Source organism: Halomonas sp. HMF6819 (assembly GCF_044335525.1).
Classification (GTDB): Bacteria; Pseudomonadota; Gammaproteobacteria; order Pseudomonadales; family Halomonadaceae; genus Vreelandella.
The window spans coordinates 169,965-251,111 of sequence record NZ_JBIQVY010000005.1 but is presented as its reverse complement, the minus strand read 5'-3'; the positions used below and the strand labels follow the sequence as shown (position 1 = coordinate 251,111).

General features: G+C 61.4%; 90 protein-coding genes and 1 riboswitch (1 of these 91 cut by a window edge). Of the genes, 55 read left to right on the top strand and 35 right to left on the bottom strand.

The window, feature by feature from the left end; all coding sequences use genetic code 11:
* The 3 genes from ACGLWX_RS15445 to ACGLWX_RS15435 all read right to left on the bottom strand — a co-directional run.
* Positions 1–724, bottom strand: a 724-nt coding sequence (locus ACGLWX_RS15445) for a response regulator (protein ID WP_396241031.1), incomplete at its 3' end; no start/stop codon positions are given.
* Positions 717–1,802, bottom strand: coding sequence for an ATP-binding protein (locus tag ACGLWX_RS15440; RefSeq protein ID WP_396241029.1), 1,086 nt, complete (start codon positions 1,800–1,802; stop codon positions 717–719). The genes ACGLWX_RS15445 and ACGLWX_RS15440, both read right to left, overlap by 8 nt.
* A gap of 18 nt (positions 1,803–1,820) precedes the next feature.
* Positions 1,821–3,311, bottom strand: coding sequence for a TrkH family potassium uptake protein (locus tag ACGLWX_RS15435; RefSeq protein WP_396241027.1), 1,491 nt, complete (start codon positions 3,309–3,311; stop codon positions 1,821–1,823).
* 227 nt (positions 3,312–3,538) lie between these two features.
* On the opposite strand from ACGLWX_RS15435, the gene zwf reads away from it, so the two are divergent.
* From zwf to ACGLWX_RS15420, 3 genes are read left to right on the top strand one after another with little or no spacing between them, the layout of a single operon-like run.
* The gene (zwf, locus tag ACGLWX_RS15430; RefSeq protein ID WP_396241025.1) at positions 3,539–5,032 is read left to right on the top strand and encodes a glucose-6-phosphate dehydrogenase; all 1,494 of its coding nucleotides are present in this window, start codon (positions 3,539–3,541) and stop codon (positions 5,030–5,032) included.
* Between the two features lies 1 nt (position 5,033).
* Positions 5,034–5,699: a 6-phosphogluconolactonase gene (gene pgl / locus ACGLWX_RS15425; protein WP_396241023.1), complete on the top strand. Its 666-nt coding sequence runs from the start codon at positions 5,034–5,036 to the stop codon at positions 5,697–5,699.
* Positions 5,700–5,739: 40 nt separating this feature from the next.
* Positions 5,740–6,402, top strand: coding sequence for a bifunctional 4-hydroxy-2-oxoglutarate aldolase/2-dehydro-3-deoxy-phosphogluconate aldolase (locus ACGLWX_RS15420; RefSeq protein ID WP_396241021.1), 663 nt, complete (start codon positions 5,740–5,742; stop codon positions 6,400–6,402).
* A gap of 104 nt (positions 6,403–6,506) precedes the next feature.
* Here the strand turns inward: ACGLWX_RS15420 and ACGLWX_RS15415 are convergent, their stop codons facing one another.
* From ACGLWX_RS15415 to ACGLWX_RS15400, 4 genes are all read right to left on the bottom strand, one after another.
* A complete protein-coding gene (locus tag ACGLWX_RS15415) occupies positions 6,507–7,460 on the bottom strand; it encodes a carbohydrate kinase (RefSeq protein WP_396241019.1) in 954 nt (317 codons plus the stop codon).
* A gap of 76 nt (positions 7,461–7,536) precedes the next feature.
* Entirely contained in the window at positions 7,537–8,502 is a 966-nt protein-coding gene (glk, locus tag ACGLWX_RS15410; protein WP_396241017.1) for a glucokinase, read from the bottom strand.
* Positions 8,502–10,391, bottom strand: coding sequence for a phosphogluconate dehydratase (gene edd, locus ACGLWX_RS15405; protein ID WP_396241015.1), 1,890 nt, complete (start codon positions 10,389–10,391; stop codon positions 8,502–8,504). The genes glk and edd overlap by 1 nt, the downstream gene beginning before the upstream one ends.
* Positions 10,392–10,497: 106 nt before the next feature.
* Positions 10,498–10,803: a hypothetical protein gene (locus tag ACGLWX_RS15400; RefSeq protein ID WP_396241013.1), complete on the bottom strand. Its 306-nt coding sequence runs from the start codon at positions 10,801–10,803 to the stop codon at positions 10,498–10,500.
* Between the two features lie 17 nt (positions 10,804–10,820).
* On the opposite strand from ACGLWX_RS15400, the gene cobT reads away from it, so the two are divergent.
* The 19 genes from cobT to cobJ all read left to right on the top strand — a co-directional run bounded on the left by cobT (position 10,821) and on the right by cobJ (position 31,925).
* On the top strand, positions 10,821–11,855 hold the full coding sequence (gene cobT / locus ACGLWX_RS15395; protein WP_396241011.1) for a nicotinate-nucleotide--dimethylbenzimidazole phosphoribosyltransferase: 1,035 nt from the start codon (positions 10,821–10,823) through the stop codon (positions 11,853–11,855).
* A gap of 5 nt (positions 11,856–11,860) precedes the next feature.
* Positions 11,861–12,823 (top strand): adenosylcobinamide-phosphate synthase CbiB, encoded by a 963-nt coding sequence (cbiB, locus tag ACGLWX_RS15390; protein ID WP_396241009.1) that lies wholly within the window; start codon positions 11,861–11,863, stop codon positions 12,821–12,823.
* Positions 12,824–12,905: 82 nt separating this feature from the next.
* Entirely contained in the window at positions 12,906–13,493 is a 588-nt protein-coding gene (locus ACGLWX_RS15385; RefSeq protein WP_396241007.1) for a bifunctional adenosylcobinamide kinase/adenosylcobinamide-phosphate guanylyltransferase, read from the top strand.
* Positions 13,490–14,251: an adenosylcobinamide-GDP ribazoletransferase gene (locus ACGLWX_RS15380; RefSeq protein ID WP_396241005.1), complete on the top strand. Its 762-nt coding sequence runs from the start codon at positions 13,490–13,492 to the stop codon at positions 14,249–14,251. Before ACGLWX_RS15385 ends, ACGLWX_RS15380 begins: the two co-directional genes overlap by 4 nt.
* The gene (locus ACGLWX_RS15375) at positions 14,203–14,847 is read left to right on the top strand and encodes a histidine phosphatase family protein (protein ID WP_396241003.1); all 645 of its coding nucleotides are present in this window, start codon (positions 14,203–14,205) and stop codon (positions 14,845–14,847) included. The genes ACGLWX_RS15380 and ACGLWX_RS15375 overlap by 49 nt, the downstream gene beginning before the upstream one ends.
* Positions 14,799–15,266 (top strand): bifunctional adenosylcobinamide kinase/adenosylcobinamide-phosphate guanylyltransferase, encoded by a 468-nt coding sequence (locus ACGLWX_RS15370; protein ID WP_396241001.1) that lies wholly within the window; start codon positions 14,799–14,801, stop codon positions 15,264–15,266. The genes ACGLWX_RS15375 and ACGLWX_RS15370 overlap by 49 nt, the downstream gene beginning before the upstream one ends.
* Before the next feature lie 20 nt (positions 15,267–15,286).
* Positions 15,287–15,495: riboswitch (cobalamin riboswitch) on the top strand.
* Positions 15,496–15,647: 152 nt separating this feature from the next.
* Positions 15,648–17,453: a TonB-dependent receptor domain-containing protein gene (locus ACGLWX_RS15365; RefSeq protein WP_396240999.1), complete on the top strand. Its 1,806-nt coding sequence runs from the start codon at positions 15,648–15,650 to the stop codon at positions 17,451–17,453.
* A 16-nt stretch (positions 17,454–17,469) separates the two neighbouring features.
* A complete protein-coding gene (locus ACGLWX_RS15360; RefSeq protein ID WP_396240997.1) occupies positions 17,470–18,327 on the top strand; it encodes a cobalamin-binding protein in 858 nt (285 codons plus the stop codon).
* Positions 18,324–19,301 carry a FecCD family ABC transporter permease gene (locus tag ACGLWX_RS15355; RefSeq protein ID WP_396240995.1) on the top strand — a complete coding sequence of 326 codons (978 nt, stop codon included), beginning with the start codon at positions 18,324–18,326 and terminating at the stop codon, positions 19,299–19,301. Before ACGLWX_RS15360 ends, ACGLWX_RS15355 begins: the two co-directional genes overlap by 4 nt.
* The gene (locus ACGLWX_RS15350) at positions 19,298–20,095 is read left to right on the top strand and encodes an ABC transporter ATP-binding protein (protein WP_396240993.1); all 798 of its coding nucleotides are present in this window, start codon (positions 19,298–19,300) and stop codon (positions 20,093–20,095) included. The genes ACGLWX_RS15355 and ACGLWX_RS15350 overlap by 4 nt, the downstream gene beginning before the upstream one ends.
* Positions 20,092–21,834, top strand: a complete 1,743-nt coding sequence (locus tag ACGLWX_RS15345) for an AAA family ATPase (RefSeq protein ID WP_396240991.1) — start codon at positions 20,092–20,094, stop codon at positions 21,832–21,834. Before ACGLWX_RS15350 ends, ACGLWX_RS15345 begins: the two co-directional genes overlap by 4 nt.
* Positions 21,831–22,424 carry a cob(I)yrinic acid a,c-diamide adenosyltransferase gene (gene cobO / locus ACGLWX_RS15340; protein ID WP_396240989.1) on the top strand — a complete coding sequence of 198 codons (594 nt, stop codon included), beginning with the start codon at positions 21,831–21,833 and terminating at the stop codon, positions 22,422–22,424. The genes ACGLWX_RS15345 and cobO overlap by 4 nt, the downstream gene beginning before the upstream one ends.
* Entirely contained in the window at positions 22,424–23,785 is a 1,362-nt protein-coding gene (locus ACGLWX_RS15335) for a cobyrinate a,c-diamide synthase (RefSeq protein ID WP_396240987.1), read from the top strand. Before cobO ends, ACGLWX_RS15335 begins: the two co-directional genes overlap by 1 nt.
* Entirely contained in the window at positions 23,772–24,887 is a 1,116-nt protein-coding gene (cobW, locus tag ACGLWX_RS15330) for a cobalamin biosynthesis protein CobW (protein WP_396240985.1), read from the top strand. The genes ACGLWX_RS15335 and cobW overlap by 14 nt, the downstream gene beginning before the upstream one ends.
* The gene (gene cobN, locus ACGLWX_RS15325) at positions 24,887–28,693 is read left to right on the top strand and encodes a cobaltochelatase subunit CobN (RefSeq protein WP_396240983.1); all 3,807 of its coding nucleotides are present in this window, start codon (positions 24,887–24,889) and stop codon (positions 28,691–28,693) included. Before cobW ends, cobN begins: the two co-directional genes overlap by 1 nt.
* Entirely contained in the window at positions 28,690–29,844 is a 1,155-nt protein-coding gene (locus ACGLWX_RS15320) for a cobalamin biosynthesis protein CobG (RefSeq protein ID WP_396240981.1), read from the top strand. The genes cobN and ACGLWX_RS15320 overlap by 4 nt, the downstream gene beginning before the upstream one ends.
* Positions 29,828–30,457 carry a precorrin-8X methylmutase gene (locus tag ACGLWX_RS15315; RefSeq protein WP_396240979.1) on the top strand — a complete coding sequence of 210 codons (630 nt, stop codon included), beginning with the start codon at positions 29,828–29,830 and terminating at the stop codon, positions 30,455–30,457. The genes ACGLWX_RS15320 and ACGLWX_RS15315 overlap by 17 nt, the downstream gene beginning before the upstream one ends.
* Entirely contained in the window at positions 30,454–31,179 is a 726-nt protein-coding gene (gene cobI, locus ACGLWX_RS15310; protein WP_396240977.1) for a precorrin-2 C(20)-methyltransferase, read from the top strand. The genes ACGLWX_RS15315 and cobI overlap by 4 nt, the downstream gene beginning before the upstream one ends.
* A complete protein-coding gene (gene cobJ, locus ACGLWX_RS15305) occupies positions 31,176–31,925 on the top strand; it encodes a precorrin-3B C(17)-methyltransferase (protein WP_396240975.1) in 750 nt (249 codons plus the stop codon). The genes cobI and cobJ overlap by 4 nt, the downstream gene beginning before the upstream one ends.
* A 17-nt stretch (positions 31,926–31,942) precedes the next feature.
* Here the strand turns inward: cobJ and ACGLWX_RS15300 are convergent, their stop codons facing one another.
* Positions 31,943–32,674, bottom strand: coding sequence for a cobalt-precorrin-6A reductase (locus ACGLWX_RS15300; RefSeq protein ID WP_396240973.1), 732 nt, complete (start codon positions 32,672–32,674; stop codon positions 31,943–31,945).
* 18 nt (positions 32,675–32,692) lie between these two features.
* Here ACGLWX_RS15300 and cbiE point away from each other — a divergent pair, with 18 nt between their 5' ends.
* The 11 genes from cbiE to ACGLWX_RS15245 all read left to right on the top strand — a co-directional run bounded on the left by cbiE (position 32,693) and on the right by ACGLWX_RS15245 (position 43,063).
* Entirely contained in the window at positions 32,693–33,898 is a 1,206-nt protein-coding gene (cbiE, locus tag ACGLWX_RS15295) for a precorrin-6y C5,15-methyltransferase (decarboxylating) subunit CbiE (protein ID WP_396240971.1), read from the top strand.
* Positions 33,895–34,266: a cobalamin biosynthesis protein gene (locus ACGLWX_RS15290; protein ID WP_396240969.1), complete on the top strand. Its 372-nt coding sequence runs from the start codon at positions 33,895–33,897 to the stop codon at positions 34,264–34,266. The genes cbiE and ACGLWX_RS15290 overlap by 4 nt, the downstream gene beginning before the upstream one ends.
* Positions 34,263–35,072, top strand: a complete 810-nt coding sequence (cobM, locus tag ACGLWX_RS15285) for a precorrin-4 C(11)-methyltransferase (protein ID WP_396240967.1) — start codon at positions 34,263–34,265, stop codon at positions 35,070–35,072. The genes ACGLWX_RS15290 and cobM overlap by 4 nt, the downstream gene beginning before the upstream one ends.
* Positions 35,069–35,833 (top strand): precorrin-6A synthase (deacetylating), encoded by a 765-nt coding sequence (gene cobF, locus ACGLWX_RS15280; RefSeq protein ID WP_396240965.1) that lies wholly within the window; start codon positions 35,069–35,071, stop codon positions 35,831–35,833. The genes cobM and cobF overlap by 4 nt, the downstream gene beginning before the upstream one ends.
* A gap of 77 nt (positions 35,834–35,910) precedes the next feature.
* Complete coding sequence (locus ACGLWX_RS15275) at positions 35,911–36,396, top strand: hypothetical protein (protein ID WP_396240964.1); 486 nt, start codon at positions 35,911–35,913, stop codon at positions 36,394–36,396.
* 99 nt (positions 36,397–36,495) lie between these two features.
* A complete protein-coding gene (locus ACGLWX_RS15270; RefSeq protein WP_396240963.1) occupies positions 36,496–36,936 on the top strand; it encodes a YtoQ family protein in 441 nt (146 codons plus the stop codon).
* A 138-nt stretch (positions 36,937–37,074) separates the two neighbouring features.
* On the top strand, positions 37,075–37,254 hold the full coding sequence (locus tag ACGLWX_RS15265) for a BrnT family toxin (RefSeq protein ID WP_396240961.1): 180 nt from the start codon (positions 37,075–37,077) through the stop codon (positions 37,252–37,254).
* A 106-nt stretch (positions 37,255–37,360) separates the two neighbouring features.
* Complete coding sequence (locus ACGLWX_RS15260) at positions 37,361–37,570, top strand: BrnA antitoxin family protein (protein WP_396240959.1); 210 nt, start codon at positions 37,361–37,363, stop codon at positions 37,568–37,570.
* A gap of 423 nt (positions 37,571–37,993) precedes the next feature.
* Positions 37,994–39,114 (top strand): IS3 family transposase gene (locus ACGLWX_RS15255; RefSeq protein ID WP_396240957.1). Its coding sequence is split into 2 segments (ribosomal slippage): positions 37,994–38,252 and positions 38,252–39,114, totalling 1,122 coding nucleotides; the frame shifts between segments, so codons are not numbered across the junction.
* Between the two features lie 480 nt (positions 39,115–39,594).
* On the top strand, positions 39,595–42,084 hold the full coding sequence (locus ACGLWX_RS15250) for a hypothetical protein (RefSeq protein ID WP_396240955.1): 2,490 nt from the start codon (positions 39,595–39,597) through the stop codon (positions 42,082–42,084).
* The gene (locus ACGLWX_RS15245) at positions 42,071–43,063 is read left to right on the top strand and encodes a hypothetical protein (RefSeq protein WP_396240953.1); all 993 of its coding nucleotides are present in this window, start codon (positions 42,071–42,073) and stop codon (positions 43,061–43,063) included. Before ACGLWX_RS15250 ends, ACGLWX_RS15245 begins: the two co-directional genes overlap by 14 nt.
* Positions 43,064–43,248: 185 nt before the next feature.
* On the opposite strand, the gene ACGLWX_RS15240 is transcribed toward ACGLWX_RS15245, so the two are convergent.
* Positions 43,249–43,473: a Txe/YoeB family addiction module toxin gene (locus ACGLWX_RS15240; protein ID WP_396241049.1), complete on the bottom strand. Its 225-nt coding sequence runs from the start codon at positions 43,471–43,473 to the stop codon at positions 43,249–43,251.
* Positions 43,474–43,501: 28 nt separating this feature from the next.
* Complete coding sequence (locus ACGLWX_RS15235) at positions 43,502–43,774, bottom strand: type II toxin-antitoxin system Phd/YefM family antitoxin (RefSeq protein ID WP_396240951.1); 273 nt, start codon at positions 43,772–43,774, stop codon at positions 43,502–43,504.
* Between the two features lie 134 nt (positions 43,775–43,908).
* Here ACGLWX_RS15235 and rho point away from each other — a divergent pair, with 134 nt between their 5' ends.
* A complete protein-coding gene (gene rho, locus ACGLWX_RS15230) occupies positions 43,909–44,862 on the top strand; it encodes a transcription termination factor Rho (RefSeq protein WP_396240949.1) in 954 nt (317 codons plus the stop codon).
* 69 nt (positions 44,863–44,931) lie between these two features.
* Here rho and ACGLWX_RS15225 read toward each other — a convergent pair whose 3' ends face one another.
* Positions 44,932–46,128, bottom strand: a complete 1,197-nt coding sequence (locus ACGLWX_RS15225) for a DEAD/DEAH box helicase (RefSeq protein WP_396240947.1) — start codon at positions 46,126–46,128, stop codon at positions 44,932–44,934.
* Between the two features lie 140 nt (positions 46,129–46,268).
* On the opposite strand from ACGLWX_RS15225, the gene ACGLWX_RS15220 reads away from it, so the two are divergent.
* The 4 genes from ACGLWX_RS15220 (at position 46,269) to ACGLWX_RS15205 (ending at position 48,460) form a co-directional block, all read left to right on the top strand.
* On the top strand, positions 46,269–46,907 hold the full coding sequence (locus ACGLWX_RS15220) for a Vat family streptogramin A O-acetyltransferase (RefSeq protein WP_396240945.1): 639 nt from the start codon (positions 46,269–46,271) through the stop codon (positions 46,905–46,907).
* A 52-nt stretch (positions 46,908–46,959) separates the two neighbouring features.
* Entirely contained in the window at positions 46,960–47,241 is a 282-nt protein-coding gene (locus ACGLWX_RS15215) for a hypothetical protein (protein ID WP_396240943.1), read from the top strand.
* Between the two features lie 271 nt (positions 47,242–47,512).
* The gene (locus tag ACGLWX_RS15210) at positions 47,513–47,818 is read left to right on the top strand and encodes an NIPSNAP family protein (protein ID WP_396240941.1); all 306 of its coding nucleotides are present in this window, start codon (positions 47,513–47,515) and stop codon (positions 47,816–47,818) included.
* Between the two features lie 192 nt (positions 47,819–48,010).
* Positions 48,011–48,460, top strand: coding sequence for a hypothetical protein (locus ACGLWX_RS15205; RefSeq protein ID WP_396240939.1), 450 nt, complete (start codon positions 48,011–48,013; stop codon positions 48,458–48,460).
* 117 nt (positions 48,461–48,577) lie between these two features.
* On the opposite strand, the gene ACGLWX_RS15200 is transcribed toward ACGLWX_RS15205, so the two are convergent.
* Positions 48,578–49,750, bottom strand: coding sequence for an MFS transporter (locus tag ACGLWX_RS15200; protein WP_396240937.1), 1,173 nt, complete (start codon positions 49,748–49,750; stop codon positions 48,578–48,580).
* 73 nt (positions 49,751–49,823) lie between these two features.
* Here ACGLWX_RS15200 and ACGLWX_RS15195 point away from each other — a divergent pair, with 73 nt between their 5' ends.
* The 3 genes from ACGLWX_RS15195 (at position 49,824) to ACGLWX_RS15185 (ending at position 51,100) form a co-directional block, all read left to right on the top strand.
* A complete protein-coding gene (locus tag ACGLWX_RS15195; protein ID WP_396240935.1) occupies positions 49,824–50,315 on the top strand; it encodes a MarR family winged helix-turn-helix transcriptional regulator in 492 nt (163 codons plus the stop codon).
* A 123-nt stretch (positions 50,316–50,438) separates the two neighbouring features.
* Positions 50,439–50,756 (top strand): quaternary ammonium compound efflux SMR transporter SugE, encoded by a 318-nt coding sequence (gene sugE / locus ACGLWX_RS15190; protein WP_252109366.1) that lies wholly within the window; start codon positions 50,439–50,441, stop codon positions 50,754–50,756.
* A gap of 23 nt (positions 50,757–50,779) precedes the next feature.
* Positions 50,780–51,100, top strand: coding sequence for a hypothetical protein (locus ACGLWX_RS15185; protein WP_396240933.1), 321 nt, complete (start codon positions 50,780–50,782; stop codon positions 51,098–51,100).
* A gap of 11 nt (positions 51,101–51,111) precedes the next feature.
* On the opposite strand, the gene ACGLWX_RS15180 is transcribed toward ACGLWX_RS15185, so the two are convergent.
* A complete protein-coding gene (locus ACGLWX_RS15180) occupies positions 51,112–51,609 on the bottom strand; it encodes a type VI secretion system-associated protein TagO (protein WP_396240931.1) in 498 nt (165 codons plus the stop codon).
* 302 nt (positions 51,610–51,911) lie between these two features.
* Between ACGLWX_RS15180 and ACGLWX_RS15175 the strand changes: the two genes are divergently transcribed.
* Entirely contained in the window at positions 51,912–52,829 is a 918-nt protein-coding gene (locus tag ACGLWX_RS15175; RefSeq protein WP_396240929.1) for an MBL fold metallo-hydrolase, read from the top strand.
* On the opposite strand, the gene ACGLWX_RS15170 is transcribed toward ACGLWX_RS15175, so the two are convergent.
* The 6 genes from ACGLWX_RS15170 to ACGLWX_RS15145 all read right to left on the bottom strand — a co-directional run bounded on the left by ACGLWX_RS15170 (position 52,819) and on the right by ACGLWX_RS15145 (position 58,265).
* Positions 52,819–53,361: a hypothetical protein gene (locus ACGLWX_RS15170; protein WP_396240927.1), complete on the bottom strand. Its 543-nt coding sequence runs from the start codon at positions 53,359–53,361 to the stop codon at positions 52,819–52,821. The two genes, ACGLWX_RS15175 and ACGLWX_RS15170, sit on opposite strands and share 11 nt — an antisense overlap.
* The gene (locus ACGLWX_RS15165; protein WP_396240925.1) at positions 53,354–54,217 is read right to left on the bottom strand and encodes an SUMF1/EgtB/PvdO family nonheme iron enzyme; all 864 of its coding nucleotides are present in this window, start codon (positions 54,215–54,217) and stop codon (positions 53,354–53,356) included. Before ACGLWX_RS15165 ends, ACGLWX_RS15170 begins: the two co-directional genes overlap by 8 nt.
* A 157-nt stretch (positions 54,218–54,374) precedes the next feature.
* On the bottom strand, positions 54,375–55,046 hold the full coding sequence (locus ACGLWX_RS15160; RefSeq protein ID WP_396240923.1) for a class I SAM-dependent DNA methyltransferase: 672 nt from the start codon (positions 55,044–55,046) through the stop codon (positions 54,375–54,377).
* Between the two features lie 93 nt (positions 55,047–55,139).
* Positions 55,140–56,630, bottom strand: coding sequence for a mechanosensitive ion channel domain-containing protein (locus ACGLWX_RS15155; RefSeq protein ID WP_396240921.1), 1,491 nt, complete (start codon positions 56,628–56,630; stop codon positions 55,140–55,142).
* 106 nt (positions 56,631–56,736) lie between these two features.
* Complete coding sequence (locus tag ACGLWX_RS15150) at positions 56,737–58,011, bottom strand: type II toxin-antitoxin system HipA family toxin (protein ID WP_396240919.1); 1,275 nt, start codon at positions 58,009–58,011, stop codon at positions 56,737–56,739.
* Positions 58,008–58,265, bottom strand: a complete 258-nt coding sequence (locus ACGLWX_RS15145) for a helix-turn-helix domain-containing protein (RefSeq protein WP_252109358.1) — start codon at positions 58,263–58,265, stop codon at positions 58,008–58,010. The genes ACGLWX_RS15150 and ACGLWX_RS15145 overlap by 4 nt, the downstream gene beginning before the upstream one ends.
* 258 nt (positions 58,266–58,523) lie before the next feature.
* On the opposite strand from ACGLWX_RS15145, the gene ACGLWX_RS15140 reads away from it, so the two are divergent.
* The 6 genes from ACGLWX_RS15140 to ACGLWX_RS15115 all read left to right on the top strand — a co-directional run bounded on the left by ACGLWX_RS15140 (position 58,524) and on the right by ACGLWX_RS15115 (position 62,227).
* Entirely contained in the window at positions 58,524–59,267 is a 744-nt protein-coding gene (locus ACGLWX_RS15140) for a class I SAM-dependent DNA methyltransferase (RefSeq protein WP_396240917.1), read from the top strand.
* 46 nt (positions 59,268–59,313) lie between these two features.
* The gene (locus ACGLWX_RS15135) at positions 59,314–59,763 is read left to right on the top strand and encodes a GNAT family N-acetyltransferase (RefSeq protein WP_396240915.1); all 450 of its coding nucleotides are present in this window, start codon (positions 59,314–59,316) and stop codon (positions 59,761–59,763) included.
* Positions 59,764–59,864: 101 nt separating this feature from the next.
* Positions 59,865–60,452 (top strand): GNAT family N-acetyltransferase, encoded by a 588-nt coding sequence (locus ACGLWX_RS15130; protein WP_396240913.1) that lies wholly within the window; start codon positions 59,865–59,867, stop codon positions 60,450–60,452.
* 133 nt (positions 60,453–60,585) lie between these two features.
* On the top strand, positions 60,586–61,197 hold the full coding sequence (locus ACGLWX_RS15125) for a DNA-3-methyladenine glycosylase I (RefSeq protein ID WP_396240911.1): 612 nt from the start codon (positions 60,586–60,588) through the stop codon (positions 61,195–61,197).
* Positions 61,198–61,321: 124 nt separating this feature from the next.
* Entirely contained in the window at positions 61,322–61,744 is a 423-nt protein-coding gene (locus ACGLWX_RS15120; protein WP_252109351.1) for a tetratricopeptide repeat protein, read from the top strand.
* Positions 61,745–61,753: 9 nt separating this feature from the next.
* The gene (locus ACGLWX_RS15115; RefSeq protein ID WP_396240909.1) at positions 61,754–62,227 is read left to right on the top strand and encodes a DUF1456 family protein; all 474 of its coding nucleotides are present in this window, start codon (positions 61,754–61,756) and stop codon (positions 62,225–62,227) included.
* A 62-nt stretch (positions 62,228–62,289) separates the two neighbouring features.
* Here ACGLWX_RS15115 and ACGLWX_RS15110 read toward each other — a convergent pair whose 3' ends face one another.
* Positions 62,290–63,732, bottom strand: coding sequence for a hypothetical protein (locus tag ACGLWX_RS15110; RefSeq protein ID WP_396240907.1), 1,443 nt, complete (start codon positions 63,730–63,732; stop codon positions 62,290–62,292).
* 294 nt (positions 63,733–64,026) lie between these two features.
* Here ACGLWX_RS15110 and ACGLWX_RS15105 point away from each other — a divergent pair, with 294 nt between their 5' ends.
* Positions 64,027–64,434 carry a DUF4019 domain-containing protein gene (locus ACGLWX_RS15105; protein WP_252109348.1) on the top strand — a complete coding sequence of 136 codons (408 nt, stop codon included), beginning with the start codon at positions 64,027–64,029 and terminating at the stop codon, positions 64,432–64,434.
* 20 nt (positions 64,435–64,454) lie between these two features.
* Here ACGLWX_RS15105 and ACGLWX_RS15100 read toward each other — a convergent pair whose 3' ends face one another.
* The 3 genes from ACGLWX_RS15100 to ACGLWX_RS15090 form a co-directional block, all read right to left on the bottom strand.
* Positions 64,455–65,198 (bottom strand): class I SAM-dependent DNA methyltransferase, encoded by a 744-nt coding sequence (locus ACGLWX_RS15100; RefSeq protein ID WP_396240905.1) that lies wholly within the window; start codon positions 65,196–65,198, stop codon positions 64,455–64,457.
* 98 nt (positions 65,199–65,296) lie between these two features.
* Positions 65,297–65,752, bottom strand: coding sequence for a carboxymuconolactone decarboxylase family protein (locus tag ACGLWX_RS15095; protein WP_396240903.1), 456 nt, complete (start codon positions 65,750–65,752; stop codon positions 65,297–65,299).
* Positions 65,753–65,802: 50 nt separating this feature from the next.
* Complete coding sequence (locus ACGLWX_RS15090; protein ID WP_396240901.1) at positions 65,803–66,600, bottom strand: helix-turn-helix domain-containing protein; 798 nt, start codon at positions 66,598–66,600, stop codon at positions 65,803–65,805.
* A 149-nt stretch (positions 66,601–66,749) separates the two neighbouring features.
* Between ACGLWX_RS15090 and ACGLWX_RS15085 the strand changes: the two genes are divergently transcribed.
* On the top strand, positions 66,750–67,169 hold the full coding sequence (locus ACGLWX_RS15085; RefSeq protein WP_396240899.1) for an MAPEG family protein: 420 nt from the start codon (positions 66,750–66,752) through the stop codon (positions 67,167–67,169).
* Here the strand turns inward: ACGLWX_RS15085 and ACGLWX_RS15080 are convergent.
* Positions 67,138–68,106: a GlxA family transcriptional regulator gene (locus tag ACGLWX_RS15080; RefSeq protein ID WP_252109343.1), complete on the bottom strand. Its 969-nt coding sequence runs from the start codon at positions 68,104–68,106 to the stop codon at positions 67,138–67,140. The genes ACGLWX_RS15085 and ACGLWX_RS15080 overlap by 32 nt on opposite strands.
* Positions 68,107–68,167: 61 nt before the next feature.
* Positions 68,168–68,734, bottom strand: a complete 567-nt coding sequence (locus tag ACGLWX_RS15075) for an isochorismatase family protein (protein ID WP_396240897.1) — start codon at positions 68,732–68,734, stop codon at positions 68,168–68,170.
* A gap of 190 nt (positions 68,735–68,924) precedes the next feature.
* Between ACGLWX_RS15075 and ACGLWX_RS15070 the strand changes: the two genes are divergently transcribed.
* A complete protein-coding gene (locus ACGLWX_RS15070; RefSeq protein WP_396240895.1) occupies positions 68,925–69,242 on the top strand; it encodes an antibiotic biosynthesis monooxygenase family protein in 318 nt (105 codons plus the stop codon).
* A 2-nt stretch (positions 69,243–69,244) separates the two neighbouring features.
* Here the strand turns inward: ACGLWX_RS15070 and ACGLWX_RS15065 are convergent, their stop codons facing one another.
* Together ACGLWX_RS15065 and ACGLWX_RS15060 are read right to left on the bottom strand one after the other, a co-directional pair.
* Positions 69,245–69,847 carry a YqaA family protein gene (locus ACGLWX_RS15065; RefSeq protein ID WP_252109340.1) on the bottom strand — a complete coding sequence of 201 codons (603 nt, stop codon included), beginning with the start codon at positions 69,845–69,847 and terminating at the stop codon, positions 69,245–69,247.
* Positions 69,848–69,856: 9 nt separating this feature from the next.
* Positions 69,857–70,675, bottom strand: a complete 819-nt coding sequence (locus ACGLWX_RS15060) for a DUF1206 domain-containing protein (RefSeq protein WP_396240893.1) — start codon at positions 70,673–70,675, stop codon at positions 69,857–69,859.
* 170 nt (positions 70,676–70,845) lie between these two features.
* Between ACGLWX_RS15060 and ACGLWX_RS15055 the strand changes: the two genes are divergently transcribed.
* Positions 70,846–71,721, top strand: coding sequence for a helix-turn-helix domain-containing protein (locus tag ACGLWX_RS15055; protein WP_396240891.1), 876 nt, complete (start codon positions 70,846–70,848; stop codon positions 71,719–71,721).
* Here ACGLWX_RS15055 and ACGLWX_RS15050 read toward each other — a convergent pair.
* Positions 71,680–72,270 (bottom strand): LysE family translocator, encoded by a 591-nt coding sequence (locus ACGLWX_RS15050; protein ID WP_396240889.1) that lies wholly within the window; start codon positions 72,268–72,270, stop codon positions 71,680–71,682. The two genes, ACGLWX_RS15055 and ACGLWX_RS15050, sit on opposite strands and share 42 nt — an antisense overlap.
* Before the next feature lie 196 nt (positions 72,271–72,466).
* On the opposite strand from ACGLWX_RS15050, the gene ACGLWX_RS15045 reads away from it, so the two are divergent.
* Positions 72,467–73,336 carry a methylated-DNA--[protein]-cysteine S-methyltransferase gene (locus tag ACGLWX_RS15045; protein WP_396240887.1) on the top strand — a complete coding sequence of 290 codons (870 nt, stop codon included), beginning with the start codon at positions 72,467–72,469 and terminating at the stop codon, positions 73,334–73,336.
* Between the two features lie 24 nt (positions 73,337–73,360).
* Positions 73,361–73,873 (top strand): O-acetyl-ADP-ribose deacetylase, encoded by a 513-nt coding sequence (locus ACGLWX_RS15040; protein ID WP_396240885.1) that lies wholly within the window; start codon positions 73,361–73,363, stop codon positions 73,871–73,873.
* On the opposite strand, the gene ACGLWX_RS15035 is transcribed toward ACGLWX_RS15040, so the two are convergent.
* The 7 genes from ACGLWX_RS15035 to ACGLWX_RS15005 form a co-directional block, all read right to left on the bottom strand.
* Positions 73,854–74,684, bottom strand: coding sequence for a phosphodiesterase (locus ACGLWX_RS15035; protein ID WP_396240883.1), 831 nt, complete (start codon positions 74,682–74,684; stop codon positions 73,854–73,856). The genes ACGLWX_RS15040 and ACGLWX_RS15035 overlap by 20 nt on opposite strands.
* Entirely contained in the window at positions 74,677–75,741 is a 1,065-nt protein-coding gene (locus tag ACGLWX_RS15030) for an ABC transporter ATP-binding protein (RefSeq protein WP_396240881.1), read from the bottom strand. The genes ACGLWX_RS15035 and ACGLWX_RS15030 overlap by 8 nt, the downstream gene beginning before the upstream one ends.
* 39 nt (positions 75,742–75,780) lie before the next feature.
* The gene (locus tag ACGLWX_RS15025) at positions 75,781–76,569 is read right to left on the bottom strand and encodes an ABC transporter permease (protein WP_396240879.1); all 789 of its coding nucleotides are present in this window, start codon (positions 76,567–76,569) and stop codon (positions 75,781–75,783) included.
* Positions 76,566–77,450 (bottom strand): ABC transporter permease, encoded by an 885-nt coding sequence (locus ACGLWX_RS15020; RefSeq protein WP_396240877.1) that lies wholly within the window; start codon positions 77,448–77,450, stop codon positions 76,566–76,568. The genes ACGLWX_RS15025 and ACGLWX_RS15020 overlap by 4 nt, the downstream gene beginning before the upstream one ends.
* 2 nt (positions 77,451–77,452) lie before the next feature.
* Positions 77,453–78,466, bottom strand: a complete 1,014-nt coding sequence (locus ACGLWX_RS15015; RefSeq protein ID WP_396240875.1) for an ABC transporter substrate-binding protein — start codon at positions 78,464–78,466, stop codon at positions 77,453–77,455.
* Complete coding sequence (locus ACGLWX_RS15010) at positions 78,459–79,493, bottom strand: LacI family DNA-binding transcriptional regulator (RefSeq protein ID WP_396240873.1); 1,035 nt, start codon at positions 79,491–79,493, stop codon at positions 78,459–78,461. Before ACGLWX_RS15010 ends, ACGLWX_RS15015 begins: the two co-directional genes overlap by 8 nt.
* Before the next feature lie 120 nt (positions 79,494–79,613).
* A complete protein-coding gene (locus ACGLWX_RS15005) occupies positions 79,614–80,534 on the bottom strand; it encodes a glutaminase (protein WP_396240871.1) in 921 nt (306 codons plus the stop codon).
* Positions 80,535–80,876: 342 nt separating this feature from the next.
* Here ACGLWX_RS15005 and ACGLWX_RS15000 point away from each other — a divergent pair, with 342 nt between their 5' ends.
* Positions 80,877–81,147, top strand: partial view of a S8 family peptidase gene (locus ACGLWX_RS15000; RefSeq protein ID WP_396240869.1) — the beginning only. It continues 2,093 nt past the right edge of the window; only the first 271 of its 2,364 coding nucleotides appear in the window; its start codon is at positions 80,877–80,879; the stop codon falls past the right edge of the window.

Below are 81,147 nucleotides of genomic sequence, written 5' to 3'. Positions count from 1 at the left end.
CGTTCGTCTCCCTGGGGCCTGGGTCGATGCCCAGCCGATAGCCGATGCCCGGCTCGGTCTGTAGAAGAAAAGGGGCCTGTGGATCGTCGCCGAGCTTTTGGCGCAGCCGGCTGACGACGATGCGCAGATAGTGGGTATCGTCTTCGTGCACCGCGCCCCAAACGTGGCGCAAAAGGTGCGTTTGGGTCACCACGCGCCCGGGCTGGCTGGCCAGCAGCGCCAGTACGGCGAACTCCTTGGGCGTCAGGCGCACCGCCTGCTCACCCAGCGTGACGCGCCGGGCGGCAAGGTCGATACACAGCGCCCCAAAGCGGTAGGGCTTAATGCCGGCGCCGGGCAGCGGACGGCGCAGCAGCGCGCGAATACGCGCCAACAGCTCCTCGATACCGAAGGGCTTGGTCACGTAGTCGTTGGCGCCGCTGTCCAGCGCCTGCACCTTTTCTGCCTCGTGGCCGCGCACCGATACCACCATCACCGGCACCTCGCTTTGGCGGCGAATGGCGCGCAGTACCTGCTGGCCATCCATATCGGGGAGGCCTAGATCCAGCAGTATCAGATCGATCGGCGTCCGCGTGCCGCTTTGCGCGGCCAGCACCGCGTCGAGGGCAAGCGCCCCCGTCGCAGCCTCGCTGACGCAAAACCCCTGAGAGTGCAGGCTGATGCGCAAAAACTGGCGAATGCCGCGCTCATCATCGACGATCAGCACGTGTCCGGCGTCACTCATCGCGCGCCTCCCTGGTCGGACTATAAAGCGGCAGCGTGATCACGATGCGTGTCCCTTGGCCTTCGGGGTTCGCCTCGGCGCGTACCTGGCCACCGTGGGCGCCCACCATGCCCTTGCAGATCGCAAGCCCCAGGCCGCTGCCGTGAGGGCTGCGATCGCCCCCGGTGTAGAACATATCGAAGACCTTCTCGCGCCTTTCCGGTTCGATCCCTGGGCCCTGGTCCGTCATGGCAATGGTGAGGGACGTTGCGGCATCATCGGTGAAGGCCAATATCTCGATAACGCCACCCGGCGGCGAAAACCTGGCGGCGTTTTCCAGGACGTTGACCAGCGCCTGTTCGATCAGCGCCGGGTGAACGTACAGAAGCGGCAGGTTGCCTGGCGCGAAGCGAAGCTCAAGCGTGAGCCCCTGCAGCGCGCCGGCCAAACGCCGCCTTACCGTGGCGATCAAATCATCCAGCGATATCCAGTCGCGCTCTATCTTCAGCTCGCCGTGACCCAGCCGGGTCATGTCCAGCAGGTTCTGGATATAGCGGTCCAGCCGCTCGCTTTCACCCAGCACGCTATCCAGAAGCGCACGGCGGTCGCTATCGCTTAGCTGGGCGTCGAGGGCGCGCAGCGAGCTGGCCGCCCCGATGATGGAAGAGAGTGGGGTGCGCAAATCGTGGGACACCGACGCCAACAGCGCCGAGCGCAGCCGCTCCTGCTCTTCGGCAAGGCGTGCGGCGCTCAGCGCGCTCAAGCGCCGGCGGCTTTCACTGGCCACGTTGCCCACCACCAGCGCGATCAGTAGAAAAAAGCACAGCGTAAGAAGCTGCTCGCGCTCGGCGACGATCAGCGAAAACGTCGGTACGGTAAAAAAGAAGTTGAAGGTCAAAAAGCCTAAAAGCGCGCTGATCAGCGCAGCAAAACGGCTCGCCAGCACCGCGCAGGCAAGCACTGCGCTTAAAAACACCAGCGACAGGTTGGCCAGCGCAAGCCAGGTGTAAAGTCCCCAGGACGCCAAAAGCGCGAGCGCGTTAAAAAGCAGCGCGCAGCCAAGCTCATGCAGGGTGGGTAAACGCCAGGTCGCGATCAAGAAACGCCTCCTTGAAAATTAGCGGCGCCAGAACATCGGCGTCAGCAGTACGATCACGGTCAGTATCTCGAGCCGGCCCATCAGCATGCCTGCGCACAGAAGCCACTTGGCCGCGTCCGGCAGGGTGTAGAAGTTGCCCGCCGGGCCGATCACCTCCCCCAGGCCCGGGCCCACGTTGGCCACCGCCGTGGCCGCGCCGGACACGGCGGTGACGAAATCGAGCCCGAGTGTGGAAAGCGAAAGCGCCAGCGCCGCGATGGTCAAAAAGAAGAAGAACGAGAAGGCGATGACCCCGCGGGTCACCTCGTCGCTCACCGGCTGATCGTTGTAGCGCGTGGCGAACACGCCGTGAGCGTGGATCAAATAGCGCAGCTGGTTGCGCAGCATCAAAAGCGCGATCTGAAACCGAAACATCTTCATGCCGCCGCTGGTCGAGCCGCTGCACCCGCCCATGAACGTCAGGTAGAAAAACGCAGTGACCGGTAGCGCCCCCCACAGCGTGTAGTCGTCCGAGGCGTAGCCGGTGGTAGTCACCACCGACACGACGTTGAAAGCCACGTGAGTGAGCGAGTCGAACCAGGGCTCGCCCAGCGCGACCCGCCAGGCGCTTAGGCACACGATGACGATCAATAGCAGCTTGATGAGCCCGCGCACCTGTTGATCCTGCCAGAGCGCTTCAGGCGTGCCGCGCAAAAAGCGAATGTAGAGCACGAAGGGGAGCGCACCGCAGAGCATGAAGGCGCTCGCCATCCACAAAAGCCAGGGCGCGTCGGCGTAGGCGCCGAAGGAGGCATCCGAGTTGGCAAAGCCCCCGGTGGCGATTGAGGTCATGGCGTGCACGACGGCGTCGAGCGGCGCCATGCCGCCAACGAAGTAGCCAAGCATGGCAACGCCCGTCAGCCCCACATAGACCACGAGCGTGGCCTTGGCGATACCGCCGGTGCGCGGCATCACTTTTTCCGACCAGTCGGAAGATTCGGTATGGAAAAGGCGCATGCCGCCGACCTTCAAAAAGGGCAGAATCGCGATGCCCATGACAATGATGCCAATGCCGCCGAGCCACTGCATCAAGCCCCGCCAGAGCTTGAGGCCGTCAGAGAGATGCTCGATGCCCACGATGACCGTGGAGCCGGTGGTGGTGATCGCCGACACCGACTCGAACACGGCGTTAGTGATACTCAATTGCGGCGCGCCCAGAATCAGCGGGAGGCTGGCAAAGCCGCTAACGCTGACCCAGCTGGCCGGGGTTAGCACAAACATCTGCCAAGGTTTAAGCTCAATGGGCGTGCGGTAGGTCGCCGCGAGCGAGGCGCCGGCAAGCGTGGCCACGACCGTTACCGCCTTGAGAAAGGCCCAGACGTCCGGGTCGTTCTCCCAGGCCAGCACCCCGAGTGGCACGAGCATGAACAGCGCCAGAATGATCCAGAGCACCGCCAGCGTCTTGAGCACCGGCGCCCAACGGCGAGTGGAGTTGAGGGCGAAGGCAACACGTTTGGTTGAAAAAGGCATGCTCGACCGCCTGGCTGGGAAGACCCGCCTATCACAGCACGCGTTGACATAAAAAGTCTGTAAAAAGTGCGGGCAGTGGTCGGTCTGCATTCGCCATTCCCGAGCTCGACCTGCAAGCGTTAGCTAAAAGTAGTAAAATTACACAATTAATTGCGTACTGTGGCCGCGATCGAGTAAATTTTAGGTAATTAAACAACGTTCGCGGTGTCAGGATTCAAGGAGTCACGATGAGCCAGCCTCATTCCCCGTTAGGCGATCCGAACCATGCGATCGATCTGGCGCTTTTCGGCGCGCTTGGCGATCTTGCCACGCGCAAGCTGTTCGCTGCCCTTTATCACCTCGACCGCGACGGGCTGATGCCCGAGGCCACGCGCATTCTGGGGCTCGCGCGCCAGGAGCATGACCTCGATGAGTTTCGCGCGCTAATTCGCCAAGCACTCGAAAAACGGCTCAAGGCCGACGAGCAGGACGAACAGAGCCTGACGCGCTTTTTAAACCGCCTCGAATACCTGCAGCTGGATTTCAAAAGTGCAGAAGGCTACGCCGCGATCAAGCAGTGGCGCCAGGGGGCCGAGCGCCCGATGGTGGTCTATCTTTCCGTGGCGGCGCGTATCTACGGCGATATCTGCCACAACCTGTCGCAAAGCGGCAGCCTCGACGACGATACCCGCGTGGTGGTGGAAAAGCCCATCGGCTACGATCTGGATTCCTCGAAAGAGATCAACGACGCCATCGGCGCGGTGTTCCCGGAAGAGCGGATCTACCGCATCGATCACTATCTTGGCAAGGAGACGGTGCAGAACCTGATCGCGCTGCGCTTCGCCAACCCCTTGTTCGGTACCCAATGGAACCAGAACCACATTTCGCATGTGGAGATCACCGTGGCCGAGAAGGTGGGTATCGAAGGGCGCTGGGGCTATTTCGACGACGCCGGCCAGCTCAGAGACATGGTGCAAAACCATCTGCTTCAGCTACTGTGCCTGATCGCCATGGACCCGCCGTCGAACCTGGACGCCGACGCCATTCGCGATGAAAAGGTGAAGGTGCTCAAGGCGCTCAAGCCCTTTACCGGCGAGGCACTAGGGCGCGACGTGGTGCGCGGCCAGTACATCGCCGGCACCAGCGACGGCCAAACCGTGCCCGGGTATCTCGAAGAGGAAGACGCCAATACGGAGAGCCGCACCGAAACCTTCGTGGCGATGAAAACCGAGGTCTCCAACTGGCGCTGGGCCGGCGTGCCGTTCTATCTGCGCACCGGCAAGCGTATGCCCGAGAAACTCTCGCAGATCGTCATCCACTTTCGCCAGCAGCCGCACTACATCTTCGACCCGGACCAGCGCGACATCGCCGCCAACAAGCTGATCATCCGACTGCAGCCCGAAGAGGGCATCGCGCTACAGGTCTTGACCAAGGACAGCGGCCTGGACAAAGGCATGCGTCTGCGCCCGGGGCCGCTGCATCTCGATTTCAACAGCGCCTTCCCCAAGTCGCGCATTCCCGACGCCTACGAGCGGCTGCTGCTGGAAGTGATGAAGGGACAGCAGTATCTGTTCGTGCGCCGCGACGAGGTCGAGTTCGCCTGGCGCTGGTGCGACCAGCTCATCGACGGCTGGAAAACCCGCGAAACGCCGCCCCGGCGCTACCCGGCCGGCTCCTGGGGGCCGGTGGCGTCGATCGCCATGATCACCCAGGACGGGCGCAGCTGGTACGAGGACTACTGATATGAGCAACGTACGTAACGCGCTGGCCGAGCAGCTGGCCGAAGCGGTGTACCAGGCGTTGGCCGAGGATCTCGAGCGCCAGAAGAAGGCGCTTTTGGTCGTCTCCGGCGGCTCCACGCCGGTGCCGTTTTTTACCGCGCTCGCTAAAAGAGAGCTTGCCTGGGAGCGGGTGCAGGTGACGCTGGCCGACGAGCGCTGGGTCGACGCCGAAAGCAGGGACAGCAACGCGAGGCTCGTGCGCGAGCATTTGCTGGTGGGGGAGGCGGCAAACGCCGATTTCATTGCCTTGACCAGTGAGGCCGAAACGCCGGAGCAGGGCGTGGAAGAGGTCGCCCGGCGCCTCGAGCCGCTCGCCTGGCCGGCCAGCGTGGTCATTTTAGGCATGGGCAGCGATGGCCACACCGCTTCGCTTTTCCCCGATAGCCCGGAGCTTGGCCTTGCCATGACCACCGATGAAGCGCTGGTAGCGGTACGCACGCCCAGCCAGCCTCAGCCGCGCATTACCCTGAGCGCCGACCGCCTGCACCAGGCGCGGCGCCACTTTCTGCACATCACCGGCGACGACAAACGCGCCGTACTCGGCAGCGCCATGGGTGGCGACGACGTTCGCCAGCTTCCCATTCGCGCCTTTTTAAGCTGCCCGCTGGCCATCTACTGGGCACCCTGACACACCCTTTGCACGCCCGCGTTAGGGTTTGGAGATTTTTATGACAATCGATAAACAGCTTCCGTCCAGCCGCACCGCCGAGCTCGACAGCATCTGCCTTAAGGCCGAGGTCATCCCGGTAATCACCATCGAGCGTATCGAAGATGCCGTGCCCATGGGCCGCGCGCTGCTCGAAGGCGGCATCAACGTACTGGAAGTCACGCTTCGCACCGACTGCGCGCTCGAGGCCATCAAGCGTATGAAAAAGGAGCTGGTTGGGGCAAGCATCGGCGTGGGCACCGTGCTCACCCCGGCCCAGTACCGCCAGGCCGAAGAGGTCGGCGCGGATTTCGTTGTCACTCCCGGCACCACCGAGGCGCTTTACCGCTATGGCGTGGAGAGCCCGGTACCGATGCTGCCAGGCGTTTCCACCGTTTCCGAGCTGATGACCGGCTGGCAGTACGGCTATCGCCGCTTCAAGTTTTTCCCTGCGGAATCGAGCGGCGGCGCCAAGGCGATCAAGGCGATCGGCGGCCCGCTCTCCGAGGCGCGCTTTTGCCCCACCGGCGGTATTACGCTGGACAACGCCGAGGAGTACCTGACGCTCCCCAACGTCATGTGCATCGGCGGCTCCTGGCTCACGCCGAAGGCCATGGTCGACGCCGAAGATTGGGAGGGGATTAAAAAGCTCGCTCAGGAAGCGGCGGAGCGTTTTCACCACTAGGGCTCTTTCACCACCAGGACGCTTGCGCCAGGTGATCAAAGCCCGAGCGGGTCGACCGCTCGGGCTTTTTGCGCTTTAAAGAGATCCCTTCAAAAAATAAACGCCTATCTGAAACCTGGGATATCGCCGCGAGTAGGCAGGGCAGCGTAGGCACCGGGGCGGGTGACGGCGTAGGCGCCGCAGCGACAGGCCAGTGCGACGGCGTCGATCAGCACATCAGGGTTTTCCAAGGCGCGCCTGGCGTCATCGAGCTGGCAAAGCCGCGCCAGAAAGCCGCCCATGAAGGCGTCGCCCCCGGCGGTGGTATCCACGGCCGTGACCGGCGGCGGGGTGAGGCGGTGCTCAAGCGTAGCGGTTTTAAGAACGACCTCGTGGGGGCCGTCGGTGATCAGGACCGCCTTGGCGCCGGCGGCCAGGCGCGCGTCGAGCCACTGGGCCGCGGGTTGGTCGCAGCGCAAATAGTCGAGCTCTTCGCGGGAAACCTTGATGAGTGCGGCCTCATTGAGGAGCTCAATCACGCGCTCGATCGAGGCCGCGCCCTCGGCCCACAGGTTGTGGCGCAAGTTGGCGTCCACGCTGACCAAAGCCCCTGAGCGGCGCGCTCTGCGAGTCAGGGCAAGCGTAGTGTCGAAAATGGCGGGCTCGGTCAAGCTATTGCTGCACACGTGCCAGATCACCGGGCGCGCGAAGGTATCCTCGGGAAGGTGCTCTTCGCGGTACAGTAGGTCCGCCGCCGGCGGGCGGTAGAAGTCGAAGGTACGTTCGCCGTCGATGTCCCGCGAGACGAACGCCAGCGCCGTACGCGCCTCGCGTGTAGTGACGATTGCCTGGGTATCCACGCCGTGGTGGGCGAGCTCAGCGGTGATGAAACGTCCAAAACTATCGTCGCCAACCATGCCGAGAAACCGGCTGGGCACGCCCAAACGGGCGCAGGCCACCGCCACGTTGGCCGGCGCGCCACCGGCATAGGGGGTGAACGTTTCCGGGCCTGCTTCATCACCTAATCGGCTTGAAAGCATATCGACCAGAGCCTCGCCAAAAGTAACGACTGGCGTCATGCACACCTCCTTTTACGCGCTTTGCGCTCATTGTTTTATTTACATCCGGGCGCTTGTTCATGCCCAACAGAAGGGGCTAGGTAACCTCTTCGTTATGCAGTGCTTCGGCGGCGCCCAGCAGCCCCGTCCAGGGGTGGGTGACCACCTGAATGGGAATGTCGGCGTTGTAGGCTTGCATGCGGCCCTTATCGTTGAAGGCGCTTTTGAGCTCACTGTGCGGCAGCCAGTCGAGCAGCCGGGGCAGGATGCCGCCGCACAAATAGACGCCGCCGCGTGCCCCCATGGTCAACGTGGCGTCGCCGCAAACGTTGCCCAGTATCTTCAAAAAACGCAGCAGCGCGGTGCGCGCCAGCGTATCGCCGTCGTCGGCGCCCTGGCTGATCTCTGCCGGGGTTTCGAAGCGCGGCGCGGCGCCGTCGAGCTCACAGTAGCCAAGATAGAGCTCGAAAAGCCCTTGACCGCACAGCACACGCTCAACGCTAACGCGGCCGTAGCGCTTTTGAAAAAAGCGTAAAAGCGCAAGCTCCTGCTCATCCATTGGCGCGAAGCTTACGTGGCCACCTTCGGTGGGCAGCGGAATCCAAGCGTGGCGGCCGGGAAAAACGCCGGCCACGCCAAGCCCGGTTCCTGGGCCGATGATCAGCCGCGCCGAGTGAGGCTGCGCGTGGCCAGCCTGGACCTCGAACAGGTGCGTCTCGTCGACATGGGGCACGCCAAGCGCCTGGGCGGTGAAGTCGTTGATCACCTTGAAAAGCGAAAGCCCCAGCGCCTCCTGAACATCGCGCTTGTCGAACGCCCAGTGGTTGTTGGTCATTTTTACGTGCTCGGCGTGGACCGGGCAGGCGAAGGCAAGACACGCCTCGGTAGGGGCCATCTCGTCGATGGCGCCCACCCGCTCGAGATAATCCCGAATGGCGTCGATGGGCTCAGCGTAGTCGGCGCAGGGCAGATTCAGCATGTCATAGGGCGCCGTGTCGCCGGGGATGACCAAGGCGAAGCGGGCGTTGGTGCCGCCGATATCGCCGATCAGCGCCGGTCGCATCAGGCGTCCTCCTCGCTAATCTGGCTCTGCTGGCGGGCCAGATCGTCGGCCTCAAAACCGCCGAACACGCCGGCGCCTTCCTCGCCGCGCATCGCCAGATGGCGAAAGCCACCGAAGAGCTCGCGGCCCATGCCGACGTGGTACTCGTCCAGGTTAGCGTGCGCGAGGCCGCGTTTGGCCCACTCCGCCGGGTCTACTTTGGCTTCGAGCACGCCGGTGTTGGCATCCAAAAAGACCACGTCGCCGTCGCGCAGTTTGGCCATCGGGCCGCCGTCGAGCGCCTCCGGGCTAATATGAATCGCCGCCGGAACCTTGCCCGAGGCGCCGGACATGCGCCCGTCGGTGACGAGTGCCACCTTGAAGCCGCGATCCTGCAGCACGCCCAGATACGGGGTGAGCTTGTGAAGCTCCGGCATGCCGTTGGCTTTCGGGCCCTGGAAGCGCACGACCACGACCACGTCGCGGTCGAGCTCGCCGGCTTCGAATGCGCCTTTCATCTGGTTCTGGTCGTCGAAAATGCGCACCGGCGCCTCGAGCACGCGGTGCTCCTCGGTGACGGCGGAAATCTTGATCACCCCGCGGCCCAGGTTGCCGTCGAGCACGGTCAAGCCCCCGGTCGGTGCAAAAGGCGTGGCCACCGGACGCAGTACGTCCTCGTCCAGGCTCGCCTCGACCCCTTCGCGCCAAACGAGCTTGCCACCCTCCAGGAAGGGCTCCTGGGTGTAGGCGGTCAGCTCGGTGCCGAACACGGTGGGAATATCGCCGTGAATAAGGCCCGCACCAAGCAGTTCGCGGAACAGATAGCTCATGCCACCGGCGGCCTGGAAGTGGTTAATATCCGCCTGGCCGTTGGGGTAGACCTGCATCAGGCTCGGCGTGACGGCGGAAAGCTCGGTGAAGTCGTCCCAGGTCAGCGTGATGCCGGCGGCGGCGGCCATGGCGATCAGGTGCATGGTGTGGTTGGTGGAGCCGCCGGAAGCCAGCAGCCCGACCACGGCATTGACGATGGCGCGCTCGTCGATCTGCTTGTAGAACGGGCGGTAGTTGCCGCCGGGCTCGGTGTTGCGAATCGCCTGCTCGGTGGCGAAGCGGGTCAGCGCCTCGCGCATCTCGGTGCCCGGGTTGACGAACGAGGTGCCCGGCAGGTGCAGGCCCATCACCTCCATCATCAGCTGGTTGGAGTTGGCGGTGCCGTAAAAAGTACAGGTACCCGGGCTGTGATAGGACTCGGACTCCGCCTCCAAAAGCTCCGCGCGGCCCACCTTGCCCTCGGCGAAGAGCTGGCGCACCCGCGCTTTTTCCTTGTTGGGCAGCCCGGACGGCATGGGGCCGGCCGGCACGAACATCGCCGGCAGGTGGCCAAAGCGCGCCGCACCGATGAATAGCCCCGGCACGATCTTGTCGCATACGCCGAGATACAGCGCGGCGTCGAACATGTTGTGCGAAAGCCCTACGGCGGTGGCCATGGCGATCACGTCGCGCGAGAACAGCGAAAGCTCCATGCCCGGCTGGCCCTGAGTGACGCCGTCGCACATCGCCGGCACGCCGCCGGCGAACTGGGCGGTCGAGCCCATCGCACCCGCCGCCTCGCGAATGGTCGCGGGAAAGGTCTCGAAAGGCTGGTGCGCCGAGAGCATATCGTTGTAGGCCGAAATGATCCCCAGGTTGGCGCTGTTCATCAGCTTCAGCGAATCCTTCTCCTGCGGGCTGCAGGCGGCGAAGCCGTGGGCCAGGTTGCCGCAGGAGAGCTCGGCGCGGTGCACGCCCCGCTGGTGCTGATCAGCCATGCGCTTTTCATAAAGCGCCCGGCGCTCGCGAGAGCGCTCGCGAATGCGCTGTGTCACCTTGGCGACGGTGTCGTTTAACGGGGCAGATGCGGTGGACGTCATGGAAACCTCGGCTAGGCGTTAGTCAGGGCATGCTATGTAGTTATTTTACATACTTTGCGGCCAGTTTAAGCCGCTATCGAGCGGCATTAAACCTTTTAGCGCAGATTTAAGGCGCAATTTTGGTAACTTTCCTACTGAATCGCCCGCCGCGCCGGATGCAAAGAGTGATGAAGCGTACCTTGCGCTCGCCGATCCGGCTGTCGGCTAGCACGATGGCGTTTTTCATCAGCATGCTCGAAAGGTTCAGCATGCCCAAAAGGGCGGCGAAGGTGAAGGGCAGATCGGAACCCAAAGCCCAATGGTCACATCTGGAACAGGCGCCAGCGCCGCCGGGCTTTGTTACCATGGCCCAGCGGCGGCCGCTGGCTTGCCGATTGCCTGTTGGTCTTATCCACGCGCTCGTTTTATTCACTGCTTTCGGAGCCTGACATGCCCCGCGACTTTTCGCGTATCACGCCTTTCGATACCGCCTTTCAAACGCGCGCGCGAGCCTATCTCGACACATTGACCAAGCCGCCGGGAAGCCTTGGCCGGTTAGAAGACCTGGCGGTGTCGCTTTGTCATATCACCGGCACGCTCACGCCAAACGTCGACACGCCCGGCATCGTCGTCTTCGCTGCCGACCACGGCGTGGCCGAGGAGGGCGTTTCCGCCTTTCCCCAGGAAGTGACCGCACAGATGGTCGCCAACTTCGCCAAGGGTGGGGCGGCGATCAACGTGTTCGCCCGCCAGATCGAGGCGCGCGTCGAGGTGGTCGACGTAGGCGTGGCGAGCGATGTCCGCGCCGAGGGCGTGGTGGACGCTAAAGTGCGCCGCGGGACGCGCAACTTCGCCCGTGAAAACGCAATGAGCGCCGCCGAGCTCGATCAGGCCCTGCAGGTGGGTATCGACGCCGTCGAGCGGGCCGCTAATGCCGGCTGCAAGAGCCTGATTTTAGGCGAAATGGGCATCGCCAACACCACCGCCAGCAGCGCCGTGCTGGCAGCATTGTTGAACCGGCCCGTCGGCCCGCTGGTGGGCGCCGGGACCGGCGTTGTCGAGCAGCGTCTGGCACATAAAATCGACGTGATCGAAAAAGCCCTTGCAGCGCGCGTGCCGGGGAGCGAGCCGTTGGCGGTGCTTGCCGCCGTTGGTGGGTTCGAGCTTGCCGCCATGGCCGGGGCGATGCTGGCAAGCGCCGAGCGCCGCTTGCCGGTAGTGGTCGACGGCTTCATTGCTTCAGTGGCGGCGCTGGCGGCGGTGCGGCTCTGCCCGCCGGTGCGCGAGGTTCTGATTTTCAGCCACCGCTCCGCCGAGCCCGGCCACGCCGTGGCGCTCGAGGCGCTCGCCGCGACCCCGCTGCTCGAACTCGACATGCGTCTGGGCGAGGGCAGCGGCGCCGCGCTTGCTTTCCCGCTGTTGAAAGCCGCCTGCGCGATGATCACCGAGATGGCCACCTTCGAGAATGCCGGGGTGACACGCTAGTGGGCGTGACGCTCATACTGCTGGCGGTGGCGATCGACCTGATCGTGGGCGACCCGCGCTGGCTGCCGCACCCGGTGGTCGGCATGGGCCGAGTGATCACATCGGTGGAGGGGCGGCTCAACCGCGGCGGGCGGCGCGCGCGGCGGCTCAAAGGCGCGCTTTTGACGCTTCTGGTGGTTGCCGGTACGTTTTGGCTCGCAACGCTTCTTCTCAATTGGCTGAGCATGGTGCATCCTTGGTTGAATATCGCGGCCGAGCTTTGGCTACTGGCCACCACGCTAGCCATCAAGGGGCTGGCGGACGCGGGCAGAGCCATCGCCGCACCGCTTGTTAAGGGGGATCTCGAGACGGCGCGAGAGGCGCTGTCGCGGGTGGTCGGGCGCGATACTGCCACGCTAAACGAGCCCGAGATCGCCCGCGGCGCGGTCGAAACCGTGGCGGAGAACACCGTCGATGGCATTACCTCGCCGCTGTTTTTCGCGCTGATCGGCGGCGCGCCGCTGGCGCTGGCTTACAAGGCGGTGAACACGCTGGACTCGATGGTGGGCTACAAAAATGCCCACTTCGCGGATTTTGGCTACGCCTCGGCAAAACTCGACGACATCGCCAACTGGCTGCCGGCGCGGCTCACTGCCGTGTGTCTTTGGGCGGCGGGGGCGCTTTGGAATGCCCTGGGGCGCGAGCCGCTGGCGGTGGCCGGTGCCTTTACCCATACCCGGCGCCAAGCGCCGCGCCACCCCAGTCCCAACGCCGGCTGGCCGGAGGCGATGGTGGCTTGGCTTTTGGGCGTAAAACTCGGCGGCGTGAACATCTATGGTGGCGAGCTTTCGCACCGCGCAACGCTGGGGCCGGGGCGCGTCGCGCTCGAGGCGCGCCATATCGATATCACCATTGGCCTGATGCACGCAGCCTGGGGGCTTTTTCTACTCATGATGATCGCGCTTGGCACGGCAGGAGAGGCGGTGTGATAAGCCTAAAAAAGTCGACAGGCGGCGCGGGCAAAAGGCTCGCGCCGTGTAATGTCACCTCATCTTCTCGTTCGAGCGTTCGATGATCGTGTTCGTCAGCGGCGGCGCACGCTCGGGAAAGTCTCAACTGGCCGAAGCGCTGACGCTGGCAAAAGCGCGCGAGCGCTGCTATTACGTGGCCACCGCTCGTTCGATTGATGCCGAGATGAGCGCGCGCGCCGCGCGCCACCGGGCCCGCCGTGACGGCCGCTGGATAACGCTGGAGGCGCCGCTCTACCCGGACGAAGCGGTCGCTTCTGTACCCGACGGCCAGGCCGTGCTGGTCGACTGCCTCACCCTCTGGGCGAGCCAGCTACTGTTTGGCCAGGCGTTCGAGCCGGCCGAGGCCGAACGGGAGGGGTTGCGCTGCCTAAAAAAGCTGCTCGGTGATGCCCGCGATCGAGGCCTGCACCTGGTCATCGTCTCCAACGATCTTAATGAAGCGCCGCTGCCGTCGGACCCCGGGGTCTGGCGCTTCGTCACGTTTTTGCAGCGCCTGCACCGGCTGTTGGCCCAAGAGGCGGACTCGGTGGTCGAAGTGGTCGCCGGGTGCGCCGTCGAGTGGAAGGTTGATCTCGACCTGCCTGACGCCGATACCCCGTCCCGAAACAGCGAAGAGTCCTCACCGTGAAAAACGCTCTGTTCGGCACCTTGCTGGCCTTTCAGTTCTTGACCCGCGTGCCGCTACCTATCGAGTGCCCCTGGAACGCCGCCACCCGGCGCTGGGCGCTGCGCGCCTATCCGGTGGTCGGGCTGTTCATCGGCGCGCTGCTGTGGCTTGCCGCGCTGTCGCTCGACGCGCTCGCGATGCCCGCACCGATTGCTGCACTTGCGCTGTTGAGCCTGTGGGTGGCGCTCGGCGGCGGCCTGCACCTGGACGGCGCGATGGACCTGGCCGATGCCCTCGGAAGCAACCAGCCGCTCGAGCGGCGTTTTGAGATCATGAAGGACCCCCAGGTGGGCAGCTTCGGGATACTGGCGCTATTTTTCCTGCTCGCCTGGAAGGCGGTGCTGCTCTGGGCGCTGGTCGACGTTGGCGCGCCCGCGCTGTGGCTGTTGATCGTGCCTGCGCTTGCCCGTTTCGCCGGCGCCGCCCTGCTGGTACTGAGCCCCTGCGCCCAATCAAGCGGGCTTGCCTACGCGTTCAAACGCTCGCTGACCCCGCGTGACGTGGCGCTTTCGCTGGTGCCGCTTCTGTGCGTGGCGTTTTTTTACCTGCCCTTGCTTGCCTGGCTTGCCGGGGCGCTTTTGTTCACCGCGCTGTTTCGCGCCGGGGTGCTTCGCGCCTTCAAGGGCATCAACGGCGACATGATTGGGGCGTTAATAGAAGGAGTCGAGCTTTGGCTAGTGATCTTGATGTGGAGCTGGTGGTGGTTCGCCACGGTATAACGTCCTGGAATCTCGAGCGGCGCTACCAGGGCCAGCGCGATATCGAGCTTTTGTTTCCCGACGCCGAGCCGGGGCTCAACGCGCTCAAGGAGGCGTTAAAGGGTGAGCATTTCGATGCAATCTACGCAAGCGACTTGACCCGCTGCCGCCAAACGCTCGAGTGGGCAAAGCCCGGCGCTACGCCGGCGAGTGTTTACCTGGAGCCCAGGCTTCGCGAGCTCGATTTCGGCGAGTATGAAGGCAAGGTCTACGACGAACTCAAGGAGGATCCGGGCTACCGGGCATGGATTGATAGCGTCGGAGAGCTTAAAATCCCCGGCGGCGAATCTGCCGGGGATCTGCGCGCGCGCCTGGACGGCTGGCTTTCGACGCTTGCCGACAACGCCCGGGCCCTTGGCCACCGGCGCGTGCTGGCCGTCACCCATGGCGGCGTGATTCGCGAACTGAGACGGCGTTTTGAAACCGTGGATTTCTGGGAGGCCACGGTGACCCAGGCCACCGGCCGGCGCCTGAACCTGACCCATCGCGCTAGAGAAGGAGAGTGGCAATGCAGCTTTTCATCGGCGGTGCCCGCGCAGGCAAGCGCGACGCCGTAAAAACGCGCTTTCAAAACGCGGCCTGGTGGACGCTCGCCCCGGGCCAGCGGCTGGCCGACTGCCACTCGATTTTGATTCCCGATACGCCGCTGGTAATTAACGGCGTGCTCGACTGGGTGGCCCGCGACGGCGCCCGTGAAACCGACAGCGACCGTTTGCGCGCCCAGTGGCGCGAGGATCTGGCCGCACTTTGCCGCGCCGCCAGGGCGTGCAACGCCACGATCGTGCTGATCATGAGCGAGGTCGGCCGCGGCCTGGTGCCCATGGCGCGCGAAGAGCGCCGCCTGCGCGATCTCAACGGCTGGTTCAGCCAGGACGCCGCACAGCATGCCGAGCGGGTCTGGTACGTGCGCCACGGCCTGGTGCAGCGCCTTGGCGCGCCCGCAAGCGCCCCGTCGAGCCTGGTCGAGTGCGATTGACCTGGCCCTAACGGCTTGCTAGTTTACGCTCACTTTTGGGTGCCGGCCTTGCGTCGGTTAAACGGGAAGCTGGTGTCCATTCCAGCGCTGCCCCCGCAACGGTAATCGAGTCAAGAACGGCCATTACGCCACTGTGTCGCGCGCGATATGGGAAGGCCGCCGTTTTAAAGATGCTTTGCGCGTCTTTCGCTCGTCAGCCCGGAGACCGGCCCGAAAGCGCAAGGCGACTGAAAACGATGTTTCAGCGCCTTTACTGCCGAGACGCGGAGGGCGTGCTCAGGGCCGATACGGACGTGCGTTTCCGCTATTTTCCCTTGACGTCACCGCAACTGGCCATAAAAACCGGCTGTGCGGGTGAGCACGGCCAGCAAGGGACTTCTCATGCCTTACGCGCTCTTCCCGCGGCTTGGCGCTTTCGCGCTCGCCACGCTGCCGCTGGCGGTTCACGCCCAGACCACAGCGGCGACGACCCCAATAGCCTCCGATCTCGACCCGGTGGTGGTCACCGCCACGCTGGCCCCGCGCACTGCCAATCAAAGCCTCTCCTCGGTCACCGTGCTCGATGAAGCCGCCTTTCGCCGCCAGGATCCAACGAGCGTCACGGATCTTTTGCGCGGCCAGCCGGGCGTGGACGTTTCCAGCAACGGAAGCTTCGGCAAGAATGCGAGCTTGTATCTTCGCGGCACCGGCAGCGCGCAAAACGTGCTCCTGATCGACGGCATTCGCCTGCGCTCGGCCACCAGCGGCGGTGCGGCTTGGGGGAGCCTCGACCCGCGCCTGTTCGAGCGCGCTGAAATCGTGCGCGGGCCGCGCGGTAGCCTGTTTGGGGCGGACGCCATCGGCGGTGTGGTGCAGCTTTTCACCCACGAGCCCGACGAGGCAAACGGCCCGCAGCCGAGACTTTCGTTCGGCGGCGGCTCCTTCGGTACGGCGCGAGCAAGCGCGGGGCTCAGCGGGGTCGAGGGCGGCACTCGCTACAGCTTCGCGGCCAGCCACTTCAACACCGACGGCGAGCCGGTGCGCCGAGGCGGCGACGACAAGGGCTATGACAACACCACCGCACTCGCCCGCGTGTCCCACGTCTTTGATAGCGGGGTCGAGGCCGGCGCGCTGGCGCTGCGTGCGCGCGGCAATAACGAGTACGACGGCGGCGAGAACGACTTCGTCCAGCAGGTCGCCGGTGTTTACGTCGATACCCCGGTGGTCGAGGGCTGGCGCTCGCGCTTGACGCTTTCCGAGGCTCGCGACGAGAGCGACAACGTCGACGAGTTCGGCGACTCCACCTTCGACACGAACATTCGCACCGCGCGCTGGCAGAACACCTTCAGCGTCGGCATGCACGAATTCATCGCGGGCGTCGAGCAGAGCGAAGACCGGATCGACAGCACCATCGATTACGATGAGACGAGCCGCGACAATACCGCCGCCTTCACCCAGGCGCTGTTCGACTTCGCGCCCTTTACGCTGCAAACCAGCGCCCGCTTCGATCACAACGAAAGCTACGGCGATGAGGTGACCGGAAGTGTGGCACTCGGTTTCGATCTCGATGCCCACCACACCCTGCGGGCAAGTTTTGGCACCGCCTTCAACGCGCCGACCTATAACCAGCTTTACTACCCGAATTTCGGCAACCCGGACCTCGACTCCGAGACATCCGAGACCTTTGAAATCGGCGCGCGCGGGCAGTACGCGACCCTCTTCTGGGACGCTGCGCTCTACCAGACCGACATCGACAACCTGATCGCCGGCCAGGGCGAGCAGTTCAACGTGCCTACCTCGCGCATTCGCGGCGCCGAGCTTTCCGGCGGCGTGGAGCAGGGCGGCTGGACGGTTGCCGCCGCGCTCACCTACACCGACCCTGAAAACCGCGCCACCGGTAACCGGCTTACCAACCGCGCCACCCAAAGCCTGCGTCTGGACGTGGACCGGGAGCTCGGCGAGTACTCGGTCGGCGGCTCCTGGATCGCCCAGAATCACCGCTACCGCGATGCGGCCAACGAGGATCGCCTGGCCGGCTACGGGCTGGTCAACCTGCGCGCCGGCTGGCAGTTCGCGCCCATGTGGACCGCGCGGGTGACGCTGGAGAACGCGCTGGACCAGGACTACGTCACCACGCGCTCGTTTGATGGTGCCGACTACATCAACGCCGGCCGCGCGGCGTTTTTGAGCGTCAACTTTGGTCAGTAAATGGCTTGTAGGCCTTATGGCGGCGCTTTGCGTTAGCGCCGCTCGGGCCGAGGTGTGTGCGCTCGACGACCTGGAGCGCGAGGTGTGCCTGAGCGCGCCTGCTGAGCGCATCGCCGCGCTGTCACCGGGGGCGACGGAGCTGGCTTTCGCCGCCGGTGCGGGTGAGCAGGTCGTCGCCGTGGTCTCGTTCAGCGACTACCCGCCCGAGGCCAAAGAGATTGCATCCATCGGCAGCCATACCCGGCTGGATCTGGAAGCGCTGGTGGCGCTCGAGCCGGATCTGGCCATCGGCTGGGTGACCGGCAACCCCGCCGAGCAGCTCGAAACGCTAAAAGCGCTCGGCATGGCGGTGTTTTATATCGAGCCGCGCAGCGTCGACGGCGTGGCCAGCGCCATCGAGCGCCTGGCTGCGCTTGCCGGCACCGAGGCCGAAGGCCGCCGCGTGGCCGATAATTTCGTTCGCGACATGGCCGCGCTCGAGGCGCAGTACGCGGGAGAAGCGCCGGTCGATACCTTCTACCAGGTGTGGGATTCACCGCTGATGAGCGTCAACGACGCGCACCTGATCGGCCAGGTGATTCGCCTGTGCGGCGGGCGCAACGTGTTTGGCGAGCTGGAACGCTTGGTACCGCGCCTGGACGACGAGGCGGTGCTCGCCGCCGACCCGGCGGTGATCGTCGCCGGCGGCATGGGCGAGGAGAACCGCGACTGGCTCGATCACTGGAGCCGCTACCCGGAGCTTCGCGCGGTGCAAAACAATCACCTCTACCTCGTGCCGCCGTCACTCATTCAGCGGCCCACGCCGCGGCTGGTCGAAGGGACGCGGCTTCTTTGCGAGCACCTGGCGACGACCCGCGCCGGAGAGGCACCGTGAATGGCCGGGCGCTGAGTTTCTGGCCCGTGGCGCTGGCGGCGCTCGCCCTCGCCGCACTTGCCCTGGCGCTCGCCACCGGCAGCGCCTCGCTATCGGTTGCTGAGCTCGCGCGGGCGCTGTTCGGGCAGGGCGAAAGCCTCGCTCACACCTTAGTGTTCGATCTTCGCCTGCCCCGGGCGCTTTCCGCTTTCGCCGTGGGTGGGCTGCTCGCCGTGGCGGGTGCGCTGATGCAGGTGCTCTTGCGAAACCCGCTCGCCGACCCTTACGTGCTCGGGCTTTCCGGTGGGGCGAGCATCGGGGCGCTTGGCGCGATGCTGGCGGGCCTGGGCGGGCTGCTGGTCACCGGCTCGGCGTTTGCAGGAGCGCTTTTCTCGACGCTTTTGGTGTTTGGCTTGGCTCAGGGGCGCGGCGGCTGGACGCCGGCGAGGTTACTGCTCACCGGCGTGGTCGTGGCTTCCGGCTGGGGGGCGCTGGTCACGCTGATGCTCGCCATGAGCCCCGCCGAGCGCCTGCCGGGCATGCTCTACTGGCTGATGGGCGATCTCGCCTATGCGCGCACGCCCTGGCCGCCGCTGGCTCTGCTGGTGCTGACCTGCGCGCTTTTATGGCCGCTGGGGAGAAGCCTCAACGTGCTGGCCCGTGGCTCGCTGCAGGCCGCCGCCCTTGGGGTGAACGTGCGCGGCTTCGAGTGGGGCATCTATCTTTTGGCAAGCCTTCTGACCGCCGTGGCGGTCACCACTGCCGGCAGCATCGGCTTCGTGGGGCTGGTCGTGCCGCACATGCTGCGCCTTGTGCTGGGCAACGACCAGCGCCGCATTTTGCCCGCCTGCGCGCTCGCCGGCGGCACGCTGCTGCTACTGGCGGATACGCTCGCGCGCACGCTGATCGCTCCGGAGCAGCTGCCGGTCGGCGTGATCACCGCGCTGCTCGGCGTGCCCACCTTTTTGCTGCTGCTCAGCCGGAGCCGGACATGAGCGCGCTTTGCGCCAGGGCGCTGACGCTTGCGATTCCCGGCCGCGAGGCCCAAGCGCTGGATATCGAGATCACGCCCGGCCAAGTGTGGGGCGTGCTGGGCCCTAACGGGGCGGGCAAGACCACGCTGTTGCATACGCTCGCCGGACTCAAGGCGCCGCGCGCAGGCAATGTTTATTTGGACGAGCAGCCGCTGAGTACGCTTGCCCGCCGCGACGTGGCCAGGCGGCTGGGGCTGGTGTTTCAGGAGCGCGTGGACGGCTTTCCCGCCACGGTATTCGAAACCGTGATGATGGGTCGCCACCCGTATCTATCGCTTTTCCAACACGAAACGCCCGGCGATAGCGAGCGCGTTGAAGCGGCGCTGGCCGCCTTCGATCTGGCCGGATTCGAGCAGCGCCTGGTGAGTTCGCTTTCCGGCGGCGAGCGCCAGCGGGTGGCGCTCGCCACGCTGGTTGTCCAGGACCCGGGGGTGTGGCTGCTCGACGAGCCGACCAACCACCTGGACCTGCACCATCAGAGCGCGGCGATGGCGCTTTTGAGTGAACGGGCCGCTCACGGGCGCACGGTGATGATGTGTTTGCACGACGTGAACCTGGCCGCGCGCTGGTGCAGCCACGCGCTGCTGCTGCATTCAAACGGCGACGTTCAGGCCGGCCCGACTGACGACGTGCTGGGCCTGGAGGCACTCGAGCGGCTCTATGACCAGCCGCTGAGCACCGCCGAGATCGACGGCGTGGCGGTGTTCATGCCGCGCCATGACCATGACCCCCACCGCGCAAGGAGACAGGCATGAGCGCGTTCCCCTTTGCCGGCGTGGTCGGCTATGAGCCGCTGAAGACCGCGCTGACGCTCAACGTGATCGACCCGCGCATCGGCGGCGTGCTGATCAGCGGGCCGCGCGGCAGCGCCAAGTCGACGCTGGCGCGGGCGCTGGCCGCCTTGCTGCCCCAGGGTGAAAGCGGCCAGGCGCCGTTCGTCACTTTGCCGCTGGGAGCGAGCGAAGACCGCCTGACGGGAAGTCTCGACGTCAATCGCGTGCTCGCCGACGGCGAAGTGCATTTCCAGCCGGGGCTTCTGGCGCGCGCCCACGGCGGCATTCTTTACGTGGACGAAGTGAACCTCCTGGCAGATACGCTGGTGGATCTGCTGCTCGACGTGGCGGCAAGCGGTACCAACGTGGTCGAGCGCGACGGCGTGAGCCACACCCACCCGGCGCGCTTTAGCCTGATCGGCACCATGAACCCGGACGAAGGCGAGTTACGCCCACAGCTGCTCGACCGCTTTGGGCTCTGCGTCGAGCAGCCGGGCAGCGTCAGCGTGGCCGAGCGTATCGCCATCGTGCGAAGCCGCGAGGCGTTCGATCGCGACCCGCACGCGTTCATCGCCGCCCACTTGGATACCGAGCGCGCGCTGATCGAGCGCATCGCCCGCGCTCGTGCCCGTGTCGATGAGATCGACGTACCTGATCAGGTTTTCGAGCAAATCGCCAGGCGCTGCGATCAGGCCGCGGTCGAAGGGCTTCGCGCCGACGTGACTTGGCACCGCGCCGCCCGTGCCCACGCCGCCTGGCGCGAGGTTTCGAGAGTCGAGCAGGCCGATATCGATGCCGTCGAGCCCTGGGTGCTGGCCCACCGGCGTACCGCGCCGTTGGAGCCGCCGGGCGGGTCGAACAGTGGCGAGCAGAACGGCGACGGTGCTGCTTCCGGCTCTCAAAAGGGGACTGGCGGGCAGCGTTCGTCATCGAGCCCGTCATCAAGCTCGTCATCAAGTCAGGACAGCGGCGCGGGGCAGTGGGGCGCGATGCCGCCGCTTTCTCAGCGCACCGCCGAGGGCCAGGCGGGCGCGCTCAAAGAAAGCGCGCCTTCAAAAACAGCGTCGCCCGGTGAGGCGTCGCCCGGCGGCGCACACCCAAGCAGCGCGCCAGGCGCTGGCCGGCTCAAGCGCCAGCCCGGCCCCGCACCGCGGCTGGACGTTTTCGCGACGATCACCGCCAATCGCGGCGCGCGGCCCTGGCGAGCGCTTAAATATCGCCCGGTGCGCACCGGGGCAGCCCGGCTTCATCTGGTGCTGCTGGACACCTCCGGCTCGACTTTCAGCGGGCGGCTTCTGGGCCGCGCCAAGGGCTTCGTCGAGGCGCTGGCCCACCAGGCGTATATCGCCCGCGAGCAGCTCGCCGTTTATGGTTTCGGCAACGATGCCGTCACGCCCTTGCTGTCGCGCCAGCGCGCGCCGAAAAGCCTGGCGGCGATGCTGGACGCCGTGGGCGCCGGCGGCGGCACGCCGCTGGCCAAAATGGTGAGCGAGGCGGCAGGTCAGGTGCGCCAGTGGCAGCGCCGCGAGCCGGGCCTCGATATTCGCACCTATCTGATTACCGACGGGCGCACCCGCGAGTCGCTTGTGGGCCTTGCCCCGCTTGGCGAGTGCCACGTGCTCGATATCGAACAGAGCCGCGTCAAGCGGGGCCAAGGGCCACGGCTCGCCCGGGAGCTTAATGCCCGCTACCAAATTCTGCCCTTCGAGGAGTCACCATGAGCGATGAGCGCCATCAAAACCGCATGCAGCGCAAAAAAGCGGTCGTCGACGAGCGCATCAGTCAGGCGAACGTAGAGCGCGGCGTGCTGATTCTTCTGAAAGGCAACGGCAAGGGCAAGAGCAGCTCCGCACTCGGCACGCTCTCGCGTTCGCTCGGCCACGGCCAACATGGGGCGGTGGTGCAGTTCATCAAGGGCCGGCGTGAAACCGGCGAGTATCTGTTCTTTCGCGACCACCCGCGCCTTGAGTGGCACATCATGGGCCAGGGCTTCACCTGGGAAACCCAGGACCGCGAGCGCGATGTCGAAGCCGCAGAGGCCGCTTGGGCCATCACCCAAGGCCTTCTCGAGAACCCGGCCATCGACATTATCGTGCTCGATGAAATGAGCTACATGTTCAAGTACGGCTATCTCGACGTGGCACCAATAGTCGAGGCGCTGCAAAAGCGCCCGGCGCACCAGAACGTGATCATTACCGGGCGCACCATGGCCACACCGCTTCAGGAGATCGCCGATACCATCAGCGTCGTCAACGACGAGCGCCACGCCTTCCGCGCCGGGGTGAAGGCGCAAAAGGGGATCGAATACTGATGGCCACCGCTTTTTGCCCCGCGCTGTTCATCGCCGCCCCGGCCTCCGGCCAAGGCAAGACCACCGTAACCGCCGCGCTTGCCAGGCTGTTGAAACGCCAAGGCAAGACGGTGCGCGTGTTCAAGACCGGCCCGGACTACCTGGACCCGCAAATTCTTTCTCAGGCAAGCGGCGCCCCGGTGGAGCCGCTGGATCTCTGGATGGCGGGCGAAGCTTACTGCCGCCAGCGCTTTTATGAAGCCGCGGTTGAGGCCGACTTGATCCTGGTCGAAGGCGCGATGGGCCTTTTCGATGGCGAGCCTTCGAGCGCGGATCTGGCGGCGCTGTTCGATATTCCGCTGGCGGTGGTGATGGACGTCAAGGGCATGGCGCAGACCGCTGGCGCGGTGATGGCGGGGCTCGCCGGATATAGAGCCGACATTCGGATCGCCGGTTTGATCGCCAACAGCTGCGCCACCGCCCGCCACCGCGAGCTGATCGAAGGGGCGCTTCCCGCGCACATACCGCTGCTGGCAAACCTGCCCCGCGACCCCGCACTCACGCTACCCGAGCGCCATCTGGGACTGGTGCAGGCGGATGAAATTAAGAACGAACTGGAGGCGCGTTTCGAGGCCGGAGCGGATGCGGTACAAGCCGCCGGGTTCTTGCAGGCGCTGGACGCGCTCGAACCGGTAAGCTTCACAGCCTCGCAGCACGCGCCGCCGGTGCCGGCGTTGGCGCTTGCCGGGCATACCGTGGGCGTGGCCCGCGACGCGGCCTTCAGCTTCATCTACCAAGCGAATCTCGATCTGCTTGAGGCGCTGGGGGCGACGCTTGCGTTCTTCTCGCCGCTGTCGGATAGCCACTTGCCTGAGTGCGACGCGCTCTGGCTGCCCGGCGGCTACCCGGAGCTTCACACGGCGGCGCTGGCCGACAACCACGCCATGAAAGCGGCGATCCGCGAGTTTTTCGAAGCTGACAAGCCGATTCTCGCCGAGTGCGGCGGGCTGCTCTACAGCCTGGAGACGCTGACCGACTATGACGATCGGTGTCATGCGATGCTCGGGCTGTTGGCGGGCCACGGCGCGATGCGCGGGCGGCGCGGCTGCCAGGGCATGCAGAGCGCGACACTGCCGGAAGGCGAGATTCGCGGCCATGCCCACCACCGCTCGATGGCCGAGGGCACCCCGGAACCGATCGGTTTTGGCCGCCGCCAGCGACACCCGGCGCCTGGCGAGGCGATCTACCGCGAAAGGCGCCTGACCGCCACCTATCTGCACCTGTTTTTCCCCAACAACCCCGACGCCGTGGCCGCGCTCTTCGCGCGCCAAGCGGTTTGCGACTCAACATCCTGCGAGGCATTCGATCATGCAGCCCAGTAACGTACAGCTCAGCAAGATTCCCGCCACCGTCGTCACCGGGTTTCTCGGCAGCGGCAAGACCACGCTGCTGGCAGGCATTCTGCGCCAGATGACCGGCAAGCGTATTGCCGTGATCGTCAACGAGTTCGGCGAGCAGGACATTGACTCAGATCTGTTGAGAAGCTGCGCGCTGGAGTGCGAAGAGGACGAGGGTGCTCGTATCGCGGAGGAGGACGACGGCATCTATGAGCTCGCCAACGGCTGCATCTGCTGCACCGTGGAGGAGGAGTTTTTGCCGGTGATGAAAAGGCTGGTCGAGCGGCGCGAGCGCATCGACCACATCCTGATCGAAACCAGCGGGCTGGCGCTGCCCAAACCCTTGGTGCAGGCGTTCAACTGGCCGGAAGTGCGCCAACACTGCACGGTGGATGCGATTATCACCGTGATCGACGGCCCGGCGGTGGCCGCCGGGCGCTTCGCCCACGACGAGGAACGCGTGGCCGCCCAGCGCTTGGCGGATGAGAGCCTGGATCACGACCCGAGCCTGCAGGAGCTGCTGGACGACCAGCTGAGCGCGGCGGATCTGGTGCTGGTCAGCAAGACCGATCTTCTCAGCGACGATGAGAAGCTGCGCGTCGAGGCGGCGGTGGCGGCGAAGGTGCCCGCCTCGGTGAAGACGCTATTCATCGACGCCACCTTTGGCGCTGACGCGGCTAAGCTCGAGGCGCTGATGGGCATCGGCGCGGCAAGCGAAGAGGGCATCGATGCGATCACCAATCACCACGACAAGCACCACGCCGAAGGCGCCCACCACGATCACGCCCACGACCACTTCGACTCCTGCGTGGTGACGCTTGGCGAGGTCGACGCCACCGCTCTGGAGGCCGCGCTTCAACAGATTCTCGATACCCAACACATCTACCGCGCCAAGGGCTTCGCCGCGGTGCCGGGCAAGCCCATGCGCCGGGTGGTGCAGGCGGTGGGCAAGCGCCTGGAAGGCTACTTCGATCGCCTTTGGGCGGCGGGCGAGGCGCGCCAAACCCAGCTGGTGTTGATCGGCCGCCATCTCAACCGTGACGCGCTGCACGCGGCGCTCGCCAACGCGGAAGTCGCGCAAGCCTGATGCATCTGTTCGCCGCCAAACCCGGAGGCTTCGTCGACGATGAGGGCATCGTCGATTTGCAGCAAAGCCCTGCTGAGGTCGTGATTCTCTCCGCTGCCGACAGCAACCTGTCGGCGCTGGCGAGCGCCTGTGAGCGGCTGGGCGACGCCTACCCCTACCCCAGCCTGCGCCTGGCCAACTGGATGAACCTGGCCAAGCCTGCGGCGTTCGATCTCTACGAGCACAAGGTGCTCGACCACGCGCGCTTGGCGGTGGTGTCGCTGCTCGGCGGCCAGGGCTACTGGCAGTACGGCGTCGAGCGCCTCGAGGCTTGGGCGGCGGGGAGGCCCGAGCGCCAGCTGATTCTCGTACCCGGCTGCGACGCGCCGGACGATGCGTTACTTTCCGCCTCCAGCATCGCCTTCGATGACGCCCACCGGGTGTGGCGCTTTCTGCGCGAAGGCGGGGTGGACAACGCCGAGCAGCTTTTACGCTTTATCGCCGCGCGCTGTTTGACCGGTTTTGAGGCGCTCTACAGCGGGCGCGAGCCAAAAGTGATCCCGCCGGCGCTGATCTACGCCCCGGAAAACGGCGCGGCCACGCTGCGCGACTGGCGGGCCGCGCGAAAAGGCCCCGCGTGCCTGGTGGTGTTCTACCGTAGCCATTTGCTGGGCGGCAATACCGGCGTGGTCGATGGGCTTTTGACGGCGCTCCTGGAGCAGGGCTTTTCGCCGCTGGCGGTGGCGGTCGCCTCACTCAAGGAGGCCGCCTGCGTCGAGTTCGTCGACTACCTGATCGAGGAGACCGGCGCGGCGGTGCTGCTCAACACCACGAGCTTTTCGGTCAACCGTAGCGCTACCGAAGACGACGCGGCGGGCGAGAGCCTCTTCACCGGTGAGCCGGTAGTGCTTCAGGCGATGCTGTCGAGCAGCACTGTCGAGGATTGGGAATCATCTAGTGCCGGGCTTCGCGCCCGGGACGTGGCGATGCAGATCGTGCTGCCGGAAATGGACGGCCGCGTCATCACCCGGCCCGTTGGCTTCAAGAGCGAGGCGCACTTCAACGAGCGCTGCCAGCTTTCGATTACCCACCACGCGCTGCATGCCGAGCGCGCCGCGTTCGTCGCGCGCCTGGCTTGGCGCTACCAGGCGCTGCGTGATACGCCCAGCGCGCAAAAACGCGTGGCGCTGGTAATGGCCAACTACCCCAACCGCGACGGGCGCATCGGCAACGGCGTAGGGCTCGATACGCCGGCCTCGACGCGCAAACTTCTGCTGGCGCTTCAAGGCGCCGGCTACTCGGTGGCCGACATCCCCGAAAGCGGCGATGCGCTGATTCGCCTGCTACAGGAGACGATCACCAACGCCCCGGAAGGCCTTACCCAGCGCGGCTGCTGGCAGAGCATCGATGTAAGCGAGTACCGCGTCTGGTTCGACACACTCCCCCAGGCGCTTCAAACCACCGTATTGACACGCTGGGGCGCCCCGGAAGAGGACCCGAAGTACCGCCAGGGCCGGCTGATGATTTCAGGCGTGCGCCTGGGCGAGACGTTCGTGGGCATCCAGCCCGAACGGGACTTCATTGAAGATCTCACCCAGAGCTACCACGACATGGCGCTCGCTCCACCGCACAGCTACCTGGCGTTCTACCTGTGGCTGCGCGAGCACTACCGCGTCGATGCGCTGGTGCACGTGGGCAAGCACGGAAGCCTTGAGTGGCTGCCGGGCAAGAGCACCGGGCTCGACGCCACCTGCTGGCCGGAAGTGGCGCTCGGGCCGATGCCGCACTTCTACCCGTTCATCGTCAACGACCCGGGCGAAGGCGCCCAGGCCAAGCGGCGAAGCCAAGCGGTGATCATCGACCACCTGATGCCGCCGCTGGCGCGCGCCGAGCTTTACGGGCCGATGGCCGAGCTCGAGGCGCTGTGTGACGAGTACTACCAGGCGCTGGACATGGACCCGAGGCGCGAGGCGCTGATTCGAAGCCAAATCCTTGCGCACCTGCGCGACACCGGCATCGACCAGGAGCTTGCCCAGTCAGGCGAGGCCGCCGCCGAGTGCGACGCCGAGCTACTCAGCGAGCTGGATACGTTTTTGTGCGATATCAAGGAGAGCCAGATTCGCCACGGCCTGCACGTGCTGGGAAGCGCGCCGCCGGTAGAAAAGCGCGCCGGCACGCTGGTGGCACTGCTACGCCTGCCCCGCGGCGACGCCGAGGCGGGTAAAGGCCTGTTGCACTGTTTGGCCGAGGATCTCGGGCTCGGGTTCGACCCGCTGGCCGCGGGTAGTGAGGCGTGGCAGGGCGACCGCCCCGCGGTGCTCGATGCGCTGCTGGCAAGCCCCTGGCGCACCGGCGCCGACACCCGCGAGCGCCTGGAGCTTTTAGCCGAGGCTCTGGTCGAGGCGTATGCGCTGGGCGATGGCGATCTCGAGACGCTCGCTCGCGATTATCCGAGCACCGCCGATCAGCTTCATTTCGCCCGCCGGCTGTGGGCGACGCTCACTCGCGGCGTCGAGATGGAGCTGGGTTCGCTACTCAAGGGGCTTGCCGGGCGCTTCGTGCCGGCGGGGCCGAGCGGTGCGCCGAGCCGGGGGCGGCTGGATGTGCTGCCCACCGGGCGCAACTTTTACAGCGTCGATAACCGCGCGATTCCCTCGCCGGCGGCCTGGCGGCTGGGGGAAAAATCCGCCCAGGCGTTCGTCGAGCGCTACCTGCAGGATCATGGCGACTTTCCACGCCGGCTCGGGCTTTCGATCTGGGGAACCGCGACCATGCGCACCGGCGGCGACGACATCGCCCAGGCCTTTGCGCTGATGGGCGTGCGCCCGCAGTGGTCGCTGGGCTCCCAGCGGGTGGTCGACTTCGAGGTGATTCCCGCCATGCTGCTGGGCCGGCCCCGGGTCGACGTCACGCTGCGCGTCTCCGGCTTTTTCCGCGACGCCTTCCCCAACGTGATTCGCCTGTTCGACGCCGCCGTCGAGGCGGTGGCCGAGTACCAGGAGCCCGGCGATAGCAACACCATCCGCCAGGCGGTGCTGGCGCGTACCCATGAGCTCGAAGCCGAGGGCCTGGATTCAGAAAAGGCCCGCGAGCAGGCGCGCTACCGCATTTTCGGCAGCAAGCCCGGCGAGTACGGCGCGGGGCTGGGCCGGCTGATCGAAAACCGCGCCTGGGAGAGCGCGGATGAGCTGGCCGAGGCGTACCTCTCTGCCGGCGCCTACGCCTACGGGCAGTTCGAGAATTTTGGTGCCCCCGCGCGCGGCGCTTTTGATCGTCAGATCGAAGGGCTCCAGGCGGTGCTGCACAACCAGGATAACCGCGAGCACGACATTCTCGACTCCAACACCTATTACGCCTTTCAGGGCGGCATGGCGAACGCCAGCCGCGCACTAAGCGGCGAGGCGCCGGCGATTTTTCACGCCGACCACGCCAACCCGGCTGCGCCCAAAGTACGCACGCTAAAAGAGGAGCTTGCCAGAGTGATCCGCGCCCGGGTGTTGAACCCCAAGTGGATCGAGGCGATGCGTGAGCACGGCTACAAGGGCGCCTTCGAAATGGCGGCAACGGTCGATTACCTGTTCGCCTATGACGCGACGACGGATCTGGTCGCCGACCACCAGTACGCCCAGGTGAGCCAGGCGCTGGTGCTCGACGAAGCGAACCAGGCGTTTTTGCGCGAGCACAACCCGGCCGCGCTCGAGGAGATGGCCGAGCGCCTGTGCGAGGCCGCCCAGCGCGGCCTGTGGCAAAACCCGGGCCAACACGGCGAGGCGCTCGAGGATCTATTGCTGGCGCTGGACGACGCCCGCGAGCAGGGCGGCCCGTGAGCGCGCCGTTTGACGTCAAGGGCTGGTGCCCCGGCGCCTGGCGGCCGATGGAAACCGGCGACGGCTGGCTGGTGCGCGTGCGCCCGCCGCTTGGCGAGCTAACCCGCGCACAGGCGCTGGCACTTGCCCAGGCTTCTGAGCGCTTCGGCAGCGGCCTGATCGAGCTGACTAGCCGCGCCAACGTGCAGCTTCGCGGGGTGAGCGAAAACACCTGGCCTGCGCTGATGGACTTTCTCGTCGAGCACGGCCTGGCGCCACCGAGCGCCTTTGACGAGCGCCGCCCGCCGCTGATGCTCTCGCCCGAGTGGCGCGAAAATGACGACACTCACCGCGCCGCCCGGCGCCTTGAAGAGAGCGACTTTCCCGCGCTTCCCGCCAAGGTCGGCATTGCCTTGGACGCCGGCGTGGCACCGGTGCTCGGTGACGCCCCGGCAGACTTTCGCATCGAACGCGATGATACCGGCGCGCTGTTGGTGCGCTGCGAAGGCCGCGCGCTGGGGACCCGCATCGAAAGCGCCGAGGCCGCCGCCCACCTGGTGGTCAAGCTGTGCCACTGGTTCATGGAGAGCGGCGGGGAGCAGGCCAAACGCATTGGCCGCCACCGCGCGCCGCTGCCGGCCTGGGCGCAGCAAGACGCGGCCCCGATGGCACAGGGCCAGGCGCTTAGGCTTGGCGCGCACCCGTTGGGCGCGGTGGTGGGGCTTTCGCTTGGGCGAGTCGACGCGGCGTCGCTGCGCGCCCTCGTGACACCTTTTAAAACATGCCGGCTGCGCGTGACGCCCTGGCGACGGCTGCTGGTCACCGGTGCTGCTGCCGCGCGCCTGCCCGCGCTGCCCGGTGTGATTACCGAGCCGGGTGATCCGCGCCTTTCGATGGACGCCTGCCCCGGTGCGCCGTTCTGCGCTCAGGCAAGCGTGGATACCCACGCCATGGCCGCGCGGCTTTCTCACCATAAAACGGGCAGCCTACACGTATCCGGCTGCGCCAAGGGCTGCGCGCGAAGCCGCCAGGCGGCGGTGTGCCTGACCGGGCGCGGTGGCCGCTTCGACGTACTGATCAATGACCGCGCCGACGGCGAACCGGCGGCGCGCGGGCTCACGGAGCCCGACGTACTGGACTATTTGGAGAAGTTGGGTGCCTTACACCTATGAAACCCACGGCCCGGCGATCTACCGGGAGTCGTTTTCGATCATCCGCCGCGAGGCAGCGCTTTCTCGCTTCAGCCCGGAAGAGGAGGTCGTGGCCGTGCGCATGATCCACGCCGCAGGCCTCGTGGAGCTTGCCGCCCATATCCACTTCCAAAACGATATGGTCAACCGCGCGAGAGCGGCGCTCGAGGCCGGCGCGCCGATTCTGTGCGATGCGCGCATGGTCTCTGAGGGCATCACCCGCAAGCGCCTGCCGGCCAGTAACGACGTAATCTGCACGCTGCATGATGAGCGCACACCAATATTGGCCCGAAAAATGGCCAACACCCGCTCGGCGGCGGCGCTGGAACTCTGGCGGCCGCACTTGGAAGGCGCGGTGGTGGCGATCGGCAACGCCCCGACGGCGCTGTTTCACCTGCTCAATATGCTCGAAGACCCCGACTGCCCCCGCCCGGCGGCGGTGATCGGCTGCCCGGTGGGCTTCGTCGGCGCGGCGGAATCCAAGGAAGCGCTGTGGGGGAACCCGGCCATTCCCGGCTGCATCGTGCGCGGGCGCTTGGGGGGCAGTGCGGTTACCGTGGCCGCGGTCAACGCGCTGGCGGATCGCGTCGAATGAGTAACGGTTGCATCAAGGGCGTGGGCCTGGGCCCCGGCTGTCAGGATTTGATGAGCGTGCGCGCGGACCGACTGATTCGTGGCGCCACCCACATCGCCTACTTTCGCAAGAAGGGCAAAAAGGGCCACGCCCGCAGCATCGTCGAGGGGCTCTTGAGCGAGCACGTCGTCGAGCTTGCCATGGAGTACCCGGTCACCACCGAAATTCCTTTCGATGACCCGCGCTACAACGCGCTGCTCTCCGCTTTTTACGAGCAGTGCGTGGCCCAGCTCGTCGAGATCAGCGCCGCCGGGCATGGCGTGGTCGTGCTTTGCGAAGGCGACCCGTTCTTCTACGGCTCGTTCATGCACCTTTACACGCGGCTTTTGGAGCGCGTGCCGGTGGACGTGGTGCCCGGTATCACCGGCATGTCGGCGGCCTGGACCGCCACGGGGGCGCCCATTACCTGGGGCGACGACGTGCTCACCGTGGCGATGGCGACCCTCCCCGAAGCGCAACTGCTTAATCGCATCCGCCAAACCGACGCGCTGGTGGTGATGAAGATCGGCCGGCACTTGGCCAAGCTGCGCCGGGCGCTCAAGGCCGCCGGGCGCGAGGAGGATGCCTGGCTGATCGAGTACGCCGCCATGGAGAACCAGCGCGTGGTGCCACTGACTGAGGCCGGCGACCGGGTGCCTTACTTCTCGATCGTGCTGATTCATGGACACGGGAGGCGCCCATGAGCGGCTGGGTCAAAATCGTCGGGCTGGGCCCGGGCGCGGATTCGATGATTACGCCGGAGGTCACGGCCGCGCTTGCTGAGGCCACTGACGTGGTGGGCTACGTGCCTTATGTGAACCGCGTGGCGCCGCGCGAAGGCCTGACCCGCCACGGCTCGGACAACCGTGAGGAGATTCGCCGAGCCGAGGCCGCACTCGATATGGCCTGTGAGGGCAAGCGCGTGGCGGTGGTCTCCTCCGGCGACCCCGGCGTATTCGCCATGGCCGCGGCGGTGTTCGAGGCACTCGAAGCCGGAAAACCGGCGTGGCGCGCGCTCGATATTCAGGTGCTGCCGGGTATTTCCGCCATGCTGGCGGCCAGTGCCCGGGCCGGCGCGCCGCTGGGCCACGATTTCTGCTGCATCAATCTTTCCGACAACCTCAAGCCCTGGGCGCTGATCGAAAAGCGCCTGCGCCTGGCGGCCATTGCCGACTTCGCCATGGCGTTTTACAACCCGCGATCAACATCGCGCCCGATTGGGTTCGAGCGTACGCTCGACGTGCTGCGTGAGGAGTGCGAGCCCGAGCGCGTGATCATCTTCGCACGGGCGGTATCCACCCCGGAGGAGTCGATTCGCGTGGTAACGCTTGGTGATGCCACCCCGGAAATGGCGGACATGCGCACGCTGGTGATCGTCGGCTCGAGCCTGACGCGAGTGATCGAGCGCGCCGCCGCGCCGCTGGTCTACACGCCGCGCTCGGTGGCGTGAGGCCAAGTATCGTGAGACTAGGCCTCGAGCCAGGCCAGCACCTCGTCGACGCTATGCGCCTCCTGGCGCGGCGGAAGGCGGGGGCGGTCGATCATCGTGACTGGAAGACTGAGGGCTCGGGCGGCCAGAATCTTGGACGCCGCGCCGCTGCCGCCGGCGTTCTTGCACACGATGCGGGTGATGCGCTCGGTTTTGAGCAGCTCAAGATCGTTTTCAAGCGTGAACGGGCCGCGGTCGATCACCGCCTTGTAGCGGGCAAGCGGCGGCGGCACGGCGGGTTCTTCGACCAGGCGCAGCAGGTAGTGGTGCTGGGGCCGGGCGCTGAACGCGTCCAGATGCAGCCGGCCGATGGCCAGCAGGATGCGCTCTGCCGGCCCGTCGAGCGCCTCGACGGCGGCTTCGATGCTCGCCACGCGCTGCCAGCGGTCGGCCTCCATTTCACGCCAGGGTGGGCGGGTCAGCGCCAGGGCGCGGGCGCCGGTGTGCGCCGCCGCCGCCAGCGCGTGGCGGCTCATCTGCGCAGCAAAAGGGTGGGTGGCGTCGACGATATGGGTAATACGTTCACGGGCGATAAAATCGACCAGCCCCGCCACGCCGCCAAAGCCGCCCACGCGAGTCGGCAGCGGCTGGGGTTTGGGGCGGCTCACCCGCCCGGCGTAGCTGAAGGTGGCACTTAGCCCGCGGGCGGCCACGGCCTGGGCCAGCGCGCTTGCCTCGGTGGTGCCGCCAAGAATCAACACGTTTTTCATGGTTTCAGGATGTAACGCATGGAGTTAGCAGACGGGGCCTGGCTCACAATCATTGGGTGGGGCGAGAGTGGCACAGCCGGGCTCACCGCCGCAAGCCGGCGCGAGCTGGACGCCGCCGAGGTGGTCTTCGGCGCGCGGCGCCACCTTCGCCTTCTCCCTGAGCTTGCCGCCGAGATTCGCGAGTGGCCGGTGCCCTTTAGTGAGGGCATCCCGTGGCTTCTGGCCGAGCGCGGCCGCCGGGTGGTGATGCTGGTGTCGAACGATCCGTTCTGGTTCGGTGCGGGCACGAGTATTACCCGCTATCTCGAGTGGCACGAGTGGCAGGCGCTGCCCGCGCCCTCGACCTTTAGCCTGGCGGCGGCGCGCCTTGGCTGGCCGCTCGAGCGCTGCTGCTGTTTAGGGCTTCACGCCAGGCCGCTGACGCGCCTTCGCCCGCACCTGCAGCCGGGCCAAAAGCTTCTGGTGCTGCTGCGCGACGGCGCGGCGGTGGCGGAGCTTTCCGCGCTGATCACACGCCTTGGTTTTGGGGACTCGACGCTAACCGTGCTGGAGGCGTTGGGCGGCGCTCAGGAGCGCGTGAGGGAGCTTTCCGCCCAAGTGCTGCTTCCCGCCGACATCGCCCACCCGGTGGCCGTCGCTATCGAGGTGGCGGGTGACGGCCCGGCGCTGCCGCGCGCATCGGGGCTGCCGGATCACTTCTTCGAGCACGACGGCCAGATCACCAAGCAGGCGGTGCGCGCGCTCACGCTGTGTGCGCTTGCCCCTAAGCCCGGTGAGCGGCTGTGGGATATCGGCACTGGCTCCGGCTCCGTCGCCATCGAGTGGCTGCTGGCGCACCCGGACAACCGCGCCACCGGCTTCGAGCAAAACGGCGAGCGCGCCGCCCGGGCGCGGCGAAACGCCGAGCAGCTAGGGGTGGACTGGCTGGAGGTGAAAGAGGGCGCCGCGTTGGAACTGCTCGGGGACGCTGAGCCACCGGATGCAGTGTTCATCGGCGGCGGGCTATCGCAGGCGCTGCTGGACGCGCTGTGGCAGCGCCTACCCGCGGGCACGCGGGTGGTGGCCAACGCGGTCACGCTGGAGTCCGAGGCGTTGCTTGCCCATTGGCAGCGGGTAGCCGGTGGCGAGCTTTTGAGGATCGAGCTTGCCAGTGCCGCGCCGCTCGGCGCCAAACGCGGCTGGAAAGCGAGCTACCCGATCGTGCAGTGGCGGGGCGTGCGATGAAGGTGGCTGGGCTTGGGTATTCCAGCGAGGCCACGCTCGATTCGCTTTCCCAGGCGCTGGAGGCGCTGATCGAGCGCTTTGGACCGGTCGAGCGGCTCGCCGCCGCCGAGAGCAAGCAGGCGCTGGTGCAGCGGCTCGGCCAAGCGCGCGGGCTTTCGGTCAGCCTGGTGGCGGATGAGGCGCTCGCCCGCGCCGAGACGCTGACCCACTCGGCACGTAGTCACCAGGCGTTTGGCACGGGCAGCGTAGCGGAGGCCGCCGCGCTGCTGGCAGCCGGCCCCGGCGCGCGGCTTCTGGCCCCGCGGCTGATTTCCAACGACAGAAAGGCCACCGCCGCGCTGGCGGTGGCGCCTAAAGGTGAGACATGACGGTTCATTTCATCGGCGCCGGCCCCGGCGCCCCGGATTTACTCACGCTTAGAGGGCGCGATCTGATCGCCGCCTGCCCGGTGTGCCTCTATGCCGGCTCATTAGTGCCCGAGGAGATTCTGGCCCACTGCCCGGCGGGTGCGCGCATCGTCAACACCGCGCCGCTATCGCTCGATGAGATCATCGACGAGATCCAGCGCGCCCACGCCGCAGGCCAGGACGTTGCCCGGCTGCACTCCGGCGATTTATCGGTGTGGTCGGCGCTCGGCGAGCAGCTTCGCCGCCTGCGGGAGCTTGCTATTCCCTTCAGCGTGACGCCGGGCGTGCCGTCCTTCGCCGCCGCCGCGGCGGCGCTGGAGCAGGAGCTGACGCTGCCCGGCGTGGCGCAGTCCGTCGTGCTCACCCGCACCTCGGGCCGGGCCAGCCAAATGCCGGAAAACGAGACGCTGGAGCGCTTCGCCGAAAGCGGCGCGACGCTGGCGATTCATCTTTCCGTACACAATTTGAGCGATGTGGTGGCGCGGCTCACGCCTTTTTACGGCGGCGACTGCCCGGTCGCGATCGTCTGGCGGGCGAGCTGGCCGGACGAGCGCGTACTGCGCGGGCGGCTTTCCACCATCGAGGCGCAAATGGGCGAGGCGCTCCAGCGCACCGCGCTGATTCTGGTCGGCCCGGTGCTCGCGTGCGACGACTTCCAGGAGAGCAGCTTGTACGCGGTAGGGTACGATCGCCGCTTTCGCCCGCAGTCGGCGGATTCCCCCTTCGCTCACGGCGATACGGGGATTGATGAGGAGCGTGAGCCGTGATTGCGCTTTCATTCATCGGTATCGGCACCGGCAACCCGGATCACGTGACGCTGGCCGCGGTGCGCGCGCTGAACGAGGCGGACGTGATTCTGCTGCCGCGCAAGGGCGAGGCCAAGAGTGATTTGATCGACCTGCGCCGCCTGCTTTGCGATGAGCTGTTGGAAAACAGAAGTGCTGCGAACGTCGTCGAATTCGACCTGCCCACGCGTGACGCAAGCGCCCCGTACCTGGGCGCGGTCAACGACTGGCACGCGTCCATTGCCGCCGTGTGGGCGCAGCTTCTTGAACAGCACCTGCCCCAAGGCGGGCGCGCCGCCATGCTGGTGTGGGGCGACCCTTCGCTTTATGACAGCAGCCTGCGCATCGCCAAGCGCCTGCTGGCAAGCGGGCGCGAGATCGAGGTCAGCGTCATTCCCGGCATTACCAGCCTGCAGGTACTCACCGCCGAGCACCGCATACCGCTCAACGCCCTGGCGGGGGCGGTCCATATCACTACCGGCCGGCGGCTGCGCGAGAAGGGGTGGCCGAATGATGCCGCCACTGTGGCGGTAATGCTCGACAGCGGCGGGGCGTTCAGCGCGCTTAAGGACAAGCACGTGCATATCTGGTGGGGGGCGTATCTTGGCATGGAGAAGCAGTGCCTGATCGAAGGGCGCCTGAAAGACGTCGAGCAGCAGATTCTCGAGCGCCGGGCCGCGCTTCGCGACCAGTACGGCTGGATCATGGATAGTTATCTGCTGGCCCGCGAGCCGCTTCTTTGAGCGCCGGTAGGCATCTGGAAGGTTTTTCCATAAAATGACGGCCACCGTTTTTAATCGCCGCTTTTGGAACGACGCCGATGTACCAGAACCTGCCGGTCATTTCGCGCTCGGCCTTTTTCAGCCGCCGGGTGTTTCCGTTTCTATGGCTATCGGTGGTCGGCTTCATCTTCCTGGTCGGGCTGGTCACGGCGGACACCTTCACGCCCTTTCTGCTGATACCGCTGATCATGCTGGTGGCTGGCCGGCGGATGTTCAAAAAGGTGTTCGCCGGCGTAGCCGACCGCGTTTACGACGGCGGGGATTGTTTGATTTTCGTCTATGGCGAGCGGCACGAAACGATCAAACTTAAGGACGTGATGAACGTGAACTACGCCGCCATGGGCTCGCCAGACAAGGTGACGCTAACGCTGCGCGAGGCCGCTGCCAGTAGCCGCGAGGTGGTGTTTCTCCCCATCCGCCGTAAGCTCGGGTTCGCGGAAATCTCGTTCAAACGCCTGCGGCTCGAAAACCACCAGGTCGACGAGCTGATCGAACGCATCGATCAGGCCCGGCGTGCAGAGTAGGGCAATTCTTATTTCGCGAGCCTTAAAGGCGCGGAATCTTCCGGCGCTCACGATTTCCAACCACCACCTCACAATGCATTGACACCCAAGGAGCACCCCATGAGCTTTTACGTCTACCTCTCCGGCGAGATTCACACCGACTGGCGCGACGAGATCCAACGCGGCGCCGACGCAGCAGGATTGGACATCGTCTTCACCGCCCCGGTCACCGACCACGACGCCAGCGACGCCGCCGGCGATCACCTGGGCAAGCCGGAAAACAGCTTCTGGCGCGACCACCAATCCTCCAAGGTCAACTCCATCCGCACCCGCACACTGATCGAGCAATCTGATCTGGTCGTCGTACGCTTCGGCGACAAGTACAAACAGTGGAACGCAGCGTTCGATGCCGGCTACTGCTCGGCGCTGGCCAAGCCGTATATCACTCTGCATAGCGAGGATATCGTGCATCCGCTCAAAGAAGTGGATGCCGGGGCGCAGGCCTGGTGCACCACGACCGACCAAGTCGTGGAAACGTTGAAGTACGTCCTGAAAGATTAATACCCCAGCGCCTCTCGCAATCGCCCCCATTCTGGTGTTGTAGGAGCGCGCTTCAGCGCGCGAAGGGCAGCGCCAGCTGCCCCGATACCGCCACCATCCGACCTTGATAATACCTATACTATAACTACACTGTAATGCATGAGCCATTTATGCTTTGACTGGGATCCACACAAGGATACCGCCAATCGCCGAAAGCACGGCGTATCCTTTCAAGAGGCCAAAACGGCGTTTACAGACGAGTTCGGTCGCCTGATATCAGACCCCGATCATTCCGAAAACGAGGACCGCTTCATACTGCTCGGCACCAGCATTCAATAGCGTTTGTTGGTAGTGTGCCACTGCGTTCGAGAGGGTGAGGTCATCCGCATCATTTCGGCGCGTAAGGCAAATAAACGAGAGCGTAGAACTTACGAAGGATATAAACATGCGTGATCATTACGATTTTTCAGAGTCCGTCAAAAACCCCTACGCCAAAAAGCTCAAAAAACAGGTCACGATCCGATTGGACGAAGACACCATCGCGTATTTCAAGAAGCTGGCGGAAGAAAAAGACCTGCCTTATCAAAGCTTGATCAATCTTTATCTGCGAGATTGCGCGCAATCACGTAAAGACCTAAAGCTTGAGTGGCAATAACGAGGCGGCACTCGCCAAGCGTTGCATGGCCCTGAAAAACTAAGGAAATGGCGATTTGCCGAGAAGGTCTTAAGCCGAACCATGGATCTGTTGCATCGCTACCGGACAGGGTGTCGAAACCAATAGTAAATCTTCAAAGCTGAAATCAGGCCCATCTATATCTTGCAGGCCCTATTCTATCCAACCCAGCTAACACCGCCCCCGTAGGAGCACGCTTCAGCACGCGAAAGGCAGCGCCAGCTGCCCCGATACTGCAACAGCTCTCACTTTCCATCATAAAATTGGCTAGATCTCGTTCCCTGACATTGCTCCCAAAGCATCGTCTACCTGCATTTCACGCAGGCCTACGACCTATTGCGACGTCACCCCCAGATTGAGTAGCGCTACACTTTAGAGTCCAATCCTATGCTAAGGAGATTGGACATGAAGAAGCGTTTCAGCGAAGAACAGATCATTGGCTTCTTGGGCGAAGCGGAGGCGGGACTGCCCATCAAGGAGCTATGTCGTCGGCATGGCTTCTCGGAAGCCAGTTATTACCTTTGGCGCAGCAAGTTTGGTGGCATGAGCGTCCCCGATTCCAAGCGACTGAAAGAGCTCGAAGCCGAAAATGGACGCCTGAAAAAGCTGCTCGCGGAGTCGCTATTGGAGATGGAGGTCACTCGCGAGGCGCTGAGAAAAAAGTGGTGAGCGCCCTGGCACGTCGAGACGTGGTGCATTTTATGGTGTCACGTGGCCTGAGTGAGCGTCGAGCGCTCCGTGTCATTCGTATGAGTGCCAGTGCATTGCGCTACCAACCGGCCCCAGACCGCAATGCGGCATTGCGTGAACGCATTATTGCCTTGGCACACCGGCATCGTCGTTACGGCGCGGGCATGATCTACCTGAAGCTGCGTCAAGCCGGTGAACAAGTCAATCACAAGCGCGTCGAGCGCCTCTACGCGGCGGCTCGGTTGCAGGTAAAGCGATGCAAGCGTAAGAAGATTCTTCTGTCTGAACGCAAGCCCCTGGGCCGCCCTGGTGCTGCCAATCAGGTCTGGTCAATGGATTTTGTGTTTGACCGCACGGCGGAAGGGAGAGTGATCAAGAACCTCACCATTGTCGACGACGCCACCCATGAAGCCGTGGCTATCGTGCCTGACCGTGCCATTGACGGGCTGTCGTTAACACGGATTCTGGACCATCTAGCGCTACAACGTAGCCTTCCAAGTGCCCTTCGTACGGATAATGGAAAGGAGTTCTGCGGACGCGCCATGCTGACGTGGGCTCATCAACGTGGTGTTGCCCTGTTTTTAATCGAACCTGGAAAGCCCAATCAAAACGCCTACATCGAATCGTTCAACGGGCGTTTTAGAGACGAATGTCTAAATGAGCACTGGTTCACCAGCCTACATCACGCGAGGGTCATCATTGAGGCGTGGCGACGGGAGTATAACGAAGAAAGACCGAAGAAGAGTCTTGGCGGGCTAACGCCTTCCGCCTATGCCGAGCAACTGGTGTTAAAAAACGATAAAGTAACGTCAGACTCTAAATCCAGGTGCTACTGAAGATGGGGTGACGTCGATTGCTGACCGATGTCACTAAATTACCACGTGACCTAAGATAAATTTGTGAATAGAGTATGATTGAAACGGGAAAAACGAGCGGGCACGCGAATAATGAATATGCTGCCCAGGATTTTTGAGAAAATATATAGAACAGCTAGTTACGATTATTTTTGTCGGCTGTATAACATCAATGAATAAGCTGGCGCGTTTATTGATGTTATACAGCCAGCTATATAATCACTGTTATATTGCCTAGGATGTGTAGCTTAAGATTTGGATCTTGGCCTTAGCGTAGTGTTACTATTGGCCAGTGCAATGTAGCAGCCCAGCAAGCTTTAAGCGATCATTCAGAAGTTTTGCTGTCTCTTGACGGTTTGAAGCAAAAGGACTTCCAAACGATTGAAGATTCCGTAACTATTCACAGAACGATAGAGGTTACAAAATCTAGCAATTGGAATAAGCATTGAGAAGGAGAACTTTTTGATTGATTGGTTAAAAATCTGGGTGGCTTCTAAGTCTTGGTTTTGGAAGTTCCGAACATGGCTAGGAAAAATAAGCTTTGCCTTTGAGCGCAGCGCGTACAAGAGAGGCGCCTCAGTCTCAAAAGCAAAGGCAAACACTCGCATTTTAGGCTCTTTCACATGGATCGGTGTGAAAAGCCTTTTTTGGGTCATTTTGGGTTTGGCAACCCTAATTTTCGTTGAAGATTATGTCAAAAACAACCTGTCTTGGCTCCCACCACTTAGTGCAGACGACAAAAAATTCAATATCGAGCAGCTCAGACTATATGCCCAACTGCTCACTGCAATATTCTCGATCTACTTCGCTACAATTGGCATTATACTGAGTGCAGGTTACACCAGACTTCGCCGTGATATCATTCAAATGCTCACCAACGAGCAGGTGGGTAGCGTGTATTCTCGAGTTTTGGTGCTTTCAGCGATGTTCTGTTTAGCCGCAACGGCCTTGCCTTTGCTTGGATTAGACCCCGGCCTTTTCGTTTATGCCGGCGGTACCATTTTGACTCTGTTGAGCGCTTTGGCTTTGTTCCCCTTGGGCCAGAGAATATTTAATTTCTTTGACCTAAATATTCTAGTTCGCAGCGAAATACTTCCCAACATTGCGAGCCACATTAAGGGTGCAGCAAACCGAAAGAATTCAAATTCATTGGCCAACCATCATTCAAAGGCAGCGCGACTGGCTCTTGAACAACTTTCGTACATTGATGATCGGGTAAAAGCTGGCAAGGAGGGTTTTGAAGACAAGCTGCCTGCGTTGACCGACGACTATACGACTTTGCTTTTGCACTACCTTCAACGAAAACACACGATAGACCAAGAAAGCTATTGGTTTCCAAGACGAAGCAAGCATAAGGAGTGGTTTCTTGCAGGGGACATAGCCACTTCTAGGGCGCTGCAAACGAGCAGCCAGGAACCGCTGGTTGAAGAAAAGCCTGATCGCCAATGGCTCGAAAACGAGCTCGTCGACAGATTGGCTGGCCATATTGAGCTTGCATTTCAAGTCGGAGACTTCGATCTTGCATTAAAACTCATCGGTCGCTTCTCGACTCGTATTTCAGCTTATGCAGCACGGTTTCAGTTCGAGATTGGCATGCAAGAGCTCGAGAGATTCAAAGAAATCATAGAGCAGGCTTTCGCCTCATTGAATTCCGTAGCGGATGATAAATCAGCAAAGGTGCAAATTGGCATAGCAGACACATGGGCTGCTCTAGGGAGCAACCTCTGTTTAGAAACACTACGCAGAATGTTTACGTTTGAAAAAGAACTGGAAAGGTTCTTTGAGAGAGACGAGTGGTCCGAAAAGTCCCTGCGCAGTCTACCCGCCCTTTTCCAAGTAGAGTTCGCCTTCATCGTCGAACGTATTGAATTTGAGCAAGTGATCGAGGGGCAACGCCTATCCAAGCCAAAATACGTACAACAGTTGGCGGTCAAAAGGCTGTTGCAGCACTATGCAAAAATTCTGCCTGCGGTATGCGGCTTCTACCAAAGTTTGCTTCCAGATTTTGTGGAATCACTATCAAAATTGAAAATGTCCGAGTCCGCAACACAGGTTGTCCTAGCAAGCTTACATAGCCATTGGAAACTACCACGCTGGTTCGACGAACTTGCCCAGCTCATGGGCCGGTATCATGAATATGGGCACTACACCGAAGAGCAATACAATCTGCCTGAGATAAACACTGTCGAGATGGCCCAGCAGCTTACTTCTGCCCGAGATGATGCAATTACCCGGCTCGGCAGCGGAACCATGGTCGGACATATCTTCGAACCAAAGCACAACGATGAACTGCCGGATCACTTTGGGCAGGTCTACTTCGAACTGGCCGAAGCATGTATAAGTGCTCTTGAGCAAAACGATGAAAGTAAGCTGGACAAGGTTCTTTCGATGTTCATGGCACTTGCGTTTCTGGCGGCGGATTCGAGGTTTACGGACCCATCACTGGATGTAAACAACGAGTTCCGACTTCACCTCATTTCAACGGTGATCAATGACTTGGCATCAGTCTTAGGTTTTGCCATCCTTTACGGGGCGTACTTTGACAACGAAAAGTTGTCTGCGGGTGCGTTAGCCAAATTCGATGCTTGGATTGAGCACGCAACTGACAAGCAACAGTACTTCAAAAGAATGGTGCTCCTCTCAAATCCGCACAGCTTTAGTTTTAGTGCGTCGCCACGTGGTCTAATTCGGATTAACTGGAAAATCTCATTTGAACGCCGCGCGAGAGAAGATGGTTTTGAGGACCAAATGGGAATGACGAGAGGGGTGCCGCACCCAAATAGAATAGTGAGGGAGTTCCTGAAGTCTCATGCCGATGCGTCTCATCTGTTCTTTGCAGACCAGATTGTGCCGCAACTCGATCCAATTGACTTCGATATCGACTACCACATCACCAGTCTTGCGCGCCGATTGCGTGAAGAACCTGAAGAGGTTCAGCATGAAGATATTTAGATCCGAACCTTTGCGCCGACACCACTTTCATGATGTGCATCTTGGGTTAATTGATCGACTTTTGATCAAAAGGGAGCGAGAGAAGCCTGGTTTTAATCGTCGGATGTTTGATGAAGATTTTGCTAACTTTTTCTGGTCGATGAACCGTCGAAGCGACAACCTTTTCGATGTCGTGTCGAATGATGAAGGATTAACGCAAAAGTTACTTGGCAACATTAAGACGAGATATTCACCACATTCAGTTGATGAAACAATACGTGAGTTGGTGGAGGAAATAGTCCAGTCGCTAATTTGGTCCGGAAGAGCTTACTTTTTCCTTCACGATGATACAGAGCAGGAAAAAATTCACGTGGCTTCATTCAGCTCAGACGGCGTTGTGCGCCTCTTTGGTACGCATATTCAGTGGGTTCCCAAACGGCAGGAAAGGCACTGGGATCGAGATGACGAGGAAATTCCTAGAGAAATACGTATCTTGGATGCAGCCAAAGTAATGCGCTTCGACATGCCCACACCGATAAAACGCATATTGTCCGCACAGAACAGGACTTTGGCTGTCCTTGATAAACACCAATTTGGAGAAGCTAATTTTCACTCTCAGGCCACACACGAGAACCCGAATCCGACCAACCATTTCGATTTCCGTGTGTGGAGAGATACGCAAGAACGCGCTTTGTATCGTGCCACGCGAAGAACTGGCTGGAACGGTAGAAAATATGACTCGACAAAGCGCTCAGACTTCTTCGATTGTCACCGTCTTATCCGCTTTCGACGAAACCAACTCTTGCTAAGAGACGACATTTTAAACCAGCTCAGTGGTGAGCTCTCGAGGGTTGGTAAAGGTTACAAGGCTGAATTCTCGGTTAAAATATCGGGAACTGATGAATTGCCCAACGTCTCACACCTTAACGAATTGGAGATGAGGCTGGTGAGTGAAAAGGTGGGATTCAATGAAATCATCGATTATTGCTACAAGCGCTGAATGGCTTTTCGAAGGACCGCAATGCAGCAGACTAAAGTCTAATGAATGTCTGGAGTGGGCACGAAGCAGTCGTAGGTGATCACGTTTATTTATTGTATGGTGAACATAACAAGGCACATTCACACGGACTACAAAAAGCGTCGCTCGTTCCTCGCTCTGCATCTTGTCGCCGGTGATTTGCGGCGTTAGTGCTGATCGTAATGCCCACCAATCGCGAAAACATATATGGATGTATCATCGAATCGGTATATAAGCCTGTCTTTCTGTGAGATGCGCCGTGACCATAGGCCTGATAAATTGTGTTTTAGCGGTTCCGGTTTGCCTATTCCAGTGGAGGGGTCGTCGGAGCGGAGCATTTCTTTCAGCAGCTTGCAGAGCGCTTTGTGCAGCTTCTTGTCTTTCTCTCGCATCGTTTCATAGGCTTCCCAAGTCCTACCCTCAAATACCAGTGATCTCATTCAGCTGCTCATCATTGGGTGTGTATCCTTGGCCACGGCTGTGAGTCTCAAGTGAGGTTGCAATCTGCTGCATCAGGTCTCGGTTTTGAAGCACATGCAGGGTTTCCTGTTCTCTTTCCCAGTCTTCAGCACTCATAATGACGAAAGCCTGTCCGGCGCGACGTGTCACCTTGAGGGGTTCATGGTTGTTAACAACCTGTTCTACGAGGCTTTTCAGGTTGTCTCTGAATTTGTTTACACTGATGATATCCATCATCCCACCCTTACGTACGGAAACTCCGTACAACTGTAGCGCAGTAGCCCTGACAAGACCAGTCACGGCTACGTCTACCACATTGCGGCTTTACTCTGTATGGCCATTTAACCCAAGGCGATCCATCGAACCCCATGACGCGCAAAACACTCAGCTTAAAGGTCAAACGTCCCGTAGATGCCAGGCCCGCCGATAAAGCAGACGATCCAGTTTTGGATACCCCCGAAAAGCGTTTTCTCAATGGCGTCGCGATTCATCCTTCCCCCCGCATTCAATTGGAAGCCGGCTCCACCGAGCGCAGCATGCGCGCCATGGATTTGATCACGCCCATCGGCATGGGCCAGCGCGGGCTGGTCGTCGCGCCGCCGGGCTCCGGCAAAACGACGCTGCTCAAACACATCTGCCAGGCCGTGGCCGAGGCGTGCCCGGCGATCAAGCTGTACGCGCTGCTGATCGACGAGCGCCCGGAAGAAGTAACGGATTTCAAACGCAGCGTATCCGCCGAGGTGCACGCCTCCTCGAGTGACGAAAGCTACGCCCATCACATAAAGCTGGCCGACCGGCTTTTGGCCAGTGCCCGCCAGCAGGCGGGCGAGGGGCATGACGTGATGATCGTCATCGACTCGCTCACGCGGCTTTCTCGCGTGCACAACGCCGAGCAGCGGGGCAGTGGCCGCACGATGTCCGGGGGGCTGGATGCGTGGGCCATGGAAATACCGCGAAAGCTGTTCGGCGCGGCGCGCAAGATCGAAAACGGCGGCTCGCTGACCATTCTGGCCACCGTGCTGGTGGACACGGGCAGCCGGATGGATCAGATGATTTTCGAGGAGTTCAAGGGCACGGGCAATATGGAGATCGTGCTGTCGCGGGAGGTAGCGAGCCAGCGGATTTTCCCGGCGATCGATATCGCGAAAAGCGGCACCCGCCGGGAAGAGCTGCTGATCGACGCCAAAGACATCGAAAAGGTGCGGACACTGCGCCGAGCGCTGACGCAGCTCAAGCCGGTGGAAGGCGCGCAGAAGTTATTCGATCTGTTGGAGAAGTACCCCACCAATGCCGAGCTGTTGGCCGCCTTCGCACCCGCCTAACGGCGAGAAAACGTCGTTATGAGAAGCCCGCTTGATGACACCTTCAAGCAGCGAGCTTCCATTTACACTTTAACGCTTGCCTTTCTTGACGTGGTTCAATTTCGACACGGGGACTTCCTTGCGCACCGGGAAGCCTTCGATCTCCCGGCGTTCGATGATGCTGTCCAAGCGTTTTTCGATGGCGCACAGGTTCTTGAAGTCGCTGATGTCTACCAGCGAGATGGCCTCGCCCGAGGCGCTCGCGCGGCCGGTTCGGCCGATGCGGTGGATGTACTCTTCCGGCGGGAAGGGAAGATCGTAGTTCACCACGCGGCTTAACTCGTCGATATCCAGGCCCCGGGCGGCAACGCCGGTGGCGACCAGGTACTGGAGCTCGCCGGATTTGAACTGGCCCAGCACGGTTTCGCGCATGGCTTGGCTTCTGCCGCCGTGAATGGAATCCGCCTTGATACCGCGTTTTTCCAGCTGCGCTACAAGCTTCGCTGCGCTGTGCTTTTTCTCGACGAAAATCAGCGCCTGATCCCACTGCTGCTCGTTGATCAGGTGGCTCAGCAGGGCGGACTTGTTGTCCTTATCCACCGTGATCAGCCACTGCTCGATCGCGGCGGCGGCGCGAACGCTGGGCGTAATGGAGATCTCCACCGCCGACTCGCTCTTCTTGCTGTCAGAAAAACCGTGAGCCAGCGCGCGCACCTCGTGGCTCATGGTGGCGGAGAACAGCAGGTTCTGGCGGTGTTCCGGCAGGCGCACCATGATCTTGTGGATGTCGTCGACGAAGCCCATGTCGACCATGCGGTCCGCTTCGTCCAGCACCAGCGCTTTCAGCTCGTCGAAGTGCAGCGCACGCTGATGCGCCAGGTCCAACAGCCGGCCCGGTGTGGCAACCAGAATATCGATCCCTTCGATCAGCCGCTCCTTCTGGGGCTGGGTATCCACGCCGCCGTACACGGCCAGGGAGGTCAAGGGCAGGTGTTTGGCGTACTCGGCCACACTTGCCTCGACCTGAATCGCGAGCTCGCGGGTCGGCACCAGAATCAGCGCCCGGATGCGCTTGGCGCGAAGTCTCTCTGCTTGACCAAAGCGCTCCAGCAGCGGCAGCACGAAGGCGGCGGTTTTGCCCGTGCCGGTTTGCGCGGTGGCGATCACGTCCTTGCCCGCAAGAATGGCGGGAATCGCCTGGGTCTGGATGGGCGTCGGCGCCTTGTAACCCGACTCGGTAAGGGCTTGAACGAGAGGCGTGGATAAACCGAGTTGTGCAAATGGCATAGGGCGCTCTGACGGATCGTCTTGGGTGGGGGCGAAAATCAAAAGGGGGGCAGTATAGCGCAAATGCCGCCGTTCGAGGCCCGGCATTTTGGTGTACGCTAATCACTTTTTCCTGATATGAGCGACCGAGCGGAGGCCGTATGAAAGGTCCCAACCCTGACGATAAAGCGCCCATGAAGGGCTTTGCGCAAGTGGGCTATCTGAAGAACTACATCACGTCAGAAAACATCATCGTGGGTGACTACACCTACTACGATGACCCGCAAGGCCCGGAGCGCTTTGAAAGCAACGTGCTTTATCACTTCCCGTTCATTGGCGACAAACTCATCATCGGGAAATTCTGCGCCATCGCGAAGGACGTCACCTTCATCATGAACGGCGCCAATCACAAGACGTCCGGCTTTTCGACCTACCCCTTTCAGATATTTGGCCAGGGCTGGGAAAAGGTCATGCCGGAAGCGGGCGAACTTTCCTACAAGGGCGATACCAACGTTGGCCACGATGTCTGGATCGGCTTCGAGGCCACGCTGATGCCGGGCGTAAAGGTCGGCCACGGCGCCATCATCGCGAGCAAGTCCGTGGTGGTGGCGGACGTGCCGGCCTATAGCGTGGTGGGCGGCAATCCAGCAAAGGTCATCAAGTATCGCTTCGATGAAAGTACGATCAGCGAGCTTCTGGAGATCACCTGGTGGGAGTGGAGCGCCGAGAGAATTACGGCGCATCTCGAGGCCATCGTGGGGTCTGATCTGGTGGCGCTACGTAAAGCGAGCGCCGCTTGATGAAGCTCTCAATGGCGAAGCCAGAGCAATGCCGCATTAGCCGGATAGAACCATGACGTTAAAGTACGTCACGCTTATTCAGAACGGCACCATCCAAACCGCCGATACACCCAGCCGGTGCATCGCCTACCAGGACAACATCGAGCTGGTGGAATGGGTGAAGCAGCTGCTGGAAGAGGGCTACGCCTTCGTCGATACGCCGAGCGGCTGGCCCCCGGCGGCGGTGCTTCAAGCGCTTCAGGAGAGCGGCGAGATGGACGTTCCCTTCACCGCTATTACGTGGTCGGGGCCGGGGAAGTATCGTACGTATCGAGTTTTCGGAACGGGGCTGTAGTCCTCGCTAGTGCACGGACACGGCGCTCTTTAGGTGTCTGATAGAATGTCGTTTGTATTAGCGTTCGTTTGTGTATGGTTGAGGTTAAAATAAGCAACCGGCGTTTTTAGTGAACTCGCGGTTTCTGAGGGGATGACCCTCGCACCTTTAAGGCGCTCGGCCGAGTGTCGGCGCGCCCGGCATCGGTGAACGCTTTGTTTTCTGACTCAGAAGGGCATGAAATACCCTTCAGCATATTTTAACTATCGTTTCTTATTAGGTGTTTCGAATAATGATCACGTGCCATGTCCAATACGTCATCGATCCTAAAAAAGTCGCTGAATTCGAGAAATACGCCCGGATGTGGATTCCGCTGGTCGATAAATTTGGTGGCCAGCACCACGGTTATTTCTTGCCTGCCGAAGGCGCTAACAACATCGCGCTCGCGCTATTTTCTTTCGAAAGTTTGGCGGCCTACGAGCAATATCGTATCGACTCGCTGAAAGACCCGGAGTGCCTCGAGGCGTTCGCGTATGCCGAGCGGGTCGACTGTATCGTGAGCTACGAGCGCCACTTTTTCCGCCCCGTATTGCGCTGACGAAAACGGGAGAGGGGTGATTCTCGACAACGTGCACGTAGGGTGTCATGAATCCGCCGAGCTGCGGGACCTGGCCCTTACCTTTGCGGATATCGATAAGAATTGAACGGACGGTTCGTTTCATTCGGCAGGCGCGGGTGCGCCCAGTCCACCGCCATTTATCAAATCAGCTAGCGCGAGCCCATATCGTTCATGATCGAACTGCCATCGCTTGAAAAGGATCACTGGCAACTGGCCAGTGCTGAGAAAGCCCACGCCAATGCTCCCGAGACGTTCTGGATTCCTGAGGCGAGCGCTCGGCAGCAGCTCGAGCGCGGTGACGCCGCGAAACTGCTTTTCGAAATCGCGCTGCTGAACGAAAGCGGCCACCCTTTCGTTCAGGTCGAGCGCATGTGGGTGATCGTCTCGACGGTTCAAGACGGCCAGTACATCGGTATTCTGGATTCCAATCCGGTCAGCGTGGCGCCAGAAGAAGATCAGTACCTGGTATTTGGCGCCGAGATTCCTTTCGAGCCCGCGCACATTGCCGATATCGCGCAGCCACCGGAAGACTATGTAGCGTGGCAGCTTGGGCAGCCCCCGGAGCGATCATGGCGCCGATTCGCCGCTGAAGACCCTAAAAGGATTGACGTTGATCGATGAAGTTCTAACGCTGCCTATCGAGAGCGAGCGCCGAGGTCTTTTAGTATGTAAGCACCCATGGCGAACGAGGCCGTTTTAGTAGACACCTCCCATACACCGGAAATTTCTATCGCTTGTTCAAGACATGGAGGCGGGTGATAGACGACCGGTAAGAACGATCAACACGACAACGCCTCCCGCCATTACCATCCATGCCATCGACAAGCTCGAAAGACTATCGCGTAACATGCCTGCCAATAACGGCATTAAGCTCGCAATCATATAGCCTCCGCCTTGAACGAGTGCCATCCAGGCACTGGCGGAGCGGGCATCATGGGTGTGGTCCATCGTAATGATCAGCGATAGAGGGAACAGTGTTCCGATACCAATGCCCAATAAAACCGCGGCCGCGATGGCTAGCGTGGTCGGTGCGATCAAAAGCGTTGCAAGACCTGCGAGCAAAACGATCAGGACGCCATATAACAGCGGGCGTCGATCCGTGAAGCGCGTGATCATGACCGATAGGCACAGGCCCGCGATGACCTCGGCTATGGTCAACACACCCAGCAGTAGACCGCTTTGAGAAGCGTTCCAGCCCAGTTCCATGTAGAACGGAGGAAGCCAAGCCAGCACCAGCGTGTAGGCGCTGGTGCCTAGTCCGAAGAAAAGCGTCAAGAGCCAAGCCCGGGGAGAGCGTAGTGGTAAACGCATGGCTGAAGGGGTATTCGGTTGGGGGGCCGACTGAGCGATCATGACCCAGGCTAGCCCCGCAACCAGTGTTGGTAGCGACCAAAGAGCAAGGGCACCGTTCCAACTCGTAGCGTCTGCGATAGGAGACGCCGTCATCGCGGCAATGGCAGCGCCCCCCATTATTCCGGTCGTGTAGAGACCCATTAATAGCCCGACTCGATTGGGAAATTGGTCTCTGATATAGCCCGGGAGCAGCGCTTGAACGAAGGCGATACCCGCACCTCCTAAAGCAGCGGTTACAATGAGTCCGTTCGTTTCGTTCAACCACCATCGGGCCCCGCACGCTGCGCCGATCATCGCAAGACCCAGCGTAACGCCGTGATAGGCACCGAAGCGTCGATGAAGCATTGCGCCGGTCAAAGCACACAGGCCCATCGCTAGAACAGGCAGTGTTGTTAAAAGACCGGCCGAGCTGCTCGTCAAACCGGTGTCGTGTTGGATCAAGTCGAGCAAAGGTCCCAGCGCCGCCATGCTAGGCCGCAAATTGACCGCAACTATCAGCAGGACCGCGACAAAAATCCAGTGATAGCCTCTATATGAAGAGTGTGAATTATTAAGCATTGCGCGCATCCGCCATTAGAGGTTTATTTGTCTTAGCGTAAAGTATCTTAATGATAAGATATAAGGGGAAGCAATGACAAGCCGCGCCGAAGCAGCCGTCGAGGAGTGGAAAAGAGAGCGCCCGGATCTTGATCCGTTTGTAATGCAGGTATTGGGAAGGTTGGGAGAGGCAGCTCAAACGGTCGCACGAGATCATCTGACTCCTTTTTTCGTTAGCCACGGATTGCAGCCGGGTGAGTTCGACGTTTTAGCGACGCTAAGACGTTCTGGACATCCTTATGCCTTGAACCCTACGGCTCTATACGAGGCGACCATGATCTCTTCCGGCGGGATGACCAACCGACTCGATCGGCTGGAAAAGGCTGAACTTATCGAAAGGAAAAAGCACCCCAAGGATCGTCGAGGCACGATTGTCGAACTGACTAAGAAAGGGCGTGCGTTGATCGATGATATCCTGGAGCTTCATATTGAGAACGAGCGCCGAGTTCTATCCGGTCTGACCCGGTCTGAACAGGAGCAGCTAGATACACTTTTATCCAAATTGCTCAAGACACTGCCCAAATAATGAAAATTATGCTGTTGGAAAAATGTTGGTGTTTAGGCCTTGATGGATTGCCGATTACAAACGAGTCATCAGGAAACTTTTGGTGAATTGGAAATCGATTGAATTCAATACCAAGAGGACTACATGAGCTGGATCATTCTATTTGTCGCAGGCCTTTTGGAGATCGGCTGGGCCGTTGGGCTGAAATACTCCCAGGGCTTCACCAAACTCTGGCCCAGCGTCTGGACGGTGTTCGCCCTGGCGACGAGTTTTCTGCTGCTGGGCCTGGCGCTTAAAAATCTGCCGGTAGGCACCGCCTACGCTATTTGGGTCGGCATCGGTGCGGTGGGTACGGCGATCATGGGCATCGCGCTGTTCGGGGAATCCGCAGGCGTGTTCAAACTGGTGAGCTTAACGCTGATTTGCGCGGGCCTGGTCGGGCTCAAGCTCTCTCACGCGTGAAGCGCGTACTAAAGGACACAGTCATGGAAGCGCCCCAGTACGCGCTGAACGGCGAGTTTGAAATCACCACTCATCCCCATGAGATGCGCATGTCGCTGTGGGTCTACTCGCCGGTCATCACCGAGCGCGCCACGGGCAGCGTGCTGCTCGATTTGACCGGCAGCCCCTGGGATCTGCGGCGGATCGAAGAGGGTAGAGGGCGCATCCTCATGACGCTGATGCGCTACCCGGACGGCGACCGGGAGTACATGATCGAGGTGGCTCCGTTCGAGGCCATCGCTATCGTTGAGGGCGAGGCGTATCCGCTGGCAGAGCTTGGCGTGGTTTTGAATGCGATCGCTTAACGCGGTGAGGCTTACCAGCCGCAGGTGTCGCGGATTGGTTCGATCATCGTGTCGATGTCTTCGATGTTGAATTCCATCTCTATCGGATCGCCGTCCACTGGCGTCACGCTCATGGCGAGCGTCTGGGCGCCGAGCAGGCTTTCGATGAAGGGAATAGCGTTTTCACCTTCCCAAAAGCCTATCGCTTGGCCGCCATCGATCGCCTGCATCTCGTAGGTTTCCGGCTCCTCGTCATCCAGCTGCACCGTGACGGGGCCATACTCGTAGGTCTCGGTTTCGTCCTGGCCGAACAGGTTGAAGTAGGCCACGGTCGTGTCCTCAAAACAGCGAAACACGATGGTTGGCTGAGCGAGCCCGATCGCATGAGTTTTGAGCACGACGAAGTGTAGATCGAGCTCCTCCTCGTGGTGCTCTTCGGTTTGCCACTGCGAACCGGCAGGGGCGTCCTGGGCAAGGGCCACGGCGGGTAACAGCGCCAGTAGGGCGATTAGGGGCTTGTCGATGTTCATCGTTGATCCTTTGTGTACTTTGCTTCTAGTTTACCTGATTCACCGGAAGTGAAAGCTACCTCGCTATTCGTTTTGAATATATGCCGCGTCGCTCATCAACGCTAAGTCTGGGGGAGTGCTCGTACCATTTCGACACCACCGATAAAGCTTTCAAGGCGCTATTAGCGGTGTCCTGGCTTACCCGTATCATGAAGAACTGATATTTAGGTCTAATATTTGATTAGTTAAACCCTTGATAGCATTAAGTTCATGAAACGTATTTTTGTTCACATGGCGGACTTTACGGTTATTAAGGGGGAACGATGCTGAGTATAAAAAAGGTTTACCCGCTAGCAGCCTTACTGGGCGCCGCTCTAGCGTTTCCGGCAGCGGTTAGCGCCGATACGGACGTTATCATGCTTGGCACGGGAACACCGGTGCCCAATGGAGAGCGCGCGGGTGCCAGTGTCGCCGTCGTTTATGACGGTGAGGCCTACGTTTTCGATATCGGAGCGGGCGTGACTCAGCGGGCGATCCAGGCCTTTGAGCAGTACGACATCGAGGCGCTGTATCCGCCGAATATCGATCATGTGTTTCTAACCCATCTTCACAGCGATCACATTCTTGATTTTCCCGAATTACTGGGCACCTACTGGTGGCGCAGAGAAAACCCTATCAACCTTTTCGGCCCGGTTGGCACTCGCCAAATGAGTGAGGGCGCTTATCAACTTCTCGCTCTCGATACCGAAACGCGCTTGAGTGACAAGAGCCCGGTGACCAATCCTGATGCAGCCAGAGCCAACGTCAGTGAGTTCGAAGCCCCCGGCATCGTGTTCGAGGAAAACGGCCTGCGGGTCGAGGCATTTCCCGTCTCACATGGCGACTGGGAGGCAGCTTATGGTTTCAAGGTGACGACACCGGACAAAACGATCGTTATTTCGGGCGACACTTCGGCCAATAGCGAAGTCGCTCGCCAGGCGCAGGGTGCTGATGTACTGATCCACGAAGTGATCAGCCGCGATGGATGGAGCGATCTCTCACCCGACTGGCAGGCGTATCATCAGTACGCGCATACGCTGACCAACGAACTTGCCGATATCGCCTCCGAGGCTAACCCAGGCATTCTCGTACTCACTCACGTCCTCCATTACGGCGCGCCTATCGACGGCGTGGTCGATGAGGTCAAGGCGAACTACGATGGCAACGTCATTCTGGGCGAGGATCTCGATATCATCGAGTAGCGCCTGGTAAAACGTGATCGTCGATTTCTTCAAACGCCTGTTCGGCAGAGAGATGAGGCTCGGTTGACTCGAACGTCTTCAAGAGCGACCACTGATAGAGAGGGGTACCGGGGTGTTGGCTGAATTCACGAAGGCCATACACCTCGAACGTAAAATGGCCGGGCCCGAACACGTCGGTCTCCTCGAGATGTTTTCGCGCGACGACCAAAAACACCTCACCTTCGGATTCGAAGAGCTGGTTATCCCGAACGATGATGGCACCCGAGAAAACTCGATGATCGAGCCAGGTGAAGGTATCGCGATCGGTAGCGGGTACAATGGCGAACTCGTCGCTGGGTAGACGGATAAAGAAGGTGAGCGCGTGATGGCTGTACGACATGTTTCGATCAAATATCGAGGCCACAACGTAATCTTCGCGACCGTTGCCGTTGAGATCGATACTATTGATGCCGGCGTCCAGCTCGATGTGGGAAGACGCCGCGGCAGCGCTGCTGAAAAGCATCGCCACACTCACTAAGAATCTTTTAATCATGGGCGGCTCTGATCAGCCTGAAGCCAATGTCGGGCATGCCAAAGCGCGGGGAATGGACATCGCAGCCCGATAGCATGTTATCGACGGCCTGTTGGAAACTGCCGCCGCAGAAGTAGTACAGCGGGATACCCCGTGCGTAATGGTTTCTTTCGTCGATCCACTCCGCTGCATTACCGCTCATATCGTAAAGCCCCAGTGCGTTGGGCCGTTTAGTGCCCACGGGCAGCGTGCCCGAAACGATGCCATTTTCGGCGGGAAAGTTGGCCACGGTGGCCGGTTGCGCGCCTCCCGCGTGAGGGTAGGCGTAGGAGCCATCCGCTAACCCTTCATGGCCACCTCGGGCCGCGACGTGCCACTCGACCATATCCGGCAATCGGTACCCCGAGGCGTCGGATGCTCTCGTTATGTTGACGCTATCATCTTGAGGTGCGTCCTTGAGAGGCGCTCCGTCGGCATTCAGGTAGTAGGGGGCCAGCCCCTGATGTTCGCTCAGGGCATTGGCAAACAGGATGGCATCCCACCAGGTCACGTTGACGGCAGGATGCTGACCGTTATCGTGGCTGTCTGATTCACAGCCGTTGAGCGTGGCGCCATTGCAGGCATCGTTGAGCGCATAGCCTTGCGCCAGTGCCCAAGTCTGTACGTCTCGGTAGAGCCGGTAGGGGACTTCCGTGGTCATTATCTGAAATGATTCGGTAGACAGGTTGGCGTTGCCGATGTAGTCCTGTTCACCAAAATCCGTCCCCACATAAAAGCGGCCGCCTTCGACGGTCGTCTCTTCCGGGAGGTGAAGGCTTGCTTGCGCAAAGAACGGCACGCCAACCAGCCAACACCCGATTCCTGCTATTTTTTTCAAAACGTTTGCCCCAATGCGCCCGATGAATACCCGCTTTTTTGTAAGTCAGTACATGGCTAACGGGCCATCATAAAGTGCGAGGCTTTTTTTACAAGCAATAGCTAATGAAGCAGTTGAAGCGCTTCTTGAATAAAGGGTGAGGGCGCTTAGCACTTCTTCACCGGTGAGCCCCAATGAAAATGATCGACGCAGGTTTCTGCGTTTTGGGATGGATCGGTTCGCGAATATCGAGCAGTTGCAAACCGTTATTCGAGAACAGCTTCATCCAACTGCCAAGCGTTCTAAAATACCAGGGCGCCGGGTCGGTAAAGTTGTCATCGAAGCCTGCCCACGAGCCCTCATGCCAGCCATCGAGGTAAGGCGAAATTGCCGACATCGCGGGATGCAGCGTCTGTACGATAAACACGCCGCCGGGTTTTAAAAGCGTGGGTGCGACGCTGAACAACCCGTCTACCGACGCCTGACCGAGCAGCGAAAAATTACACACCACCGCATCGAACGTCTCATCGATGGCGTGGGCGGCGATCGCCTCATAGGTTAAAACGTGAAAATCTCCTTGGCCCGCTGCCTGAGCACGCTCGACGAGGGCCGGTATGGCGTCGACACCGACCAGACGCTGCACGTAAGGCGCAAGTTCGCGAACGAGCCACCCTTCACCGCAGCCGATATCGAGCACGGTGTTGGGCGAGCGGCTCAGCACAGCCTGCTGGATCGCCTCGTCGGTCACGAGTTTGCGGCTTTCGATATATCCGTCTCTCACTGCGTGGGTCCACGGCGCGGCATTCTTGTGCCAGGAATCGACGATCTTTTCATCACTGTAAGGATTCATTGGGCCTCTACGTTTAGGTGGCAAGCGGTTCTGCGCGGGCTCGAGCCTTTTCTCGGCGGCGCGGTCGAGTTCGTTAGGGGGTGATCGGCTCGTCTACTCTCGGTCTTGGCGCTTGCTTAACAAATCGGTTTCACTGGAGGTCTGGGCGATCTCCTCTTCGACCTTTTTCATTAGCTTCTCGTCGGGCCGTGCGTCGAACACGCCGTCGCTCTGTTCACCCTCGAGTATTCGCCGGGCGCGCGCCCTAGCCTGCTGTTTCTCCTTGTCAGCGGCGGTATCGAGGGCCGGCTCGCTGGAAGCGGCCTCGGGCCGGGTCAGGGCGGGCTCAATAAGCTTTCCATTTTGAAGACGCGCGAGCGACTCTTCGAGCTCAGGGCGAAAGCTGAGCCGATAGATCGGCTCGGGCAGAGTGAAGCCGTGGTGTTCCAGCGCGTGCTTGGTTTCGCGGATGGCTATGCTGCGCGCCTTACCGAAATCCGTGGTGGATTGGTTCACCCAGCCTTGAAACTCCAGCACGATGTTGGAATCCCCCACGTTGGTGATGACACCCACGGACTTGGGTTCGCCCAGCACGAAGGGCAGCCCGTTTAATGCATCGAGGCCAACCTTGATGGCAGCCAGCGGGTCGTCGTTGGCGTCCACGCCCAGCTCAAAATCGAAGCGGCGCTCCGGGTTTTGGGTGTAGTTGAGGATGATGCCCTTGAACACGTCGGCGTTGGGAATGCGCAGCTGGTTGCCTTCCAGCGTCATCAGAATGGTCGCGCGCGAGGTCAAGCGCACCACGATGCCTTCACGGTCGTTGATGACCACGTGATCGCGGGCTTGGAAGGGCTGGCGGATGCTGAGCATAAGTGAGGCGATGTAGTTCTCGATGGTGTCCTTGACCGCAAAGCCGATCGCGATACCGATCACCCCGGCGCCGCCCAAGAGCGTGCCGATGATGGTTTCAGCGCCGACCAGGCTCAACGCCATGATCAGCCCCAGCACCATGAACACGACCTTGACCGTTTGCGCCACCAGCTCCGCGACGAAAGGGTTGGGCGTCACGCGCTGCCACAAGTGCTTGCGATTCGAGAGCCACGCCCCGAACCACGCAACCGCGCCAAAAATCAAAAAGCCCACCACTATCAGCGGAAGCGCCCGCAAAAGGCTCTGGCCCCGCGCGCGTAGCCCCTGGTAGGCGGTGGCGACGTTGTCCTGTACATCCAGAGTGCGGTCGATCGTGTCGTTAACCATGACCACGTCGGTGAGCCGGTTGGCCAAGCCCACTGCCTGCTGCGCCTTACGCTCGTTGGCTGTTTCCCCGGCCAGCGTCACGATCCCCTGGGCCACGCTAACATCGACTGCGGAAAGCCCGTCGATCTCGGAAAAGATGTCGCCAATGCGCTGGGCGATCTCCGCATCCTTTTGCGGCGAGGGCGTAGTTTCGATTTGCCCTGCTGGCGATTCGCCTCTCGGCTCCACCGGGGCGGTAGCATCGTCGCCGGCGTAGGCGAAGGCGCTCAGCAGCATACCCAGCAGCAGTATTGGGGCAAGAAAGCGAAGCGCACTGTGTGTGTGGAGAAGGTGAAAATAAGCGGCCATGACCATCCTTGGTGTCGTCATCGAAATCGGTACGCGTTAGCCAAGTCTAGTGGGTTTTTCTGACTCAACGTGGCCGGGTGCTGAAATACATCGATGCGCTACATATTTACCAACGCTCTGCCTTTCGACACTGCTTGTGGATATGCTGGCGCTGCTGCTGAAGACGTGTCCAGCCTTTTTCGGGCAGGCCGGCCGCCAACAAGTGGCTCTTGAGCTCGTTTGAATCGCTGCATGCCAGAAGACTTTGACGCAATCGCTCGATTTCGCGCTTTATGAAGGGGTAGCTCATGCGACTTTGCGTGGCCAGCGCCTGCCAGTCACGTGGCAAAAGCTGCTGAGCGTTGGTTTGTTCGCCGATGGAAAAGGCGAGATGTGGATCGAACCCCAGTACCACCGTTCCGACCAGGTCGTAGGCCGGTGCCATGTGCCACTTGCCTTTATCATCCTGAAGTAGTGACACGTTCTTTGCGTGTCCGTCGCTATTGCCGACGAGCGCGTTGAAAATTTGCCAGCGTAATAACTGCGTAAGCGCGAGGGCCGGCGGTTTGCAGACCTCCCTAACGCGCTGTATGCACGCAGCAAAATGCGGCCCGCCGTGTTCCTGGTATTTTCGTGTGCGGGCAATACCTAAGGCTTGGCATAAATCTTCCTGATGTATCCGTACGTGTTGTCCGTTTACGTTGTTGCGATCAAAACGCTCGACGATCAGTAGCGCGTGTTTTCCCGTATGGCGTACGAACGTGGCCGGGCAGGGCAGACCTATCAGGCTTGCGAGCGTATTAAGATACAGCTCGTTATAAATGATCAGGTCGCGCCCCTCGACCGCGAATTTAACGATGTGGGACGAAGGCGACAACCCTTGGGGCAAGTGGAAACGTTCGTTTTGCCAGATGACCGGTATTTTATCCTGGGCCCCGGCTAGTGACAGGCGCGGCTGGACAGCGTCTGCAGAAGGGTGAAAAAGCGCGTAGCGCTGTTTGAAGCTCGCCCATTCGTTGAGATCGGTCGGTGAGAGAGGCACGCTTGCTGAATGTGTCTCTAGCGCATTGGGGGTGAGGTGAGGCGGCAAAACCAGGAGCTCGCCAGCGCAATCACCGCCAATCGCGGCCAGTAGCGCAAAATCGTCATCGGGAATACCTAGCTGGCGGATCAGCGCGGCCCGTGCCTGCTCTTCGGGAAGCAGGTTGCCGAACCAGTGGTGGGCCGTCAGCGTCTCGGGCGGCCAGAGGCGTTGATCAAGGGGCAAGCTATTGGAGATGGCGTGCCCGTTGACCTGCCATTGGGCATCGTATTCGAACCCCATTAAACGACCATCATCGCCGCGCCACAGCGCGCCAACCCGTTTTCGGCCGGACCAAACGTTCAAGTGATCAGGCATCATGTATCGATATCCGTAGGCTGTGCCGAAAGCTCGATTCCCAGCGTTTCCAGTACCAGCAGAACCCGCCCCAAACCGCAGGAGGCTCGGCCGTTTTCCAGCTCGCTGAGAAAGCGTATGCTCACGCCACAAAGCCCGGCCAGGGTTTCAAGGGTCAGCGCTTGGCGTTTGCGCGTTTGGCGGATGAGCAGGCCCAGGTCTTCTGCGCGGGTAACGGTCAAGGGCGTAGCGCTGGCGGGAATCCGAGAAGTACTCATAGGCTATTTTTTTTCCTTATAAGGAAAAATTGAATCGAATAAGCGCTAGTATAGCGTTTTTATCCCTATTGGGAAAATACGTATTCATCAAAGTGTCAATGCTCTGTTTTTATCCTTGTAGGGAAGATTTTGAGAGTGGGCGAGAGAACGCGTCGAGGGCAAAAAAAGGCTTGTTCTCTTGGGCCATGCAGATTTAATTATTTAAATAGATGCTGAGAATGACACCAGGTGGAAAAGCCGTTGTTTAGGGAAGCCGAAATGACCGGGTATTTCGCCGATAAAGGCGTTGGGCAGCGATATGATCGATATCGTCCGAAAGCCCATCAGGCACTTTTTCAGATCATGAAGCTTCATCTACCTGTCGAGCGTTTTGAACGAGCGGTGGATGTCGCGTGCGGTACTGGCGACTCTACCGTTCCCCTGCTGGATATAGCCCGGGATGTCGTCGGTATCGATTCATCGAGCGAAATGTTGAACATTGCACAAGAGCGTGGTTTTGCGGTCAGAAAAGCGGATTACACCGCGCTTGCCGAGCTGGGCCGTTTTGACCTTATCTCCACGTGCATGGCCTTTCATTGGTTCGACGTTGCACAAGCGGTGGCTGTTTATAAAGCTGCGTCCCAGCCTGGGGCTGTCTGGATCGTTTACAATTTCTCATTTTTGGGGCATGCGACATCGCACCTGTTCAACGAATGGTTTCGTAACGACTATCTGGCACGATATCCATCACCGCCACGTACTCGCTACGAAAACATGAAGCTCACCGACGACCCCGAACTCTGCACTCTGGCAAGCGAAAAGGGCTGGCTGCCGATAACATTCTCGCTCGACTCTCTGGTGGGGTATCTCACCACGCAGTCGAATATTGAAGACGCCGTTCGAAAGGGCAGGGACCTGAACGCCATTGTGTCCGAACTACGCGAAGACCTTTCCTGTATTGATCTGACCGGCACCTTCCAATACGCCTACTCCTACGAGATTCTGCAGTACGCCGGGCGCTAATCAAGACTGCCGCACAATCACTTGGCGCATTTCGTTCGAGGTGAACGTGGGCTACAAAGAGGTGTGCGCCGGCGAGGTTCCCCTTCCGCTTTTACTTGAAGCGGATCCCTCCGAGCGCAGCATTGCATCCTATCGGAAGAACGCGTGGTGCTTCGCTGTGCACAGCGCCGGTGAAACGATTGGCGCATGTATCGTTAAACCGATCGGCGTGAAGACCGCCGAAATTTTCAATATCGCGGTATGCCCGCCGTTTCAGAAGCAGGGGATAGGCTCTGGCTTGCTGAGCTATACGCTAGGTGAGCTTAAAGCCAGGAACATGCAGCGGGTAGAACTCAATACCGGGGCGTTCGGCTATCAACTGACCTATTATCAGCGCCACGGGTTCCGAGTCGATCGAGTCTTGAAAAATCATTTCCTGGAACATTATTCCGAACCGATCATCGAAAATGGCTTGCAACACCTGGATGCGCTGAGACTATACCGTGTACTCGATTGACACCAGACGTTCTCACTCTGCGAGTGGCATCATTGTGGCCCCGCCAGGCTCTGTCAAATGGCGTGCCGGTATGCGATAACTTAATAAGCAATAGCTTATCAATGTCGCAAGCGATACGAGGAAAAGGGATGCGCTACCTTGAAACTCACAGGCTGCGGCTTCGTCCGCTTTCTCTAAACGATTTGTCGGCTCTCACTTCAATTCTGGGTGACCCAGAGGTCATGAAATATTCCATACGCGGTGTATTCGATGAAGCGGCCACACGCCAATTCATCGAGTGGTGCTGTACGTGCTATGCAGCCCACGGAATGGGCCCAATGGCGCTGGTGGAGAAGGATACTCACCTGCTGATCGGTTTTTGCGGCGTCAGTCCGGAAGAAATCGGTGGCGTTGAAGAGATCATGCTGGGATACCGGCTGGCCGCGCGCTACTGGAATCAGGGCTTTGCTCCCGAGGCGGTGAGGGCAGTGCTCGATCAAGCGTTCAACGAGAAATCGCTGCCCTCAGTCGTTGCCCTGATCGAGCCAGAACATACGGCCTCGCAAAAGGTCGCCGCGAAAGCAGGATTCGATCATTTCGAGATTCAGGAATATCACGGCTGCACGTTGCGAATGTATCGTCAGACGCGGGAACAGTGGTGCTCTAGTAAAGGAAACATGACAGAGGGTGGACTGGTATCGTTGCGCTGATCGCTTTCGGGTCTTCAAGGTTTTTTCACCTGCTTGTAAGCTACTGTGAGGCCGTCGTGCACGCCAAAGCACCACACATCAAACCGCCACTTTTAAGCTGCTTACTCGTTTTGACTGATCGGATGCCGAGTTGATGGACAAGACTACTCAAAGCCTGGACGGAAAACGCCGCTGCGCTTGGTGCGCGGTAGCACCTGACGTGCTCGAGCCTTATCACGATTTTGAGTGGGGTTTTCCGGTCGCCGATGATCAGCGACTGTTCGAGAAGATCAGCCTGGAAGGGTTTCAGGCGGGGCTGAGCTGGCGCACGATTCTGGCCAAGCGCGAGCATTTTCGCTCGGCGTTTGCCGGGTTCGATTTTTATCGGGTGGCCGCTTTCGATGAAAGCGATGTCGAGCGCCTGCTCAAGGACGCCGGCATCGTTCGCCATCGCGGCAAGATCGAGGCGGTGATCAATAACGCTCGGCGCGCTTGCGAGATGGTCGAAGAGCAGGGGGCGCTGGCGGCGTATTTCTGGCGCTTCGAGCCAGAGAAAGGTGAGATCGCCAGCCCGCAAAGTGTCTCCACGTCGCCGACTTCAGTGGCGCTCTCGAAAGATCTCAAGAAACGCGGCTGGAAATTTGTCGGCCCCACCACGGTGTTCGCCTTCATGCAGGCGATGGGGATGATCAACGATCACGCGGAGGCGTGTTTTCTACGTCCGCGCATCAAGGAGGCGCGCCGGGCGTTTACCCGGCCCACTTAATTCACTTTCGATAACGCTTGAGAATATAAATAGCAAAGCCCGCAGCGGCCACGCACGTTACAATGGTGAAAAGGCCGCCCTGTGAAGCAGCCGCGTCCATTCATTCGATTTTCAAGGTAGTGCTGTGATCAACACCAAACTTCACAAGGCCGTGTATGAACTGGCCGAAAAGCTGATGCGCGCGGCTCACAAGGAGGACCGTGAGGCGTTCGAGGCGCTTTATGGCGAGCTCGAGGCGATCTGTATCGACAACGAGTACACCGAGAAGGATCACCCGGAACAGTGGGAAACGCTGGCGGACTTCACCGAAGAATCAGATGAGGCGCTAGCGCTTTACCAGAAAGCGCTGGATAAAGCCGCGGCCCGGCCCTTGCCGGATTACGTCGCCTCAATCGGTTACTCCATGGCGACGCTTCAGGTGGAACTCGATGAGTCGGATGCCGCCCTCAAGAGCCTGCGCCAGGCCAAAGCCAGCGCCGCGCACATCGAAGACGACGAGCTAAAAGCCGAGATCGACGCGCTTTTGGCCACGCTGACCTCCCGTTAGGATTAAACGTTGACCAATAACGATATTTTTCGCCGCCTTCGCTACGCCTTCGACCTGAAGGACACCGCCATCGTCACCATTTTCAAGCTGGCTGACGTCGATGTGTCGCTGGAGCAGGTCACCGCCTGGCTCAAAAAGGATGACGACGAGGCCTTCAAGTCAATGCGAGACAAGGACTTGGCGGGGTTCTTGAACGGCTTCATCAGCCACAAGCGCGGCAAGCGTGAAGGCCCGGCGCCGACGCCGGAGCCCAGCCTCACTAATAACCAGGTGTTTCAGAAGCTGCGCATCGCCTTGAATCTGCAGGCCGAGGACATTTTAGCGCTGTTCGAAAGTGAAGGATTGCCGCTGAGTGCCCACGAGCTGAGCGCCTTCTTTCGCAAGCCCAGCCACAAGAACTACCGCGAGTGTAAGGACCAGGTGCTGCGCACCTTTCTAATGGGCCTGCAACACCAGCACCGTCCAGCGTCGCCGGCTTCCTAAGCGGTAGCGCTCGACACCAAAAAGGCCACCTCGACAGGTGGCCTTTGGCGTTGGGGGGAGAGTTAGAACTCGAAGCCGAAGTTGGTCAAAAACGCGGTGTTCCAGCCGTCGTCGACCGGCGAGCCGAAGTAGTCCAGCCCGTTCTTGTTCGAGACGATATCGAACCAGGCGAAGAACGGTCCGGCGGTCATTTGCACGCCCAAATCGTTGACCATCGGGTTCTGCTGATCGCCGAAGCCACCGTTGAGGGCGGTAAAGTCTCCCGATGGATCGATAACGCTGAAGTCGTTGAAGAAGAAGAGGCTTTCGACCGGGCCCCAGTCCACGTCCAGGTTGTAGCCTACGCTTGCCGAGTAGATCTCGCCCTGGGCGGGGATCAGGTAGTTGAAGTTGAACGCGCCGATCTGCAGGGCGTTGTCGGAAATGCCCGATGTACTCTCTGCCGGGTTTTTGGCGTTGTACTCGTAGGTGGTGGCCTGGGCCAGGGTGCGCCAGTTGCCGTAGCTTCCGTCCACGCCGAGTGCTGCCGACCAGTTGTCGCCGCTACGTTCGGTGTTGCGGTTGTAGAGCTGACCACCTTTCGCCGACACGTTCACTTGGGTGGCGTAGTCGGTGTCATGGCCGAAGGTGTAGCCCACGCGCGCCGCGACCTGATTCTCTTCGCTGTTGCCCTGGGCGCTATCGCCTACGGCGTTGGCGCCGTAGTGCTCATTGCCATTGCCCAGGCTGTCGCTTTTGAAAAACGCAAGCGACGTGTCCCAGGGCCCGGCGGAGTGGTCCCACTTCAGGCCGGCATTCTGGTTATCGTTGAAGCCCGCGATATACCCCAGGTTGCCGTACCAGCCCAGGTAGCCGTAGTCCATGTTGCCGAAGGGCGTTTGCACCAGGCCCAGCTTGAACGAGTCTTGCTCGGTGGGGTTGTAGCCGATCCAGCCGTGCTGCAAAAAGTGGTAGTCGTCGTAAAAGCGGTAGGCCATCGAGTAGTCGATAGCGCCGGTTTCGCCCTGAACGGTGACGACGAACTTGCCGAAGTCGAGATCGCCCGAGGTGTCCTTGCTCTGGCTGTCCCAGTCGTTGACGCTGCCGCTGAGTTCGAGCAGCCCGCCAATTTCGACCTGCTGCATCTCTTCCAGCGCTTGCTGGTTTTGCTGGGCAAGCTGGGCCTCTTCGCCGTTGGCCGAGGTGCCCGTGGCGGTGCCTTCGCCATAAGCGTCCTGGCTTGCGTTGCTTTGAGTCGAGCCGGTTTGGCTGGAGCTGCTCTGGTCGGAACTGCTCTGGCCGGAAGTGCCCTGATTCGATGCCATCGACTGATCATTATTCGATGCGCCCTGGGACTGCTGGCGCTCGAGCTGCTCGATGCGCTGCTGCATCTGATTGAGCTGAGCGCGCAGCTCGTCGATGGTTTGAGCGTCACTGGTCTGCGCCTGGGCGCTGGAGAGCATGGCCGCAAAAACGCTAAGCCCGAGTGCCAGCCGCTTGAACTGGCATACGTGTGGGTAGGACATGATGATTTCCTTGCGAATGTCGTTTTATATGCCGTTTTTAATTATTGATAGCCGGCTGGATTGCATACCGCCGGTTTGAGAGGGCGATATGCGGGGGAGCGTGAGAGGTGGCTCCGCTCACTACCCTAGTGACAAGGCCAGGCTAAAGCAAATACGGCACCAGCCGCTGGCACCCACGCCGGCTGAATAAATAAAGGTTAGCGTTTTGCGCTCTATAAGGCGTAGTACGGGCTAAAGCCCGCTGCCGCACGACCGATATAAAGAAGACACCCGTTTTTTTTATACGAGGCCTTCATGCCTACTTCGCACCGCGCCTTAATAGCGGCTTTCGCTTTATCCGTGCTACCCGCCCACGCCAATGCCCACAGCGACCCCGCGGAAACGGCGGTGATGGCCTGGCTTGCCAGCATCGATAGTGGCGAGTTCGAGAAAGCCTGGGAATCGTCGTCTCCGCTTTTGCAGCGCCCGCTATCGCCGGACATGCTGGCGCGCACCGTGGAACTTGCGCGAAAGGACATGGGGCCGGTGGAGTCGCGCCGTCCGCTGCGCGTGATCAGCGAAACCTCCATGCCCGGCGCGCCCCGCGGGGATCTCAAGGTTTTTACCTTTCAAACCAGCTTCGCTAACAGGCAAGTGACCGAGACCGTCACGCCGCACCTCGAGGATGGGGCTTGGCGGGTAAGCGGCTACTACGTGCAGTAGCCGACGTTTTCAGCGTCGCGTTACCCCTTTACGCACACGAACAGCGCGTTGCCCGTCTCGCCGTTCCAAGGCGTGATCGCCTCGAAATCATGTTCGAACACCTCGACGGTGAAGTAGGGCCTTAATAGCGCGACCAGCTCGCCAAAGTTCACGGCGACCATGGCGTGTTCGTCGACCCAGCGCTCGCTCTGCCCGGCGGTGGTTTTCTCGATGCTGAGTCTTAGCGACTGGCGCTCTCCCTGGCCTGGGTAGTGCCAACCCGAGCTGAACGTAAACGTATCCTCTTCTCGGCGTGCGGTGTGTTTGACCGAAAGGGCGTTGTCGATCTTCTCCTTGTCCACGGCGTTGAAGCAGAACACGCCGCCCGCCTCGAGCGCACGCCAGGCGCTTTCGATACACGCCTTGAGGCGCTCGACGTCCGCGCTGTAGTGAATCGAGTAAAGAAAGCAGGTGATCAGATCCTGCGGCTCGTCGACAACGAAGTCGCCCATGTCCTGTTGGCTGAAACGCGCCTCGGGGCAGCGCCTGGCGGCTTGTTCCAGCATGGGCGGGTTGAGGTCGAGCCCGGTGCTTTCAAAGCCTGCATCGAGAAAATGGCGCACGTGGGGGCCGGTACCGCAGGCAAGATCAAGGTGGCGGCGCCCGCCGTTGCCGAAGAGTTGATTCAAGCGCTCTACGGCGCGGCTCTGCGCCGGGTAGTCGATCTCCTCGCACATGACATCGTAGTAACGAGAAAGATCGGTATACAGGGCATTGGCGGACATGACGGGCAGCGCTCGAGAAGGGGGTGGCGCATGGTAAACGAGCGCTTGGGGTTTTAGAAGCCCGGTATCAAAAGGCCCTCAAGATGAGCAATCGCCGCTTACATCACCCTATCCGGGGCGAACCGCATGCTGACCGCGAGCCGGTTCCAGCCGTTCATGGCGATCACGATAGAGGTAAACGCGAGCAGATCGCGCTCGCCGAATGCGGCGAGGGTTTGATCAAAGGTCGCGTCATCGATGGCGTGCTGGTGAACCAGCGTCAGCGCCTCGGCCCAGGCTAGTGCCGCGCGCTCGAGCGGATCGAACGCATCTACCTCCGCCCACACCGGCAGTACGTCCAACCGCGCCTGGCGCTCGCCGCTGTCGCGCGCCTCTTCGGCGTGCAGGCGCTGACAAAAGGCGCATCCGTTGAGCTGCGAAACGCGCAGCTCCACCAGGTGCTTGATGGCCGGGGTCACACGGCTCTTCGGGGCGAGGCGTGAAAGCGTGATTAATGGGGACTTGAGCCACGGAGCGAGTTGGTACACCTGCTGGCGCGATAAACGTTCGGTCATGGGGGAGGCCTCATCAGTGAATGAAGCGCCAGCGTAGGGTCCCTCGCGCGCTACGCCTTGTAGATTTGCGACAGTTTGCGCTGCCGGTAGGCGCCGGGCGCTTCCAGCGCGAAACGCTTAAAAGCGTGACTGAAGTGCGATTGGTCGTGATAGCCGCAGGTCAGGGCGATCTGTGCCAGAGGCTGGCGGGAACCGATCAACGCGCGGCGAGCGTAGTGCAGCCGAGCAAACGCCATTAATTGGCCGGGGGAGACACCTGCCTCGCGCTCGAGCCGGCGCTCAAGCGTGCGCCTCGATAGCCCGAGCCGCGCTCCCGCCTCTAATGGCGAGCAGGAAAGCCGCGAAAGCGCTTCGACCAACTGTGGCGTCCGGCTGGGCGCCGTAAGCGTCGTTAGCCGCTGGCATAGCCAGGCATCCAACAGCGCCAGGCCCTCATCAGGCGTCAAACGATAGAGCCGCTCGGCCACGCGCGAAAGGCTCGCCTGCCAAGGCGGCGAGCGTTCACTGCCATCCAGAAGGTAGTGAGTGTCGGTAAAGCGCGATGGCGAAAGCCCCAGCAGGGCGTAGGCGCCGGCGGGCCTGAAACGAACCCCCAGTTTGCGAGCGGGCGTATCCCATGTCTCAAAAAGAGTATGGCGGTTGACACACAGCGTGATCGTCGGGTTGAGCGGGTCGAGTGTGATGGTGAGGCTGGCGCCGGCATCGGGGTAGAGCTTCTCGCTGCCCGCAAAGCCGGGTTTTCGCTCGAGCCTCCAAAGGCACTGCACCCAGGGGGAGAGCCCGGCACTGGGCGAGCGCGGGTAAAAATTCAGCCGGGCCGCACTGTCTGGCAAAATCACATCGCGCATGGGGGTAGCTGCCTAAAAACTCTCGATGAGCGTCTATTGAACACCGGCGGTGTTTTCCCCGCTAGTACAAGCGTCGGCTATGCTTACAGTGGCTTTAAGCCGTGGCAGGGTTTGTCGCGGCGGCCATCAACCGATACAAGGAGGCCTTCATGGATGACGCTGTTTACTGGTACGCCATGGCGACGGTGCTGCTATTTGTCAAAATGTGGGCGACCGGGCTGTATCAGGGGTATCACCGCATTACCAAAATGACCTTTAAGACCCCCGAAGACGCGCGCATGGCAGGGAAGGAGCCAGCACAGGAGGAGCTCCCTCAGGTGCAGCAGGCGAGCAAGGCCTGGTCCAACGATCTGGAGAATATCCCCATCTTTTTGGCCCTGGGCATGGCCTACGTGCTGGTTGGGGCGTCGCCCGGGCTTGCCATGTGGCTGTTCATGGGGTTCACCGCGGCGCGCTACGCGCATACGCTCGCGTATCTTGCACGCCTTCAGCCCTGGCGCACCATCGCCTACGGCGTGGGGCTTGTGTGCATGATCGTCATGGCAATTCAAATTGTGCTGGCGCTGTAGTCGCTACCGCTTGGCCGGGATGGGCGCGGCGCCACTCGCTGGGCGGGCGCGTCTCCAGGCGCGCCCAGCAGCGGCGAAACTGGCGCTCATCACCGAAGCCGGTCTCGTCGGCGATGCGGCCGAGCGTCCAGGTAGTTTCCACCATCAGGGTTTTGGCACGCTGTAGTCGCAAACCGCTGATGTAGTCGCTTACCTGCATGCCGGTCAGCTGTTTGAACTGACGGCGGAAATGTCGCTCGCTCATGGCGGCCTGGCACGCCAGCACCTCTGCCCGCCAGGCCTTCGCGGGGGCGGCGCAAATGGCGTCTTGCACGCGATGAATACGCTCATCCACGTGATTACGGCCTTCCAGCCAAGCGCCGAGCTGGGGCTCCTGACCGCTGCGGCGTAAATAGAGTACCATTTCGCGCGCCACAGAAAGCCCCAGTGCGTGGCCGCCCACGCGTGTCAACCAGTGCAGCATGGTATCGATACCCGTGGAAATACCCGCACTGGTTAAATAGCGCCCGTCTTCGATGAAGATACAGTCGCCCTGCACGCGGGCCTTCGGCGCCTTCTCGCGCAGCTGATCCAACAGGGTGTGGTGGGTGGTGCAGCGGCGGCCGTCAAGCAGGCCGCCCTCGGCCAACAACAGGGTAGCGGAGCACACCGTCATCATGGTGTCGACCTGGTTAACGTTGGCTCTCAGCCACTCGATGCACGCCCGCTGGGCTAACGGGTCGACCGCGCTGCGATACTGACCCGGGATCAGCAGCAAGTGGTGATGCGAAAGCTCCAAAGGCAGCGGCGCGATGCCGCCCAGGGTAAGAGGCCCCAGCCACTCGAGCGCCGTGCTCGGCCCCAGGTAGCTGATCTCAACGCTCAAGGAGAGGCGTTCGGCACAGTGCAGTACCTGCAGCGGTCCGATCAGATCGAGCGGCACCTGGCCTGGCATCATTAGCACCGCCACCCGCAGGGGGGCATTCTCACCTACGGGCGGCGAATTCAAGGGTCGAAAGCTAGTCACGCTGGGTTTGCCACTCATCGATCATGTTTTGAGTATCGATGATACGCGCAAAGCGGCCCTCCAGCACCAGCTCCGTGCGCGCCTTGATATCCTCGGCAGACCAGGTCACACCGTGGCGCGTCATAGGAAAGGTGAGCGTGGCGTCGCTGACGAAGTCGACCGCAAACCCCAGATCCGAGCCGACCCGCGCGGTGGTTTCGCAGCACTGCTCGGTACGAATACCGCTAATCGCCAGGCGCGAGATGTCGCGCTCGCGTAGCCACTGTTCGAGCCCGGTATCGCTAAACGCGTTGTGCACGCGCTTGTGGAAGGTCGCGGCCGCTTCATCCGCGAAGCCGTCGAGCGGGCGTATCAGGCCGTGATCGGGGTCGAAAGGCCCGTGACTTCCCGGGGCCTCGTGAAAGATCCGCACGATGGGAATGTTCAGCGCCTTGGCGCACTCCAGCAGGGCACGCTGATGGGGGCGCCAGGTCTCGAAAAGCGATTGTACCCAGTACTCCTTGGCGGGAAAGGAGGCTTGAACATCGATCAAGAGTAAAGCGGTCGTTGGGTGAGTCATGGCAGGCTTCCTGGTTGAGTGAAACGAGAGCTTAACGAGGCAGCGCCACTGCTACGATACGTGCTTCGGCCAGAAAGCGGACATTTACGGACATTTTATAATCGATTGAGAAAAAAGGAGTTTTAGGCTTGATCGAGCTCGATCGCCACGCTTAGGATTTTAAGGCCCAAACGACCACAGGACCCCGCCCATGTCTTTAATCGCCCAAACCCCCGAGCCGCCTTACTATGCGGTGATTTTTACCTCGATTCGCACCGATGTCGATGAGGGGTACGGCGAAATGGCCGGGCGCATGGTGGCGCTCGCCGCCGAGCAGCCAGGCTTTCTGGGCGTGGAGGCCGCCCGGGAAGAGGTAGGGGTGACGGTCTCCTACTGGGCGGATATCGCTTCGATCAAGGCATGGAAGGCCCACGCCGAGCACTTGGAAGCCCAGCGGCTGGGCCACCGGCGCTGGTACCGGCATTTCAAAACGCGCATTGCCAAAGTCGAGCGGGAGTACGGTATCTAGCCTCACATGACCTGCCCCGCGAGAAACTGCAAAATGAGGGTGAGCAGTAATACGGCTACGCCAGCCACCACGCTGGTCAGAAGGGCGTGGCGCTTCCAAAGATCCAGCACCCGATGACCGAAGCGACTGACCAGCCAAGCCAGCCCGTAGTAGCGAAGCCCGCGAGCGATCAGCGCGGCGAGCGCGAACAGCAGCACCGGGTAATTCGAAAGCCCGGCGGTGATCATGGCCACCTGAAACGGAATCGGCAGGATACCGATGGCCAAAATGGCGGCGAAGCCGTACTGGTTGAAAAACGTCTGGAAAGACTGAAAGCTCTGCTCGATCCCCATAAAGGTGATGAACCAGGTGCCGATCGACTGAAACAGCAAAAGCCCCACGCCATAGCCGACCAGCGAGGCCAGCAGGCAGCCGGCGGTGGTGACCGCCGCCAGCCGCCAGATGCGCTCACGGTTGGCCGCCATTAGCGGAATCAAAATGAGTTCGAGCGGAATAGGCAAAATGATCGTTTCAAGAAACGACAGCGTACCTAGAAGCCAGAGCATGTTTTTGGAGCCATTCAGGCGTGCAAGCCACGCTTTGGTACGCTTCGATGCCATGGCCATGTGTGTTTTCTACATCCCCGGGTTGATGCGGCGATAGATACTCGCCAGCACGCTGTAGGCGCCAAAGGCGAAAAGCCCAATGGCCACAAAGGCCAGCAGCCACTGACCGAAGGCTTGGGTGCGAAGCGCTGAGAACACCTCTTCGGTGCCGCCCGCTTCGCTGGGGTTGATATGATAGGCCGCCGTGATGAAAAAACCGCCGACGATCAAAAAGACGATGCCTCGTATGACCAGGCCGAAGCGGCACACCGGGTACGCCCAGCGCTTGGTGGATTCGGGCATGTCGAAGTGTTTGTCGAACTTGGCTTTTACTCCCTTGATACAGTGAGCGATCCCCGCGCCGATGATGCAAAGCCCCACGAAGCCGACCAGGTAGCGGCCGAAGGGCTGCTCGAACAGCCAACCCACTGTGCCTTGCGAACCACCAGAGCCACCGGAGTCGCCGGAGGAGCCACCGAAACGAAAGATCAGCGTACCGGCGTAAAACGCCAGCAGAGTATGGGTAACCGCGCTGATCAAAAGGCCGGCGCGGATGGCAAGGCCCTTGGCCTCACTACCGTGAGCGTCGGTGTCCTTGATCGCCTGGATGCAGCGCCACATGGCGTAGCCCAAAAGCCCGAGCGCGATCAGCCCAAGCAGCACCTTACCGAACGGTGCGGCGAGAAGACGCTCGAGCGCCCCGCGGCTGCCCTCGGTTTGTCCGCCCTGGCCGAAGGCGGCTAACGCCGCCAGCCCCCCGACCAGCAAATAGACGATACCGCGAGAGGCGTAGCCCATCCGGGCGTAGAGTTGAACGGCATCTTTATGATCGGGCGTGTTGTAAGCCACGATGTCCTCCTGACTAATTGGCAAGACTTCATCATCCTGAATGAAGAGGTGGCCCGAGCCGGACGCTTAAAACCCACCCTTAGCGTAGGTGATACAGTGCCAAAGGCCTAACGCTTTCCGCATTGCCGTTTTCGGCAATCGGTCAATACGTATTTTCGAAAGGTACGGCGATGAACGCATCGACTCCTCTTTTTTGGCGCGATCCGCGTCTGCCTCAGGTAGAGCTTCGCTGCATTGGCGATGCGCGCCAAGTTGCCTACGCCCGACATAGCCATGCGCAGTGGTCGCTTGGCGCAGTCACGCGGGGGCGAAGCACGTTCTACTACCGGGATGACACTCATGCCATTTGCGCGGGGGATTTGGTCATGATGAACCCGGGCTGGGTCCACGCCTGTAACCCCATCGAGCAGGAACCCTGGGCGTATCTGATGCTGTACGTGGATACCGATTGGGTGAGCGAGCTGCGCTACCGCTCGGGGCTTTCAAAATCACCCGAATGGCAGGATATTCCTACGGCGGCGCTGTCGACGCCCGTACTTTACCGGCGTTATCGGCGCATGGCGGCTTTATTGCTGGACGAGCGCGCAAACCTTGCGCGCAAACGTGGAGCGCTCACCGAGACGCTTTTAGCGGTATTTTCTCACGTGCAATCAGGCTCTGAGCGCTCTTCAATGAAGGTGCCGGCGCCGCTCGAGCGCTTGGCGGCCTATCTCGATCATCACGCGCTGGAGCGGCTCACGCTCGAACGACTTTGTCGTATAAGCGGTTACAGCAGTGGGCACCTGATTCGCGCGTTTAAGCATCACTACGGCATGACCCCCCGAGCCTATTTGATCAATCGACGCGTTCAGTTGGGGCGCGAATGGCTAAACCAGGGCCACTCCATCGCGGAGACGGCGCTAGCGCTGGGTTTCAACGACCAGCCCCATTTTCAGCGTACCTTCAAGCGACTGCTCGCTGCCACGCCGCATCAGTATCGAACCCACTCAACCGGGAAGTCTGCGCTAGTCCAGCACGATGAACAGGCAGCTCACGGCCAGCAGTAACGCAAGCACACGGTTGACCACGACCAAAAGGGTCGGATTGGCCACGTAGCGCTTCAGAAACGCCCCGGCAAAGACCCAGCATGAAAGCGACAGCCAGCAGATGGGAAGGTAGAGCGCGGCAAACAGTAGCGTGTGTTCGGCGTTGGCACCGGCGTAGGCGCTGATGCCGGACGCCGAGGCGAGCCACGCCTTGGGGTTGAGCCACTGCATCAAGGCACCGCTCAGAAATCCCGGCGCTCGGGCGTTGAAGTTTTGGGCGAGCCGCCCGTTGTCCAACGCAAGCTTGGCACTCAGGTAAAGCAAAAACGCCACGCCTGCCCAGCGCAGCAGAACCTCGAACGCTGGCCAGAGACTCAGCAGCGAATAGAGCCCGGCGCCTACGCTCAAAAACAGCGCAATAAAGCCAAGCGTGGCGCCGGTGACGAATACCAGCCCCCGTGCGACCCGGTAGTGGATGCCGCTGCTCATGCACACCAAATTGACCGGGCCCGGCGAGATGGAGGCGGCCAGTGCAAAGGCTGACATCGGCAGCAGTAGCGAGACGCTCATCGTAGTGCTCCTTGGCTAACGAGAGCCCGAAGTATTTCAGCGCTGGGCGCGCGGGTATTGTAAAAAATTGATGTGGTCACAGACCGGTGCGAAAGGCCAGGTGTGACGAGGCTTCATCAAGGAGTGCGCAGGATTCGGGTCGGCAGCCGGTCGAAAAGCGCTTAAGCTTCGAAGGTCAGCAACAAGGGAGCGGGCAATGGACGACTTTGGGCGGATCGAAAAGGCGATGGCCTACATGGTGGAGAACGCGGCGTGCCAGCCAAGCCTTGCCGAGGTGGCGGCTCACGTGCACTGGAGCCCCGCCCACTTCCAGCGTCTTTTCCGCCGCTACGCCGGCGTTTCGCCCAAGCGTTTTTTGCAGGCGCTGACCCTTTCGCGCGCCAAGCGGCTGATGGCCTCGACCGACTCGCTGCTTCAGGCCGCCCACGAGGTGGGGCTTAGCGGCGGCTCCCGACTTTACGATCATTTCGTCTCGCTCGATGCGGTGACACCGGGCGAGCACAAGCGACAGGGCGAAGGACTCACCATTTACTACGGTGTTCACCCAACCCCTTTTGGCGCAGCGCTGGCGGCCACCACCGAGCGGGGTATCTGCCGGCTGGGGTTTATCGGCGCAGGTGGAGTGGGGGAGCAGCTCGCCGGTCTCACCGCCGCGTGGCCCAAAAGCCGGCTAATTCACCAGCCCGAGGCCACGCGCTACGTGGTAGAGGCGCTTTTCGACGGCGCGGATTTTAACGAGCGGGCGCTATCACTTCACGTGGCGGGCACCAATTTTCAGGTCGCGGTATGGCGCGCGCTGCTCGCGATTCCCGCCGGGGATCTTGCAAGCTACGGCCAGCTGGCCAAAGCGCTTGGAAAGCCCGGCGCATCCCGGGCGGTCGGCAGCGCCGTGGGTGCGAATCCGGTTGCGCTCTGGATTCCGTGCCACCGGGTGATCCAGCAAAGTGGGGCGCTGGGCGGCTACCGCTGGGGCGTGGCGCGAAAGCAAATGGTGCAGGCCTGGGAGAGCGGCCAAAAAAGCGCGAAGGAGGGCAGCCCGGAGCCGGGTCGACTATCGTTAACCTGAACGCGTTAAATAAGGGAGTACGCTATGAAAATCGATGCGATTCAGGCCGATATCACCACGCTCGAGGTCGATGCGATCGTCAACGCCGCCAACCAGTCGCTGCTGGGCGGCGGCGGGGTGGACGGCGCGATTCACCGCGCCGCCGGGCGCGAACTCAAGGAGGCGTGTCGCACACTCGGCGGCTGTGAAACCGGCGACGCCAAGCTCACCGACGGCTTCGCGCTTCCCTCCCGCTACGTGATTCACGCCGTCGGCCCGGTGTGGAACGGCGGACAGCGCGGTGAGGCCGAGAAACTCGCCGGCTGCTACCGCCGAGCGATAGAACTCGCCGAATCCGTCGACGCCCGCTCCATCGCCTTTCCCAGCATTAGCACCGGCATTTACCGCTTTCCCATCGAGAAAGCCGCCGAGATCGCGGTAGAAACAGTCAAGGCGGCGCTAAGTGAAAACTCGACGGTCGAGTCGGTCACGTTTTGCTGTTTCTCGGAAAGTGACCTGGCGGTGTACGAGGCGCTGCTCAATCGATCAGCCCATTAACGTCGAAGAACGGGTAGGGGCCTGGGTAGCGTTCGATGAAGCCCTGATGGGTGATCAGCCCGCTTTGCGGGGTGTAGGCGTGCAGCAGATAACCCGGCGGCTCGAGCTGAAAGTGTGCCGGACCGCCGGCGCTTAGATCCAGGCTCACTTGGTGGGACACTCCAGGGCAGCTAAGCGCTAGGGTGCCGCCAAAGCGCGCTTGCAAGCTGCGATGAAGATGCCCGCACAACACGCGCTCGATTTGCGGATGGCGCTCGATCACCGCTTCGAGCGCCCCGGCATCGAGCAGCGGCTGGCGGTCCATGTGGTCGATACCGCTTACAAACGGGTGGTGATGTAGCATTACCAGCGTCGGCGCTTCCGGGCGCTTTGCCAAAGTAGCCTCCAGCCACGCAAGGCTTGCGGCATCAAGCTCGCCGTGGGGCTTATTGGGTACCAGCGTATCCAGACCAATCAGGCGGATGGGGTAGTCATCCACCACCCAGTGCAGATACTCGGGGTGCTGAAACAGATAGCGGTGGCTTTTGAGCGCATTGCGCAGGTTGTCGCGGTGGTCGTGGTTGCCGGGGATGACGTAGAAGGGCAGCGTTAGCGCCTCGGTCAATCGCATGAACGTGGCGTACTCCTCGGGATGGCCGAAATCGACCAGGTCGCCGCTGATAAGCACCAGATCCGGGCGCGGCGTCAGCGCATTTAGCGTGTCGATCGCCTGCGTTAAGGCGCGCGCCGTATCCACCTGACGGTAGGAGAGCTTGCCGAAGGCCTTGATATGCGGGTCGGTGATCTGGGCGATCAAAAAGGGCTTATCCATGCGCGCTTGCTCCGCTGGCCGAGGGCTGAAACAGTGCCTGCGCGGGAATCATTAGCCCGATCTCGCTCCCCTTTGGCCAGGTTTGGCGTGACGAAACGCGCACCGATAGCGTCGTATCGCCGCCGGTATTTACCGCCAGCTGCTGCGCTTGGCCTAGAAAGACGCTCTCCATGATGCGGCCTTTGAGCTGGGCTTTCTCGAGAGGCACCACCTGGATGTCCTCCGGGCGGCAGTAGAGAGTGGCGGCCTTGCCCAAGTGCGGCGCGTCCAGCGTGCCGCCGGGCACACAAAATGCCCCATCTGACGCCTGCGCTTGAACCTCGAGGCGGTTGACCGCGCCGATGAAGTCGGCCACGAAGGCGTTGGCCGGATGGTGGTAAATCTCGCGTGGGGTACCAAGCTGGGCGATGCGCCCCTCCTGCATCACGGCGATGCGATCACCCAGCGCCATCGCTTCGTCCTGGTCGTGAGTCACGTACACCGCAGTGATGCCCAGCTCGCGCAGAAGCGAACCGATCTCCAAGCGCAGCCGGTCGCGCAGCTTGGCGTCGAGGGCGGCCAGCGGCTCGTCGAAAAGCAGCACATGGGGGCGTACGGCAATGGCCCGGGCCAGCGCCACGCGCTGCTTCTGTCCCCCGGAAAGCGCACTGATAGAACGCTCGGCATAGCCTTTCAAATCCACCATCTCCAACACTTCGGCCAAGCGACGGTCGATCTCGGCACGCGTAACCTTCTGAATGCGAAGCCCGTAGGTGATGTTGTCGGCCACATTCATGTTGGGAAACAGCGCGTAGTTTTGAAACACCATGCCCACATCGCGCTTCTCAATGGGTAGGTCGGTGACGTCACGCTCGCCGAACTGCACCCGGCCGCCCGGGTCCGGGCGCTCCAACCCGCTGATGATTCTGAGCGTGGTAGTCTTGCCGCAGCCCGAGGGGCCTAGAAGCACCAAGGTCTCGCCCGCCTTGACGTGAAGGTCGAGCGGCTTCAGGGCAACATGGCCGCCGGCGAAGGTGCGGCTGCACTGGGTCAGCGTGATACTCGAGGAGTTTGACATGATCGCTCTCTGCAACGTTTTCAAATAGAAGAATAGGGGTCAGCGGCGCGGGCCGGTCAGCTTTCCGGCCCACTGGATCATCACCAGAAGCGGCACGATCATGAGCAGAAAGACCAGCGTGTAGGCAGAGCCCACTTCCAGACGCATCGAGGCGTAACTGTCTGCAAGCCCGACCGGCAGGGTCTTGGTGAGCGGGGTGTGCAGCATCCAGGTGATATTGAACTCGCCGATCGAAAGCGTGACCACCATCAAGGCGCCGGCCAGAATGCCGCTGGCGCAGTTGGGCACTACTACGCCGAAAAAGCGCTGCCAAGGGCTCGCCCCAAGACTCGCCGCGGCTTCTTCGAGAAGCGGCAAGCGGGCGGTGTGCATGACCGAGTGCACCGCGCGCACCATAAACGGCAGCGTGAACAGCACGTGGCCGATCAGAATGAACAGCCAACTAGCGCGAAATTCACGGTAGCTGCCGTAGGCCAGCAGCAATGCCAGCGCCGTGGCAAGCCCAGGTACCGCCACTGGCAGTAGCAGAAGCTCTTCGATGGCGTGGGCGACGCGGTGGCGACAGCGCAGAAGCCCGTAGGCCGCCGGCACGCCTATCAGCGTGGTAATGACCAAACACGCTATCGCTAGTTTGATCGAAAGCCAGATGGTACCCGAGTAGAGCGCCCACACCTCGCTTACCCAGCGCAGCGTCAGTCCGCTTTGCAAGCCCTGAAAGTAGTTCTCGGTCAGCCCCGCCATAACCGACATGGCAATGGGCACGATCATGAAAAGACACACCAGCAGCGTGAACCCCAGCTGCAGTGAAAAACGCAGGCGCTGACTCATACCGAGGCTCCCAAGGCGTTGCTCGCCAGCTTGCGCGCCAGCGCCAGTGCCGCCCAGGTGATCAGCCCGAGCACCACCGAAAGCGCCGCCGCCATCGCGAAGTTGGCGTAGTTGGTGAATTCGCCGTAGATGTTTAGCGGCAGAATGGGCAGCCGCGTGCCCAGTGTGAAGGCGGTGCCGAAGGCGCCCATGCTGGTGGCGAAGCATATCGCGCCTGTCGAGAGCAGTGCCGGTGCGATACCGGGAATGATTACGTCGCGCATCACTCGCCAGTGGCTGGCACCGAGCGAACGCGCGGCCTCCTCCAGGCTCTGGTCGAGGTTGTCGCAGGCCGCCATCACGGTGGTGATGACCCGTGGGATCGAGAAGTAGAGATAGCCGATGAACAGCCCGAACAGCGAATAGGCGAACACCCAGCGCTCGTCGAACAGCCATAGACTCGTCTGCGCCAGCGCCCCCTGGCGCCCGCCAAGCATGATCACTAGAAAACCCACTACCACGCCGGGAAAGGCGAGCGGGAAGGTAAGGATGGCCACCAGTAGCGATTGTCCCGCAAAGCGGTGGCGCGCCAAAAAGAAACCGGCGAAGCCGGCAATCCCGACTGCTGCGATCGATACCGCCAGCGAAAGCGTGACGGTGGTCGCCAAGCTGATCAGGTACTGCCGGTGGGTCAGCAGGGTCAGGTAGGCGCTGACGCCGCTGGCGCGATCCGCCTCCGCTCCCATCAGCAGAAGCCGCGAGAACGGCAGTAGCCAGAACGCCGCGAACAGCGTCAGCGCCGGCACCAGCGCGAACAGGGTAATCAGCTGTGCCCGTCGGGAGGGGCGCCGGTGTCGATCGAGTAAAGCAGCCCCGAAGGGCTGCTTGAGCGTCGCGGACATGATCAGCGAACCTCCGACAGATACCGCTCAGAGAAGTCGCGTTGCGCTTGGGCCATGGCGTCGTAATCCACCGCGCTTGCGCGAGCGTAGTCGCTGTCGGGCAGGAACACCTGACGCGCTTCGTCGGAGATCGCCTCCTCGCGTACCGGGCGCAGGTAGGCATCGGCCCACACCGCCTGCCCCTCGTCGGAAAGCACGAAGTCGAGTACGTCGCGGCCGTTTTCCGGGTTGGGTCCGTTCTTGACCAGGCTCATCACGTAGGGCACCACGATGCTACCCTCTTCGGGAATCACGAACTCGACGTTGGCGCCATCGCTGTAGCGAGCGCGGTAGGCGTTGAAGTCGTAGTCCAACAGGATCGGAATCTCGCCGGAAAGCACGCGAGCGTAGCTGGTCTGCTTGGGCACGATCGGGTCGTTGTCGGAGAGCGCGTTGAAGTAGTCGATTGCCGGGGTGAAATCCTCGAGATCACCGCCGAGCGCCAGGTTGACTGCGGTGGCTCCAACGTAGCCCACGAAGGCGCTAGCCGGGTCGAGATAGCCCACCATGCCGCGGTAGGCAGGATCGAGCAGATCGTTCCAGGAAGTCGGCACCGGCGCACCATCGAGCGCGTCGACGTTGACCATGAAACCAAGGGTACCCGAGTGGATGGCGAACCAGTTGCCTTCCGGATCCTTGAGATCTTCTGGAATGTCGTCCCAGTGAGCGGGCTGGTAGGGCTCGACCACGTCGGCGTCCATGGCCTGAATGCCGAAGGTGACGCCATAGTAGACCACGTCCGCCACCGGGCTGGCGGCTTCTGCGACCAACTGGGCCAGCGACTGACCGGAGTTCTTGTTGTCCTGGGGTACCTGGATACCGGTTTTCTCCTCGATCAGCTCGAGCTGGGTACCCCAGTCCGCCCACTGTGGCGGGCAGTTGTAGCAGATCGCGTTACCGGCATCTTGCGCTGCGGCAAGGCTCGAAACACCCGCCAAGGCGGTGGCGAGCAGAAGACGTGCGGGCATGTTACGCATGGTGAGAACCTCGTTGGCTTGGGGAAGTGCGTTTGACAGGTGGTGCCACGCTTTCGCCGTCGCGCAGGGTGTAGGGCAGAAGCGGTGGCGCGTGTTGCTCGCCTTCGAGTAGAGCGAGCAGGGCGTTGACGGCCTCGCGGCCGATGTCGGCGCGGGGCTGCTCGATGGTGCAAAGCGAGGGGTAGAGGCGCTTGCCCAAGGCAATGCCGTCGAACCCCATGATGGAGACGTCACCGGGGACCTTGAACCCGGCGCGAGTGAGCTCGCCGATCAGGCTGATGGCGAGCAGGTCGTTGGTGGCGATCAGCGCGGTGAGAGCATGGCTGCCCTCCAGCAAGCTTTTAATCGGTGCGAGATCGGCCCGGGTGTGGCGCGGCATCTCGACCAGGGCGCGCGGCGTGAGCCTCGCGCTTTGCATCGCCTGGCAGTAGCCCTCGAAGCGCTGGCGGGCGCGGTCGGATTGCAGCAGCGGCCCGGCCACCATGCCGATGCGGGTGTGGCCGAGATCGATCAAGTGACGGGTGGCCGCTTCGCTGGCGGCGCGGTTGTCCACGCCTACCGAGGGAAAGCCGCTGGTGCCCGCCGGGTTGTAGACCAGCAGGCAGGGTGTGGACTCACGGCGCAGGGAGGCGAGCAGAGGGCTCTGCTCGGCATCCGCCACGGTCAATACGAGCCCGTCGACCCGCTGGCGCAGCATCGACTCGACGATATCGCTCTCGCGGGCAGGGTCGTACTCGCTAGTGGTGACCAGAAGCGAAAAGCCACGCTCGCGAGCGGCTACTTCCATGGCTTGAAGTTGCTCAGCGAACACCGGGTTGTCGAGACTCGGCACCATGACGCCGATCATTCGGGTGGCTTGGGAGCGCAGCTGGCGCGCCACGGCGTTAGGCCGAAAGCGCAGCTCTCGGGCGGCGGCCATGACCTTTTCGCGGGTCTGTTCTCGCACCATTTCAGGGTTCGAAAAGGCGCGCGCTGCGGTGGCCCTGGAGACCCCTGCACGCTTTGCCACGCTCGCTATATCCGCCATAGGTCATCCTGTGTCGAAAAAATGAGATCGATCTCATTTGATGATCACAGAGGCTAGCGGCGCTTGATGACAAAGCCGTGTCGGTGGGATGTCAGTTTGAAAAAAGTGGGAAAGGTTTAATTAATGCCCAAACACCGACCAGCCGGTGCGCTGGACGAACATCTCCAGCGCGCGGGCGCCGAGCAGGCTATTGCCGTACTCGTCGAGTCCCGGCGACCAAACCGCAAGTGACCCTTGACCCGGGGCAATGGCCAGTATGCCGCCGCCCACGCCGCTTTTACCGGGAAGCCCCACGCGAAAGGCAAACTCGCCGGAGGCGTCGTAGTGCCCGCACATCATCATCAGCGAGTTGATCCGACGCGCCCGCTGGGGTGATACCACGCGCAGGTTGCTGGGCTTGTTGACCCCGTTCGAGGCGAGAAAGAGCCCGGCGTGAGCGAGCTGCTCGCAGCTCATGGCGATGGCGCACTGATGAAAGTAGGTGCCCAGCACCTTGTCGACATCGTGGCGAAGACGCCCAAAGGCCTTCATGAAGTGGGCGAGCGAGGCGTTGCGGTCCTTGTGCGCCATTTCAGACACGGCGACCTGGCGATCGAAGCAGATACTCGTGTCGTCGGCGATATAGCGTACGAAGCTTAAAATCTCGGCAAGCGTCTCCCGGGGTTCGTGCCCCATCATGATCGCGTCCACCACGGCGATGGCGCCGGCATTGATGAACGGATTACGCGGCTTGCCGCCTTCGTGTTCGAGCTGGACGATGGAGTTGAATGGATCCCCCGAGGGCTCACGACCGACATTGGCCCATAGGCCGTCACCGAGCTTGCCAAGCCCCATGGTGAGCGTGAACACCTTCGAAATACTCTGAATCGAGAACGGGGTGGCCGCGCACCCGGCCGAGAAGCGCTCCCCCTCTACCGTGGCCAGGCTGATGCCGAACTGGTGCGGGTCGACCTCGGCAAGCTGAGGAATGTAGTCGGCGACCTTGCCGCGCTCGGTTTCACGAGCGAGCTGTTCGGTGATGTCGTTTAAAAGTGTCTGCATGAAGGACGATCGATGGCGTAAAGGGCCAATTACCCTAGACGAAACCGCGCTGCTTGTCTGCCCGGCGGTCGGCGCAAGCCCGACCGTGAGGCGATCGATATCGCTTGATGAGAGTGCCTTGAATGACCAAACGATTATTCATTAAAAGGGATTATATAGGCGATGAAATGGATTCTGATCATTGAACGAAATGTCCCGTTTTAAAGGCTTAACTCTTTTAAATGGTCTAATAAAAATGGGCTAGATTGGGCGGATCAAAAGCGAGTGTAACGTCCGTCAGGGGTCGCGGTACGGCGTTGGACGTTGTCCTGCTCGCCGTCACGCTCATTCAAGGGGGCTCCCATGAAAACCTCGAACGTTTATTTTCCTGCCGCGCCGTTCAAACCCCGCTCGCTGGTCGTGGCGGTCACACTTGCGTTTTCCGCCGTTTCACTTGTGGGCTGCAGCTCCGGCGGCGGTGGAGGAGGCGGCGCCCCGGATGACTCCTCGACCGGAATTTACCAGCCCGAGCCTTCGCCGGCGCCGATTGAGCCATCTCCTGCCCCTCTTCCGGTAGAACCGCCGCCAATCGATAAGCCGCCGGTCAGTCGTTTGCCCGTGGAGTCTCCTCCGA

Coding starts and splice junctions, on each gene's coding strand:
- ACGLWX_RS15175 (WP_396240929.1), top strand. CDS start 51,912: ATGCTGAGTATAAAAAAGGTTTACCCGCTAGCAGCCTTACTGGGCGCC.
- ACGLWX_RS15010 (WP_396240873.1), bottom strand. CDS start 79,493: ATGGCGGATATAGCGAGCGTGGCAAAGCGTGCAGGGGTCTCCAGGGCC.
- ACGLWX_RS15065 (WP_252109340.1), bottom strand. CDS start 69,847: ATGGCCATGGCATCGAAGCGTACCAAAGCGTGGCTTGCACGCCTGAAT.
- ACGLWX_RS15435 (WP_396241027.1), bottom strand. CDS start 3,311: ATGCCTTTTTCAACCAAACGTGTTGCCTTCGCCCTCAACTCCACTCGC.
- edd (WP_396241015.1), bottom strand. CDS start 10,391: ATGACGTCCACCGCATCTGCCCCGTTAAACGACACCGTCGCCAAGGTG.
- ACGLWX_RS15270 (WP_396240963.1), top strand. CDS start 36,496: ATGAGCTTTTACGTCTACCTCTCCGGCGAGATTCACACCGACTGGCGC.
- pgl (WP_396241023.1), top strand. CDS start 5,034: ATGAGCAACGTACGTAACGCGCTGGCCGAGCAGCTGGCCGAAGCGGTG.
- ACGLWX_RS15130 (WP_396240913.1), top strand. CDS start 59,865: ATGTCGCAAGCGATACGAGGAAAAGGGATGCGCTACCTTGAAACTCAC.
- ACGLWX_RS15125 (WP_396240911.1), top strand. CDS start 60,586: ATGGACAAGACTACTCAAAGCCTGGACGGAAAACGCCGCTGCGCTTGG.
- ACGLWX_RS15220 (WP_396240945.1), top strand. CDS start 46,269: ATGAAAGGTCCCAACCCTGACGATAAAGCGCCCATGAAGGGCTTTGCG.
- ACGLWX_RS15025 (WP_396240879.1), bottom strand. CDS start 76,569: ATGAGTCAGCGCCTGCGTTTTTCACTGCAGCTGGGGTTCACGCTGCTG.
- ACGLWX_RS15150 (WP_396240919.1), bottom strand. CDS start 58,011: ATGATGCCTGATCACTTGAACGTTTGGTCCGGCCGAAAACGGGTTGGC.
- ACGLWX_RS15045 (WP_396240887.1), top strand. CDS start 72,467: ATGGACGACTTTGGGCGGATCGAAAAGGCGATGGCCTACATGGTGGAG.
- zwf (WP_396241025.1), top strand. CDS start 3,539: ATGAGCCAGCCTCATTCCCCGTTAGGCGATCCGAACCATGCGATCGAT.
- ACGLWX_RS15035 (WP_396240883.1), bottom strand. CDS start 74,684: ATGGATAAGCCCTTTTTGATCGCCCAGATCACCGACCCGCATATCAAG.
- ACGLWX_RS15030 (WP_396240881.1), bottom strand. CDS start 75,741: ATGTCAAACTCCTCGAGTATCACGCTGACCCAGTGCAGCCGCACCTTC.
- ACGLWX_RS15105 (WP_252109348.1), top strand. CDS start 64,027: ATGCCTACTTCGCACCGCGCCTTAATAGCGGCTTTCGCTTTATCCGTG.
- cbiE (WP_396240971.1), top strand. CDS start 32,693: ATGGAGTTAGCAGACGGGGCCTGGCTCACAATCATTGGGTGGGGCGAG.
- ACGLWX_RS15245 (WP_396240953.1), top strand. CDS start 42,071: ATGAAGATATTTAGATCCGAACCTTTGCGCCGACACCACTTTCATGAT.
- ACGLWX_RS15415 (WP_396241019.1), bottom strand. CDS start 7,460: ATGACGCCAGTCGTTACTTTTGGCGAGGCTCTGGTCGATATGCTTTCA.
- cobI (WP_396240977.1), top strand. CDS start 30,454: ATGAGTAACGGTTGCATCAAGGGCGTGGGCCTGGGCCCCGGCTGTCAG.
- ACGLWX_RS15290 (WP_396240969.1), top strand. CDS start 33,895: ATGAAGGTGGCTGGGCTTGGGTATTCCAGCGAGGCCACGCTCGATTCG.
- cobM (WP_396240967.1), top strand. CDS start 34,263: ATGACGGTTCATTTCATCGGCGCCGGCCCCGGCGCCCCGGATTTACTC.
- ACGLWX_RS15345 (WP_396240991.1), top strand. CDS start 20,092: ATGAGCGCGTTCCCCTTTGCCGGCGTGGTCGGCTATGAGCCGCTGAAG.
- rho (WP_396240949.1), top strand. CDS start 43,909: ATGACGCGCAAAACACTCAGCTTAAAGGTCAAACGTCCCGTAGATGCC.
- ACGLWX_RS15075 (WP_396240897.1), bottom strand. CDS start 68,734: ATGACTCACCCAACGACCGCTTTACTCTTGATCGATGTTCAAGCCTCC.
- ACGLWX_RS15385 (WP_396241007.1), top strand. CDS start 12,906: ATGATCGTGTTCGTCAGCGGCGGCGCACGCTCGGGAAAGTCTCAACTG.
- cobN (WP_396240983.1), top strand. CDS start 24,887: ATGCATCTGTTCGCCGCCAAACCCGGAGGCTTCGTCGACGATGAGGGC.
- ACGLWX_RS15210 (WP_396240941.1), top strand. CDS start 47,513: ATGATCACGTGCCATGTCCAATACGTCATCGATCCTAAAAAAGTCGCT.
- ACGLWX_RS15260 (WP_396240959.1), top strand. CDS start 37,361: ATGCGTGATCATTACGATTTTTCAGAGTCCGTCAAAAACCCCTACGCC.
- ACGLWX_RS15240 (WP_396241049.1), bottom strand. CDS start 43,473: ATGCGAGAGAAAGACAAGAAGCTGCACAAAGCGCTCTGCAAGCTGCTG.
- ACGLWX_RS15180 (WP_396240931.1), bottom strand. CDS start 51,609: ATGAACATCGACAAGCCCCTAATCGCCCTACTGGCGCTGTTACCCGCC.
- sugE (WP_252109366.1), top strand. CDS start 50,439: ATGAGCTGGATCATTCTATTTGTCGCAGGCCTTTTGGAGATCGGCTGG.
- ACGLWX_RS15140 (WP_396240917.1), top strand. CDS start 58,524: ATGACCGGGTATTTCGCCGATAAAGGCGTTGGGCAGCGATATGATCGA.
- ACGLWX_RS15185 (WP_396240933.1), top strand. CDS start 50,780: ATGGAAGCGCCCCAGTACGCGCTGAACGGCGAGTTTGAAATCACCACT.
- cobT (WP_396241011.1), top strand. CDS start 10,821: ATGCCCCGCGACTTTTCGCGTATCACGCCTTTCGATACCGCCTTTCAA.
- ACGLWX_RS15200 (WP_396240937.1), bottom strand. CDS start 49,750: ATGCTTAATAATTCACACTCTTCATATAGAGGCTATCACTGGATTTTT.
- ACGLWX_RS15275 (WP_396240964.1), top strand. CDS start 35,911: ATGTACCAGAACCTGCCGGTCATTTCGCGCTCGGCCTTTTTCAGCCGC.
- ACGLWX_RS15370 (WP_396241001.1), top strand. CDS start 14,799: ATGCAGCTTTTCATCGGCGGTGCCCGCGCAGGCAAGCGCGACGCCGTA.
- ACGLWX_RS15155 (WP_396240921.1), bottom strand. CDS start 56,630: ATGGCCGCTTATTTTCACCTTCTCCACACACACAGTGCGCTTCGCTTT.
- ACGLWX_RS15110 (WP_396240907.1), bottom strand. CDS start 63,732: ATGTCCTACCCACACGTATGCCAGTTCAAGCGGCTGGCACTCGGGCTT.
- ACGLWX_RS15070 (WP_396240895.1), top strand. CDS start 68,925: ATGTCTTTAATCGCCCAAACCCCCGAGCCGCCTTACTATGCGGTGATT.
- ACGLWX_RS15015 (WP_396240875.1), bottom strand. CDS start 78,466: ATGCGTAACATGCCCGCACGTCTTCTGCTCGCCACCGCCTTGGCGGGT.
- ACGLWX_RS15145 (WP_252109358.1), bottom strand. CDS start 58,265: ATGAGTACTTCTCGGATTCCCGCCAGCGCTACGCCCTTGACCGTTACC.
- ACGLWX_RS15235 (WP_396240951.1), bottom strand. CDS start 43,774: ATGGATATCATCAGTGTAAACAAATTCAGAGACAACCTGAAAAGCCTC.
- ACGLWX_RS15005 (WP_396240871.1), bottom strand. CDS start 80,534: ATGCAGACACTTTTAAACGACATCACCGAACAGCTCGCTCGTGAAACC.
- ACGLWX_RS15205 (WP_396240939.1), top strand. CDS start 48,011: ATGATCGAACTGCCATCGCTTGAAAAGGATCACTGGCAACTGGCCAGT.
- ACGLWX_RS15050 (WP_396240889.1), bottom strand. CDS start 72,270: ATGAGCGTCTCGCTACTGCTGCCGATGTCAGCCTTTGCACTGGCCGCC.
- ACGLWX_RS15215 (WP_396240943.1), top strand. CDS start 46,960: ATGACGTTAAAGTACGTCACGCTTATTCAGAACGGCACCATCCAAACC.
- ACGLWX_RS15160 (WP_396240923.1), bottom strand. CDS start 55,046: ATGAATCCTTACAGTGATGAAAAGATCGTCGATTCCTGGCACAAGAAT.
- ACGLWX_RS15335 (WP_396240987.1), top strand. CDS start 22,424: ATGGCCACCGCTTTTTGCCCCGCGCTGTTCATCGCCGCCCCGGCCTCC.
- cobW (WP_396240985.1), top strand. CDS start 23,772: ATGCAGCCCAGTAACGTACAGCTCAGCAAGATTCCCGCCACCGTCGTC.
- ACGLWX_RS15085 (WP_396240899.1), top strand. CDS start 66,750: ATGGATGACGCTGTTTACTGGTACGCCATGGCGACGGTGCTGCTATTT.
- ACGLWX_RS15360 (WP_396240997.1), top strand. CDS start 17,470: ATGGCGGCGCTTTGCGTTAGCGCCGCTCGGGCCGAGGTGTGTGCGCTC.
- ACGLWX_RS15170 (WP_396240927.1), bottom strand. CDS start 53,361: ATGATTAAAAGATTCTTAGTGAGTGTGGCGATGCTTTTCAGCAGCGCT.
- ACGLWX_RS15420 (WP_396241021.1), top strand. CDS start 5,740: ATGACAATCGATAAACAGCTTCCGTCCAGCCGCACCGCCGAGCTCGAC.
- cobO (WP_396240989.1), top strand. CDS start 21,831: ATGAGCGATGAGCGCCATCAAAACCGCATGCAGCGCAAAAAAGCGGTC.
- ACGLWX_RS15080 (WP_252109343.1), bottom strand. CDS start 68,106: ATGATGCCAGGCCAGGTGCCGCTCGATCTGATCGGACCGCTGCAGGTA.
- ACGLWX_RS15350 (WP_396240993.1), top strand. CDS start 19,298: ATGAGCGCGCTTTGCGCCAGGGCGCTGACGCTTGCGATTCCCGGCCGC.
- ACGLWX_RS15055 (WP_396240891.1), top strand. CDS start 70,846: ATGAACGCATCGACTCCTCTTTTTTGGCGCGATCCGCGTCTGCCTCAG.
- ACGLWX_RS15095 (WP_396240903.1), bottom strand. CDS start 65,752: ATGACCGAACGTTTATCGCGCCAGCAGGTGTACCAACTCGCTCCGTGG.
- ACGLWX_RS15300 (WP_396240973.1), bottom strand. CDS start 32,674: ATGAAAAACGTGTTGATTCTTGGCGGCACCACCGAGGCAAGCGCGCTG.
- ACGLWX_RS15100 (WP_396240905.1), bottom strand. CDS start 65,198: ATGTCCGCCAATGCCCTGTATACCGATCTTTCTCGTTACTACGATGTC.
- ACGLWX_RS15040 (WP_396240885.1), top strand. CDS start 73,361: ATGAAAATCGATGCGATTCAGGCCGATATCACCACGCTCGAGGTCGAT.
- ACGLWX_RS15020 (WP_396240877.1), bottom strand. CDS start 77,450: ATGTCCGCGACGCTCAAGCAGCCCTTCGGGGCTGCTTTACTCGATCGA.
- ACGLWX_RS15365 (WP_396240999.1), top strand. CDS start 15,648: ATGCCTTACGCGCTCTTCCCGCGGCTTGGCGCTTTCGCGCTCGCCACG.
- glk (WP_396241017.1), bottom strand. CDS start 8,502: ATGCGACCGGCGCTGATCGGCGATATCGGCGGCACCAACGCCCGCTTC.
- ACGLWX_RS15265 (WP_396240961.1), top strand. CDS start 37,075: ATGAGCCATTTATGCTTTGACTGGGATCCACACAAGGATACCGCCAAT.
- ACGLWX_RS15090 (WP_396240901.1), bottom strand. CDS start 66,600: ATGCGCGATGTGATTTTGCCAGACAGTGCGGCCCGGCTGAATTTTTAC.
- ACGLWX_RS15195 (WP_396240935.1), top strand. CDS start 49,824: ATGACAAGCCGCGCCGAAGCAGCCGTCGAGGAGTGGAAAAGAGAGCGC.
- ACGLWX_RS15225 (WP_396240947.1), bottom strand. CDS start 46,128: ATGCCATTTGCACAACTCGGTTTATCCACGCCTCTCGTTCAAGCCCTT.
- cobJ (WP_396240975.1), top strand. CDS start 31,176: ATGAGCGGCTGGGTCAAAATCGTCGGGCTGGGCCCGGGCGCGGATTCG.